Origin of the sequence: Pseudomonas sp. 5Ae-yellow (assembly GCF_014077575.1) — a bacterium.
GTDB classification, from domain to species: domain Bacteria; phylum Pseudomonadota; class Gammaproteobacteria; order Pseudomonadales; family Pseudomonadaceae; genus Halopseudomonas; species Halopseudomonas neustonica.
Genome location: NZ_JACGWE010000002.1, coordinates 56,067 through 171,409, shown reverse-complemented (window position 1 = coordinate 171,409; position 115,343 = coordinate 56,067). Strand labels below are relative to the sequence as shown.

General features: G+C 56.7%; 102 protein-coding genes and 1 pseudogene (2 of these 103 cut by a window edge). 75 read left to right on the top strand and 28 right to left on the bottom strand.

Annotated features, from left to right (window positions below; genetic code table 11):
• From H4J77_RS02800 to H4J77_RS02770, 7 genes are all read right to left on the bottom strand, one after another.
• A protein-coding gene (locus tag H4J77_RS02800; RefSeq protein ID WP_123888577.1) for an efflux RND transporter periplasmic adaptor subunit crosses the window boundary here: on the bottom strand, positions 1-436 show its 5' portion. Its footprint begins 737 nt before the window's first position; the window shows 436 of its 1,173 coding nt (coding positions 1-436); the start codon lies at positions 434-436; its stop codon lies beyond the left edge, outside the window.
• Positions 433-1,794, bottom strand: coding sequence for a TolC family protein (locus H4J77_RS02795; RefSeq protein ID WP_220469226.1), 1,362 nt, complete (start codon positions 1,792-1,794; stop codon positions 433-435). Before H4J77_RS02795 ends, H4J77_RS02800 begins: the two co-directional genes overlap by 4 nt.
• Before the next feature lie 190 nt (positions 1,795-1,984).
• Complete coding sequence (locus tag H4J77_RS02790; RefSeq protein ID WP_218565711.1) at positions 1,985-2,314, bottom strand: hypothetical protein; 330 nt, start codon at positions 2,312-2,314, stop codon at positions 1,985-1,987.
• A 223-nt stretch (positions 2,315-2,537) separates the two neighbouring features.
• The gene (gene mdoH / locus H4J77_RS02785; RefSeq protein ID WP_220469225.1) at positions 2,538-4,649 is read right to left on the bottom strand and encodes a glucans biosynthesis glucosyltransferase MdoH; all 2,112 of its coding nucleotides are present in this window, start codon (positions 4,647-4,649) and stop codon (positions 2,538-2,540) included.
• Complete coding sequence (locus H4J77_RS02780) at positions 4,649-4,903, bottom strand: hypothetical protein (protein ID WP_182246924.1); 255 nt, start codon at positions 4,901-4,903, stop codon at positions 4,649-4,651. The genes mdoH and H4J77_RS02780 overlap by 1 nt, the downstream gene beginning before the upstream one ends.
• 4 nt (positions 4,904-4,907) lie before the next feature.
• On the bottom strand, positions 4,908-6,452 hold the full coding sequence (locus H4J77_RS02775; protein ID WP_182246922.1) for a glucan biosynthesis protein G: 1,545 nt from the start codon (positions 6,450-6,452) through the stop codon (positions 4,908-4,910).
• Positions 6,453-6,777: 325 nt separating this feature from the next.
• Positions 6,778-7,197, bottom strand: coding sequence for a DUF4399 domain-containing protein (locus H4J77_RS02770; RefSeq protein ID WP_177412299.1), 420 nt, complete (start codon positions 7,195-7,197; stop codon positions 6,778-6,780).
• Between the two features lie 15 nt (positions 7,198-7,212).
• Here H4J77_RS02770 and H4J77_RS02765 point away from each other — a divergent pair, with 15 nt between their 5' ends.
• From H4J77_RS02765 to H4J77_RS02735, 7 genes are all read left to right on the top strand, one after another.
• Positions 7,213-7,416, top strand: coding sequence for a hypothetical protein (locus H4J77_RS02765; protein ID WP_182246920.1), 204 nt, complete (start codon positions 7,213-7,215; stop codon positions 7,414-7,416).
• Positions 7,417-7,560: 144 nt separating this feature from the next.
• Positions 7,561-9,021 carry an NAD-dependent succinate-semialdehyde dehydrogenase gene (locus H4J77_RS02760; RefSeq protein WP_182246919.1) on the top strand — a complete coding sequence of 487 codons (1,461 nt, stop codon included), beginning with the start codon at positions 7,561-7,563 and terminating at the stop codon, positions 9,019-9,021.
• A gap of 4 nt (positions 9,022-9,025) precedes the next feature.
• Complete coding sequence (locus H4J77_RS02755; RefSeq protein ID WP_182246918.1) at positions 9,026-10,162, top strand: isocitrate/isopropylmalate dehydrogenase family protein; 1,137 nt, start codon at positions 9,026-9,028, stop codon at positions 10,160-10,162.
• A 100-nt stretch (positions 10,163-10,262) separates the two neighbouring features.
• Positions 10,263-11,516: an aspartate aminotransferase family protein gene (locus H4J77_RS02750; RefSeq protein ID WP_182246917.1), complete on the top strand. Its 1,254-nt coding sequence runs from the start codon at positions 10,263-10,265 to the stop codon at positions 11,514-11,516.
• A complete protein-coding gene (locus H4J77_RS02745) occupies positions 11,513-12,463 on the top strand; it encodes a D-2-hydroxyacid dehydrogenase (protein WP_182246916.1) in 951 nt (316 codons plus the stop codon). The genes H4J77_RS02750 and H4J77_RS02745 overlap by 4 nt, the downstream gene beginning before the upstream one ends.
• A gap of 58 nt (positions 12,464-12,521) precedes the next feature.
• Positions 12,522-13,931 carry an amidase gene (locus H4J77_RS02740; protein WP_123888586.1) on the top strand — a complete coding sequence of 470 codons (1,410 nt, stop codon included), beginning with the start codon at positions 12,522-12,524 and terminating at the stop codon, positions 13,929-13,931.
• 15 nt (positions 13,932-13,946) lie between these two features.
• Entirely contained in the window at positions 13,947-15,152 is a 1,206-nt protein-coding gene (locus tag H4J77_RS02735) for a pyridoxal phosphate-dependent aminotransferase (protein ID WP_123888587.1), read from the top strand.
• A 393-nt stretch (positions 15,153-15,545) separates the two neighbouring features.
• Here H4J77_RS02735 and H4J77_RS02730 read toward each other — a convergent pair whose 3' ends face one another.
• Positions 15,546-16,742 carry a CaiB/BaiF CoA-transferase family protein gene (locus H4J77_RS02730; protein WP_123888589.1) on the bottom strand — a complete coding sequence of 399 codons (1,197 nt, stop codon included), beginning with the start codon at positions 16,740-16,742 and terminating at the stop codon, positions 15,546-15,548.
• Positions 16,743-17,014: 272 nt separating this feature from the next.
• On the opposite strand from H4J77_RS02730, the gene H4J77_RS02725 reads away from it, so the two are divergent.
• Entirely contained in the window at positions 17,015-17,929 is a 915-nt protein-coding gene (locus tag H4J77_RS02725) for a DUF808 domain-containing protein (RefSeq protein ID WP_123888590.1), read from the top strand.
• On the opposite strand, the gene H4J77_RS02720 is transcribed toward H4J77_RS02725, so the two are convergent.
• Positions 17,930-19,252, bottom strand: a complete 1,323-nt coding sequence (locus H4J77_RS02720; protein WP_182246915.1) for a diguanylate cyclase domain-containing protein — start codon at positions 19,250-19,252, stop codon at positions 17,930-17,932.
• 168 nt (positions 19,253-19,420) lie between these two features.
• On the opposite strand from H4J77_RS02720, the gene H4J77_RS02715 reads away from it, so the two are divergent.
• The 11 genes from H4J77_RS02715 to ung all read left to right on the top strand — a co-directional run bounded on the left by H4J77_RS02715 (position 19,421) and on the right by ung (position 32,441).
• Complete coding sequence (locus H4J77_RS02715) at positions 19,421-19,918, top strand: MgtC/SapB family protein (protein WP_123888592.1); 498 nt, start codon at positions 19,421-19,423, stop codon at positions 19,916-19,918.
• Positions 19,919-20,100: 182 nt separating this feature from the next.
• Complete coding sequence (locus H4J77_RS02710; RefSeq protein WP_182246913.1) at positions 20,101-20,640, top strand: YaeQ family protein; 540 nt, start codon at positions 20,101-20,103, stop codon at positions 20,638-20,640.
• A gap of 5 nt (positions 20,641-20,645) precedes the next feature.
• Entirely contained in the window at positions 20,646-22,367 is a 1,722-nt protein-coding gene (gene recJ / locus H4J77_RS02705; protein ID WP_182246912.1) for a single-stranded-DNA-specific exonuclease RecJ, read from the top strand.
• A gap of 145 nt (positions 22,368-22,512) precedes the next feature.
• On the top strand, positions 22,513-24,768 hold the full coding sequence (locus H4J77_RS02700; protein WP_235869637.1) for an EAL domain-containing protein: 2,256 nt from the start codon (positions 22,513-22,515) through the stop codon (positions 24,766-24,768).
• A 42-nt stretch (positions 24,769-24,810) separates the two neighbouring features.
• A complete protein-coding gene (locus tag H4J77_RS02695) occupies positions 24,811-25,221 on the top strand; it encodes a hypothetical protein (RefSeq protein WP_123888596.1) in 411 nt (136 codons plus the stop codon).
• Positions 25,222-25,533: 312 nt separating this feature from the next.
• The gene (locus H4J77_RS02690; RefSeq protein ID WP_182246911.1) at positions 25,534-27,159 is read left to right on the top strand and encodes a methyl-accepting chemotaxis protein; all 1,626 of its coding nucleotides are present in this window, start codon (positions 25,534-25,536) and stop codon (positions 27,157-27,159) included.
• Positions 27,160-27,282: 123 nt separating this feature from the next.
• Positions 27,283-28,378 (top strand): peptide chain release factor 2 gene (prfB, locus tag H4J77_RS02685; RefSeq protein ID WP_123888598.1). Its coding sequence is split into 2 segments (ribosomal slippage): positions 27,283-27,354 and positions 27,356-28,378, totalling 1,095 coding nucleotides; the frame shifts between segments, so codons are not numbered across the junction.
• A gap of 73 nt (positions 28,379-28,451) precedes the next feature.
• A complete protein-coding gene (gene lysS, locus H4J77_RS02680) occupies positions 28,452-29,957 on the top strand; it encodes a lysine--tRNA ligase (RefSeq protein ID WP_123888599.1) in 1,506 nt (501 codons plus the stop codon).
• 166 nt (positions 29,958-30,123) lie between these two features.
• Positions 30,124-31,404 carry a flavohemoglobin expression-modulating QEGLA motif protein gene (locus tag H4J77_RS02675; protein ID WP_123888600.1) on the top strand — a complete coding sequence of 427 codons (1,281 nt, stop codon included), beginning with the start codon at positions 30,124-30,126 and terminating at the stop codon, positions 31,402-31,404.
• Between the two features lie 12 nt (positions 31,405-31,416).
• On the top strand, positions 31,417-31,746 hold the full coding sequence (locus H4J77_RS02670; protein ID WP_123888601.1) for a hypothetical protein: 330 nt from the start codon (positions 31,417-31,419) through the stop codon (positions 31,744-31,746).
• A 2-nt stretch (positions 31,747-31,748) separates the two neighbouring features.
• Complete coding sequence (ung, locus tag H4J77_RS02665) at positions 31,749-32,441, top strand: uracil-DNA glycosylase (RefSeq protein WP_177412301.1); 693 nt, start codon at positions 31,749-31,751, stop codon at positions 32,439-32,441.
• 160 nt (positions 32,442-32,601) lie between these two features.
• Here ung and H4J77_RS02660 read toward each other — a convergent pair whose 3' ends face one another.
• Together H4J77_RS02660 and H4J77_RS02655 are read right to left on the bottom strand one after the other, a co-directional pair.
• Positions 32,602-33,435, bottom strand: coding sequence for an HDOD domain-containing protein (locus H4J77_RS02660; protein WP_123888603.1), 834 nt, complete (start codon positions 33,433-33,435; stop codon positions 32,602-32,604).
• A 21-nt stretch (positions 33,436-33,456) separates the two neighbouring features.
• The gene (locus H4J77_RS02655) at positions 33,457-34,470 is read right to left on the bottom strand and encodes a folate-binding protein YgfZ (protein ID WP_182246910.1); all 1,014 of its coding nucleotides are present in this window, start codon (positions 34,468-34,470) and stop codon (positions 33,457-33,459) included.
• Positions 34,471-34,595: 125 nt separating this feature from the next.
• Here H4J77_RS02655 and H4J77_RS02650 point away from each other — a divergent pair, with 125 nt between their 5' ends.
• Positions 34,596-34,850: a succinate dehydrogenase assembly factor 2 gene (locus tag H4J77_RS02650; protein WP_123888605.1), complete on the top strand. Its 255-nt coding sequence runs from the start codon at positions 34,596-34,598 to the stop codon at positions 34,848-34,850.
• Positions 34,834-35,286 (top strand): protein YgfX, encoded by a 453-nt coding sequence (locus H4J77_RS02645; RefSeq protein ID WP_123888606.1) that lies wholly within the window; start codon positions 34,834-34,836, stop codon positions 35,284-35,286. Before H4J77_RS02650 ends, H4J77_RS02645 begins: the two co-directional genes overlap by 17 nt.
• On the opposite strand, the gene nadB is transcribed toward H4J77_RS02645, so the two are convergent.
• Entirely contained in the window at positions 35,255-36,868 is a 1,614-nt protein-coding gene (gene nadB, locus H4J77_RS02640; RefSeq protein WP_123888607.1) for an L-aspartate oxidase, read from the bottom strand. The two genes, H4J77_RS02645 and nadB, sit on opposite strands and share 32 nt — an antisense overlap.
• Positions 36,869-37,145: 277 nt before the next feature.
• Here nadB and rpoE point away from each other — a divergent pair, with 277 nt between their 5' ends.
• The 13 genes from rpoE (at position 37,146) to acpS (ending at position 48,064) form a co-directional block, all read left to right on the top strand.
• On the top strand, positions 37,146-37,721 hold the full coding sequence (gene rpoE / locus H4J77_RS02635) for an RNA polymerase sigma factor RpoE (RefSeq protein WP_123888608.1): 576 nt from the start codon (positions 37,146-37,148) through the stop codon (positions 37,719-37,721).
• A 58-nt stretch (positions 37,722-37,779) separates the two neighbouring features.
• Positions 37,780-38,406: a sigma-E factor negative regulatory protein gene (locus H4J77_RS02630; protein WP_123888609.1), complete on the top strand. Its 627-nt coding sequence runs from the start codon at positions 37,780-37,782 to the stop codon at positions 38,404-38,406.
• A 2-nt stretch (positions 38,407-38,408) separates the two neighbouring features.
• Positions 38,409-39,359: a MucB/RseB C-terminal domain-containing protein gene (locus H4J77_RS02625; protein WP_310734924.1), complete on the top strand. Its 951-nt coding sequence runs from the start codon at positions 38,409-38,411 to the stop codon at positions 39,357-39,359.
• Positions 39,356-39,820 carry a SoxR reducing system RseC family protein gene (locus tag H4J77_RS02620; RefSeq protein WP_123888610.1) on the top strand — a complete coding sequence of 155 codons (465 nt, stop codon included), beginning with the start codon at positions 39,356-39,358 and terminating at the stop codon, positions 39,818-39,820. The genes H4J77_RS02625 and H4J77_RS02620 overlap by 4 nt, the downstream gene beginning before the upstream one ends.
• A 54-nt stretch (positions 39,821-39,874) precedes the next feature.
• Positions 39,875-41,302, top strand: coding sequence for a DegQ family serine endoprotease (locus H4J77_RS02615; protein WP_123888611.1), 1,428 nt, complete (start codon positions 39,875-39,877; stop codon positions 41,300-41,302).
• Between the two features lie 163 nt (positions 41,303-41,465).
• Positions 41,466-43,265 (top strand): translation elongation factor 4, encoded by a 1,800-nt coding sequence (lepA, locus tag H4J77_RS02610; protein WP_182246909.1) that lies wholly within the window; start codon positions 41,466-41,468, stop codon positions 43,263-43,265.
• Positions 43,266-43,286: 21 nt separating this feature from the next.
• Complete coding sequence (gene lepB / locus H4J77_RS02605) at positions 43,287-44,165, top strand: signal peptidase I (protein WP_123888722.1); 879 nt, start codon at positions 43,287-43,289, stop codon at positions 44,163-44,165.
• 53 nt (positions 44,166-44,218) lie between these two features.
• Positions 44,219-44,596, top strand: a complete 378-nt coding sequence (locus tag H4J77_RS02600; RefSeq protein ID WP_123888613.1) for a DUF4845 domain-containing protein — start codon at positions 44,219-44,221, stop codon at positions 44,594-44,596.
• A complete protein-coding gene (gene rnc / locus H4J77_RS02595) occupies positions 44,593-45,282 on the top strand; it encodes a ribonuclease III (RefSeq protein WP_123888614.1) in 690 nt (229 codons plus the stop codon). Before H4J77_RS02600 ends, rnc begins: the two co-directional genes overlap by 4 nt.
• The gene (gene era, locus H4J77_RS02590) at positions 45,275-46,177 is read left to right on the top strand and encodes a GTPase Era (protein ID WP_182246908.1); all 903 of its coding nucleotides are present in this window, start codon (positions 45,275-45,277) and stop codon (positions 46,175-46,177) included. The genes rnc and era overlap by 8 nt, the downstream gene beginning before the upstream one ends.
• 15 nt (positions 46,178-46,192) lie before the next feature.
• Positions 46,193-46,891, top strand: a complete 699-nt coding sequence (gene recO, locus H4J77_RS02585) for a DNA repair protein RecO (protein WP_182246907.1) — start codon at positions 46,193-46,195, stop codon at positions 46,889-46,891.
• Between the two features lie 52 nt (positions 46,892-46,943).
• Complete coding sequence (gene pdxJ, locus H4J77_RS02580; protein WP_123888617.1) at positions 46,944-47,687, top strand: pyridoxine 5'-phosphate synthase; 744 nt, start codon at positions 46,944-46,946, stop codon at positions 47,685-47,687.
• Complete coding sequence (gene acpS, locus H4J77_RS02575) at positions 47,684-48,064, top strand: holo-ACP synthase (protein WP_182246905.1); 381 nt, start codon at positions 47,684-47,686, stop codon at positions 48,062-48,064. Before pdxJ ends, acpS begins: the two co-directional genes overlap by 4 nt.
• On the opposite strand, the gene H4J77_RS02570 is transcribed toward acpS, so the two are convergent.
• Positions 48,053-50,833: a response regulator gene (locus H4J77_RS02570; protein ID WP_182246903.1), complete on the bottom strand. Its 2,781-nt coding sequence runs from the start codon at positions 50,831-50,833 to the stop codon at positions 48,053-48,055. The genes acpS and H4J77_RS02570 overlap by 12 nt on opposite strands.
• A 102-nt stretch (positions 50,834-50,935) precedes the next feature.
• On the opposite strand from H4J77_RS02570, the gene cysM reads away from it, so the two are divergent.
• From cysM to mazG, 4 genes are read left to right on the top strand one after another with little or no spacing between them, the layout of a single operon-like run.
• Positions 50,936-51,838, top strand: a complete 903-nt coding sequence (cysM, locus tag H4J77_RS02565; protein WP_123888620.1) for a cysteine synthase CysM — start codon at positions 50,936-50,938, stop codon at positions 51,836-51,838.
• Entirely contained in the window at positions 51,835-53,184 is a 1,350-nt protein-coding gene (gene rlmD, locus H4J77_RS02560; protein WP_182246901.1) for a 23S rRNA (uracil(1939)-C(5))-methyltransferase RlmD, read from the top strand. The genes cysM and rlmD overlap by 4 nt, the downstream gene beginning before the upstream one ends.
• 31 nt (positions 53,185-53,215) lie before the next feature.
• Positions 53,216-55,462, top strand: coding sequence for a GTP diphosphokinase (gene relA / locus H4J77_RS02555; RefSeq protein ID WP_123888622.1), 2,247 nt, complete (start codon positions 53,216-53,218; stop codon positions 55,460-55,462).
• Positions 55,459-56,277, top strand: coding sequence for a nucleoside triphosphate pyrophosphohydrolase (mazG, locus tag H4J77_RS02550; RefSeq protein ID WP_310734922.1), 819 nt, complete (start codon positions 55,459-55,461; stop codon positions 56,275-56,277). Before relA ends, mazG begins: the two co-directional genes overlap by 4 nt.
• An 87-nt stretch (positions 56,278-56,364) precedes the next feature.
• On the opposite strand, the gene H4J77_RS02545 is transcribed toward mazG, so the two are convergent.
• Positions 56,365-56,709, bottom strand: coding sequence for a pilin assembly protein (locus H4J77_RS02545; RefSeq protein WP_123888623.1), 345 nt, complete (start codon positions 56,707-56,709; stop codon positions 56,365-56,367).
• Between the two features lie 183 nt (positions 56,710-56,892).
• Here H4J77_RS02545 and ppc point away from each other — a divergent pair, with 183 nt between their 5' ends.
• The 6 genes from ppc (at position 56,893) to H4J77_RS02515 (ending at position 63,282) form a co-directional block, all read left to right on the top strand.
• Positions 56,893-59,532, top strand: coding sequence for a phosphoenolpyruvate carboxylase (gene ppc / locus H4J77_RS02540; RefSeq protein ID WP_182246899.1), 2,640 nt, complete (start codon positions 56,893-56,895; stop codon positions 59,530-59,532).
• Between the two features lie 242 nt (positions 59,533-59,774).
• On the top strand, positions 59,775-60,422 hold the full coding sequence (gene adk / locus H4J77_RS02535; protein WP_123888625.1) for an adenylate kinase: 648 nt from the start codon (positions 59,775-59,777) through the stop codon (positions 60,420-60,422).
• A 101-nt stretch (positions 60,423-60,523) separates the two neighbouring features.
• The gene (tsaB, locus tag H4J77_RS02530; RefSeq protein WP_182246897.1) at positions 60,524-61,204 is read left to right on the top strand and encodes a tRNA (adenosine(37)-N6)-threonylcarbamoyltransferase complex dimerization subunit type 1 TsaB; all 681 of its coding nucleotides are present in this window, start codon (positions 60,524-60,526) and stop codon (positions 61,202-61,204) included.
• Between the two features lie 30 nt (positions 61,205-61,234).
• The gene (locus H4J77_RS02525; RefSeq protein WP_123888627.1) at positions 61,235-61,549 is read left to right on the top strand and encodes a hypothetical protein; all 315 of its coding nucleotides are present in this window, start codon (positions 61,235-61,237) and stop codon (positions 61,547-61,549) included.
• A gap of 3 nt (positions 61,550-61,552) precedes the next feature.
• On the top strand, positions 61,553-62,443 hold the full coding sequence (locus H4J77_RS02520) for a DUF72 domain-containing protein (protein ID WP_310734920.1): 891 nt from the start codon (positions 61,553-61,555) through the stop codon (positions 62,441-62,443).
• A 35-nt stretch (positions 62,444-62,478) separates the two neighbouring features.
• Positions 62,479-63,282: a class I SAM-dependent methyltransferase gene (locus H4J77_RS02515; protein ID WP_182246895.1), complete on the top strand. Its 804-nt coding sequence runs from the start codon at positions 62,479-62,481 to the stop codon at positions 63,280-63,282.
• 4 nt (positions 63,283-63,286) lie between these two features.
• Here the strand turns inward: H4J77_RS02515 and plsB are convergent, their stop codons facing one another.
• The gene (plsB, locus tag H4J77_RS02510; RefSeq protein WP_182246893.1) at positions 63,287-65,755 is read right to left on the bottom strand and encodes a glycerol-3-phosphate 1-O-acyltransferase PlsB; all 2,469 of its coding nucleotides are present in this window, start codon (positions 65,753-65,755) and stop codon (positions 63,287-63,289) included.
• Between the two features lie 365 nt (positions 65,756-66,120).
• Between plsB and H4J77_RS02505 the strand changes: the two genes are divergently transcribed.
• From H4J77_RS02505 to H4J77_RS02490, 4 genes are read left to right on the top strand one after another with little or no spacing between them, the layout of a single operon-like run.
• Positions 66,121-67,050: an ABC transporter ATP-binding protein gene (locus H4J77_RS02505; RefSeq protein ID WP_123888630.1), complete on the top strand. Its 930-nt coding sequence runs from the start codon at positions 66,121-66,123 to the stop codon at positions 67,048-67,050.
• Entirely contained in the window at positions 67,047-67,781 is a 735-nt protein-coding gene (locus H4J77_RS02500) for an ABC transporter permease (RefSeq protein ID WP_123888631.1), read from the top strand. Before H4J77_RS02505 ends, H4J77_RS02500 begins: the two co-directional genes overlap by 4 nt.
• A 15-nt stretch (positions 67,782-67,796) precedes the next feature.
• Positions 67,797-69,638: a Gldg family protein gene (locus H4J77_RS02495; protein ID WP_123888632.1), complete on the top strand. Its 1,842-nt coding sequence runs from the start codon at positions 67,797-67,799 to the stop codon at positions 69,636-69,638.
• Between the two features lie 11 nt (positions 69,639-69,649).
• Positions 69,650-70,630 carry a DUF4340 domain-containing protein gene (locus H4J77_RS02490; RefSeq protein ID WP_123888633.1) on the top strand — a complete coding sequence of 327 codons (981 nt, stop codon included), beginning with the start codon at positions 69,650-69,652 and terminating at the stop codon, positions 70,628-70,630.
• A gap of 137 nt (positions 70,631-70,767) precedes the next feature.
• Here the strand turns inward: H4J77_RS02490 and trxC are convergent, their stop codons facing one another.
• From trxC to rlmF, 6 genes are all read right to left on the bottom strand, one after another.
• Positions 70,768-71,208 (bottom strand): thioredoxin TrxC, encoded by a 441-nt coding sequence (gene trxC, locus H4J77_RS02485; protein ID WP_123888634.1) that lies wholly within the window; start codon positions 71,206-71,208, stop codon positions 70,768-70,770.
• Between the two features lie 64 nt (positions 71,209-71,272).
• Entirely contained in the window at positions 71,273-71,728 is a 456-nt protein-coding gene (locus tag H4J77_RS02480; RefSeq protein ID WP_123888635.1) for a potassium channel family protein, read from the bottom strand.
• 3 nt (positions 71,729-71,731) lie between these two features.
• Complete coding sequence (locus H4J77_RS02475; protein ID WP_123888636.1) at positions 71,732-72,109, bottom strand: hypothetical protein; 378 nt, start codon at positions 72,107-72,109, stop codon at positions 71,732-71,734.
• 32 nt (positions 72,110-72,141) lie between these two features.
• Positions 72,142-72,945, bottom strand: coding sequence for a putative RNA methyltransferase (locus tag H4J77_RS02470; protein WP_123888637.1), 804 nt, complete (start codon positions 72,943-72,945; stop codon positions 72,142-72,144).
• Positions 72,945-74,081 carry a succinyl-diaminopimelate desuccinylase gene (gene dapE / locus H4J77_RS02465; RefSeq protein WP_123888638.1) on the bottom strand — a complete coding sequence of 379 codons (1,137 nt, stop codon included), beginning with the start codon at positions 74,079-74,081 and terminating at the stop codon, positions 72,945-72,947. The genes H4J77_RS02470 and dapE overlap by 1 nt, the downstream gene beginning before the upstream one ends.
• Before the next feature lie 103 nt (positions 74,082-74,184).
• The gene (rlmF, locus tag H4J77_RS02460; RefSeq protein ID WP_123888639.1) at positions 74,185-75,171 is read right to left on the bottom strand and encodes a 23S rRNA (adenine(1618)-N(6))-methyltransferase RlmF; all 987 of its coding nucleotides are present in this window, start codon (positions 75,169-75,171) and stop codon (positions 74,185-74,187) included.
• Positions 75,172-75,412: 241 nt separating this feature from the next.
• On the opposite strand from rlmF, the gene tcdA reads away from it, so the two are divergent.
• The gene (tcdA, locus tag H4J77_RS02455) at positions 75,413-76,189 is read left to right on the top strand and encodes a tRNA cyclic N6-threonylcarbamoyladenosine(37) synthase TcdA (RefSeq protein WP_123888640.1); all 777 of its coding nucleotides are present in this window, start codon (positions 75,413-75,415) and stop codon (positions 76,187-76,189) included.
• Between the two features lie 292 nt (positions 76,190-76,481).
• On the opposite strand, the gene dapD is transcribed toward tcdA, so the two are convergent.
• The 5 genes from dapD to map are packed head-to-tail and all read right to left on the bottom strand — an operon-like array spanning position 76,482 to position 82,636.
• The gene (dapD, locus tag H4J77_RS02450) at positions 76,482-77,516 is read right to left on the bottom strand and encodes a 2,3,4,5-tetrahydropyridine-2,6-dicarboxylate N-succinyltransferase (protein WP_123888641.1); all 1,035 of its coding nucleotides are present in this window, start codon (positions 77,514-77,516) and stop codon (positions 76,482-76,484) included.
• A gap of 18 nt (positions 77,517-77,534) precedes the next feature.
• On the bottom strand, positions 77,535-77,888 hold the full coding sequence (locus tag H4J77_RS02445; RefSeq protein WP_256671249.1) for an ArsC family reductase: 354 nt from the start codon (positions 77,886-77,888) through the stop codon (positions 77,535-77,537).
• Positions 77,889-77,891: 3 nt separating this feature from the next.
• Positions 77,892-79,088 carry a succinyldiaminopimelate transaminase gene (gene dapC, locus H4J77_RS02440; RefSeq protein WP_123888642.1) on the bottom strand — a complete coding sequence of 399 codons (1,197 nt, stop codon included), beginning with the start codon at positions 79,086-79,088 and terminating at the stop codon, positions 77,892-77,894.
• 9 nt (positions 79,089-79,097) lie between these two features.
• Positions 79,098-81,806 (bottom strand): [protein-PII] uridylyltransferase, encoded by a 2,709-nt coding sequence (locus H4J77_RS02435; protein ID WP_123888643.1) that lies wholly within the window; start codon positions 81,804-81,806, stop codon positions 79,098-79,100.
• Between the two features lie 41 nt (positions 81,807-81,847).
• Positions 81,848-82,636 carry a type I methionyl aminopeptidase gene (gene map / locus H4J77_RS02430; protein WP_123888644.1) on the bottom strand — a complete coding sequence of 263 codons (789 nt, stop codon included), beginning with the start codon at positions 82,634-82,636 and terminating at the stop codon, positions 81,848-81,850.
• A 285-nt stretch (positions 82,637-82,921) separates the two neighbouring features.
• Here map and rpsB point away from each other — a divergent pair, with 285 nt between their 5' ends.
• The 26 genes and pseudogenes from rpsB to H4J77_RS02300 all read left to right on the top strand — a co-directional run bounded on the left by rpsB (position 82,922) and on the right by H4J77_RS02300 (position 113,645).
• Entirely contained in the window at positions 82,922-83,659 is a 738-nt protein-coding gene (gene rpsB / locus H4J77_RS02425) for a 30S ribosomal protein S2 (RefSeq protein ID WP_123888645.1), read from the top strand.
• A 137-nt stretch (positions 83,660-83,796) separates the two neighbouring features.
• Positions 83,797-84,666, top strand: a complete 870-nt coding sequence (gene tsf, locus H4J77_RS02420; protein WP_123888646.1) for a translation elongation factor Ts — start codon at positions 83,797-83,799, stop codon at positions 84,664-84,666.
• 186 nt (positions 84,667-84,852) lie between these two features.
• Positions 84,853-85,587 carry a UMP kinase gene (pyrH, locus tag H4J77_RS02415; protein ID WP_123888647.1) on the top strand — a complete coding sequence of 245 codons (735 nt, stop codon included), beginning with the start codon at positions 84,853-84,855 and terminating at the stop codon, positions 85,585-85,587.
• Positions 85,588-85,590: 3 nt separating this feature from the next.
• Positions 85,591-86,148 (top strand): ribosome recycling factor, encoded by a 558-nt coding sequence (frr, locus tag H4J77_RS02410; RefSeq protein ID WP_123888648.1) that lies wholly within the window; start codon positions 85,591-85,593, stop codon positions 86,146-86,148.
• Between the two features lie 25 nt (positions 86,149-86,173).
• The gene (gene uppS / locus H4J77_RS02405; protein ID WP_123888649.1) at positions 86,174-86,926 is read left to right on the top strand and encodes a polyprenyl diphosphate synthase; all 753 of its coding nucleotides are present in this window, start codon (positions 86,174-86,176) and stop codon (positions 86,924-86,926) included.
• Complete coding sequence (locus H4J77_RS02400) at positions 86,926-87,741, top strand: phosphatidate cytidylyltransferase (RefSeq protein ID WP_123888650.1); 816 nt, start codon at positions 86,926-86,928, stop codon at positions 87,739-87,741. The genes uppS and H4J77_RS02400 overlap by 1 nt, the downstream gene beginning before the upstream one ends.
• Positions 87,738-88,922, top strand: a complete 1,185-nt coding sequence (gene ispC / locus H4J77_RS02395) for a 1-deoxy-D-xylulose-5-phosphate reductoisomerase (RefSeq protein WP_235869640.1) — start codon at positions 87,738-87,740, stop codon at positions 88,920-88,922. Before H4J77_RS02400 ends, ispC begins: the two co-directional genes overlap by 4 nt.
• A 45-nt stretch (positions 88,923-88,967) precedes the next feature.
• Entirely contained in the window at positions 88,968-90,329 is a 1,362-nt protein-coding gene (gene rseP / locus H4J77_RS02390; protein WP_123888651.1) for an RIP metalloprotease RseP, read from the top strand.
• Positions 90,330-90,405: 76 nt separating this feature from the next.
• Complete coding sequence (gene bamA / locus H4J77_RS02385; protein ID WP_123888652.1) at positions 90,406-92,757, top strand: outer membrane protein assembly factor BamA; 2,352 nt, start codon at positions 90,406-90,408, stop codon at positions 92,755-92,757.
• 106 nt (positions 92,758-92,863) lie between these two features.
• Complete coding sequence (locus H4J77_RS02380) at positions 92,864-93,301, top strand: OmpH family outer membrane protein (RefSeq protein WP_259364692.1); 438 nt, start codon at positions 92,864-92,866, stop codon at positions 93,299-93,301.
• A gap of 9 nt (positions 93,302-93,310) precedes the next feature.
• Complete coding sequence (gene lpxD / locus H4J77_RS02375; RefSeq protein ID WP_123888654.1) at positions 93,311-94,372, top strand: UDP-3-O-(3-hydroxymyristoyl)glucosamine N-acyltransferase; 1,062 nt, start codon at positions 93,311-93,313, stop codon at positions 94,370-94,372.
• Between the two features lie 49 nt (positions 94,373-94,421).
• Entirely contained in the window at positions 94,422-94,859 is a 438-nt protein-coding gene (gene fabZ, locus H4J77_RS02370; RefSeq protein ID WP_123888655.1) for a 3-hydroxyacyl-ACP dehydratase FabZ, read from the top strand.
• The gene (gene lpxA / locus H4J77_RS02365; protein ID WP_182246891.1) at positions 94,856-95,632 is read left to right on the top strand and encodes an acyl-ACP--UDP-N-acetylglucosamine O-acyltransferase; all 777 of its coding nucleotides are present in this window, start codon (positions 94,856-94,858) and stop codon (positions 95,630-95,632) included. The genes fabZ and lpxA overlap by 4 nt, the downstream gene beginning before the upstream one ends.
• 18 nt (positions 95,633-95,650) lie before the next feature.
• Complete coding sequence (gene lpxB / locus H4J77_RS02360; protein WP_182246889.1) at positions 95,651-96,820, top strand: lipid-A-disaccharide synthase; 1,170 nt, start codon at positions 95,651-95,653, stop codon at positions 96,818-96,820.
• A gap of 8 nt (positions 96,821-96,828) precedes the next feature.
• Complete coding sequence (gene rnhB / locus H4J77_RS02355; protein WP_182246967.1) at positions 96,829-97,419, top strand: ribonuclease HII; 591 nt, start codon at positions 96,829-96,831, stop codon at positions 97,417-97,419.
• 91 nt (positions 97,420-97,510) lie between these two features.
• On the top strand, positions 97,511-101,035 hold the full coding sequence (gene dnaE / locus H4J77_RS02350; protein ID WP_182246887.1) for a DNA polymerase III subunit alpha: 3,525 nt from the start codon (positions 97,511-97,513) through the stop codon (positions 101,033-101,035).
• A gap of 95 nt (positions 101,036-101,130) precedes the next feature.
• A complete protein-coding gene (gene accA / locus H4J77_RS02345; RefSeq protein WP_123888659.1) occupies positions 101,131-102,087 on the top strand; it encodes an acetyl-CoA carboxylase carboxyl transferase subunit alpha in 957 nt (318 codons plus the stop codon).
• A gap of 43 nt (positions 102,088-102,130) precedes the next feature.
• Positions 102,131-103,405, top strand: coding sequence for a tRNA lysidine(34) synthetase TilS (tilS, locus tag H4J77_RS02340; RefSeq protein ID WP_158611240.1), 1,275 nt, complete (start codon positions 102,131-102,133; stop codon positions 103,403-103,405).
• A gap of 129 nt (positions 103,406-103,534) precedes the next feature.
• A complete protein-coding gene (locus H4J77_RS02335) occupies positions 103,535-105,166 on the top strand; it encodes a CTP synthase (RefSeq protein ID WP_123888661.1) in 1,632 nt (543 codons plus the stop codon).
• Positions 105,167-105,181: 15 nt separating this feature from the next.
• Positions 105,182-106,027 carry a 3-deoxy-8-phosphooctulonate synthase gene (kdsA, locus tag H4J77_RS02330; RefSeq protein ID WP_123888662.1) on the top strand — a complete coding sequence of 282 codons (846 nt, stop codon included), beginning with the start codon at positions 105,182-105,184 and terminating at the stop codon, positions 106,025-106,027.
• A gap of 43 nt (positions 106,028-106,070) precedes the next feature.
• Positions 106,071-107,360, top strand: a complete 1,290-nt coding sequence (gene eno / locus H4J77_RS02325) for a phosphopyruvate hydratase (protein WP_123888663.1) — start codon at positions 106,071-106,073, stop codon at positions 107,358-107,360.
• A gap of 54 nt (positions 107,361-107,414) precedes the next feature.
• A complete protein-coding gene (locus H4J77_RS02320) occupies positions 107,415-107,687 on the top strand; it encodes a septum formation initiator family protein (protein WP_372237852.1) in 273 nt (90 codons plus the stop codon).
• The gene (gene ispD / locus H4J77_RS02315) at positions 107,684-108,382 is read left to right on the top strand and encodes a 2-C-methyl-D-erythritol 4-phosphate cytidylyltransferase (RefSeq protein WP_123888665.1); all 699 of its coding nucleotides are present in this window, start codon (positions 107,684-107,686) and stop codon (positions 108,380-108,382) included. The genes H4J77_RS02320 and ispD overlap by 4 nt, the downstream gene beginning before the upstream one ends.
• Positions 108,383-108,535: 153 nt before the next feature.
• On the top strand, positions 108,536-109,153 hold the full coding sequence (imuA, locus tag H4J77_RS02310; RefSeq protein WP_123888666.1) for a translesion DNA synthesis-associated protein ImuA: 618 nt from the start codon (positions 108,536-108,538) through the stop codon (positions 109,151-109,153).
• A 7-nt stretch (positions 109,154-109,160) separates the two neighbouring features.
• Positions 109,161-110,570: a DNA polymerase Y family protein gene (locus tag H4J77_RS02305; RefSeq protein WP_182246885.1), complete on the top strand. Its 1,410-nt coding sequence runs from the start codon at positions 109,161-109,163 to the stop codon at positions 110,568-110,570.
• A pseudogene (locus tag H4J77_RS02300) lies at positions 110,546-113,645 on the top strand (error-prone DNA polymerase). The gene H4J77_RS02305 and the pseudogene H4J77_RS02300 overlap by 25 nt, the downstream one beginning before the upstream one ends.
• Positions 113,646-113,659: 14 nt before the next feature.
• Here H4J77_RS02300 and H4J77_RS02295 read toward each other — a convergent pair.
• The gene (locus H4J77_RS02295; RefSeq protein WP_182246883.1) at positions 113,660-114,706 is read right to left on the bottom strand and encodes an enoyl-CoA hydratase/isomerase family protein; all 1,047 of its coding nucleotides are present in this window, start codon (positions 114,704-114,706) and stop codon (positions 113,660-113,662) included.
• A gap of 11 nt (positions 114,707-114,717) precedes the next feature.
• Positions 114,718-115,343: the 3' portion of an MFS transporter gene (locus H4J77_RS02290; protein ID WP_182246881.1), read on the bottom strand. It continues 601 nt past the right edge of the window; only the last 626 of its 1,227 coding nucleotides appear in the window; the start codon falls outside the window, past its right edge — the gene reads right to left on this strand; its stop codon occupies positions 114,718-114,720.

Here is a 115,343-nt window from a genome sequence, read left to right as displayed (position 1 = left end):
GCCATTCGGCCTGCGCCTGCACACCTTCGCGTTGCTCCTGCAGCAGTGCCAGTTTGGCTTTGGCAAGGGACTCTTCGGCACTGGCCAAGGCCGCACGATACTCACTGTTTTCCAGCTCCAGCAGAACGGTCCCTGCCTTGACTCGATTGCCGGCTTCAAAATCGCTGGCAACCTGTTTTACCTGGCCGGTGACCTGCGTACTTAGCGTTAGCTCAAAGCGTGGCTTGGTCGCGCCGTAGCCGGTCATTTGTGCCTGATAGCGGCCTGGTTCTACGCGCAATACGTTAACGCTGGGGCGTACTGCGGGCTCGCTCGCCATCGGGACTTGTTTGCTGGCTTCAAAAGCGCTTGAACGCCAGTGGTTATAGATCAGCACAGCGCCGATGGTGAGCACGGCGCCAACAAAAATGAGGGTGGCTTTGCTGCGGCGAATCATTGGTTGGCTCCCAGACCCAGCGCCAACCCGAGGGTGATTCGGTTGGCCAGGCGGTTGTAGATGATGGTGTCGAGCTGCGCTTCAAGGTTGTAGCTCTGTTGCTGAACGATCAGCAGTTCGAGCACTGTTGCAGTGCCATTGCGGTAGCGCTCCTGGTATTGCGTGAGGTTGTTCTGCTGGCGCGCCAGTGCGGTTTCGATATGCGCCTGCTGTTGCGCCAGGCTGCGCTCCTGACCCAAGGCGTTCTCTACTTCGGTAACAGCAGTGACCAGCGTGTCGCGGTAACCCTGATAGCTCTGCGCGGTGGTCAATTCTGCAATGTCGGCGGCTGCGCGCAGTTGTCCGCCCTGGTAAAGCGGTGCGGTAAGCTGGCCGAGCAGCGACCATACCGGATCGGTCAACAGAGCCTGTCCAGGTGAGCTGGCAATATCCTGCAGGGTTGCCTGCAGACTTATTGTTGGCAGCATATCCTTGTAAGCCACGCTGGTGCGCAGGTCGTTGGCCTGGATTGCCAGCCAGGCGGCCTGCAGGTCTGGGCGTCGCGCCAGACTTTGCTCGGGTAAGTCAGCCAAGGGCGTCAGCACGCCGGGATAGCCTTCGGGAACGCTGACGTCCACGGGGCTGCTGCTGCCCAGTAGCGCTTGTAACGCACGTTGCTGCTGAGCCAGTGATTCCTGGTTGGCACTCAGGGTGGCGCGGCTGCTTGCTGCCGAGCTGCGTGCGCTATCCAGGTCTTCGAGGCTGCCCAGTCCGCTGCGGTAGCGCTGGGTAATGAAGCTCTCGTTCCGCTCCAGCGTGTCGAGCCGGCGCTGCTCAATGGCGACCGCATGTTGTTGGGCAATGAGGCCAAGCCAGCCGCGCATGACTTCACCAGCGAGGGTGTCACGGGCGGCCTGGTACAGCGCCTGTTGTTCTGCCACGTCTTTACCGGCAGCGGCTACGCTGTCGCCAATCTTTTGCCACAGGTCCACTTGCCAGCTGACGCTGAGCGAGCCGGTGTAGCTACTGTCGTTGTTTTCGCTGTCGTTAGCAGCAAAGCCGGCTTGCAGCGCGGGTAAGCGGCCACCATTGGTGCGCCGTTGCTCTGCCTGGCGTATCTGTAGCGTAAGCAGTGTTTGCTGCAGGCTGGGATTATTGGCTAATGCGGTTGTAATCAGCTGATCCAGAGTGGTGTTGTCGATCAGCTGATTTAGCGACGTCAGATTACTGCCCTGGGCCTGCTCAGACCAGGCAGGCAGTTGTTGCAGTTCGTCTATGCGCAACCCCTGATACTCTTCGACTCGTGGCGCATTACTTGCGCAAGCCGACAGCAGCAGAGGTAGGCACAGCAGCAGGGGGAATAGGTAAGACCTTATCAAGAAGACTGCTCCCAAACTCGAGGTAAGCCATGCGTTGGTCGCAAGGGACATGGCTATCAGGTGGTGTGCAGCTTAATGCCTGTAGGGTTAACGCGGGGTTAAATTTTTATGGGGTGGGCGTGTCATAATCTGCTTTTGATTCAAGGTGGCAGACTACCGAGCACGCTGACGTGCCCGGTAGTTCGGCTTCTTAGTCGATATCGTCCAGGGTGAAAGTGACGTCACGTCTGGCGATATCTACGTCCCACAGGGTATAGGTGTCGCCGTCTTCATCTTCCGCTCTAATATCGTAAACCGAGCCTTTTGCCTTGCGCACGCTGACGCGCACCGTGTGGCCGTTCGGCAGTATGTCCTGGTCCAGTACATCTTCTTCCCAGTCGCTGGCATGGGCGGGGCTGACGTACAGGTAGTGAATGTCGTAGCCGGTGTTGTTGGTTACTTCAACATAGCCGTTGAAGGCAGCAGCGGTGGTACTGAACAGGCAGGTGAATACTAAAAGCGCCAACATCTTCTTTATCATTTCTATCTCCTTGGCAGTCTGGGCGCGTTGCCCCGAATCCCCTTCAGGTTGCTCGATTAAGCGAGATTTCTTCTCGCTCCTTGCCAATAATAGCTAGCTCACCCTCAGTTGCGCTAGAACAGTCAAGGGCGCATCACGGTTTGTCACCGCGATGAATAATTATTATAGGCAAGGCGGTTTTTAATTGGCAATGGCTATAGCTGGGTGTCGCCCACATGCTGTACTAGCCGTGGTTATCACCGATACGGTGCTGGAGTAAGCGGCCCCAGACGCTACTCGGCGGCGCTTGCCAGATCTGCGAGTGCAGCCACTGAAGTGTTGTGGCATCGCCAGCGATCAGGTTGCGTTCCGCCCGCGAAAGGGCTTGAGGACCTTCGCGCAGACAACGTAGAGCGAGCTGCTGCAACTCGCTTTGCTGGCGCTTTGCACGCGGCGCATGAGCCAGCTGCACCTGAAGTCGATTGGTATAAGGGTGAATAAGCGCCTCAGAAAACGCGGGTTGCTGCGCGATTTCCAGTAACTGGCTGGGTGCCTCAAGATCGTCCAGCAGGCGCGAGCCACGGGCTTCCTCCGGGATTTGTAGCCAGCGGTGGCGCATCAGCACTTCGCCCCAACCGACTTTGCTTAGCAGAACAAAGATAGGCGCGGCCAGTACCAGCGGTAGTGCTACCGGTAAGGACCAGAGGAAAAACATGGGATCGAGCCACCAGGCAAAACTGGCCCAGCAAAGCGCTAACAGACTGCCGATACCCTGATTCAGTATGGCGGCCAGCCAGCTGGTTTCGCCACTACGGTTTTGCCCGGCCCAGCGCAAATTGACGTTGAACAGGGCTTCCAGCACGTATCGGCAGTGCGACAGCATGCGGATAGGCGCGAGCAAGGCTGAGATCAGCATTTCCAGCAAAACACTGCCGAACAGGCGTATAGCGCCGCCAAAGTCGTGCCTGCGACCGCGCAGGAGTACGTCGATAATGGCCAGAAACTTGGGCAGAAAAAGCAGCGTCAGGGTGATGCTTACCATCCATACTGCACGCTGCGGATGCCACTCTGGCCACAGTGGAAATAGTTGATTTTGCTCAGGAAAATAATTGATTGGCCAGAGGATAAGGCGTGCGACTTCAATGGTAGTGAGCACCAGAAAGCTGAACCACAAGGGCGATGCAACATATCCCATGATGCCATTGAGAAAGGCCATGCGATGGGCCAGTTTCAGCCTTCGGCTGAAGAGCATTAGCCACAGGTGCTGCAGGTTACCTTTGGCCCAGCGGCGATCGCGTGTGAGCTCGTCCGACAGGGTCGGTGGCGACTCTTCATAGCTTTGGGTTAGATCGGGTTCTAGCCAGACTTCGAGCCCGGCGCGGCCCATGTAGGCTGCTTCCGCAAAGTCGTGACTCAGTACAGGCCCTTTGAAGAGTCCCCAGCCGGGTAGCTTGCGCAGGCCACAATGCTGCATGAATGGCTTGATACGCAAAATAGCGTTATGGCCCCAGAATGCAGCATGACCCAGCTGAATCGCGGCTAACCCCGTAGTAAAGAGTGGCCCGTATAACTGGTTGGAAAACTGCTGTAAGCGCGAAAAGAGCGAGCGGCCGTTGATCAGGCTGGGGCTGGATTGCAGGATGCCCACCTGGGGATGGCGCTGCATCAATTGCACCATGCGGACCAGGTTGTCGCCACCCATAAGGCTGTCGGCATCGAGCACTATCATGTATTCGTAAGTGGGACCCCAGCGGCGCAGAAAGTCGGCAATGTTGCCGCTTTTATAGTTCAGATTGAGGGGGCGGCGGCGGTAGAACAGCTGATTTTGCAGGCCCAGTTCGTTGCGCAAGCTGTCCCAGGCTGCCTGTTCGGCCAGCCAAACATCAGGATCACGGCTGTCAGAGAGAATGAAGAAGTCAAAATTCGCCAGTGTGCCGCTGCGCTGCAATGTGAGGATGACACTTTTCAACCCTTGCAGGCTGCGACCAACGGGCTCGTGATAGATCGGCATGACCACGGCAGTGCGCGCCAGCGGGGTCGAGGCTAGTGTGGCCGCATCCTGTTGGCGTAGCAAACTGCGTGGGTCGCCGCCCAGGCGGCGCAGCACAAAGCCTGTCAGTCCAATCCAGAAACCGACGCTGATCCAGGCAAACAGCAGCGCAAATAACGTTGCCATCCCAGCTTCCACCAGGTTGCCGCCATGATAGGGCAGCACCGACAGCATGAAATAGGTGGCAGTCAGGGTTTGCACTAACACCACCAGGGCAAGCAGGCCGCGACGCGCTGTGGCGGCCAGGCGCCAGCGTGGGCGCTGAGGTGTGCTCATTGTTGCCGGCAGCGTCTCAGGGGAATTCATCAATAGTCACCGTAACGCATGCTGCCACGTTGCAGCGGTGGTGAGGCTGCTGGCAGCGGCTGATGCACAGGCAATTCAGCCTGCAGCATCTGCAGGCTGAGCGCCAGACGGTGCTCATCGGGCTCACACATCAGGCGAGTGGTAATGGCCAACGCGCTCACTTGCGCAGCTTCATCAATAGTGACACCACTCCATGCCCAGTAGGCCAGAATACGTTGCAGCAGGATCTCGCTGACAGGCTGTGATGGGGACACGAGCTTATTTGCCTCGGCCGAGCAGGTGGTTATTGGCAGGTAGTTCGTACTGCCAGGTTTCCGTCAGTGTTTGCTCCTCGTCCCGGAGGAAGGCGCGCAAGCTCAGCGGGCGATCATCGCCGGGGCGGGCAAGAATCGACAGCCTCCAGCGATTGAGCGGCTCTACATACTCGACAAACTGCTCGATAAGCTCGCCCTCTTGCAGCATGCTGACCTCGCCCAGTACCGGGGAATCTGCTTTTAGTTGGTCTAGCGGCCCGCCAGCGAAGTCGATTATCAGGCGTACTGCCCCTTTTTCATTGCCGCCACCAATGCGCATACCGTCACCGAGGAAGCTTTCCTGTGTGCGGCCAAGGGGGGAGTCGGCGATGTCCGGGCCACCAAAGTGTACGGTGTAGTCGTATTTCAGCGATTGCCCTTGGGCTACTTCAGCCTCGGGTTTCCAGAAGGCAACGATGTTGTCGTTGGTTTCGTCTGGAGTGGGGATCTGCACCAGCACCACATTGCCTTTGCCCCAGTCGCCATCAGGTTCCACCCAGGCACTGGGTCGGCCGTCATAGCGCGCTTCGAGGTCCATGAAGTTATGGAAGTCGGTGTCGCGTTGCAGTAGTCCGAATCCGCGTACGTTTTCGGTGGCGAAGTAATCCATGCTGAGCGCTTCCGGGTTGCGCAATGGCCGCCACATCCATTCGTCAGAGGGTGAGTCGTGGATCAGCAACCCATCAGAATCGTGTACCTGCGGCCGCCATTCGCCCGCTGGACGAAGGGTGTTTTCGCCGTAATAGAACATGCTGGTGAGCGATGCTATGCCCATTAGCTCCACAGATTTGCGCGGGAATAGTACGGATTGCACCTGTAGCGCTGTCTCGTCACCGGGGACGACGGTAAAGCGATAGGCGCCCGCCAGGCTTTCGCCATTCAGCAGGCCGTAAAACGTCAGGCTGTCGGCGTCTGGTCTTGGGCGCTCCAGCCAGAACTCAACAAAATCAGGGAATTCCTCGCCACCCGGCAGCCCGGTATTGACCGCCAGGCCACGGCCGGAAATGCCGAAGTTATTATCCCGTCCGACCGCACGGAAGTAGCTGGCGCCGGCAAACACCAGAAATTGATTTTGTGCGCCATCGTGTTTGAGTGGGAAGGTCAGTTTAAAACCGGCGTAGCCCAAGTCAGCAGGCACCAAACGCTCTACCTCGGTGTTGGGGTAGCTGAACTGGCTCTTTTCAAATTTCAGCGGGTGCACGCCTTGCGCATCGATGATGTGCACTTGTACCGGGTGTTTGTAAAACAGCCCTGGCGGGACCGGCATAACCTGAAAGGCTGAGTTGCTTTCGTGCCAGAGGCTGTTTTCCGGCTTGAAGCGAATGCCCTGATAATCATCAAAGCTGAGTTCCTGTAAAAACTTGGGAACTGGTTTGGGTGCCTCATAGGGCGACTCGGCGAGGGTCTTTGCCTTCTCGACGACGTCCGCAAAGTTGAAGTTTTCCGCGCTGGCATGAAGGGGTAGCCATAAGCCGATCACACCGGCTAACAGTGAAATCCCTTTGGTCATTATCTAGCTCCTTGCGAATAGGGTTATTAGCCGTGTGGGTTTTAACCGGCTGGTTACGAGCATCTGCCGGTTTAGGCCGCTAAACAGAGCTACAGTTCCCAGCAGGGTACGTTTACTGCTGGCAATGCCAGTCACGTCACAGTGTGTCTGGAGGAGTCGACTGGGCAGGTATGGCCAGCTTATGTGAGCAGCAAAGCGAGGAAGAGGGGTTGGCTGTCTTGTCAGTGTGCGGGAACGATTTAGCCGCAGGCCGCAAAGGTGACCCGATTGAAGCCTGGGGCCGAGCAAAAAGACAGTCCCAGGCTCGCAGCGGTTATTGCGCTATTTACTCAACCGTTATGCTGATTTTCTCAGAGACTACGGAGGGCTCCAGCGGGACATGGTTTTGATCACCGACCAGCAGCTGCAGCGTATGTTCGCCCGGCGGTAGCTCCAGGCTCACCTGTGTTTGTCCGCCGCCAAAGTGTTTGTGATGCTCGTCGGCCGGAATAGGCTGTCCTGCCGGCGGCAAACTCTTTGCATCAATCAACAGGTGGTGGTGGCCAGTTCCAGGGCGTTCGACACCTGCTGGCGCCACGCCCATACCGGTCAAGCCGAACTGCACGGTAACAGGAGAGGTTACGGTCGCCCCATCAGCAGGGCTGATGAAAAAGACGTCGGGTGTCTCTGCGGGTGTCTCGGCCATGGCCAGTGTACTAAGGCCACCCAGCAACAACGCGGAAAGGGTATGGGCGATTTTATGCATTAAAGTACTCCTTCTATGATGAACAAACAGCAGCTTGAGACGCCGCCAGCCAGCCTGCGCCAAGGCCTTTTTAACGGAGCTTTGTCGCTTGTTGGAGCGGCAGCAGCAAAAAACAAAAGGCAGACCAACTTAAGTGCGACAGCGTTTTTATCCGTCCGTTCGCTACCGTTCGGCGGTTTGCTTCCGCTGAAAAATCTGCCTAGTCTGGAGGGGAATTAAACCTGTATTTGCGCTTGGTAAGTGGGGCATTAAGCTCGCTCAATGCGCTCTTACGCTCAACTTGGGTTTGAATCTGACAGCGCCGTTATGCCGCGTCTGTCTGCGATTTGAACCCTGTTAATGACAGTTTCAAGGAGTTCGTCCATGTCGGTATCTCGCCTTAAAACCTCACGTTTGTTTCGCCAGCAGTGTTATGTCGGCGGGAAGTGGGTGGGCGCCAGTGATGGCAAAACCATAGACGTAGATAACCCCGCCAATGGTGAGATTTTGGGGACAGTTCCGGTGTTGAGCGAAGCGGAGCTGCAGGATGCGATCAAACAGGCCGATGCCGGGTTCAAGGTCTGGCGTAAAAAGACAGCGCAGGAGCGAGCCGATCTGCTGCTGCGCTGGAATGATTTGATATTGCAGCATAAAGAAGATATCGCCAGCCTGATGACGCTTGAGCAAGGCAAGCCCCTGACTGAGTCACGTGGCGAGGTTGATTACGCGGCATCCTTTATTCGCTGGTTTGCAGAAGAAGCACGCCGTGTTTACGGCGAAACCATTCCTGGCGCCAAGCCCGGCCAGCATATTGTGGTAACCAAGCAGGCTATTGGCGTGACGGCCGCTATCACGCCGTGGAATTTCCCCGCCGCAATGATTACTCGCAAAGCAGGCGCGGCTTTGGCTGCGGGCTGCTCAATGATCGTCAAGCCCGCCAGTGCGACGCCTTATACCGCGCTGGCCCTGGCTGAATTGGCGGACGAGGCGGGTATCCCCGCCGGGGTGTTTAACGTGGTGACAGGTAAAGCCTCAGTCATCAGTGATGTGCTGACCGGCAGCTCTGTAGTGCGCAAGCTCAGCTTTACCGGATCGACCAGCGTTGGTAGCCAGCTGATGGCGCAATGCGCCGAGCATATCCAGAAAGTCTCGCTGGAGCTGGGCGGTAACGCTCCCTTCCTGGTATTCGATGACGCCGATGTGGATCGCGCGGTAGAAGGCGCGATGATCTGCAAGTTCCGTAACACCGGACAGACCTGTGTCTGCGCTAACCGCTTCCTCGTGCAGGCCGGTATTCATGATCGCTTTGTCGAGAAACTGGCCGAGGCCATGGGCAAACTCAAGCTGGGCGATGGCTTTGCAGAAGGCGTGACGCAGTCTGCGTTGATCAACCGCGCGGCGGTGAAAAAAGTGCAGGATCACTTCAAGGACGCGATTAGCAAAGGCGCCAAGCATGTGGCGGGTGGCGTTCCCGAAGGCGACAACGGTAACTTCGTTGAGCCCGTGCTGATTACCGGCGTCACCCGAGACATGCAGCTGTGTGAAGACGAGACCTTTGGTCCCCTGGCTGCCGTGATCAAGTTTGATACCGAAGAGGAAGCGCTGGAGATCGCCAACGATACCCCTTATGGCTTGGCCGCTTATTTCTACAGCACCAATATTCATCGGGTATGGCGTGTGGCGGATGAGCTCGAGGCCGGCATTATCGGTGTGAATGAAGGGGCGGTCTCCAACGCTGCAGCTCCCTTTGGTGGCGTGAAGGAATCCGGTCTTGGTCGGGAAGGCTCCAGCCACGGCATCGAAGAGTACATGGAAATCAAATACCTGTGCATGGGGGCACAATAATCTGATGTCTGAGCAGGCTGCACGCAAGAAAATCGCGCTGATGCCGGGTGACGGCATCGGTCACGAGGTCATGGCGGCGGCTGATGCTGTGCTGCAGGCGCTACACGAGATTGAGCCGCTGCCGCTGGATTGGGAAACACTGTCGTGGCCCAGTACCGCTTGGCACCAGCAACACGGCGAGATGATGCCGGAAGATGCGCTGCAGCAAGTGCAGCGTTATGACGCGCTCTTGCTTGGTGCCTTGGGCGATCCAGGCCCAAGCAGTGATGCCCAGCGTTATCTGCTACCTGACAGTATCTCGCTGGCGCCACTGCTGACCTTTCGCAAGGGCTTGCAGCTGTGGGCGTGCGAGCGCCCTGCCAGGTTGTTGCCGGGTGCACCGCAATATCTTGCTGATCCACGCGCTGCTGATGTCGACATGCTGGTTATTCGCGAGAACAGTGAGGGGGAGTACGTTAACCAGGGCGGTCGCCTTAACCGGGGTACTGCACAGGAGGTGGCGACCCAGCTGGAGGTGTTTACCCGTCATGGTACCGAACGTCTGGTTCGTCACGCTTTTCGGCGTGCGCAACAGCGACTCGCTGCTCGGCCAAAAGGCAGTAACGCGTTTTTCTGCGCCGAAAAGGGCAGTGCTGGTGCACAGGTCTGCCTGATCACCAAGCGCAATGCACAGCCTTTCTGGGGCGATATGTACACCGAGGTGTTTGCCGAGGTGGCTAGTGAGTTCCCGGAAATAGGCGTTCACCATGAGCTGGTTGATGCCGCCTGTATGAAGTTTGTACAGACGCCATGGGCGTTCGACGTGGTGGTGGCGAGTAACTTGCATGGAGACATATTGACGGATCTGGCCGCTGTGCTTTCGGGCGGTTTGGGGCTGGCGCCGTCATGCAATATCAATCCAGACAGCCGGGACATGCCCGCGCTGTTTGAACCCACTCATGGTAGCGCGCCGGATATCGCCGGTCAGGGGAAAGCCAACCCTGCTGCCATGTTGCTCACCACAGCCATGATGTTGGACTGGGTGGGTTGCGCACAAGCTGCAGAGCGCCTGCGTATGGCGGTTGCCAAGGATCTGGTGACGGCCGCAGGTGCTTCGCGAACTTGTCAGGAGGTTACCGCTGGCGTCATCGCCGGACTGTAACCCCCTTCTGCTGTGTCAGGGCTCGCTTGGCGAGTCGCTGGCCTATCTATTTTCGAGCAAAAGCGGGCGCGACGTCCGCTGAAAGGACAGGAGACAGGCTATGAGTCATTTGTCACCACTGCTGAAGCAAGCCAGTAAGGTGTGTGTGGAACGGGGCGAAGGCAGTTGGGTGTTTGACGTCGACGGTAAACGCTATCTGGACTTTACTTCCGGTATTGGCGTTACCAGTACCGGTCACTGCCACCCCACAGTAGTCGCTGCTGCTCGTGAGCAGGTAGGCAAGATTGTTCATGCGCAATACACCACTGTTGCCCACAAGCCCATGTTGGATCTGTCTGATCGGTTGGCCGAGCGTATGCCGGGCGCTATTGACTCGGTCGCTTTTACCAACTCGGGCTCCGAAGCGGTAGAAGCCGCCTTGCGGCTCGCGCGTCACGCCACTGGCCGCGCCAATATCATTGTCTTCGATGGCGGCTTTCATGGTCGCACCATGGCTGCAGCCTCACTAACCACCTCGGGTACCAAAGTACGCACCGGCTTCCATCCGATGATGGCCGGCGTAGTTGTTGCCCCCTTTCCGCACGCTTATCGCCATGGCTGGACAGAAGAGCAGGCCACCGACTTTGCCCTGCAAGAGCTTGATCACATCATGAAAACCCAGTCTGCTCCCAGCGACACCGCAGCCATGATCATTGAGCCGGTGCAAGGCGAGTTTGGCTATTACCCGGCCAATAAAGCCTTCATGCAGGGGCTGGCCGAGCGCTGTAAAAAACATGGCATTCTGTTCATTTGCGATGAAATTCAGGCGGGTTATGGCCGTACCGGTAAGTTCTGGAGTCATGATCATTTTGATGTGCAGCCCGATGTAGTGATTACCGCCAAGGGGCTGGCGAGCGGCTTCCCGCTGTCGGCCATTGCTGCGTCCGAGGGACTGATGAACAAGGGCATGCCTGGCTCGCAAGGCGGTACCTATGGCGCCAACGCGGTTGCCTGTGCTGCGGCCCTGGCCACGCTAGTCGTGTTTGATGACGAGCAACTGGTAGCCAATGCCGAAAAGCAGGGCGCTCGTCTGCTGAGTCAATTGAGCGAGCTGCAGCAAGGGTATAGCTTTGTCGACACCATTCGCGGCAAGGGCTTGATGCTGGGTATGGAGATTGCCGACGACCACCGCACCCCTAGGGCGGATATTGCGGCCAAGTTGAGCGCCGCAGCTGAGGCCCATGGACTGCTGCTTTTGCGTTGCGGTACCGATGGGCAGATCGTGCGTTGGCTGCCGCCACTGACCGTTTCTGAGAGCGAAATTGACGACGCCGTATCGCGTTTCGCCAAGGCACTGCAGGAGGTGGCGGAGTGACTCGCATTCTGGTGCTGGTTGCGCCCGGTGAGCCACCTTTGCCTGGTCTGGAGTCACTACCCAGCGGGATTGAGCTGACGACCGTCAGCACTGAGGCGGAGCTGCGTAAGCATCTCCCGAAGACCGATATCTTGGTCGTGACCGATTTTCGTACCGGGCTGCTGGAAAGCTGCTGGCCGGCGCAGCACAGCATCAAATGGGTGCATGCCACCAGTGCCGGGGTTGATGCGCTGCTTTTCCCCGCGCTGGTTGAGAGTGATCTTCTACTGACCAATGCGCGCGGTGTCTTCGATCTGGGTATTGCCGAGTATGTATTGGGCGCGGTGCTGCTTTTTGCCAAGGATACGCTGGGCAATCTGCGGTATCAGCGCGCGCATCAGTGGCAGCACCGAGAAACCGACCTGATTAGCGGTAAACAGGCACTGGTGATCGGCGCTGGCTCCATCGGTGGTGAGGTTGCACGGCTGCTCAGCGCCTTAGGTCTCGAGGTGACTGGTGTGGCTCGCAGTGCACGTGAGACCCCGCACTTCAAACGTGTGGTAGCCAACGATGACCTTCATAAGTACTTGCCAAGCGCAGATTACGTGGTGATCACCGCGCCACTAACGCCCACAACAGAAGGTTTGATCAATCAACGGACGCTGGCGCAGATGAAGCCTGAGGCGGTGCTGATCAACGTGGGCCGTGGCGCGGTAGTGGTCACTGATGACTTGGTCGGGGCATTGCAACAGAAGGTAATTGCTGGCGCTGCGCTGGATGTGTTCGAACCTGAACCCTTGCCGCCCCATCACCCACTTTGGGATATGCCCAACGTGATGATGTCGGCGCATATGTCGGGTGATTTTGTCGGCTGGCGTCGGGCGCTGGGTGAACAGTTCAAGGCTAATCTCGAGCGTTGGTTGTCTAGTGAGGCCCTGTTCAATCAGGTTGATAAAGGAAAAAGCTGAGCGTCAGGAGAACAGGTGTTCAGTTTTATAAGGTTGTTTTCCACCTAAGGAGGCGGATATGTCCCAGGACATTCTTAAAATGACAGCGGTACAACTTCGGGAACATTATGCCGATAAGCAGTTGTCACCGGTCGAGGTTGCCACTGCGATGCTGGATCAGATCGAGCGGGTGGATAAACATACCAACGGTTTCTGCTTGGTTGATCGGGAGACTTCCTTGGGGTTCGCTCGCGAGGCAGAGCAGCGCTATCAGCGTGGCGAAGCCAATGGCTTGCTCGACGGTGTGCCCGTCGCGGTCAAGGACGTATTTCTAACGCCCATGTGGCCAACCATCAAAGGCTCTCATACCGTTGATCCGCAGAGTACCATGGGTAAGTCTGCGCCTTGTACGGCCGCGTTGGCGCGTCATGGTTATGTGCCCATCGGCAAAACCACTACTCCCGAGTTGGGCTGGAAAGGCGTCACTGACAATCCGGTCACAGGGGTAACCAATAACCCTTGGAATCCGGATACCACCTCTGGTGGTTCCAGTGGCGGCAGCGGTGTGGCGGTGGCGCTCGGTATGGCGCCGATCGCCTTGGGTACGGATGCCGGTGGCTCTATCCGCATTCCCGCTGCTTTCTGCGGCATCGTTGGTCTGAAGCCTTCCTTTGGTGAAGTACCGCACTGGCCGTCCAGCCCATTCGGTACCCTGGCCCACGCTGGTCCGATGACCTGGACGGTTGAAGATTGTGCGCTGATGATGAACGTGCTGTGCGAGGCAGACCACCGCGATACTAATGCGGTACCGCGGCGCAATATCGATTATCTGGCCAATCTGAAAGATGGGGTAAAGGGCCTGAAAATCGCTTACAGCCCTAACCTTGGTTATGTGGATGTAGATAAGGAAGTAGAAGCCTCGGTGGCTGAGGCCGCCAGGGTATTTGAGTCGCTTGGTGCCGAGGTGGTGCGGGTCGATCCCGGGTTCAGCGATCCTCTCGCCGCCTTCGGCCACCTATTCTATGGCGGTGCCGCCAACGCTATCCGTGATCTGGGTGCCAAGAAGCGTGCGGTAATGGACCCTGAACTGATCAAGGTGGCAGAAAAGGCATCGCGTCTGAGTATGCTCGATTACATGGGCGCGGTGAACGAGTCGATGGCGCTGCGCGAGCGTATGGCTGGATTCCATCAGAAGTACGATTTGCTGCTGACGCCAACGCTGCCCATCACCGCCTTCAAGACCGGACGTGAGGTCCCCGAAGATTGGCCCAGCACACGCTGGCCAACTTGGACGCCCTTTACCTACCCCTTCAACATGACGGGTCAGCCCGGACTGTCAGTACCCTGTGGTTTTGATAGCAAAGGTTTACCCATGGGGCTGCAGTTGGTAGGCGCACGCTTTAACGACGCTTTGGTGTTGCAGGCTGGCTATGCCTATCAGCAGGCTGCGCCTTTGACTGACCGTCGTCCAGACCTGTTTACTGCGTGACCCGGGGAGAGTGTTATGGCACTTGGAACAAGTGATGTAGATCTGTACGAATCTGAAGATCCGATGTGGAATCCAGCACTGCTGACCATTCCCATCCCGGGTATTCGAAAAATGGTCAACCTGGCCTCCAGCCTGGAAGATGTGATTCATCTGTCGATTGGACAGCCTGACCTTCCTGCACCAAAAAACGTGGTGGATGCAGCGGTTGAGGCTCTGCAGGCGGGACAGACGGGTTACACCATGGATGCCGGTTTGCCGGAGTTGCTGGACTCGTTGGCAACCTATTACGGAGATCGCTATCAGCGTGAACTGACGGCCGATAATATTCTGGTGACGACGGGTGCGACTGAGGCAATTTATTTGGCGCTGACCGCAGTGGCGGCGCCAGGGCGGCACTTTATTGTTCCCGATCCTGCCTTCATGCTTTACGCGCCCCTGATTCGTATGAATGGCGGCGAGGTGACTGAAATTCCGACGCGTGCGGAAAACAATCATCAGCTTGACCCGCAAGAGGTGATTGACGCCATCGAGCCGCATACCCATGCGATTGTGCTGAACTCACCCAGCAATCCCACCGGTACTCTGTATCCCAAGGAGACGCTGGAGGCCATTCTCGAAGAGGCGGCCTATCGCGGCATTCACGTTATCAGTGATGAGGTCTATGACCACTTGGTCTATGACGGCAAGGAGTACCCATCGGTGCTCTCATGCTGCAGCGACCTGGATCATGTGATGGTGGTCAGCAGTTTTTCCAAGACCTATAGCATGGCGGGCATGCGTATTGGCTGGCTGATCGCTAGTCAGGCGGCTATCAAGAAGTTGCGGCGCTATCATATGTTTACTACTACGGTCGCCAACACGCCTTTTCAGTGGGCAGGGGTGGCGGCACTGCGTGGCGGCAGCGAGTTTACCGATCATATGCTGGCGGAATATACCCGGCGGCGTGATCGTCTGGTGGAGCTGGTCGAGCAGACCCCTCATTTGACCGGCTATAAGCCAGAGGGTGCTTTTTACCTGTTTCCCTCTTTGCCGGAAGGCGTCAATGGCACCAACGTGGCGCTGCGACTACTGAAGGAAACCGGAGTTTGTACCATCCCCGGCGAGACCTTTGGTAATAGCTGCAACAACGCCCTGCGCCTGAGCTATTCGACGTCGCTGGATAAGATCGAAGAGGCATTTGAGCGGATTATTCCGTGGATGGCGAAGCAGGACTTTGGGTGATGGGTAGTGCGGTTATTTCATTTTGTGCACTGGTTGCTGAAAAGCGACTATAAATCGGGCTTTTATAAACTCTTTTGCTAAAGCGGTTGTCCAATAGATGAGGCCGCAATGATTAAACTCATTGCGGTTATTTCATCTAAAAGGAGAAAGCCTGATGAATAGAATTATTTATATCGTGGGTGCCGTTGTCATTGTTCTGGCCATTCTCTCATTCCTGGGGCTTCGTTAAACGCTGGCTTGGTTAGTAAGTAAGCGCTTAAGGCATCTGATCCGGGTCAGTTGCTAAATTGCCACGCCGCGTTTTGTGGCGCGGCCGCTTTGTAAGTGTAAAATCTGCAAGTGATGTGTCGTCAGTAATCTATTCATTCAGCACTGCGATTTAACTGCTTCTTGTTAAATTACTTTCTCTTTACGTAGCCTTTCCAGATCCTTACTTGAATAACCCAGTTGCGACAATATCTGGTGTGTGTGCTCGCCCAGAGCCGGTCCAGTCCACTGCACGCTGCCTGGCGTTTCGGTCAACTTGGGCACTATGCCCGGCATCTTGAACGCCTTGCCATCGGGTAGGGTGGCGTTGAGGAACATCTCGCGTGCAAGGTACTGAGGGTCTTTGAACATATCAGCAGCGGAGTAGATCTTGCTTGCGGGCACCTCCGCGCGGTTGAGCACTGCCAGTACCTCCTCTTGTGTGCGTCGCGCTGCCCAGCTGTCGATCAATGCATATAACTCGTCACGTCGCTCATCGCGGCCAGCATTGTCGGCCAGGGATACATCCTCGGCTAAGTCATCACGGCCTATAGCGCGCATGAAACGCTGGAAAATGGCATCGCCATTGGCGCCGATCTGCACTGCTTTGCCGTCGTTGCAGGTGTGAATGGAGGAGGGCGTAATGCCAGGCATGATGTTGCCACTGCGTTCACGCACAAAGCCCATGACATCAAACTCCGGCACCATGCTTTCCATCATCGCAAATACAGCTTCGTACAGGGCGACATCGACTACCTGCCCTTTTCCTTGATTAACCTCCCGGTGGCGCAGCGCCATGAGCGCGCCAATGACAGCCCAGAGCGCTGCAATAGAGTCGCCGATGGAAATGCCGGTGCGCACCGGTGGGCGATCCTCAAACCCGGTGATGTAACGCAGCCCCCCTACCGATTCGCCTACTGCGCCAAAACCCGGTTGATCCTTGTAGGGCCCGGTTTGGCCGAAGCCAGATAGTCTTACCATGACCAGCGCCGGGTTGAGTTCGTGCAGGATATCCCAGCTCAGGCCCAGCTTTTCCAGGGTGCCGGGGCGGAAGTTCTCAATCAGTATGTCGGCATCAGCCAGCAGTTGCTTGAGGATGCGAATACCGTCCTCGGACTTCAGGTTGAGGGTGATTGACTGCTTGTTGCGGGCCTGCACAAACCACCACAGTGAAGTGCCTTCATAAACTTTGCGCCATTTACGTAACGGGTCGCCGCCGTCGGGTGACTCTACCTTGATAACCTCGGCGCCAAACTCCGCGCAGATGCGCGCAGCAAAAGGGCCGGCAATCAAAGTGCCCAACTCGATAACCTTGAGTCCAGCCAAGGGTTTGGCGGCGTTCATGCACTCTCCTCATGAGTTTTGTTCTGGTTGCACAGTGTAGGCGATTGCGGCTAGCCCAAGAAAGCGGGCCGAGTTGGGGTGTTATTCGTGGGGAGCGAATCTGGCCGGGTGCTGTCATATCACTGATATTCCTGCGCTGGACCGGGCCGCTGCTTGCGGTTAGCGTATTGGTCTGCGGTGCTCAGGCGAGGCTTGGGTGCAGCGACAAAGAAAAATACGCATACTGCCGTTAATTACCAGCCTCTGTATTGCCATGAACAAGGAGTGCCACCTTGGCCACCAGTTTGCTCGTACTGATTGATGATATTGCGTCATTGCTCGATGATGTTTCCTTGATGACCAAAGTGGCCGCAAAAAAGACCGCTGGCGTACTGGGTGATGATCTGGCGTTGAACGCGCAGCAGGTCACCGGAGTCAAGGCTGATCGAGAGCTGCCGGTGGTCTGGGCGGTTGCCAAAGGCTCCTTCCGCAACAAATTTATTTTGGTGCCGGCGGCATTGCTGATCAGTGCCGTGGCGCCATGGCTGATCACCCCTGTGCTGATGCTGGGTGGTGCCTTTCTTTGCTACGAGGGGGCGGAAAAGCTCGCGCATCGTTTTCTGCATGACACCAAAGCGGAGCATGCAGAGACAGTCAAAAATCTATCCAGCGATCCTGCTGATATCGTCGCCAGAGAAAAAGAAAAGATTAAAGGGGCGGTGCGTACCGATCTCATTCTGTCTGCAGAAATTATCGCTATTACCCTGGGTACTGTGGCTGACGCTGAGTTTTTGCAGCAGGTGATTGTGGTGTCGGGCATTGCACTGGTTATGACCGCCGGTGTCTACGGATTGGTTGCGGGTATCGTGAAACTGGATGACGCTGGCCTGGCGTTAGCTCAGCGAACCAGCGAAGCGGCGCAGAAACTGGGCGCGGGTATTCTATGGTTTGCACCCTGGTTGATGCGCACGCTTTCGGTCGTAGGTACTGCAGCCATGTTTATGGTGGGCGGTGGCATTCTTACCCACGGTGTCGGTGTGTTGCACCATTGGATTGAAAACAGCGCAGGCATTGCAGGCGAGCTGCCTTTCGTGGGTACCGTACTTGGCGGGCTATTGCCGACACTGATCAATTCTGGGCTGGGGGTGGTTGCGGGGGTGGTTATTTTGTCCGTTATTACCTTGATCGGACGTTTGCGTAAACGCTGATTAACGCTGGCTTAGATTGTGCGCATGGGTGGTGAGGTCGCCGCCGATTCGATACTGGTTGTTGCCGCTGCGTTTGGCCGCATACATGGCCAGATCGGCGGCATGGATCAGCTTGTCCATGGTTACGGCGTGATCCGGGAAGACCGCGACCCCCAGGCTGGCGCCGATACGATGCTGCCAGCCATTTAGCGTTAATGGTGGTGCCAGCTCGGCAAAGATCTTTTCGCACAGATTGTGAGCTTCTTCGGTTAATCGCAGCTCGGGTGCCAATCCTTCCATCAGTATCACAAATTCGTCGCCGCCCAGGCGCGCGACCATGTCGCTGCTTCTAAGGCCTTTGCGTAGGCGGCCAGCGACCTCTATCAGTAGCTCGTCACCGATCGCGTGCCCATGTTTGTCATTGATGTGTTTGAAATTATTAAGATCGATGAACACCAGCGCCACGCGCGTTTTTTGGTTGCGTGCAACGAAAAGAGCTTCATTGAGTCGTTGTTCCAGCATCAGTCTGTTGGGCAGGCCGGTCAACGGGTCATGATGCGCTAGCTGCTCGAGCGCTTGGGTTGAGCGTTTGTCTTCGGTGATGTCGCGGACCACGCCCATCATCTTGAACGGTCGTCCTTGCTCATCTTTTACCACGTTACCGGTTTCCCGTACCCAGTGGACGCTACCGTCGGGCCAAACCACGCGGTACTCCTCATCATGTGTAGCGCCCGTCTCGATACAGACCATCTCGCTGGCCCGAACCTGCTCCCGATCATCCGGATGGACGCTATCGCAAAATAGCTGGTAGGACGGAGTGATTTCTCCTGGCTGATAGCCAAACATGCCGTAGATAGCTTCGGACCAGTAGAGTTGATCGGTTCCTATGTCCCAGTCCCATGTGCCTATTTGGGCGAAATACTGGCTACGTTTTAATCGCTCCATTGCTTCGTGGCTGGCGCTGGCGGGTTCGTTCGGGTGAATCAACAGGACAGGAGTGCGCCTATCGACGTCGTGCAGACGGGTAACGTTTAATTGATGCTTGGTCATTTCGTTGTTTAGCGCCACTGTTTCCAGGCGCTGCAGCTTTACCGGTAGCGTTTCCATCATCGGCAGCCAGCGACTGACCGGGGTGCCATTGAGTAGATGAGAGGGGCATTGCAGTAGCTTGGATGCGGAATTGTTATGCCAGCTTATGCGGCGCTTGCGGTCCAATATGAGGATGCCGTTGGGTGACAGGTCCAATATGGCTCGAAAGCGCCGCATTTTCTGTCGGGTGCTCAGTACAAGTATGGCCGCCATCAGCGTTAGCAATAGGCAGATAAAGATTGAAAGCAGGCTCATCGTGGGCCTCGTTTGATATTCATTAGGCCAGTATAACCATGATGCTGCGGGTTGCAGGTCAATACTGGCGTTTTGGCATGAATTCTTCCAGCGCTGAACCTTGGATACGCTTTTGACTCCGAATAGCATCGATAATGCAATTGCCATGGCCAGCGACAGGGAGGCGATATGATCTGGGAGCAGGAAACCCTTAATGTGATAGGTCGTACCTTACTGCACGAGTTTTCTGATTTATCCGACGTAGAGCAGGGTACGCGCGTGACGCTTCGATTGGTGTTGGCGGTTCTGCTGGGCGGCTTATTGGGTATGGAGCGTGAGCAGCAAGGCAAGGAGGCGGGGGTGCGCACGCACATGCTGGTGTCGCTCGGCGCTGCGCTCTTTGTTCTGGTGCCGGATATGGCAGGGGCGATGGACGATGCGATGAGCCGGGTTATTCAGGGCGTTGTTGCGGGCGTCGGCTTCCTTGGCGCGGGCACTATCCTCAAAAGTAACCGTAATGACGAGGTCAAGGGTTTGACTACTGCCGCAGGTGTCTGGCTGACCGCCGCCATTGGCGTCACTATCGGTTTGGGGCACGAGGCAACCGCACTTCTGGCAGCAGTAATGGCGTTCGTCATCCTGCACCTGGTGCCCTCGCTGATGCGGCGCGACTCCTCTGGTAGCTAGGTAGGTCGTGGGTTCTGGCGCATAGTCAGAACAGTCGATAGCACAAGCCAAAGGCGAGGAGGCGCGCTGCCTTTATTCATCGCAGTCCAGGTTGCGGCGGATATCGAATTGCTGCCGGCCTCGGTTCTGGCCAACACGATCAGTTACAATGCCTGCCTATTTTTCATCAGGATGCATTTCTCATGGCGCTGCAGGCTACTCCCTACAAGGTTCAACTGAACATCACCGATACCGACCTGGGCGTCTACGAAAATGTGCGCATGACGATGGCGCGCCATCCTTCAGAGACGGAGCAGCGGCTCGCTACGCGTATTCTGGCTTATGCGCTCTGGTATCAGGAGCGCTTGGCGTTTGGTCGCGGTCTGTCGGATGTGGATGAGGCCGCGTTGTGGCACAAAAGTCTGGATGACCGCATCGAGCACTGGATAGAAGTTGGGCAGCCAGACGCCGAGCGTCTGACCTGGTGTTCGCGCCGCGCAGAAAAAGTCTCCCTGCTGGCCTACGGCAATACCAAGGTGTGGGCCAGCAAGCAGTTGCCTGGAGTAGCAGGGCTGAAAAATTTGAACATTGCGGCACTGCCTTCCGATGAGCTGGATGCGCTGGCCGCCAATATGGGGCGTACCATCGATTGGGGCGTCATGATCAGCGATGGCGTGCTCTATGTTAGCGATGGTGATGCACAGCATGAGCTGGCTCTTGAGTGGCTACAGGGAGAGCGCTGAGTTTTATGCTGATCGAATCTCGTCAACCACCGGAACAGCTGCCCGATCTTGGCGACATCTCGCCGTTATTGACTCGGCTTTACGCGACGCGAGGCGTGCAAAGTGCTGCCGAGCTGGATCGGGGCTTGCGTGCGTTGCTGCCCTATCAGCAGCTCAGCGGGATGGATGCGGCGGTCGAGGTTTTGTGCGAGGCATTGGCCGCACAGCAATCAATTTTGGTCGTGGGTGATTTTGACGCTGATGGTGCTACTGCCAGCAGTGTGGCGGTTCTGGCGTTACGTATGCTCGGCGCGCAGCAGGTTGATTATCTGGTCCCCAACCGCTTTGAATATGGTTACGGACTGACGCCGGAGATTGTGGCGGTCGCATTGCAGCGCAGCCCTGATCTGTTGGTAACGGTCGATAACGGGATATCCAGTATCGATGGCGTGGCGGCGGCCAAGGCTGCCGGATTACGGGTGCTGGTGACCGACCACCACCTGCCCGGTAGCGAGCTGCCGCAGGCGGATGCCATCGTCAACCCTAGCCAGCCAGGCTGCGCCTTTCCGAGCAAGGCGATGGCGGGTGTCGGAGTGATTTTCTACGTCATGCTGGCGCTGCGCGCCAAGCTGCGTGATAGCGGCTGGTTTGCCACCCATGCTGAGCCTAATTTGGCTGAGCTGCTCGATCTGGTGGCACTGGGGACAGTGGCAGATGTGGTGCCACTGGATGCAAACAATCGTATTTTGGTGCATCAGGGCTTGGCGCGGATTCGTGCTGGCCGCTGTCGCCCCGGTATTCGCGCTTTGCTGGAAGTCGCCGGGCGGCCTGCAGACAAGCTGGTATCGACCGACTTGGGCTTTATTGTTGGCCCCAGACTGAATGCAGCCGGTCGGCTGGATGACATGAGCCTGGGTATCGAGTGCCTGCTGACCGAAGACGAGGGGCTGGCGCTGGATATGGCGCGTGAGCTTGATGGCCTTAACCGCGATCGTAAATCGATTGAGCGCGACATGCAGCAGCAAGCGCTGAAAACCCTTGATGCCATGCAGCTCGATGAGACAGATTTGCCCTTTGGGTTATGTCTTTTTGATGCTGAGTGGCATCAGGGTGTGATTGGTATCCTGGCGTCCCGCCTTAAAGATCGTTTCCATCGCCCGGTTATTGCGTTTGCTGATGCCGGTGAAGGCATGATCAAGGGGTCGGCGCGCTCAGTTGCCGGCCTGCATATTCGTGATGCGCTGGACGCAGTTGCTGCGCAGCACCCACAGCTGATCAGCAAGTTTGGCGGGCATGCCATGGCCGCCGGGTTGTCGTTGCTGGAATCCGATTTTGCTGCATTCCGTGATGCCTTTGATACAGAGGTGCGACGTCAGCTTAGCGCGGCTGACCTCACTGGCCGCCTGCTGTCGGATGGTAGCCTGCAGGATCACGAGTTATCGATGCAGACCGCCGGTCATCTGCGCGAGGCTGGCCCTTGGGGGCAACACTTTCCTGAGCCGCTATTTGATGGCGAATTTAAACTGGTGCAACAGCGCCTGGTAGGCGAGCGTCATCTGAAGATGCTGCTACAAACGCCCTCTGGTAGTGACCTTTATGATGCTATTGCTTTTAATATTGATCCGCAGTGCTGGCCAAACCAGCAGGTAAGCCGAGTCCGTATTGCCTACACGCTGGATATTAATGAGTTTCGCGGCCGGCAGAGCCTGCAGCTCATGGTGCGTCATCTGGAGGCGCTGGACGGGTAGCGTCACCTTTCTCCTTCGCAAAGAGGGGATTGACGCCTTGCTTGGTTTCCGTTCTGATAGCGGTACAAAAATGCGAAATGCGTCACAATTCAGCGGTATGCCGTTCTGTGACGCATAAATAATTGCACGAGCAAGGATGTCACGTGTGCCCGATCTGAAGCAGAAGCTGGTGGCAATGCAGCGCAATCTCGGTTTGAATCCCGACGAGATTCGTCAGCGTTTACGCCTTTTGTTGATTACTGAAGCCCGACTCCCGGCATTGCAGGAAAACCTGCGCCAACTCGATCGAGTTCACCTCGATTGCATCCACGCGTTATTTATCCACCTTGAGCAGTTCGATGAGCCGGCCCAGCAGATGCAAGAGTCTGCTCAGCTGCTGCAACTGCAGCTCGAACAACAGCATTACTTTCGGCGGATGCTGCGTGGACCCTACGATATGCAGTATGCGCGCTTGCGTCTGTTGGTCGGGCTAAAGCATCAAGGACAGGGCCTGGGGCTGAAATGGTACCTGGGCGCCTTCCACTTCTATCTGGACTATATGCACACGGCTATTCGCCGTGAGTGGGCTGAACAACCGCTGCTTGCGGAGCAGCTCTATGCCAGTCTTTTGAAAGCGGCATTTTTTGACATTGCGCTCACGGTTGATAGTTACGCAAGCGCTGACAAAATGGCCCTGCAGGCAAGTCAGGACCGTTATTCCAGAGCCTTGCGCGGTGCCAATGATGGACTCTGGGAGTGGCATGTCGAGGATGACTACCTATATGTCTCCGAGCGCTGGTCAGCGATGCTGGGGCTCGACAGCAAGCATGCACCAATGTCTTTCGAGGGCTGGGCCGACCTGATGCCGGAGGCACAACGTCTGCTTTTCCGATCGGCGGTGCAGGCCCACCTGGAAGGGCGTCAGGCCTTTTTGCATGTTGAGTGTCAATTGCGCGATAGCTGGGGGCAATTAGTCTGGGTGCTGATCCGTGGCGTAGTGAGTACTGATCTCTATGGCAAGCGATTGCTGGCGGGCTCACAGACCGATATCAGTCAACGCAAGCAGGCTGAGCAGGAGTTGGCCCACGCTACGCTGCACGATAGCCTGACCGGACTACCCAATCGACAGAGCGCCAGCCAGTTAATAGCGCAGGCTTTGCAGCGTCAGCGCAAGCCTGGCGCGCGCAAGGCTGCTGTGCTCTTTATCGGTCTTGACCGCTTTAAATTGATCAATGACAGTCTGGGCCATCAAGCCGGTGATCAGGTATTGATTCAGGTTGCCAATCGGATTGAGCGTTGCCTGCGTCCTGGTGATCACCTGTGTCGTTTTGGCGGTGATGAGTACGTTGTACTGCTTGATGATATGGCGCTGGAGCATGATGCCGAGCTGGTCGCCAAGCGCATCATGCAGGCACTACAGTACCCCCTGGTTGTTGATGGGCGTCGACTCAGCGTTAGTGTCAGCATTGGTGTGGCGCCGCTCAAAGGGCAGGACTATCACCAGGATGCCCTGCGCGAAGCGGATTTGGCACTTTACCGAGCCAAGGCCTTTGGCAAGTCGCAGCTCGCTCTTTTCAGCGATCGGCTGCAAGAGGAAGTGCATCAGCGACTTAACCTGGAGAATGCACTCAGCGAAGCGCTCTCGCGCAAGCAGTTTGAACTCTATTATCAACCGATAGTGAGAGTGTCGGCAGGTCGCTCTAAGGTGGTTGGCGTAGAGGCGTTGCTGCGTTGGTGGCAGGACGACAGGCTGGTGCCGCCGGACGAGTTTATCTCGGCGTTGGAAGAAAGTGGTGAAATCGTCAAGGTCGGTGATTGGGTGCTGCAGCAGGCCTGCACACAAGTACGTCAATGGCAGCAGGATGGCTTGCCCGGACTGCGCTGTTCGGTAAATTTGTCCAGCAGGCAGCTGCAGGAAGCTGGCTTCGCTCGACGCGTGGCGCAGGTGCTGCAGGAGTCTGGCTTGCCGGCGACCAGTTTGGTTCTGGAAATTACCGAAAGCCTGCTGATGCGCGATGTACCCGATACATTAGCGACCTTGCGCGAGCTGGAAAGCATGGGCGTGCGTATTGCGCTGGATGATTTCGGCACGGGTTTTTCGTCTCTGGGCTATCTACACCGCTATCCACTGCACATCATCAAGGTCGACAAGAGCTTTGTCACCAAAGCGCCGCACGATGAGCGGTTGAAAGCGATCAGTCGAGCTATTATCAGCCTCGGTCGTGGGCTGGAAATGGATGTGGTTGCTGAAGGCATCGAAACGCTTGAGCAGATGGACTTTCTGCAGCTTGAGGGTTGTCAACTGATCCAGGGTTATTGGTTTAGCCAGCCGCAATCTGCTGCTCTGATACATCCCGTGCTGTTGCGTCTTTCTGGCGTCTCGAGTGAGTCTGTGTCTGCTGAAGCAATGCTTTTGCAGTAAGCGCTGCTATAGTTCTTTGACATTTAATGAACGGGTGATTTTATGCGGCGCTGGCTATTGGCATTTGTGGCAGGTTTCCTGGCAGTTCTCTGCTTTCATCAGGTCGCTTTGGGCTTGCTGCATTCGGCAGGCATCGTACCCTTTGCGCCTTTCTCGCTGACGCCAACTGAACCCCTGGGTGTGCCGTCGGTATTATCGGCCTCTTTTTGGGGCGGGCTCTGGGGGCTGGCGCTGGTATGGGTTTTGGCCCGCTGGGGTAATAGCCTTGTTTGGCTTAAGGCGGCTCTATTTGGCGGCGTCGCCTTGACGTTGGTGGCTCTGATTGTAGTATTTCCCCTCAAAGGCTATGGGTTTGATGTGGCGCAGTTACCAGCTCGCTTCGTCATTGGGTTTATTCTCAACGCATTCTGGGGTGTCGGTACTCTCGTGTTCTTGCGTTGCTTTGGTCGCTAATCGCTCATTGCGAACGGCTACAAAGTTGATGGCTGTACCTCGAGTTGGGGATGCTTGCTTCCAATAGCTTAGTGCCTCCTATTGTCGTTCACGCTGTGATCGGCAATAGGATTTCCGGGTGCCTAACTACGCAAAGCAGTGTTTATACATAACCTCGTTTTTTTCATTCTCTGGATTGCTATCGGCGCGCTCGGCATTTTGCCTGCGTGGCGAGGTGCTGTTGCCTGTACTACTCTGCAATAGCATGCATGGGCTGGTCTCCAGGTTATGTTTTTATATCGTTATGTGAAGCCGGGTTTCAGGGAGAGGTCTATGTCAATCAGGAGCGTGAGTATTGGTGTTAGGGCTGTCATCTGCTTTTCGTTGCTAGCGCTATTGCTGGTCGCGGTAGCCGGGCTTTCATTGACTCAGATGAAGCGCATGGACCACATGTCCGAGCAGATCGATGAGAATTGGCTGCCAGCGATACTTGCAACCAATGATATGGGCGTTGCTATTGGTCGAGTACGTGCGTTGACGCTACGTCTACTGACGCTGAAAAGTCCTGAAGATACCGAGGATACCATTCGCCGCATGGGCGATGCGAAAGCGACCCTGGATGCGGCCGAAGACCGCTATAAGTTGCTTATTTCTTCGCCAGAAGAGGAGGCCGTGCATGAGCGTTTCGCTAATTCAGTGAAGCGCTACATGGAGCAGCAGGCAAAGATTATCTCTTTGGAGAGAAGCGGTGCGCGGGAGGCTGCGCTTGAGGTGGTCAATACAACACTGAATGATTATGCCGACGATATGATGCAGCAGCTTCAAGCACTAAAGGAGCTTAATCGTATTGGTGCATCTGAGGCTACCAAGACGGCTGATGCGAGTTTCAATAGCGGGTTTACCCTGGTGGTTGCGCTTTCCATTGGTGCGATGATTCTTACGGTCATCCTTGCGTTCATGTTGATTCGCAGTATCGTCAGCCCCCTGTCTCAAGCCGTTACCGTCGCTCAAACCATTGCCTCCGGTGATCTTACCCAGCGATTTGCCGTAGAGGGTAAGGATGAAGCTGCTCAGCTGCTCGAAGCACTTAGAGTGATGCAGAGCAGCTTGCGTGACACTATTCAAAGTATCAGCAGCTCTTCCATACAGCTCGGGTCTGCGGCGGACGAGCTCAACGCCGTTACTGAGGATTCTAACCGGGGGATGCGTCAGCAAAACCATGAGATGGAGCAGGCAGCTACCGCGGTAAACCAGATGACGACAGCGGTGGAGGAGGTGGCAAGGAACGCCGTGAGTACCTCTGAGGCGTCCAAAGATACGGACGAAAGTGCGCGTGATGGAAGTGAGCGGGTGCGGCAAACAGTGTCCGCGATCAATGAGCTGGCAAGCGATATGACCGCTACCTCAGAGAGTGTGGAAGGACTGGCTAACGATATTCGAGATATTACTCAGGTGCTCGATGTTATCCGCGCGGTAGCCGAGCAGACTAATTTATTGGCACTAAATGCGGCAATTGAAGCGGCCAGGGCCGGTGAGCAGGGTCGGGGTTTTGCCGTTGTCGCTGACGAGGTTCGTGCGCTGGCGCATCGCACACAGCAGTCCACCGAAGAAATCGAAAGAATGATTTCGATTGTGCAAAAAGGTGCCGCCAGTGCGGTATCAGCTATGCAAAAAAGCATGGGGCAGGCGAATTCGACGCTCGGGCTGGCTCAAGCCTCAGGCGAAGCGCTAGGCAGGATTACGCTAGCCATAGGCTCCATCAATGAGCGCAATATGGTCATCGCCAGTGCTTCAGAAGAGCAGGCGCAGGTAGCACGAGAAGTAGATCGTAATCTGGTGAATATCCGTGATCTGTCTATGCAGGCTGCCTCAGGAGCTGAGCAGACAAGCTCTGCCAGTCACGAATTATCTCGTTTGGCCGTGGATTTAAATCAACTGGTCGCGCGCTTCAAACTATGAGTTTGTTGCTCTCAAAGCGCTATAGGAGATAGCCGGGGCTGTCTCTTCTAGCGCACTTAGACGCTGCACTCGGTACCCGATTTCCGCTACAATATCCGCTTTTTCCTGCCGGGATGAGTCAATATGGAAATCAATCCGATTCTGAACACCATCAAAGATCTGCGTAGTCGCTCCGAAACCATTCGGGGGTATCTTTGACTACGATCAAAAGCATGAGCGCCTGATCGAAGTTGAACGTGAACTGGAAGACCCCAGCGTCTGGAATGAGCCTGAACGCGCCCAGAATCTGGGTCGTGAGCGTGCGCAACTGGCGCAGATCGTAGAAACCCTGGACCAGATGAGCAGCGGCCTGGCTGACGCGTCCGAATTGCTGGAAATGGCGGCGGAAGAGGAAGATCAGGGCGCCGTAGACGATGTGGTGGCGGAACTGGCTCGGCTGCAGGTAGCGTTGGAGAAGCTGGAGTTTCGACGCATGTTCAGCGGCGAGATGGATGCCAGCAACTGCTATCTGGATATTCAGGCTGGCTCTGGTGGTACTGAAGCGCAGGATTGGGCCAATATGCTGCTGCGCATGTACCTGCGCTGGGCCGATCAGCGTGGTTTTGAAACCGAGATTGTCGAGCTGTCCGAGGGCGAGGTAGCCGGTATCAAGAGTGCGACCGTTTATATCAAGGGTGAATATGCCTTTGGTTGGCTGCGCACCGAAATCGGTGTGCATCGCTTGGTCCGCAAGAGCCCGTACGACTCGGGTAATCGCCGACATACCTCGTTTTCAGCGGTGTTTGCCGCCCCTGAAATCGATGATGATATCGAAATCGATATCAACCCGTCTGACCTGCGGGTTGATACCTACCGATCCTCCGGCGCTGGTGGCCAGCACGTTAACACTACTGATTCTGCCGTGCGTATAACCCACGTACCTACCAATACGGTGGTCAGTTGCCAGAACCAGCGCTCTCAGCACGCCAACAGGGACACCGCCATGAAGATGTTGCGGGCCAAGTTGTACGAGCTGGAAATGATGAAGCGTAGTGAAGCAGCACAGGCACTGGAAGAGACCAAGTCGGATATCGGCTGGGGTCATCAGATTCGCTCTTATGTGCTGGACCAGTCGCGGATCAAGGATTTGCGCACCGGCATCGAGAACAGCAACTGCAACGCAGTGCTTGATGGCGATCTGGATGAGTTTATCGAGGCCAGCCTGAAGCAGGGTTTGTAATCGCAGAAATCAGCCGAGTGCTCACTGCTTACAGCCAATCTATATTGATTTGATTTTCCGGGATTCCATTGACATGACCGATCAGCAGCAAGACCAGCAAGCTCAGCACGAGGAAGAAAACCAGCTCATTGCACTGCGTAAAGCCAAACTGGCTGCCGCGCGTGAAAAAGGCGCGGTCTTCCCCAACGACTTCCGCCCTGACAGCTATTGCGGCGACCTGCAGAAAAAGTACGCCGACAAGAGCAAGGAAGAGCTAGCTGAGACGGCCATTCCGGTCAAAATTGCTGGCCGTATCATGCTCAATCGGGGTGCCTTTATGGTGCTGCAAGATATGAGTGGCCGCCTGCAGGTCTACGTTGACCGTAAAGGCTTGCCAGCTGAGACGCTGGAAGAAATCAAACATTGGGATCTGGGCGACATCATCGCCGCAGAAGGTAACCTGGCGCGCTCCGGCAAGGGTGATCTGTATGTGCATATGACGGCGGTCAAGCTGCTGACCAAGTCTTTGCGCCCGCTGCCCGACAAGCACCATGGCCTGACGGATACCGAGCAGCGTTATCGTCAGCGCTATGTTGACCTGATCGTCAACGAAGACACTCGTAACACCTTTATGGTCCGCTCTCGGGTGATTGGGCATATCCGCAAGTTTCTCAGTGAGCGCAACTTCCTCGAAGTGGAAACGCCTATGCTGCAGACTATTCCAGGCGGTGCCGCGGCCAAGCCGTTTGAGACGCATCATAATGCGCTGGATCTGCCGATGTTTTTGCGTATTGCGCCTGAGCTCTACCTAAAGCGTTTGGTGGTTGGCGGCTTTGAGCGCGTGTTCGAGATCAACCGTAACTTCCGCAATGAGGGTGTTTCCACGCGCCATAATCCGGAATTCACCATGTTGGAGTTTTATCAGGCTTACGCCGATTACGAAGACAACATGGATCTTACCGAAGAGCTGTTCCGCGAACTGGCTCAACTGGTTTTGGGCAGTACCGATGTGCCCTACCAGGGCAAGGTGTTCCATTTTGGCGAGCCCTTCGCACGTCTCTCGGTATTCGATTCCATTCTCAAATACAGCCCCGAAGTCACGGCCGCGGATCTGCAAGACCTTGACCGTGCGCGCGTCATCGCTAAGAAAGCCGGTGCCGACGTTAAGGGTTTCGAGGGGCTGGGCAAACTGCAAACCATGATTTTTGAGGAGCTGGTTGAACATAAGCTGGAGCAACCTACTTTTATCACCCGTTATCCGTTTGAAGTGTCTCCGCTGGCGCGCCGTAGCGATGATGATCCAAGCGTGACCGATCGTTTCGAGCTGTTCATCGGTGGTCGCGAGATCGCCAATGCTTATTCGGAGCTTAACGACGCTGAAGATCAGGCTGAGCGTTTCCATGCGCAGGTCAAGGACAAGGATGCGGGTGATGACGAAGCCATGCACTTCGATGCTGATTTCGTCCGTGCGCTGGAATTCGGGATGCCGCCAACAGCGGGCGAGGGTATTGGTATTGATCGTCTGGTGATGTTGCTGACGGATGCGCCGTCTATTCGGGACGTTATTCTGTTCCCGCACATGCGGCCAGAAACGGCGTAAGCCGTTTCAGCTACAAGCCGGAAGCTAGAAGCAAGAGGCGGCATTGGTTAATGAATTGCCATGTCGCCGGACGCCAAGATTGTTCTACTGGGGTATCAGGCGATCTTCAGAATTGTCTAACGCACTTCCAGCTTGAAGCTTACAGCTGCGACCGAAGGGAGCTACCGTGAAACAGAATGAGCAATATCAGCTGGTGATTCGGAGTTTATCGGACCGCATTGTCGAGGCGCAGGCGCCTATTCGCGTGTTGGATGCGATCAAATGGGACGATAGCGTCCGTGATAGCTTTTTTCAGAAGCGCTGCAAGGCAATTCCTGATATCACCCCCGATTATTATGCCCAGCGCCCCCTGGGGTATAACCCCGGTGAGTTGCGGCAGGTGTTTCAGGATATCGAGCGAGACATAACGCGCCAGTTGGGCACCTTCAATCCGGTTGGTCAGATCATGCGTCGCATGTGTCGTGAGTACCGCATGGTGATTCGTATGCTGGAGGCGCGTGGCAGCGCTGACTTCGGGCTGATCTCGCAGGAGCTTTACGGTGCTGCCTCCGATGCGTTTCATGCCGGCGATCCGACGCTGACCGACCTTGGTATAGCGCTGAGTGAGTCGCTAAGTAATATCGCTCGCACGGAAATTGCCCGTGAACCCAAGACAATTGCGGCTCCCGAAGCCGTGGATATTCTGCAAGCGCGCATGAATGACGCCTTCCCGGATGATCAGGCGGTGCGGGTATTCGAGTCGGATGGCATTGTTGCCGACGCGGCCGCCGGGGCTGACTATATCAAGATTCGCAGTGACGCCAAGTTCAACCAACGTGACCTGAACATTCTTGCTGTGCACGAGGGTATGGTGCACGTGGCGACCAGTTTGAATGGCCAGCATCAGCCAATTTGTACCTTCCTGGCTAAAGGCCCGCCGTCTTCGACGGTTACCCAGGAGGGCCTGGCGATTCTTATGGAGGTGCTGACGTTCGCGTCTTATCCTGCGCGTTTGCGCAAGTTGACTGACCGCACCCGCGCGATTCAGATTGCCGAGACTGGCGGCGATTTTATGGATGTATTCCAGTTCTACCGTGATGAGGGCTATTCGCGTGAGGATGGCTACAACAATGCCAGTCGCGTATTCCGGGGCTCAAGCAGCAACGGTCTGCCCTTTACCAAGGATCTGGTTTACCTCAAGGGCTTTATTCTCACTTACAACTACATTCAGCTGGCTGTGCGTAAAGGCAAGCTGCAGCAGATTCCGCTGCTATTTTGCGGCAAGACCACGCTGGAGGATATGCGTACCCTGAACCAGTTGGTTGAGGAAGGCTTGGTGGTGCCTCCACGTTACTTGCCTTCACCCTTTGCTGATCTGAATGCACTGAGCGCCTGGATGTGTTTTTCCGGGTTCTTGAATAACCTGAGTTTGGAGCGTGTCGAAGCCGACTACGCCAATATTCTTTAACTGGAGCTGTAGATGTCGGAGTCCCGTGAAATAAACAAGTTGCCGCTTATGCTGACGGCAATGGCCAGCGTCATGTGTACCGTGTTGTTACTGCACCTTTATGGTTATCTGAACTTTGCCAAGCCTGAAGAAGGGCTTGAGCTGGAAGACTATCGTCTGGTCACCGTAGGCGCGGAGGATGCCGGGCAGTTGCGCAGCAATCCGGCCAAGCATGAGGCTGAGTGCGTCGACGGTATCCTGGTGTTGCACGCTAGCCACATGAACGGTCTCTCTGGTGTGCTCAAGGACAGTCGTGATCGCGTGGTGCGCTGTATCGAGCAGACAGTGCCGGCGGCAAAGTAGTGATGGCTGAGCGGCGTATTGAGCTGGAGTCAGGCTGGTTGCAGGCGCTGGAAGCCGAGTTTGATGCGCCCTATATGCAGTCCCTCAGGGCCTTTTTGCAGGCTGAGAAGGCGGCGGGTAAGGAGATCTATCCGCCAGGACCTTTGATCTTTAATGCGCTGAACTCGACGCCGCTGGAGCAAGTTAAAGTGGTGATTCTTGGTCAGGATCCTTATCACGGTCCCGGGCAAGCGCATGGTTTGAGTTTTTCGGTTCCGCCGGGTGTCCGTCAGCCGCCGTCACTCAAGAACATATTGAAAGAGCTGCAGCGCGATTTTGACTTACCGATGCCGAGTCACGGCTGTTTGCAATCCTGGGCGGAGCAGGGCGTATTACTGCTCAATTCGGTGTTGACGGTCGAGCAGGGCAATGCCGGATCTCATGCCAACCGGGGCTGGGAAGTATTCACGTCAAAGATCATCGAGGTGATTAACCAAAGTCACACTGACTGTGTGTTCATGCTCTGGGGCAATTATGCTCAGCGCAAAGGAAAGCAGATTGATGAGACGCGCCACCGCGTTCTAACTTCGGTCCATCCTTCCCCGCTATCGGCGCATCGTGGCTTTATTGGTAATGGCCACTTTTCTGCTGCCAACGATTATCTGCTAGAGCGAGGACGCACACCCGTCGACTGGGGTTTGCCTGCTGCTGAGTAGGCTTCTTGGTCAAACCTTTGTTAAGTAAGAAGACACCGCTGTTGCTTGATCGCAAGGTGCCTTGAATATCATGGGGGGATCAGGGAGGCGTTGCCGCACTTCTGGGCAACTGCCCGCCGCAGGGGGGGGGCGGGCAGATAATGGATCTATCAGCTCGTTATCAGGCGAGCAGCTGCATGGCTGCTTCCATTTCAGCGGATAGGTCTTCGTCTTCCTGCTCTTCACTGGGGTTGAGGCCGAGCTTGGCAAAGGAGCTGATAGTACTCCAGTCGAGCTGGGCGTAAGGGTGCGTGCTTCCGGCGAGAGACTGCAGTACTGCGACTTGCACGATATCAGCGTAGTCGACCGCGCTGGAGTTGCGGTCGAAGTCCAGGTGTTCAGTCGGCACGTGGCGCAGTGGTTGCGGAAAGTCCCACGCCTTCAGAATGCGGTCGCCAAGGATTGGATGAATCTCTTCAATAACCAGATTCAGGCTGATGGAATCGCGCAGAAGCTGGCTGTTTTCTTCGGCATAGGCAAGGATCGGCAGTACGCCGATCTGGTGCACCAGGCCGCCCAAGGTTGCCTGGTCAGGCTTGAGGCGAGTGTAGTGCTTGCATAGTACGTGGCTGATACCGGCCACTTCGGTACTGCGGGTCCAGACTTCACGCATCTTGCGGTCAATAACGTCGGAGGTGGCCTGAAACATCTGTGACATCGCCAGGCCGATCGCCAGGTTTGCAGTGTAAGTAATGCCCATGCGGTTGACGGCCATCGACAGGTCGGTGATTTCCTGCCGGCTGCGTAATAGAGGGCTGTTGACGACTTTGATCAAGCGGGCGCTGAGCGCGGCATCGTTGCTGATCTCCTTGACCAGAAAGGGGATGCTGACATCAGGGTCTTCTGCTGCTTCGCGAACGCGCAGGGCTACTTCGGGCAGTGTCGGAAGCACCAGTTGGTCTTTTTCGATCGCCTGGATCAGCTCTTCTTTTACGCGTTGGGCCATATCTGTCATGGGTAATCCTTTATTTGATTGCTACTGCACAGCCTCGTCGCTGGCAGTCAGATCAGATTCGTACGGCAGGTCGGCAAGAGTTATCAGTGGCCCCTGTGCATTGCCTGCGCTTAATGTAGCCAATTGTGCCGCATCCTTCTGCAACACGGCCAGCATTTCTACCAGCTTCCGACCTCTGGCGGCGATAACCACCTCGCCAACCGTTTTACCGCTATCTCGGTCGATAATGGGGGTGCCCGCGTCAGGGCACGCCTCGCCAGCGAGCAGCAAGCGGTACATGCGGCGCTTCAGCTTACCCAGGTACTGCATGCGCGCGACGATTTCCTGGCCGGTGTAGCAGCCTTTTTTGAAGCTGACACCACCCAGTTGTTGCAGGTTGAGCATTTGCGGAATGAATAGCTCCAGCGTTGGTCCTGTCACTTGGCCCAGGCCTGCCTGAATTTGCCGCAATAGCCAGTTGTTCAGGTTGTCTGCACTGCTGTGTTGCAACAACTGATCGGTAGCTTCTAGTGCTCGTCCCGCCGTCAACCAGACTTCATAGGCGCCATCAGGCAGGCTCAGCACTCGGGCGTCGAGTGTTGTGGTTACCTGTCCAGGGCCAGCTGGTCGTTCAAGGTCCGCTGCAGCAAGTGCTTTATCTGTATGCTCTCCCCACAGCCCCAGCCTGATCCATTGATCGGACTGGTCGCTTAAAGAGGTCTTGAAGAAGGCCGCGTATTTACTGAGCTCGGTTACCTGTGGCGTGACCAGCTCCTGTGCCATGCTTAACAGGAAGCCTGTCTCGCTGCGGTGCAAGCGGAAGCTGGACTGCATGCGACCCTTGGGGTTGCAGCGTGCGCCCAGCGTGCTCTGCTTTGCGCCAAGGTGCGCTACGTCACAGGTCAGCTGACCTTGCAGAAAGCGCTCTGCATCAGGGCCGTCGACGGCGATTACGCCTTCATGGGTTAGCCAGCACAGGCTGGTTCCGGAGTCACCGGAAGAGGTAGTGTCAAAGCGATTGCTCAACTCGATCGCTGTATTAGAGAGTGCAGTCATACCGATGATTGTTCCCTTGGCGGTGAGTGTTACATCATAGGGGCTATGCTGGGTATTTGTCAGGCATGCCTATCGTTATAATGGTGGTGATGTACTCTAGTTCAATCCTTAGTGTGGAGTTGCCGATGTCGGCCGATATAGAAGTGAAGCGTTTGTACTGGCACAGCCGTCGCGGCATGCTGGAGCTGGATGTGCTGTTGATCCCCTTTCTGGAGGAAGCCTATCCATCGCTGGAGGACGCTGACAAGGATCGTTATCGGATGTTGCTCGAGTCGGAGGACCAGGACATGTTTGGCTGGTTTATGCAGCGCAGCGAGCCTGAAGATCCGGATCTGAAACGCATTGTGAGGATGATATTGGACCGTGTACAGCCAGACTGATTATCTCGTTATGCACCGCCAGCCTTCGCGCTGGCTAGCGCTGCTACTGCTCTGCGGCAGCCTTCTGGCCTGCCTTGCAGTATTCCAGAGTGCGCTTAGCTTGCTGCCGAGCCTGCTCTGCATTTTGCTTGTTTGCGGCTATGGCTGCTGGATCTGGCCACGCCAGGTCAGCCTTAGGCATCCACATTCCGTTACCGGGCTGAGATTCGACGGCGAGGGTTGGCATGTGTTGCGCCGTGATGGCTCAGAAGCTGCAGCCAAGCTGCTCGCCGATACCTACGTCAGCGCTATGCTGACAGTGGTTCGTTTGCGCGAGCAGGGTCGCTGGCGTGCTGTTTCAGTGATACTGGCGAGTGACGCGGCCTCGGAAGAGAGTCTGCGTCGTTTGCGCTTACGTCTGCGCTTCAGTCGGCAGCGCTGGGCGGCTGCAGAATAGTGTCGACGGCTTCGTCCAGTTGAGCGGGGTAGTCCAGCGTGTAATGCAGTCCGCGGCTTTCCCGGCGCTGCATCGCCGAGCTGATAATCAGATCGGCAACCTGAGCCAGGTTGCGCAGCTCCAGCAGGTCACGACTAACCCGGTAGTTGCTGTAGAACTCGTGAATTTCGCCACGCAGCATATCGACCCGGTGTTTGGCGCGCTGCAAGCGCTTCGACGTGCGCACAATACCGACATAATCCCACATGAAACGCCGTAGTTCGTCCCAGTTGTGGGAAATGATGACGTCTTCGTCCGAATCCGTGACCTGACTTTCGTCCCAGTGAGGCAGGTCGCGCGGCATGCTTACCTGATCGATCTGACTCAAGATGTCCTGGCTGGCGGAGCGGCCATAAACAATACATTCCAGTAACGAGTTGCTGGCCATGCGATTGGCGCCGTGCAGTCCGGTGAAACTGGTTTCACCGATGGCATAAAGCTGCTCCACATCAGTGCGACCGCTTGCCTCGACCATCACCCCGCCACAGGTATAGTGTGCCGCAGGGACAACTGGAATGGGCTCTTTGGTAATGTCTATGCCAAAGGCGAGGCAGCGTTCATGCACGGTCGGAAAGTGACTGCGAATAAAGTCTGCCGGTTTATGGGTGATGTCCAGGTAGACGCAATCCAGCCCAAGCCGCTTCATCTCATGATCGATCGCGCGTGCGACTATGTCTCGAGGGGCCAGCTCGGCGCGCTCGTCAAAGCGCGGCATAAAACGCTCTCCGTTGGGGAGTTTGAGCAATGCGCCCTCGCCACGCAGCGCTTCAGTCACCAAAAAGCTCTTGGCCTTGGGGTGATAAAGGCACGTTGGGTGGAACTGGTTAAACTCCATGTTGGCGACTCTGCAGCCGGCTCGCCAGGCCATTGCAATCCCGTCGCCGGAGGCGCTATCCGGATTGCTGGTATAGAGGTAGACCTTGCTTGCGCCGCCTGTGGCCAATACGGTAAAGCGTGCTGCGACGGTTTCCACATGCCCATTTGATCGATTAAGGATGTAGGCGCCGAGGCAGCGCTTGCCGGGACGGCCCAGTTTCTGGCTGGTAATCAGGTCGACGGCAACCCGGTTATCCAGCAGCTCAATATTGCTGTGGGCTTCGGCGCGCTTGAGCAGCGTGTTGAAAATGGCCGCGCCAGTCGCATCAGCGGCATGAATGATGCGCCTGTGACTATGGCCACCTTCTCGAGTCAGATGAAAGTCATCGGTTTCGCTGCCATCCTCACGCCGCTCGCGGGTGAACGGCACGCCTTGCTCGACCAGCCAGCCGATAGCGTCGCGGCTATCACCCACGATCTGTCGTACCGCATCTTCATGGCAAAGTCCGCCGCCCGCAATCAGGGTGTCCTGTACATGGGCGTCGACGGTGTCGCTATCGTCAAGGACAGCGGCAACGCCCCCTTGAGCCCAGAAGGTCGAGCCTTCGGACAGTTGTCCTTTGCTCAGCACTGCCACCCGCAAATCACCAGCCAGATGCAGGGCAAGTGTGAGCCCGGCCGCGCCGCTGCCAATCACTAGTACGTCATATTCCTGTTGCTGCGTCATAATATCTCGTCTTGCCGTCGGGTGGCGTGGAATGCTTGTCACGGCGATCTAGTATATAGAAGCTGTCTGTCTCACAATACTGCCTGTCGCGGGGTGTTATCGCGTTACACCGTTAAGGTGGTCGCCAATGATGGCTATTTGCATGCTATGTGCGGAACTTTCTGCAATACGCTGGCTCTTAAATTCCGTACCTGAGTGAGGGGAGAACTTTTGGTTACATCTTGGGTCTACCATAACAACGTCGACTGGCAGGCCTGCGGCATGCAGGAGCAGCGATATGACTGAGCAGAGCGACCAGCAGTTGGTCGAACGTGTTCAGAAAGGTGATAAGCGAGCTTTTGATCTGTTGGTGTTGAAGTATCAGCACAAGATTTTGGCCTTGGTTACGCGCTTTGTACATGATAATCACGAAGCGCAGGACGTGACCCAGGAAGCCTTTATCAAGGCTTACCGGGCACTGGCCAACTTCCGCGGCGACAGTGCGTTTTATACCTGGCTGTACCGTATTGCGATCAATACGGCCAAAAATTACCTGGTTGCGCGTAATCGCCGACCACCTGATTCTGATATTGCGGCGGATGAAGCAGAGTTCTACGAGGGAGACAGCATCCTCAAGGACAATCATTCGCCAGAACGCGAAATGTTGCGCGATGAGATTGAACAAGTTGTCAATCGCACGCTCCAACAATTGCCGGACGATTTGAGAACAGCTCTGACCTTGCGTGAGTTCGAAGGTTTGAGTTACGAAGACATTGCCAATGTAATGGACTGCCCTGTTGGTACCGTAAGGTCGCGTATTTTCAGGGCGCGAGAGGCAATAGATAAAGCGCTGAAGCCCCTGCTGGAAGCATGATGGGTATTCGGTTGCGCAACGCAGAGAGCCCTTTGGGGCCATTAGCAGAGGTACAGCGATGAGAAACGAAGTCTTGCAGGAGTCTCTTTCCGCACTCATGGATAACGAGGCTGACGAACTGGAAGTGCGGCGTGTTCTCCAGGCCGCCGAACAGGATCCCACGGTGCGCGGTACTTGGGAGCGTTATCAAATAGCGCGCTCGGTGTTGCATAAAGAGCATTGGCAAGGGTCGGTTGACCTTTCGGCCGGCATTGCCGCTGCGTTGCGCGATGAGCCGCAGTTGCAGGTCGCTGCTGAATCGGCGGCGCCGCTCAAGTCTGGTTTGTGGCGCAATATGTCTCGGGTGGCTGTCGCTGCGTCGGTGACTATGGCTGTATTGGTAGGCGTTCGCATGGTTAACCAGGGCGATGTGCCTGCACAGCCTACGCTGGCAGTCGAGAATACGGTTGAAGTGCCCAGCTTTGCGGCTGCGGGTGGAATGTCTACCCGTTCAGGTGCGGTATTGGCAGGCTACTCGCAGCAGCCGGGTGTAGGTGCTGAGCCGCTTGCTGCTGCCAAGGCGCCTTCAGCGTGGCATGAGCAGCGTATTGGCCGTTATCTGCGCGAGCATGCTGAGAACAGCGCTCAATCGTCTTCGCCTCAGCTGGTTCCCTACGCACGTGCGGCCAGTATAGAAGGACGATAGTGGTGATATCCAAGCGTAGTTTGGGCTGCTGCTGTGTGGCGGCCCTTTTTGTCTCGCCTGCGGTGCTGGCGAATGACGCAGCAGATCTGTTGCAGCGCATGGCGCAGGCAACAGAACAGGTAAGCTACAAAGGAGCGTTCGTCTACGAGCGCTCTGGCAGTTTTTCCACCCATCAAGTTTGGCATCAAGCGGATAGCAAGGTGGTCACTGAGCGACTATTGCAAGCCGATGGCGAGCCGTATGAATGGGTTCGTCGCAACGGCGATGTACAGTGTGCCAGTTCCTATTCTGCAGGCCCGGTCTGGGATCCTGCTGCCCAGCCAGCAATGAGCCCAGAACGGTTGGAGCAGTGGTATTCGCTCGAAACGTTAGGTACCACTCGCGTTGCCGACCGACCTGCCACTGTACTGGCAGTGAAGCCCCGGGATAATTACCGTTACGCCTACGAGCTGTATCTGGATAATGAAACAGGCTTATTGCTTAAGTCGCTATTGATCAATGAGCGCAGCACCCTGCTTGAGCGTTTCCAGTTTACCAATATTGCTGTGACTGACGTTGCTGACGCGGAGCTTGCGCCCGGCGCCGGTTGTCTGCAGGTGGGTGTTACCCTGAAAGACGATGCCAGCAAGGCCGAAAGCATAGAACCCAGCTGGTTGCCGCCTGGGTTTAGTGGTGGCGAAGAGGATGTTCGGGCTTACTCCGTAGATGAGAGCCCGGTCTCCAGTCGTGTATATACCGACGGTATGGCCCGGTTTACGGTTTTTGTTGAGCCGTTGGGCGAAGAAGGGTTGGCTGATGATTTGCGCGCTCAGCTCGGGCCTACCGTGGCGGTTAGTCGCAAGCTGAGCCTGAATAATGGGGTTTTTCTGGCGACAGTGGTTGGTGAGATTCCGCCAGCTGCGGCCGAGCGTATCGCTGCCTCTTTTGATCAGTCTGTGGAAGCGCAGCAGTGATCGAGGAGCGCGGTCGGGTTCTAAGCACGGAGCCCGGGGCTGTCTGGGTTGCAACTATCCGCTCTAGTACCTGCGGCAGCTGCCAAGCGAAGGCAGGATGTGGTCAGGCGTTGCTGCAGAAACTGGGTTCGGGCTCTTCTCAAGGCTTTGTTCGCGCGCTGACCGACCGCGAGTGGCAGGTTGGGGATGAAGTGATGATTGGCGTCCCCGAAGATGCGCTAGTAAAAAGCGCTATCTGGGTATATCTGGTTCCGCTTGTCTGCTTGTTTGCTGCTGCGCTGTTAGCGCAAGCGCTAAGCTGGTCTGAGCCACAAATGATTCTATCTTCTGCCGTGGGTCTGGCTTTTGGTTTTGTTTTGGTTCGCTGGCATGACCGCATGGTGCGGTCAGATCCGCAGTTGCAGCCACAGGTGATCGCCGCCGCGCTTGGATACTCTATGGTATCGGAGTCAGCACGCTAGGATGCTAGTTACGCTTCAGCTTCTCTCGTTCTATCAATAGGAGAAAACACGCATATGTTGTCATTACGACGTTGGGTAGTAGCAACGGCAGGCGCTGCCCTGCTGGGTTGGCAATCTCTTGTACTGGCGGCGGATCTGCCTGATTTTACCGAGTTGGTAGAAGATGCATCTCCCGCTATCGTCAATATTAGTACCAAGCAAAAGCCCTCGGCTGTGCCGACCGCTGGTATGCAGGGTATGCCGGATCTGGAAGGCATGCCGCCGATGTTCCGTGAGTTTTTTGAGCGCAGCTTTCCGCAGTCGCCGGCCCCTCGTGAACACCAGGCGCCCCAATCGCTGGGCTCCGGTTTTATTATTTCCAAAGACGGCTACGTTCTTACCAACAACCATGTGGTTGCAGATGCGGATGAAATTTATGTACGCCTCTCCGATCGTCGGGAAATGGAAGCTACCCTGGTAGGTGCTGATCCTCGTTCAGATCTCGCTCTGCTGAAAATAGACGCAGGTGATGATTTGCCCGTCGTAAAGATTGGTAAATCTGCCGATCTCAAGCCCGGTGAGTGGGTCTTGGCTATAGGCTCCCCCTTTGGCTTTGATTACTCGGTGACGCAAGGCATCGTCAGCGCCAAAGGGCGCAGTCTGCCAAATGAAAACTATGTTCCTTTCATTCAGACAGATGTAGCGATCAACCCAGGTAATTCCGGCGGCCCGCTATTCAATCTGGATGGCGAAGTGGTTGGCATTAACTCGCAGATCTTTACTCGTTCTGGCGGCTTCATGGGGCTCTCTTTCGCGATCCCCATGGACGTAGCGATGGATGTAGTGGAGCAGTTAAAAGCCAGCGGCAGCGTGCAGCGAGGCTGGTTGGGTGTTGTGATTCAGGAAGTTAACAAAGATCTGGCTGAGTCTTTTGATCTGCCCAAGCCCGCCGGTGCTCTGGTTGCCCAGATTATGCCGGGTGGCCCGGCGGACGAAGGCGGCTTGAAGGTGGGTGACGTTATCATGTCGTTCAACGGCGCAGAAATTAGCCGTTCAGCCGATTTGCCACACGCCGTTGGGCGCGTACGTCCAGGCACCGAGGCGAGCATGGTGGTTATGCGTGATAAATCGCGCAAAACGCTGACGATGGAAATCGGCAGCCTGCCTGAGGATGACAGTGTCGCTGCGCTGGGTGATTCAGACTCGGCAGCGCCTTCCAAGGCTGACAATCGCTTAGGGGTTAGTGTTGCCGAGCTGAGCGACGAGCAGAAGAAGAATCTGGATATTCATGCTGGCGTCGTGGTGCGTGAAGTAACCCAAGGGCCGGGCGCTATGGTAGGCCTGCGTGCGGGTGACATTATCACCAACCTGGATAACCAGGCGGTCGACTCGGTTGCCAATTTTGAAGAGATTGCCAAGGACCTGCCAAGCAATCGCTCTGTCTCCATGCGCGTGATCCGCCAGGGTCGTGCCAGTTACATTACCTTCCGCTTGCCTGAGTAACTCGGGCCCTGCAGTTTCCGCTGAAAGGCGCTTCGCGCGTCCTTCAGCGGCTAGCGCTGCGATAGCACCGTCCTTTGTAATCAGGTACACTCGCCGGCTGTTTTCAAGGGATTTTCTCCCTTTCATCGCCATGTCTGGCAACTACGTCTGGATGATCCGCGCTGTGAGTGACCTGAGCTTAATACGTAATTTCTCCATTATTGCCCACATTGACCACGGCAAATCTACTCTGGCGGATCGGTTTATCCAGATCTGCGGCGGATTGACCGAGCGGGAGATGGCAGCCCAGGTGCTGGACTCCATGGATCTGGAGCGTGAGCGCGGCATTACCATCAAGGCGCACAGCGTGACGCTGTACTACACCGCCAAGGATGGGAAAACCTACCAGCTGAATTTTATTGATACGCCTGGTCATGTCGACTTTCATTACGAAGTTAGCCGGTCCCTTGCCGCCTGTGAGGGCGCGCTGTTGGTGGTTGACGCCGCGCAAGGGGTTGAGGCGCAGTCAGTAGCCAACTGCTATACGGCGATTGAGCAGGGTCTGGAGGTGATGCCGGTCCTCAACAAGATCGACTTGCCGCAGGCTGAACCTGAACGGGTGAAGGCTGAGATTGAAAGTGTGATCGGTATTGATGCTACCGACGCCGTGGCGTGCAGCGCCAAAAGCGGGATCGGAGTAGAGGAGGTGCTGGAAGCACTGATCAAGACTATTCCGGCCCCTGAGGGGAATATTGATGCACCCCTGCAAGCGCTGATTATCGACTCCTGGTTTGATAACTACCTTGGCGTCGTATCTCTGGTTCGAGTCAAACACGGCCGTATCAAGAAAGGCGACAAGGTTCTGGTCAAATCTACCGGCAAACAGCATCAGGTTGACAGCGTCGGCGTATTTAACCCCAAGCATTCTGAAACGGCAGATCTTAAAGCCGGTGAAGTTGGCTTTATCATCGCCGGTATCAAAGATATTCATGGTGCGCCGGTGGGCGATACGCTGACACTGGCTGCGACGCCGGACGTTGATATGTTGCCCGGCTTTCAGCGGGTCAAGCCACAGGTGTATGCAGGTTTGTTCCCGGTCAGCTCTGACGATTTTGAAGATTTCCGCGAAGCACTGCAGAAGCTCACGTTGAATGATGCGGCGCTGCAATTTGAACCGGAAAGTTCGGAAGCCCTGGGTTTTGGTTTCCGTATCGGCTTTCTGGGCATGTTGCACATGGAGATCATTCAGGAGCGCCTGGAGCGCGAGTATGATCTCGATCTGATCACCACGGCGCCTACGGTAGTCTTTGAGGTGGTCAAAAAGGACGGTGAACTGATCTACGTCGATAACCCGTCTCATCTTCCTGATCCTTCGATGATCGAGGAAATGCGTGAGCCTATTGTGCGCGCCAATATTCTGGTGCCGCAGGATCATTTGGGCAGCGTGATTACCCTGTGCATCGACAAGCGCGGTGTGCAGCATGACATGATTTTTCTCGGCACCCAGGTTCAGGTAATTTACGACCTGCCGATGAACGAAGTGGTGCTGGACTTCTTTGATCGGCTCAAGTCGGTTAGTCGCGGCTATGCTTCGCTGGATTACAGTTTTGACCGTTTCCAGGCTGCCAAGCTGGTACGTCTTGATGTGATGATCAATGGTGAGAAGGTCGATGCTCTGGCGTTGATTGTGCATCGCGACGCGGCGGCCTTCAAAGGACGCCAGCTGGTTGAGAAAATGCGCGAACTGATACCTCGCCAGATGTTTGATGTAGCTATTCAGGCGGCCATGGGCGGGCAGATTGTTGCGCGTTCAACGGTCAAGGCGTTGCGCAAAAACGTACTTGCCAAATGTTATGGTGGTGATGCCAGCCGTAAGAAGAAACTGCTTGAGAAGCAGAAGGCCGGTAAGAAACGCATGAAGCAGGTGGGTAGTGTAGAAATTCCGCAGGATGCCTTCCTTGCGGTCCTCAAAGTAGATAACTAGGAACGAGACGCGCACATAATGATGCACATCAATTTCCCGCTGGTGTTGGTGCTGGCCGTTGCCATCAGCGGTTTTCTCGCGCTGATCGACTTCCTGTTTCTTGCTCCTCGCCGCCGCCGCGCGGTGGCCCGCTATGAAGCTGAAGTCGACGTGGCGGACCCGCAGACTATCGAGCGATTGGATAAAGAGCCGCTGCTGGTCGAGTATGGCAAGTCGTTTTTTCCAGTCCTGGCGGTGGTGCTAATCCTGCGCTCTTTTTTGGTTGAGCCGTTTCAGATTCCGTCCGGGTCAATGAAGCCTACCCTCGCAGTGGGTGACTTTATTCTGGTGAACAAGTTTGCCTATGGCATCCGCTTACCGGTCGCTGACGTCAAGGTGATCCCGATAGGTGACCCCCAGCGCGGCGATGTCATGGTATTCCGCTATCCTAACGATCCGGCCACTAACTACATCAAGCGGGTGGTAGGTCTGCCTGGCGATCACATTCGTTACGCTGACAAGCAGCTTTACGTGAACGGTAAAAAGGTCGAGCACGAGCTAGTCGAAATAACCCATGATGATGAAGTACCGGCGGGACATCCTTTGCAGGCCTTTGCGAATGCAGCTATATATCGTGAACAGCTGGGTGAGGTGAGTCACCTTATTCGCCAGAAGGAACTGTCACAAACGCCGCCCGAAAAAGAGTGGGTAGTACCTGAGGGGCACTACTTTATGATGGGCGACAACCGCGACAATTCCAATGACAGCCGTTATTGGCATGCCGACGATATGCCCAAGGAGTTGTGGGGAATGGTTCCGGACAACTATATTGTGGGCAAGGCTTTTGCCGTCTGGATGCACTGGCCCGAACCCAAACTGAGCAATCTGCCGAGTTTTTCCAGCGTGGCCCTGATTCACTAAAGGGCGTGTGGCAGTTGTCAACATAACATCAACAACGGACGTGCGAGGTTATCATGCGCCACTCTCAGAAAGGGGCATCGTTTTTTGGCTGGTTGGCGGTTATTGCGCTGCTGGTATTTGCGATGGTCATTGCGATGAAGCTGGTTCCTATTTACATGGACCATTTTGCCCTGCGCAATATCGTGACTTCGGTTAACGAGGACCCTAGCCTCAAGATTCGTTCAATGCGTGATTTGAACTCCCACATCAGCAAGGGGCTGCAGATCAACAGTATTCGCGATATCGATGCGAAGGAAGCAATCAAGGTTACTGCCAGTGGCAATGATGCCTACACGGTGGTGATCAAATACGAGCAACGCGCGCCATTGCTCGACACAGTGGACCTACTGGTTCATTTTGACGAAACTCATATTATCAGACCTTTAAAGTGAGCAATCAGCTAGACCGACTGGAACGCAGGATAGGCTATCAGTTCAAGGATCAGGACCTCTTGGTGCTGGCCTTGACTCACCGTAGTCTCGGTGGCCGAAACAATGAACGGCTGGAGTTTTTGGGCGACTCGATTCTTAACTTTGTCGCCGCCGAAATGCTCTTTCAACACTTTCCGCAGGCACGCGAAGGTCAGCTCTCACGGCTGCGTGCACGTTTGGTCAAGGGTGTGACCCTGGCTGAACTGGCCAAGGGCTTTGAGTTGGGCGAGTATCTTCGCCTGGGCTCTGGCGAGCTTAAAAGCGGCGGTTTCCGCCGCGAATCCATTCTTGCTGATGCGACTGAAGCCATTATTGGCGCCATCTATCTTGATAGCGGGATGGAGGCGGCTCGCGAGCGCGTGCTGGATTGGCTGGTTGGTCATATTTCGACCTTGACGCTGGTCGACAATAACAAGGATCCGAAAACCCGACTGCAGGAGTTTCTGCAGTCGCGGCAGAGCGAACTGCCTCGTTATGAGGTGATTGAGAGTAGTGGTGAAGCCCACTGCCGTACCTTCAAAGTGGACTGCCAGGTTGATCTGCTGGCGCAGCCTACGTTCGGTGAAGGTAATAGTCGTAGACTGGCTGAGCAGAAAGCGGCTCAGTTGGCCCTTATTGCCCTGGGTGTGGAGAAAGCAGATGACTGAAGCTGTCAGCCGTTGTGGTTATGTTGCCATTGTCGGGCGTCCCAACGTTGGCAAGTCGACCTTGCTGAATCATATTCTTGGCCAGAAGTTGGCAATTACCTCGCGTAAGCCGCAAACCACGCGGCACACCATGCTGGGTATCAAGACTGAAGGGGCCATTCAGGCTATTTATGTAGACACACCGGGTCTACATAAGGAAAACGAGAAGGCGCTCAACCGCTTCATGAACAAGAGCGCCAGTCAGGCGTTGCGTGATGTCGATGTTGTGCTCTTTGTCGTGGATCGTACCCGCTGGACGGACGAGGACCAGATGGTCTTTGATCGAGTGCAGTACGTTACTTGCCCGATTATCCTGGTGGTCAACAAGGTTGATCGAATGGATGACAAAAGCGAGGTCTTGCCGCACCTGGAGTGGCTGACTGCGCAACTACCCAATGCTGAGGTGGTGCCGGTGTCGGCCTTGCATGGTCGTAATATCGAGCTACTGGAGCAACTGATCGCCGAGCGTTTGCCCGAGAGTGAACACTTCTACCCGGAAGATCAGCTTACTGACCGCAGCTCCCGTTTCCTGGCTGCAGAGCTGGTGCGCGAGAAAGTCATGCGTCAGCTGGGCGCTGAGATCCCTTATCAGGTTGCCGTCGAAATTGAGCAGTTCAAACAGGAGGGCAAGATTTTGCATATTCATGCCTTGATTCTGGTTGAGCGCGATGGTCAGAAGAAGATCATTATTGGTGACGGTGGCGACCGTCTGAAGAAAATTGGTCAAGAGTCCCGGCTCGATATGCAAAAGCTGTTCGGCAGCAAGGTTATGTTGCACTTGTGGGTTAAAGTGCGCCGAGGCTGGTCGGACGACGAACGCGCGTTGAGTTCGCTGGGCTATCGTTTCGACGACTGATTCGGCGTCCTCGCCATGATCCTCGATCTGCAGCCGGCCTACGTGCTGCATAGCCGACCCTACCGCGACAGCAGTGCGCTGGTGGATCTGCTGACGCTGCATGGTGGATTGCAGCGTGTTGTCTGGCGGGGGGCGCGACGCGGCAAGGGTATACGCCCGCAAGCTTTCACCCCGCTGTTGGTGGCGCTCTATGGCCGCGGCGAACTCAAAACCCTAAAGCAGGCCGAGGTTGCCGGTAGCCATGTTCGCCTGCAGGGGGAAGCACTTTTCAGCGGGCTCTATCTCAATGAGTTATTGGTCCGTTTGCTGTCTTTCGGCGATCCGCAGACATTACTCTTTTCCGCCTATCAAACTGCACTGGAACAACTGGTCGGAGAGCGCTCGGTAGAGCCCGTTTTGCGTGAATTCGAGTGGCAACTGCTTGACCTGATGGGCTACGGTTTCAGTTTGTTGCACGACGCGCAGGATCAACCGCTGTTACCTTCCGCGCTTTACCTGTGGGATGCTGAGCAGGGACTGCTGCGAGTTGACCACGAGCAGCCTGGGTTGCTCCCCGGCGCAGGGCTGTTGGCGATGGCAGTCAGTGACTGGCAGCATCCGGCGGCGCTGCATACGGCTAAGAGGTTAATGCGCAAAGCGCTCGCGGTGCACTTGGGCGATCGGCCGCTGATGAGTCGCCAGCTGTTTTCCGTGGGGCGTGACACCAAGTCTTGAGCTTTTTATCGCGGCGACTTACGGTCGTTAGTAATGACAGGAGATGTTCAGCATGAGTGAGATTAGTCGTGTGTTGCTTGGAGTTAATATCGATCATGTTGCCACCTTGCGCGAGGCTCGCGGTACGCGGTACCCGGACCCGGTCCAGGCAGCCATTGAAGCGGAGCAGGCCGGTGCGGATGGGATTACGGTGCACCTACGCGAGGATCGCAGGCACATTCAGGAACGTGACGTTCTGCTGTTGGCAGAGGTGCTGCAAACGCGGATGAACTTTGAGATGGCAGTCACCGACGAAATGATCGCTTTTGCGGAAAAGCTCAAGCCGGCCCATGTTTGCCTTGTGCCCGAGCGGCGCGAAGAGCTGACCACCGAGGGCGGGTTGGATGTCTGTGGCAATGAGGCTCGTGTGCAGTCGGCAGTAGAGCGTCTGTCGGCCGCAGGCTCAGAAGTGTCTCTGTTTATTGATCCGGACGCGCGTCAGATTGAGGCTGCGAAACGCGTCGGGGCGCCGGTGATTGAATTACACACAGGGCATTATGCTGATACCGAAGGTGCCGAGCAGCGCGACGCACTCAAGCGTATTCAGACTGCCGTAACTTATGCACGCAAGCTGGGGCTGGTGGTCAATGCAGGCCATGGGTTGCATTACCATAATGTCGAGCCAATCGCGGCCATAGCGGGTATCAACGAGCTGAACATTGGTCACGCTATTATCGCGCGCGCGCTATTTTCCGGTCTTGCCAGCGCGGTGAAGGATATGCGCTCGCTGATTCTCGACGCTGCTGCGCGGCCATGATTCGCGCTATTGGCACTGATCTGGTACTGGTGTCGCGCATTGAAGCCGTGCTGGGGCGTCAGGGTGAACGCTTCGCCAGGCGTATATTGACGGCGACGGAGTTTCAACGGTTTGCCGCGCATCGCCAGCCAGCCCGTTTCTTGGCCAAGCGTTTTGCCGCTAAAGAGGCGATCCTCAAGGCGCTGGGCACTGGGCTGGCTGGCGGACTGTCATGGCAGCATATGCAAATTGATAACGATCCGGCTGGCGCGCCCTTGGTGCAGCTGAGTGGTGTTGCGGCAGAGCGTCTGGAGCTGGGCGGAGGCGGCCGCATGTTGCTGTCGTTGAGCGATGAGCGTGAGCAGGCGCTGGCCTTTGCCGTATGGTCACTCGACTGAGGTTATTTCCAGCAACCGCTCCATGGCTTGCATCATCAGGGTGATCTCCGCCTCTGCAGCCCCGCCTTCTTTCAGTCTGGTCTCGGCACGCAGACAGGCTTGACGCAGTTCCGGAACGCCACAGTATCGCGTGGCGCCGTGCAGTTTGTGCACGGTTTCCAGCAAGGCCTCCTGGTCACCGTTTGTCATAGCCTGAGCGATACGTGTGCGCTCACCAGGGAGGCCAGCCAGCAACATCTCCAGCATGTCACTAGCCAGGTCGGCTTTGCCCGCAGCTAGGCGCAGGCCCTCCGCAGGGTCTACCACCAGCGGGCTCGGCTTGGATAGAACCTCAGGTTGGGCTGCTTGTGGCGGCGGGGTAAGCAGTTGCTGCCCGGTCCACTTCTCAATACATTCGCGCAGTTGCTCGGGGCTGATTGGCTTGCACAGGTAGTCATTCATGCCGCATTTGAGCAGGCGCCGACGTTCGTCTGCCAGCGCGTGCGCGGTGAGCGCGATAATCGGCGCCGGGTGCTGGTCGCTTAGCTCCTCACGCAAGCGAATTTCCTCAGTGGTCTGGCGGCCATCCATGCCGGGCATTTGCACGTCCATGAAAATCAGGTCGAAGCGTTGCTCATGCAACACCTCTAATGCCTCTTCGCCACTGCCGACGCTTAGCACTCGGGTGCCCATTTCTGACAAAAAGGTTTCCACCAGCTTAAGATTAGCTTCGTTGTCATCCACGCACAGTACGCTAACCGAACCTGGGTTCTCGCGCCTCTCTGTTTGCTGGCTTAGCTGTTGTGTGGCCAGCAGACTGCGTGGTTGCAATAACTGAGTCGCTGCGCGAAATAGTTTGCGCGTGCACAGCGGCTTGGATAACACGGCGCAGTGCGCACCGGGCAGGCTATCGAGTTGCTGGGTGTGCTCCGTCGTATTGGTCATCAGAATGCTTTGGCAGCGTCCACTGTCAGCCCAGTCGCGCATGCAGGCCAACATGGCCGACATAGATGTGTCGAGCGCCGGGCTGCCCAGTAAAACGAGGCGAATATCCTCACCGTCGGGCATGTCCAGTGCGCTTTCCAATGCACTTAGATCTGGATACTGGTTAATCTCCAGCCCCAGATCCTGCAGGCAATGAACCAGCGCCTGCCGGCTTAGTTGCTGAGGCTCGCAGAGTGCCACCCTGATACCTTTCAATGGCTGGATAGGCAGATCGTCACTGGCTTGGCTGGACTTTTTCAGGCGAATGGTCAGCCAGAACTCGGAGCCTTCATTAACGGCGCTGTTGAGTCCGATATCGCCATGCATTTGCTCAACCAGGCGTTTGGTAATGACCAGCCCCAGGCCGGTGCCGCCGGGTTGGCGTGAGAGCGAGTTATCTACCTGGCTGAATGCTTTGAATAACGACTTTTGTTGGGCGCTGGTCAGACCTTCGCCAGTGTCGGTGACGCTCAGGCGCAGCGTTACGTGATCCTCGTCTTCGTCCTCCAGCATAGTGCGCAGGCAGACTGAACCCTCGTGGGTGAACTTGATGGCGTTGCTGACCAGATTGGAGAGAATCTGTTTGAGTCGCAAGGCATCACCGCTAAGTCCCAGCGGCGTGTCGCGGTAGATCAGGCTGACGAGCTCGAGGTCTTTTTGATGCGCGGCTGGTGCGAGCATCGTCAGGGTGTCCTGAATCAGATCGCGCAGATTGAATGGCATGTTTTCCAATACCAATTTGCCGGCTTCGATTTTCGAGAAATCGAGAATCTCATTGATAATGGCCAGCAAGTTGTCGGCAGACTTGGTGATGGTGCCCAGGTATTCTTCCTGGCGCGACGTCATTTCGGTACGTTGCAGCAGGTTACTGAAGCCGAGAATGCCGTTTAGTGGCGTGCGCAGTTCGTGGCTCATGTTGGCGAGAAATTCTGACTTGATGCGATTCGCTTCCTGTGCGGTTTTGCGCGCCATATCGAGTTCGATATTTTGTACTTCAATGGTTTCCAGCGTTTGTCGCAGATCTTCGGTCGCTTGATCCACGTTTTGTTGCAGCTCGCCCTGTGCGCTTTGCAGTGCCTGGGCCATGGTATTGATCCCGCTGGCGAGATCGTCCAGTTCGCGGCTGCCCTGTTCGTCCAGCCTGACGTCGAGTTGCCCCCTGCTGATACGTGCGATTGTTTGGTTGATATGTGCGATCGGACCTATGATTCGCCGGCCCATAGCGCTAACCAGCGCCCCGGTTATAAGTAAGCCGATCATAATCAGTACCAGCGTGGTCAGCAGACTTTGATAACTGCGTAGCAGTGTATTGCCGTGACTCAGTTCTACTTCCAGCCAGCCAAGCAGGGCATCAGGTTCAAGGTCGGGGCGATCCACCTTTTCCAGCAGACCGGGACTGGCCAGCAGTGGTAGCGTGAAGTGAGTGCTTTGTTTGCTGGCCTGAATCTGCAGGCCGGTTCCGGCAGCCAGGCCGGTCTCCGGTAAGGTTCGGCCTGCCAGGTGCATTTGTGGGCCGCTATGCTCAAGCAACTGCTTGTCGCTGTCGTACAGCGAAATTGAACGCACGTCCTGGTAGTTCAGTGCGCGACTCAATGTACTGCGCAGGCGCTCTGGTTGGCGTGCCAGAAGCGCTTCGGCCGCTGGCCGCTGCAGGTGCTCTGCGGTCATCTGGCCGCGTTCCAGCAACTGTTGCTCCAGGTCCTGCAATTGCTGCCAACTGAAGTAACCACCCAGCACTAGAGCGAGCAGGCCGCAGGGGAGCAGTGTCATTAGCAGAATGCGGGTCTTTATGCCGATCTCGTTCATTGTGTATATCCGCCAAGCCGATGCCGGTATCATAGGCCGACTGAAAAGAAAGCGCAGCCTTGGCTGGTGATTTGCTCCGTGACCAGGCTCCCAGGATGAACAATGACGATTGAATATCCCACTATTGCCGAATGTATTGGCAATACCCCTATGGTGCGGCTGCAGCGGTTGCCAGGCACTACCAGTAACACCATTTTGGTCAAGCTTGAGGGTAACAACCCTGCCGGTTCGGTCAAGGATCGGCCCGCGCTGTCCATGATTGAGCATGCCGAACGGCGCGGTGCCATTACACCTGGCGATACCCTGATTGAAGCAACATCGGGTAACACCGGCATAGCACTGGCAATGGTTGCCGCGATGAAGGGCTATCGCATGGTGTTGATCATGCCAAACAATATGAGCGCTGAGCGTAAATCGGCCATGACGGCCTACGGTGCCCAGTTGATTGAAGTGACGCAGTCGCAGGGTATGGAAGGTGCGCGTGATATGGCGCTGCGCATGCAGGCTGAAGGTCGCGGCAAAGTACTGGATCAGTTTGGCAACCAGGATAACCCTGAGGCGCACTATCACGGTACCGGCCCAGAAATATGGCGCGACACGGGCGGCAGCGTTACCCACTTTGTCAGCTCTATGGGCACGACAGGGACCATTATGGGAACCTCGCGCTATCTCAAGGAGCAGAACCCGGCCATCCAGATTGTGGGTTTGCAGCCGGTTGAGGGCGCTTCTATTCCGGGCATTCGGCGCTGGCCAAAAGAGTACCTGCCAACGATTTTTGATGAGACGCGCGTCGACCGGATAATCGATATGGGCCAGGAAGAGGCCGAAATCACCATGCGCCGGCTGGCGCGTGAAGAGGGCATCTTTTCGGGTGTTTCTTCTGGTGGCTCGGTCGCCGCCGCGTTGCGTTTGAGTGCCGAAGTCGAGAATGCGGTAATTGTTGCCATTGTTTGCGACCGTGGCGACCGTTATCTGTCGACCGGGATCTATGATGGTGAAGCATGAGCAGGCAACGGGCGCGGCAGCCGCGCCGGCAAAGCAGTGACTCTCCTGCAGCTATAGGTCAGCGTATTGAGCTGAATCTGGAGCGCCTGGCTCATGATGGGCGAGGCATTGGCCGTTGGCAGGGGCGCACCGTTTTCGTTGAGGGTGGGCTACCGGGTGAGCGGGTTCAAGCACGCGTCGTTCGAGCGCGCAGCAAGTTGATTGAAGCCCGTCAGGAACAGCTGCTGCAGGTTAGTCCTGAGCGTTTGCAGCCGCGTTGTGAGCACGCAGAGCTCTGTGGCGGTTGCAGTCTGCAGCATATGCCGCATAGCAGCCAATTAGCGATCAAGCAGCAGACGCTCGCGCAGCAGCTGCAGCATTTTGCGGGTGTTCAGCCTGACCAATGGGCTGCGCCGCTCGAGGGCCCTGCTTACGGATATCGCCAGCGAACTCGTGTGTCCGTGCGCTGGCAGCCCAAGCGCAATGAGCTGGAGGTTGGCTTTCGGCAGCGTGCCAGTAGTGGCCTGGTGCAGGTGCACGAGTGCCCGGTTCTCATTCCTGCATTGCAGACAGTTATTGCCGAGCTACCGGCGCTGCTGCGCTCGCTGGCGGATCCGCGTTCCCTCGGGCATGTTGAGCTGATTGGCGGTGAGCAACCCGCTTTGGTACTGCGTCATACCAGTGCACTCTGCGAGTCGGACCTGCAGTTGCTGGACGGCTTTACGCAACAGCACGGCTTGGCTTGTTGGCTCCAGCCGGGTGAGGTGGAGTCGTTGCATTGTGTGACGCCTGGCGCCGCGGAACCAAGCTACCGGCTACCTGATCAGGACTTGCAGCTGAGCTTCGGGCCTGGCGACTTTACTCAGGTCAATGCCGCGGTCAATCAAGCCATGGTTAATCAGGCACTAGACTGGCTGGCGTTGCAGCCAGGCGAGTCGGTGCTGGATCTGTTTTCTGGTGTGGGTAATTTTGCTTTGGCCATGGCCCGGCAGGGCGCCGCGGTTACCGGTATTGAAGGCAGCGAGCTGATGGTGGCGAGAGCACAGCAGAACGCACGGGATAATAAGCTCGATGCGTTGCACTTTCTTGCTGCGGACTTGTCGAACCCTCTCATATTGCCGGCTGCTGCCCCAGCATTCACCGCAGCCTTGCTTGATCCGCCACGAGATGGCGCTCAGCAGTTGGTCCTGGATCTGGCAGAGCTGGGAGTCAAGCGCATACTTTATATTTCCTGCAACCCGGCAACGCTAGCGCGGGATGCAGGTATTTTGGCGACTAAAGGTTATAGCCTGGTCAAGGCGGGGGTGATGGATATGTTCCCGCAAACCTCGCACGTGGAAGCCATGGCATTGTTCCGCAAGCATTAGCACGGCTAGTGCGGCGGACGAGGATAATAAGATGGTACAGGTCAGGGCGGAACATCCGACCAATCGAGACGGCAGCATCAACATCGACGCATGGATTGAGCGTATCGATAAGCGACTCAATCTGGCAACTCCGGAGGTATTACGCGAGGCCTGCGAGTGGGCTTGCGAACTGGAGCGTGCCGCCATTGCGGCGGAGAACATTTGGGCAGACGGCACCAATAGTTTTTTGACCGGGCTTGAGATGGCGGAAATTCTCGCTGATCTCAAGCTGGATCAGGACTCGCTGGTGGCTGCGGTGGTGTATCGCGCAGTGCGTGAGCGCAAGACCGATTTGCTCGCAGTCGAGCATCGTTTTGGCGAGGTGGTAGCGCAGTTGGTTGACGGCGTGCAGCGCATGGCCGCCATCAGTGTCTCGCAGAATGCCGGCAAGAATACGGTATTCAGTCCGCATGCCCAGGTCGAGAGCCTGCGCAAGATGTTGGTCACCATGGTAGACGATGTCCGGGTCGCGCTGATCAAGCTGGCAGAGCGAACCTGTGCTATTCGTGCCGTCAAGGATGCGCCGGAAGAAAAACGCTATCGGGTTGCCCGTGAGGTATTCGATATCTATGCCCCGCTAGCCCACCGCTTGGGCATTGGCCACATCAAGTGGGAGCTGGAAGATCTCTCTTTCCGTTATCTGGAGCCAAACCAGTACAAGCAGATTGCCAAGCTGCTGGATGAGCGTCGTCTCGACCGGCAGGAATACATCGATACTGTCATGGCGCAAGTGCGTGCTGCGCTGGAAGAAGCGTCCATTTTTGGCGACATTACCGGCCGTGCCAAGCATATCTACTCCATCTGGAGGAAGATGCAGCGTAAAGGCATCGACTTCAGTCAAGTCTATGACGTGCGCGCTGTTCGTATTCTGGTGCCGCAGGTGCGTGACTGTTATACCGCACTGGGAATAGTCCATAGCCTGTGGCGGCATATCCCTAACGAGTTTGACGACTACATTGCCAACCCCAAAGAGAATGGCTATCGCTCGCTGCACACGGCGGTTGTCGGCCCTAATGGCAAGGTGCTTGAAGTGCAAATCCGTACCCAGGCGATGCACGAGGAAGCTGAGTTGGGGGTGTGTGCGCACTGGCGCTACAAGGGAACCGATACCGGCTCTTCGTCCAACGCCTACGAAGACAAGATTGCCTGGTTACGCCAGGTGCTTGAGTGGCACGAGGAAATGGGCGACATCGGCGGTCTGGCAGATCAACTCCGGGTGGATTTTGAACCGGACCGTATCTATCTATTTACCCCTGATGGCCACGTGCTGGACGTACCCAAGGGCGCTACGCCACTGGATTTCGCCTATCGGGTCCACACTGAAATTGGCCATAGCTGCCGTGGCGCCAAGGTAAACGGGCGCATCGTTCCGCTCAATTACATTCTGCAAACGGGTGAGCAGGTCGAGATCATTACCGGCAAGCACAGTAACCCCAGCCGGGATTGGCTCAATTCGAATCTGGGCTACGTCAATACCTCGCGGGCGCGGGCCAAAGTCCAGCATTGGTTCAAGCAGCAGGCGCGCGAGCAGAACGTGCAGGCCGGCAAGTTGATGCTGGAGCGAGAGCTTACTCGTCTAGCGCTTAATGGCGCCGATTATGCCCAGTTGATCGATCGGCTGGGTATCAAGGGCCAGGAAGATCTGTTTGCCGCAGTAGGGTCAGGAGATATGCGTCTGGCCCACGTCGTCGGGGTTGCGCACCAGCTCGTGGAGCCGGACCGCCACAGCGAGCAGCTGGAGTTAATACCCAAGAAGCAGAGCAAGGTGGGGCGCCGTGGCGACGTTTATATACAAGGCGTTGGCAACCTCATGACCCAGCTTGCTGGCTGCTGTCAGCCGGTTCCGGGCGACCCTATCATTGGCTATATCACCCTGGGCCGCGGCGTCACCGTGCATCGCGCTGACTGTGCCAACGCCATGCAGCTGCAGGACCAGGACTCTGAACGACTGATAGAAGTGAACTGGGGCGGCGCGCCGGTGCAGACCTATCCGGTAGAAATCTACATCAAGGCGTATGACCGCTCCGGTCTGCTGCGTGATGTGTCGTTGATGCTGGCTAACGAGAAGCTCAATGTGCTGGAGGTGAGCACCCGCACCAATAAGGACGATAACTACGCAGCTATGCTGCTGACCATTGAGGTTCCTAACCTTAACCTTCTAGGACGCCTGTTGGGGCGTATCAGTCAGCTGCCCAACGTGATCGAGGCGCGTCGTAATCGACAGGAGAACCGGGCGTGAGTTATCAACTTGATGACTTGTTGTATCTCATGGCGCGCTTGCGCGACCCACAGCATGGCTGCCCATGGGATCTGGAGCAAAATTTCGCATCCATAGTGCCGCATACGCTGGAAGAAGCTTATGAAGTGGCTGATGCCATTGAGCAGGGCGACTTTGAGCAGTTACGCGGCGAGTTGGGCGATTTACTGTTTCAGGTGGTGTATTACGCTCAGTTGGGTAAAGAAGTGGACCGCTTTGGCTGGCCTGAGGTCGTGGACGGCATTACTCGAAAGTTACTGCGCCGCCATCCGCATGTATTTCCTGACGGCAATCTGCGCACGCCACCCGGCACTCTGACGCTGGCGCCGGAGCAGATCAAGCAGCGCTGGGAAGAGATCAAGGCTGAGGAGCGCGCGGAGAAGGCAGTTCAGCCGCAACAGCTGTCATTGCTCGATGACGTGCCTCAGGCGTTGCCCGCGCTGAGTCGTGCGCAGAAATTACAGAAGCGTGCTTCAGGTGCCGGTTTTGATTGGTCAGACGCGGCACCCGTTGTCGACAAAATTGCCGAGGAGCTGGACGAAGTGCGCGACGCGTTGAGCCAAGGGGATGCCGCCGCCGTAGCGGAGGAAATGGGTGACCTGCTGTTTTGCGTGGTAAACCTTGCGCGTCATCTTGGCGTGGATGCTGAGCATGCGCTGCGCGAGGGCAACAACAAGTTTGAGCGGCGTTTTCGCTTTATAGAGCAGCAGTTGCGTGATCGCAGCAGCAGTGTTGAGCAAAGCGATCTGGCTGAGCTGGATAGGCTGTGGGATCAAGCCAAGCAACAAGGGCTTTGATCGCCCACCTTTACTGCGCGATCTATCACTCAGGGCACCTTTGAAAAAGATGCCCTTTTTTGTGCTTGAGCTGAGTGCAAGCGCAGGCTAGTGCTGTATTTCCTGTTGTTGTTCCACCAGCTGCTGTAAATGCTTGCGGCTGAGAGCCAGATATCTCGGAGTTGCGCCTTCATCCTTGTACAAAGGATCGCCCAGCTCGTCGCGCGATATGACCTCCGTGCCTGCTTGATAGGGCAGGCTGGCTTCGAGTTCTTCCAGTGCCGAGCTGAGCAGATCGGTAATCAGATCTTCAACCTGGCGCTTGGGATACATTTCGTGCAGCGCTGCCAGACGGGCAGCGTCCTCCAGGCAGAGTTTTACCTCGTAGCTGTTTCGCGTTACGCGGCCCTTTGCAGTCTGTTCCCAGTTTTGGGTGAGTTCACGGATCTTCATGGTTCCCCCTAGTCCTATTGGATTCGCTTGTGGCGACATTTCCAGCATAGACCATTTGTGCCTTACGCTAGTGGTTTAGGCAGCTTTGTACTGCCTGATTTCATCGCACTTACTACTCTTGACCCCTTGTCAGCGTCTTTGTTGCATCGCATGCTGTTTATCTACTCGGCCGGAGGAACCTGTATGACTGAAATTGATGCTCGCCTGCGTGAAGACGTAAACAAGCTGGGCACTCTGCTTGGGCAAACTATCAAGGCGCATTTGGGCGACGATTTTTTGCAGCGTATTGAGCGTATTCGTCTTGGCGCCAAACAGGGGCGCAAGCAGGATGGTGCAGCCCATGAAGAGCTGCTGGCAGCGTTGCAGGATCTGCCTGACAACCAACTGCTACCAGTCTGCCGCGCCTTTAATCAGTTTCTCAATCTGGCCAATATCGCGGAACAGCATCACCGTATTCGTCGGCGGCGCGCAGATGAGCCGCTGGAATTTGAGATGCGCTGCGTCAGTGACCTGCTAGGTCGTTTGCAGGATGAAGGCTTTAGCTCTGAAAGGATCATGCAACAGGTCAATACGCTGGACATCGAGCTGGTTCTGACGGCACACCCAACCGAGGTAACACGCCGTACGCTGATTCAGAAATACGATGCCATTGCAGAAGCATTGGCCCGCGGTGATCACGACGACCTGACGGCTGCTGAGCATGAATCCGTGCGCCAGGACCTGGCGCGGCTGATCAGCGAGGCCTGGCATACCGACGAGATTAGACATAATCGCCCAACGCCGGTCGACGAAGCGAAGTGGGGGTTTGCTGTCATTGAACATTCTCTGTGGCAGGCGCTACCCCAATTTCTGCGCAGCTTTGATGCAGATATTCATGCCGCAACCGGCGAGCATCTGGGGTTGCGCGCCGCGCCGGTACGTATCGCCTCCTGGATGGGCGGTGACCGCGACGGTAATCCCAACGTGACTGCGCCGGTGACGAGAGAGGTGTTACTGCTTGGCCGCTGGATGGCGGCGGACCTGTATCTGCGAGACATCGAAGCATTGGCTAACCAGTTATCCATGCATGCTGCTACGGATGAGTTGTTGGCGCTGGCGGGTAACGTAGCCGAGCCTTACCGTGCGGTGCTCAAGCAATTAAGAACGCGACTGCTGGCAACGCGTGACTGGGCCGAGACCGCCCTCACCGATGAGGTTGCGCCCGCAGATGCGGTGCTACAAAGTCTGGACGAGCTGCGCGGTCCGCTTGAGGCCTGTTATCAATCGTTAGTCCAGCTCGGTATGCGGCGCATTGCCCACGGCCCCTTGCTGGATACCTTGCGTCGCGTTAATGCGTTTGGTCTGGGTCTGGTTAAACTGGATATTCGCCAGGATGCGGGGCGGCATGCAGACGTCTTCACCGAGCTGACGCAGTACCTGCAGCTTGGTAATTACGCCGAGTGGGACGAAGAGGCGCGCTGCCGGTTTCTGTTAACCGAGCTGCACAATCGTCGTCCGTTGCTGCCGACTGACTGGAAACCCAGCGCCGACGTCGCTGAAGTTTTGGCTACCTGCAGTGTCGTCGCCAGCCAGCCGGAGCTGATGCTCGGCTCCTATGTGATCTCCATGGCATCGCACCCCTCTGACGTATTGGCGGTCAAACTGCTGCTGAAAGAGACCGGCGTACAGTGGCCGATGCGCGTGGCGCCCTTGTTTGAAACCCTGGCGGACCTGGATCACGCAGCTGACGCTATCGATCGCCTGTTGTCACTGAAGGACTATCGTGCGTTGGTCGGCGATGAGCAGGAGGTGATGATTGGTTACTCCGACTCAGCCAAGGATGCGGGCACATTGGCTGCGGGCTGGGCTCAGTATCGGGCTCAGGAAGCGCTGGTGAAGGTTTGCCAGCAACGTGGCGTGCGTCTGCGTCTGTTTCATGGTCGCGGCGGCACTGTTGGCCGGGGCGGCGCTCCGGCACATATGGCGATCTTGTCGCAGCCACCCGGGTCGGTGCAGGGGCAGCTGCGGGTAACCGAGCAGGGCGAGATGATCCGCTTCAAGTTTGGCTTGCCAGGTATCGCCATTCAAAGCTTCCAGCTCTATGCCAGTGCGGTACTGGAAGCCAGTCTGCTGCCGCCGCCTGCCCCTGAACCGGCTTGGCGCGAGCTGATGCAACGGTTGGCGGATCGCTCGGTTGAGGTGTATCGCGGCGTCGTGCGCGAGGAGCCGCAGTTTGTCGAGTATTTTCGGCAGGCGACGCCAGAGCAGGAGCTGGCTCGGTTACCATTGGGTAGCCGTCCAGCCAAACGCCGCAGCCAAGGCGGTATCGAGACCTTGCGCGCTATTCCCTGGATATTCGCCTGGACCCAGACACGTCTGATGTTGCCAGCTTGGCTGGGCGCCGGGCAGGCGTTGCAAGAGGCTCTGGATGCCGGCGAAGGCGCTGCTTTACAGGATATGATGGCAGGCTGGCCGTTCTTTCTGGCGCGGATTGAAATGCTTGAAATGGTCTTGTCCAAGGCGGATGCAGGTATTTCGCGTTTTTATGAACAGCGTTTGGCCAGTCCAGAACTCTGGCCCCTTGGCGAGCGGCTGCGCGCAGATCTGCAGCAGGCCACAGAGGTCATTCTCACTGTGCGCGGCAGCGACACGCTATTGGCCCACAACCCGGCGCTGGGTGAGTCCGTTGCGGTGCGAAATCCCTACACGGACCCCTTGCATCTGCTGCAGGCGGAATTGATGGCGCGCACGCGGGCGCAAGGCGAGCGCATCGATCCTGATCTGGAACGCGCCTTGCTGGTCACTGTGGCCGGTATTGCTGCAGGGATGCGCAATACCGGTTGATCGCCGTTGAAGGGCGCCATTGCCAGCTGGTTTTAGGCGTCTTTTATATTTAATTCAATAAGTTATATGGGTGCGACAATGGTCCTGCTTGTGCGCGCTGGCGCGTGCGTGTATGTTGAACGCCCTTTTGCCCCCGCCTGCGTGGGTTGAATAGTTTTTTTGACGGCCTACGCGCCTGTCCTCTGCCAAGGTTTGGCCAGTTGCCGCCGTTGGCGTGGTTTCAGTTAGACGAGGAGTAAATCATGCGAGTCATCCTGTTAGGCGCCCCTGGTGCGGGCAAGGGTACCCAAGCACAGTTTATCTGTGAGCGTTTCGGTATTCCGCAGATTTCTACTGGCGACATGCTGCGTGCAGCGGTCAAGGCGGGTACTGATCTGGGTAAGCAGGTCAAGGAAGTCATGGACAGTGGCGGGCTGGTCTCCGATGATCTGATCATCGGTTTGATCAAGGAACGTATCACTCAGGATGACTGCGCCAATGGTTTTCTGTTTGATGGCTTTCCGCGCACTATTCCGCAGGCTGAAGCGCTGGTAGATGCGGGTATCAAGCTGGATCACGTGCTGGAAATCGCTGTCGCTGACGAAGAGATTGTTGCGCGCATGTCCGGGCGTCGCGTACATCCGGGTTCAGGCCGCATCTATCACGTCGACCATAACCCGCCGAAAGTCGCGGGCAAGGATGACGTGACTGGTGATGAGTTGATTCAGCGCGAAGACGACAAAGAAGAAACCGTGCGCAAGCGCTTGCAGGTTTACCACACTCAGACCAAGCCACTGGTCGAGTTTTACCGCGAGCAGGCTGCCGCAAACGGTGCGCCCAAGTGCTCCAAGGTAGAAGGTGTTGGCTCGGTAGAGCAGATCACCACCAAGGTGTTGGCAGCGCTGAGCTGATCTTCATCCGATGTGGCAAAGGCCCGTGTTGACGTCCTGTCGCACGGGCCTTTGCATTTGGGTAGAATTCCAGCCCACCTTGAACTCAATACGGATTGCCCATGACCACACTGCTAGCTCTGGATACCGCTACCGAGGCCTGTTCGGCAGCCTTGCTGCATGAGGGTGAAGTGGTCTATCGCAGCGAGGTTATTCCACGTGAGCATGCACAGCGTATTTTGCCGATGCTGCAAGAGCTGATGCTGGAGCGCGGCATTGCTCTTGGCGACGTGGATGCGCTGGTGTTTGGTCGCGGCCCGGGCGCTTTCACTGGCGTGCGCATTGCTACCGGCATGGTACAGGGTCTGGCTTTTGCCAGCGGCAAGCCGGTTATCGCTATTTCTAACCTGGCAGCCTTGGCGCAACGCGCCTGGCGCGAGCATCAGGCTGAATACGTTGCGGCCGCCATTGATGCGCGCATGGATGAAGTTTATTGGGGTGTATTTGCCCTTAATGATGGCGTTATGCGGCCACTTTGCGACGAGCGGGTATGTGCGCCGGAGCAGGTTGAGTTGCCGCTCGAGACCGGGCAGGCCGATGTGGCGGGGGCGGGTACCGGCTGGCAGTTGGCTGATCGCCTGGCGGTCAAGCCGTCGCGGTACTGGTCCGACATGCTGCCTGATGCGCGCGACCTGCTGGCGCTGGCCTTACCGCGCTGGCTGGCGGGTGAGGTGCTTGATGCCGCCGACGCCCAGCCCATCTATTTGCGCGACAAGGTTGCCACGCCCAAGGCGCAGCGCTAATCTGAGCGTCTTGATAGCGGAGAATCATCAGTGCGTGTTGACGGCCTGAATCCATACAATACGCTCCCGGAGCGCAGCAATCGTAACGTTACCAGCGCTGCGCCGGTTGATGCTGCGCGTGCGCCAGCCGCAGAGCAGGCCAATAGCGTATCGGCTAGTCGCTCGCTGACAACCCGCTCGGTCAATGCCACCTCCGCTAATGCCGAGTACATTCCCGCTCGCCGTGAGATTCAGCAACCCGTTTATGGTCGCGCTAACCAGGCGTTGGCCAGCTACGAGGCGACTGCCAGTATTCCCGTGGATGGCGAGTCGAATAGCGTCTTCGGCATCGATCTGTTCGCCTGATCTGTGGCGGTACCTGATCACAACCCCATTTTGCTGGGCTGCACACAATGGTCCGACCCTGTTTGGCAGGGCACGCTGTACAGTTCCGGTAGTGATGCCGATCAGCGACTGGCGCAATATTGCAGTGTGTTTGCTGCGGTAGAGGGCAATACCACCTTTTATTCTTTGCCCGGCGCTGATCGCGTAGCGCGTTGGGCTGAGTTGATGCCGACTGATTTTCGCTTTTGCGCCAAGTTGCCGCGCGACATCAGCCATGGTTCGCGGTTGACCGCAGATGCCCCCGCGCTGCGCGACTTCTTTACGCGCATGGCGCCGCTCGGACAGCGTCTTGGTCCTATCTGGCTGCAACTGCCCCAGCGCTTCTCTCCCGCAAGAATCGCTGAGTTGATTGCTTTTCTGGATGCGTTGCCGCGCGACTTTGACTACGCCGTAGAAGTGCGTCATCTCGATTTTTTCCGCAAGGATAAGAACGAGCAGCACCTCAATCGCCAATTACACGAGCGAGGTATTGAGCGCATTATCTTTGATACCCGCGCGCTCTTTGCCAGTGATGACGCCTCGGCGGCCACGCTTGAAGCCAAGGAGCGTAAACCCCGTCTGCCGGTGCACGCGGTGGCGCTATCCAACCGACCTGCTGTGCGTTTTGTCGGCGGTATGGATAACAGTGCTAATCTGCGCGCGCTAGAGCCCTGGCTGAATAAATGTGCCGAGTGGTTGCGCTCGGGGCATCAACCCATGATCTTTATGCATACGCCCGATAACCGGCTGGCCCCACAACTCGCGCGCCTGTTTTATCAGCAATTACAGAAGCGGGTACCCAGTCTGCCGGTCATGCCTTGCTGGCCCGGTGAGCAGGAAGCGGCCATGCAACCTGAGCAGGTTGATCTGTTTTGACTAGGAATAAATATGGTGGATAGGGAGTACGCTGAATGAGCCGTGATGACGGCCGGGTCACCCTGGCATTGGCGGGTGCCGAAGGATTTGAGCAGGCTTCAGCGGAACTGGCGCAGCGCTTGCTGCTACCCTTGCAAGCGCCGGATAGGCCGCTGGCAGAGCTGTTACTGTGTCTGGATGAGCAAGGCCTGAGTCTGCGAAGCACTGAGGCTGATGTCCCGGGAGCGGCAGCCACCGGTGCGGTGCGGGTTGATTTCGTCGGTGGTGCGCTGGCTCACCGTCGTCAGTTTGGCGGCGGCGCCGGGCAAATGGTCGCTCGCGCGGTGGGTATTCGCGGTGCGGTGCGCCCCAGTATCCTTGATGCTACCGCAGGCTTGGGGCGCGATGCCTTCGTTATGGCGTCACTTGGCTGTGACGTGACCTTGCTGGAGCGTCAGCCGGTTATTGCTGCCTTGCTGGAAGATGGTCTCAGGCGCGCCCGCGAAGCAGGAGGGGAGGTGGCCGAGATAGCTAGCCGGATGCGGCTCATTCACTGTGATGCCATTAGCGCGCTGCGCGATTGGTCTGAGGCTATCCCGCAGGTGATTCACCTGGATCCGATGTTTCCACATCGGGAAAAGTCGGCCTTGGTCAAAAAGGAAATGCGGCTGTTTCGACCGCTCGCGGGTGATGACAACGACGCTCCAGCCCTGCTTCGCGCCGCTTTGGCGCTGGCGAGCCATCGAGTTGCAGTAAAAAGGCCGCGTAAGGCGCCGGCCATTGCAGGCCCAGCACCCAGTGCGGAGATGAAAGGGCAGTCCAGCCGCTACGATATTTACGGCAAGAAGCGGCTGGAGTAATCCTTTATTCCGCCGTTGAGCTGCGCGCTACCTGGCGAATCGAAAGCCGAATTTCGGCGCTCAACACCCGCTTGGCAATGTTTTCCGCGATGTCTTCCAGCCCTGCTACATAGTGCAGTCGACCTTCCTCATCCGCGCTGACAACGTGCAGGTCGATAAGGCGCTGGATAAATTGGCGAAACAGCGTCTTGTCGAAAAACTCGGGGGCATTCAGACCGTGCAGTATCGACAGTCGCTGAGCCATCACCGAGCACAATGCCTCCAACTGCTCGGCAGTCTGTGTGCCATTGGGGAAATTCAGCAATAAAGCGGACGCCATGTAAAAGCGCTCGAGAACCTGGATGATGCTGCGCGACAGCAGGCTTAGCATGACAAAGTCGCTTGAGCTGAGGTCGGGGCGGTGAATTTGTTCATCCTCTTCACGCAGTAGCCCTTGCTCTACCAGGCTGTCGACCCAGGTTTGTATCGCTTGCGGCAGCGTCTGTTCGTCCCATTGCAAAAACAGCTCGCCCTGCAAATAAGGGTAAATGCCTAGAATCAGACGTTCGATCTGTGAGCGCTTCATGCGCGGATTATTCTGGAACAGACAGGCAATCAACGCAGGCAGTACGACCAAGTGCACAATATTATTGCGGTAGTAGGTCATCAGTACGGCTTGCGGCTCATCCAGGACCATGATTTCGCCCAGGGCGTCAGACTGGCGCTGAATCATCTGCATGTCTTCCACATGCTTGATCATCGCCTGCCCATCCATGTCGGGCAGGGTCACGCTGGCGCTGTAAGGTACCTGGCGCAGCAGTGCGGCGTATCGGTCGAGTACCCGTGCCAGTGACGTTTCATCCAGCGCCAGGCGCGCGGTAGACAGCATAGCGAGCGCGACCAGATTAACCGGGTTGACGTCTGCTGCGGCACTGATTGCACTGGTCAGGGTGCGCGCCAACTGATTAGTGGTGTCGTTAAGCCAGGCTGGTCGGTAGTCTGGTGCCAATGGCTGCTTACGCCAATCGGGCTGCTGCTGATCGAGGAAATCAGCCAGCGGCAAAGGTTCGCCAAAGTTGACGGCTACCTGACCGAAGCGCAGCTTGAGCGCAGAAATGACCCGGAACAGATCAAAAATAGACTCTTTTTTCTTGCTTTGTCCGCGTAGTTCGCCGAGGTACGTGCGGCCTTCCAGTACCCGTTCATAGCCGATGTAGACAGGTACAAACACGATGGGGCGACGCGGCGAACGCAGAAAGCTGCGCAGCGTGATTGCCAGCATGCCGGTTTTCGGGCTGAGCATGCGGCCGGTGCGCGAGCGACCGCCTTCGATGAAGTATTCGACCGGGAAGCCGCGGCTGAACAGCGTGTGCAGGTATTCGTTGAAAACCGCGGTGTAAAGCTGATTACCTTTGAACGTGCGCCGCATGAAGAAGGCGCCGCCACGGCGCAGGATACCGCCGATTACCGGCATGTTGAGATTGATGCCAGCGGCAATATGCGGTGGCGTAAGGCTGTTACGCACCAGCAAATAGGAGAGCAGAAGATAATCGATATGACTGCGATGGCAGGGTACGTAGATGATCTCGTTGCCCCGTGAAATGTCGTGTACTCGCTTGATATTATTTACTTTTATGCCGTCGTAAAGCTTGTTCCAGAACCACGAAAGCACCACTTCAAGAAAGCGGATGATGCTGTAGGTAAAGTCCGAGGCAACTTCGTTGGCGTAGCGTGCCGCGAGTACCTGCGCCTTGTCCTGGCTGATGTTGTTCTCGGCCGCTTCGCGGCGTATCGCTTCTTTCACCATGGGCGCGTGCAGCATGCCTTTGAGCAGCGTGCGACGGTGAACCAGTTCAGGGCCGACGACGGCTGCGCGCTGATGGCGGAAGTGAACCCGCAGTAGACGGTTGACCCGGCGCAGGTGGCGTTCGTGGTCGGGTTCACCTGCGGTCAATGTCTGCAGTGACAGGCTTTCGCCGAAGTGCACCCGAATCTTGCGCCCGTGCACCAGTATTGCGAGCAGTTTGCGCAAACGCCCACCGACCCAATTATAGGCAAACAGCAGCTTGATCGGCGAAGACTCAGCATCGGGCGATAGTCCCCAGAAGACGGTGATCGGTACCAGCTGAACTTCAGTACAGCCTTGTTCGGCTGCGTCGAGAATTTGCCCCATGCGCGGTGATTGGCGGCGCAAGTCAGGCCTGCCAACCCAGGAGCGCTCGTTACTCAGGAAAACGAAGGATTCGTGTTGGTCCAGAGGCTCGCGTGGCGGCCTTACTGGCCGAGGTAGTCCCGCCCTGACGCACTCACGGTCAGCGACGATAAGATCAGACAGGGAGCGGTAGGGTAAAACGTAGATCACCGGCTTGAGTGGGTCGACTTTAAGGTCGCCAGCGGGATTGCCAATGCTTTTTGATTTAGCCCAGACATAAAGCAGACGTCTGGCCAGGCCAAAACGCATGCGACCGAATAAAGAGGAGTAGTCTGCGGGCATAGTGTTCTCAAGGCAGTTGAATCGCTGACAGTCCTGCTGTCAGGGGCTTAGGCACGAATTCTATCGCGTTTGCACGGCAGTAACAGCCCGGCTTGTGCGAGATCGTCTGGCGCGCCGGTATATCCTTGCTTGAAATGCGTACGGGGGATTCATATAGTCATTGCCCTGAGCGCAACGCGTTCCAGTAAAATTGAACTCATTCCGCGCTGTGACAAACGGCTGCAGGTTTTACACCCGGGAAGTGTGAACCAGCGCACGTTGCCATTGTCCATGACCATGCGTTCAATCCTGGAAAGAAGCGAGTGCCTGGCAGCGCATGCCCACGGGCACGTTGCGACCTATACATTGGGGGAATAATAAAAGGCATGATCAGTATAAATAGCCTGACCAAACGCTTCGGCGAGCACGTCGCCGTCGATAATCTGTCATTCGACGTCAAACCGGGCGAAGTGCTCGGCTTCCTCGGCCCCAACGGCGCCGGAAAATCCACCACCATGAAAATGCTTACCGGCTTCCTGACACCTGATGGTGGCTCGGCATCGGTCTGCGGCTTTGATGTGCAGACGCAGATCCTGCAGGCGCAGCAGCAGATGGGTTATCTGCCCGAAGGGGCTCCCTGCTACGGCGATATGCGGGTGAAGGGTTTTCTTGAGTTTATTGCCTCTGTGCGTGGCTTCAGCGGTGCCGAAAAGCACAAGCGGGTCGCGCGTGCGGTTGAGCAAGTTGAACTGCAATCGGTGCTGGGCCAGCGCATTGAGACCCTGTCGAAAGGCTTCAAGCGGCGCGTCGGGCTGGCACAGGCCATCCTGCATGACCCGCAGGTGCTGATTCTGGATGAGCCCACTGATGGTCTGGACCCTAACCAGAAGCATCATGTGCGCCACCTGATTCAACAGTTGGCCGAAGGCAGTAACAAGATCGTGGTTATTTCTACACATATTCTCGAAGAGGTCAGCGCCGTATGTTCCCGCGCGGTGATCATCGGTCGCGGTCGACTCCTGGCTGACGGTACGCCGGAGGAGCTGGAAGCACGCTCGCGCTATCACCAGGCGGTGACCTTATCCCTGTCGCACAGCGTTGATACGCAAGCGTTGCAACAACTGCCAGGCGTGCTGGCGGTGGAAAGCCTGCATGATGGTCAGCAATTGACCGTGCTGGCCAAACCGGGTGAGGTGATCTTCCCGGCGGTAGGACAACTGGCTCGCGAGCAGCAATGGCAGGTCGCAGAGCTGTCGGTAGAACGTGGTCGTCTGGATGACGTCTTCCGTGGTCTGACGTCAGGGGAGGCGGCATGAGTAATCTGGGTGTGATTTTCAAACGCGAGTTGGGCAGCTATTTTGCCACTCCGCTGGCCTATATTTTTATCGTCATTTTTCTGGTGTTGTCGGCGTTATTTACCTTCGATCTGGGCGGTTTTTACACCGCTGGTCAGGCCGACCTCAACGCGTTCTTCTCATTCCATTCCTGGCTATACCTGTTTTTGGTGCCAGCGCTTGCCATGCGGCTATGGGCCGAGGAGCGCAAGTCGGGAACTATCGAGTTGCTGATGACGCTGCCGGTATCGCGCACCGACATGGTCTTGGGCAAGTTCATCGCCGCCTGGGTCTTTGTTGGTATTGCGTTGTTGCTGACCTTTCCGATCGTGATTACCGTCAACTATTTGGGTAACCCGGATAACGGCGCCATCTTTACCGGGTACATCGGTAGCTGGCTGCTGGCTGGCGGTTATCTGGCCATCGGCTCCTGTATGTCGGCCGCTACCAAGAATCAGGTGATCGCGTTCATTCTCAGCGTTGTCGTCTGCTTCATCTTCATCGCTGCCGGTATTCCCATGGTGCTCGACTTCTTTAGCACATGGGCGCCCCAGTGGCTGGTCGATGCCATTGCCTCATTCAGTTTTCAGGTTCGCTTCAGTGCATTGAGTCACGGCGTACTGGAACTGCGTGACCTGCTGTATTTCTTCTCGCTGATGGCTGGTTGGTTGTTCGCCACTGCGATTGTCATCGACCTGAAAAAGGCCGATTGAGGCAAAGGAGCATTCATGAAACGTTTAATTTATTCTGGCGCCGGGTTACTGGTGCTGCTGCTGGCTTTTGTTGCCTTCAATATGGCCACCAACGTGTTTCTGCCGGGCGCGCGTATCGATCTTACCGAGCAGAAGTTGTATACCTTTTCCGATGGTACTCAGCAGATTCTGGCTGACCTGAAAGAGCCAATTGATCTGTATTTCTTCTTTTCCGATCAGGCCAGTAAAAAGAATGTGGCGCTGCGCAACTATGCCAAGCGCGTCGAGGAGATGCTGAAGGAATACGAGCGTGAGGCTGATGGCAAGATTCGCTTGCACATCATTGACCCGCAGCCTTTCTCGGAAGCTGAAGACCGCGCCGCCGAATTTGGTTTGCAGGCCATACCGCTGAACCAAACCGGCGATAACCTGTACTTTGGTCTGGCAGGCACCAACGAGCTGGCTCAGCGTGAAGTGATTCCGTTCTTTGCGCTGGAGCAAGAGGGCATGCTCGAGTATGAGCTCAGCCGCGTTATCAGCACCCTGGCCGAGACTGAAAAGCCTAAGGTTGGCCTGATTTCCGGTCTGCCCATTGGTGGCGGAGCTTCACCTTACTCGCAGCAGCCGGCGCCACCCTGGGTGGTACTGGAGCAAATGCAGCAGATGTTTGAGGTAGAGCAACTGCAGCACGACGTCGATGAGATTCCTGACGATATTGGCGTGTTACTGCTGATCCATCCCAAGTCGTTAACTGAAGCGGCGCTCTATGCGGTCGATCAGTTTGTCCTGGGCGGCGGTAAGTTGCTGGCCTTTATTGATCCCTATGCCGAGTCTGATCAGGCGATGGAAGCGATGATCGAAGGCATGGCGGACGGTAAATCGTCTGATCTTGGACCGCTGCTGAGAGCCTGGGGTGTGCAGTATAACCCCGAGCAAGTGGTGGTAGATGAAAGCCAGGGTATGTCGGTTAGCCGTGGGCAGGGCCAATTACCGGCGCGTCATATCGGCTGGCTGGAAGTGGAGCCTGCGCAGATCGACAGCGACGACACCATTACCGCGCCTTTGCAGCTGCTCACAGTGGGCACCGGCGGTGCGCTGATTCCGGTTGACGGCGGGCAGACGCACTTTACGCCGCTGCTGACCAGTACAGCCAACAGCAGTCTGATGCCCAGCGATGCATTCGCCAAACTGCGTGATCCCGAAGAGCTACTCAAGGGATTCAAAGCGGATGATCACACCTATACCTTCGCCGCGCGCCTGACTGGCCCCGCCAAATCTGCCTATCCGCAAGGCATGGAAGGGCATGATCCGGGTCTGCAACAGGCTGACAACATCAACGTGGTGGTGGTCGCTGATACCGACATGTTGACCGACCGCATGTGGGTGCAGGTGCAGGATCTGTTTGGCCAGCGCATTCCGCAGCCGTGGGCTGACAATGGCGGCTTCCTGATTAACGCGCTGGATAATCTGTCCGGTTCTGATGCCCTTATCAGTGTGCGTTCGCGTGGTGACTTCAGTCGTCCGTTTACCGTGGTTGAAAAACTGCAGCGTGATGCTGAAAGTCGCTTCCGCGCCAGTGAGCAGCGCTTGCAGCAACAGCTGGCGGAAACCGATCAGCGCCTGGCTCAACTGCAGCAGAATCAGGACCCCAACCAGTTGACCGAACTGACGGCTGAGCAGCGTGATGCAATTCAGCAGTTTATTGACGAGAAGCTGGCGATCCGCAAGCAGTTGCGCGACGTGCGTTACAAGCTCAATGCCGATATCGATAACCTGGGTACGCGCTTGAAGTTCATCAATATCGCATTGGTGCCATTGCTGCTGACACTGGGTGTGTTGATCTGGTGGCTGGTTGGCCGTTTGCGTCGCAAGCACTGAGGAGGGACGAGATGCGCAAGATAGTATTGTTGGTAGTCGCGCTTCTGGCCGTGGTGCTGGTTGCGGCGGCTTTACAGTCACGCAAGGACGACCGCGAGGTCGACCTGCAAAGTCATAAACTGCTGTCTGAACAGCAGTTACAGATTCTGGCAGATACGCAGGCGATTACCTTGCAGCGTGGTCAGCAGGAAGTGAAGCTGGTGCGCCAGGACGACCAGTGGCTGGTAGCCAATAGCGATAACTTCCCGGTCTTACAGCCACGTTTGGCGGCCTTGCTACTGAATCTGCGTGGCGCTGAGGTACAGGAAGAGAAAACCGATAACCCTGATTATCATCAGCGTCTTGGTCTCAGTGCCGACAGCGAGCTACCGGTATTGCAGGTCACCCTCGATGCGGGCGATACCACACTCGGTCTGCTTTACGGTAACGCAGTGGGTAAGGGGCAACTGCTCCGTTTCGCCGACGCCAATCAGGTGCTATTGATCAACCGGCCTTTGACTGTCTCGGTGAACAGCCATGATTGGCTTGATTTGCAGGTCAGCAATGTGCCGTTAGAGCAGATTGCCAAGGCACGCTGGGAACATGCCGATGGCGAGACGCTGGTGTTGGACAAGGCGGAGCAGGGCGACTACAACTTCCGTTTGGCTGGTGAGGCGTCGGCAGAGGGGCAGGAGCGCAAACTCAATTCCATGGTGTTGGCCCTGGCCAACCTGCAGGCGCAGAACGTGAGTTTGCGCAGCAAGCTGGCGCTGGGTCAGCCTGGCTTGTCGATGCAACTCGATACCTGGTCGGGCGCTCAGCTTGCAGCGTCGCTATACCAACTCGACAATCAGTACTGGTTGACGGTGGATGCGGTCAAGCAAAGCGACGAGCAGCCGCTGGATGTGCGTATTGATCCTCGTTGGGCTTATCAGCTCAGCGTGGCCCAGCATGATCAGTTGGCACTGCGTGCAGCCGATCTGCAGCCAGCAGAGGTGGAAGTCGGCGAATAGTCGCGTTTGCTGATAGCCGGCGACATGGGTCGAGTCGCCGGTTGTTATTTTGTCTCTTGCTCTGATTTATTCCCTCTTTCCTACTTGCCCTGTACAGGGCACAGCACTGCCAGTGCTTTCAACAGTGTCTGTAACTGTCAGAGCGCAGGTAGGTTGGTCAGCAGCCAGCGTTCAAACTCTTGCGCTGGCATGGCGCCGTTCAGGCGTGCTATCTCTTTGCCGTGATGCAGAATCAGCAGGGTGGGGATACTGCGTATGGCAAAGCGTGCCGCAAGGTCCGGTGCGGCTTCGGTATCTATCTTGATCAGGCGCGCACGGGGTTCGGCACGGCTTGCTGCCTGCTCAAATACCGGAGCAAATTGCTGGCAGGGCCCGCACCAGCTTGCCCAGAAATCGATTACCAGCGGCAAATCGGCACTGCTGTGCTTGGCAAATTGCGCTGACGTTAGCGCGAGTGGTTTACCGTTGAACAGGCTCTGTTTGCAGGCTCCGCATTGCGGGTTAGCGCTCAAACGCTCGACCGGCAAACGGTTTTTGCGATGGCAGTGCGGGCAGGTGATCAGCATGCTATCTGTCATGGTGCTCTCTGCATTTGGGGGTGCATGGATGATCCATCAGGATCGTATCTCTGGGTGACACTGTCTATCTATCGGGATCAGCTCGGCGACGCCAGTGCCGTTGCAGCTCAACAAAGGTGAGCGAGGCGGACCAGGTGATCAATACCAGCCCTGTAAGTGCCTCGGTACCGTAGAGAAAACGGATGTTGCCTACCGGCGTGATGTCACCGTAACCCAATGTAGTATAGGTGGTGGCCGACAGATAGACCGTCTCGAACAGGGTAGGGTCCGGCAGCCCGGCAATACTGCCTAGCGCAGGTATCTCAAGCATAAGCAGCGCGCCTATGCCAAACAGCCAGATTTCGCCGATGTGAGCGATCAATAGCACAAAGATCAATGTAAGGATGCGCGGGCGCTCGGCCCAGCGAGTCGTGGTGATAAAGGCGTTGAGCCGCGACAGAATTTCGTAGTGCATGACCACTGCACAGACCGCCAGCAACACGCTGCCAGCGGCCATGATCCAGTGGTACTGATCAATCATCGGCTAGAGCGCCCAGACGAATTCACTTTCGCCATCGGCATTGACCTTTAGCCAGCGGTCGGGATCGATAACGCCCTCGCTTTCGTCCCAGCTGCCGATTGAGCAGCGCACCTCATGACCCAGCGCGGTATGGACGGCATGTGCACACTCGGTGTCGCTTGCCCAGGGCGTCTCGGCGCTGTCAAACCAGATGCTGGTCCACTTGCCGGCGGCCTTGCGCACTATCATCAACGGGATTGCCGGAGTGCTTTGGATAACACCCTGTCGGGTGTTGCCCTTGGCTTCTTCGAGGACCAGTGGTCCCAAGGCCTCGGGTATCCAGGCAAGCAAATCCTTGACGTGGTCTTCGCGCAGATAGATCTCAATGTCAGGTTGGCGCACGACGTATCCTCGGGGAGCAATTGATCTGTTGTTCAGCTTCGTTCCAGTAATACCATCTGCATGGCGACTTCCAGGCCTTCGATGCCGCTGGCGCACAGCGCCTGCTGGCGCTCCTGCTGGCTGCGGAAACCGTGTGGTGTCATGCCAATGAGATTGGCCAGCTCGTCGGCTGGCACCTGCAGAGCATAGCGCAGGGTGCTTTGCGAAACGATGTGCAATTCATCCGGCAATGATTTGATTAGCTCGGGTGTAGGGTGAACGCTGTCGTACAGCTTTTCACGCAGTGCCATCAGGTGATCGCCATGCGGTCCGACAATCAGTACCTTGCCGCCAGGCCGCAGGGTACGCACGCACTCCTCTGGGGACCAGGGGCTGAATACACAGAGTGCCGCGTCCAGGCTCTGATCCGCTACTGGCAGGCGGGCACTGGAGGCCACCAGCCACTGTATATCCTTGCTGCGTCGGCAGGCCTTGAGGATGGCGTCCTTGCTGATGTCCAGCCCCGCCAGTTGCGCCTGCGGCAGTACGCTAGCCAGTCGGCTAGTGTAATAGCCCTCACCGCATCCCATGTCGAGCACTCGCGCCGGGGTTTCGGCGACCAACAGTTGATTGATCGCATCGCTTACCGGTTGATAATGCCCCGCATCCAGAAACGCCTGCCGGTGACTCAGCATTTGTGGCGTATCGCCCGGCTGCTTGCTGTTCTTATGCTGCACCAGCAGCAGGTTCAGGTAGCCCTGACGAGCCTGATCGTAGCTATGGCCGTTGACGCAGCGCCATTGTCGGTCGGTCTGCAGGAGCGCGTCATGGCAGTGCGGGCAGATAAGTTCGATCATCAGGCGAGTAACCGTTCCAGTGTGGCTTCATAGATATCGGTAAGAATATCCAGGTCACTGGCTTTGATACATTCGTTGACCTGGTGGATGGTAGCGTTGACCGGACCTAGCTCGACTACCTGAGTGCCCATGGTCGCGATAAAGCGGCCGTCAGAGGTGCCACCGGAAGTAGAGGGCTGAGTGTCACGCCCGGTTACCTGCTTGATGGCTGCCGCGACGCCGTTGAGCAGGGCACCAGGTTCGGTCAGAAACGGCAGTCCGGAGACGGTCCAGTGCAGCTCATAGTCCAGGCCGTGCTGGTCGAGCAGGGCACGCACACGCGCCTGTAACCCTTCGACCGTAGACTCGGTAGAAAAGCGGAAGTTGATCAGCGCCTCCAGCTCACCCGGTACCACGTTGGTGGCACCCGTCCCGGAGTGAATGTTGGAAATCTGGAAGCTGGTGGGTGGGAAAAAGTCATTGCCTTCATCCCACATCTCCGCTGCCAGGGCGGCGAGCGCCGGTGCTGCCAGATGGATCGGATTGCGCGCCAGGTGTGGGTAGGCTACGTGCCCCTGTTTGCCCTTGATGACCAGGCGGGCGTTCAACGAGCCGCGGCGGCCATTCTTTACGACGTCACCGACCAGCTCAGTGCTCGATGGCTCGCCAACGATGCACCAGTCGACTTTTTCTCCGCGCTCAACCAGGGTCTCGACTACCTTGACGGTGCCTTCAGTCGCTGGCCCTTCTTCGTCACTGGTGATGAGGAAGGCAATGGAGCCTTTGTGCGTTGGGTGCTTGGCAACGAATCGCTCGGCGGCGACCAGCATGGCGGCAAGGCTGCCTTTCATGTCTGCTGCGCCGCGGCCCAGCAACATGCCATCACGAATAACCGGCTCAAAGGGCGGTTGATCCCATTTCTCCAGCGGGCCGGTTGGCACTACATCCGTGTGACCGGCAAAACACAGGACCGGTCCGCTGTCGCCGCGCCGGGCCCAGAGGTTATCTACCTCGCCAAAGTTGAGTTGTTCCAGCTTGAACCCCACTGCCGCCAGGCGCTCGCCCATCAACTGCTGACAGTCTGCATCTTCAGGGGTGGTGGAATTGCGCGAGATCAAATCGCAGGCAAGGGACAGGGTAGGGGATAGCTCGGTCATGGCTCGCTTCGCTGTTGATGTGTCTGGCGCTCATGATACCAGAGTGAACTGCAAGGCCAGAGCACAGCCGAGCAGTCGCTGCTGTTATCGGGTAAAAGGCGTATCAGTCGGGTTTGCTGGCAGCGGGCCAGCGTGCTTTGCGCCATGCGCGTCGCTGCTTCTTGTCGAGAAAGGTCCAGGCCAGTAGGCGACTGCGCTTCTGTCCTTGTGCCATGTCCATGATGCGAACATCGGTTGCGCCGAGTTCGCGCAACTGGGTGGGTAGTTGCTTAAGACTGTCAGCGTTTGAGACCAGGCTGCTGAACCAGAATACCTGGCGGCCAAATTCCGCGCTTTCAATTGCCATGCGCGATAAAAACCCGGCTTCGCCACCTACGCAATACAGCTCACTGGCCTGACCGCCAAAGTTGAGCACGCCGGCTTTGCTTTCGGCCTGCTTGTTGAGTTGTTGCCACTTGCGCTGATTAGCTGCGCGGGCTTCCTCTGCGCTGGCATGGAAGGGGGGATTGCACAGGGTAAAATCAAACTGTTCTTCCGGCTTGATGATGCCGCGAAAAAGATGCTCATTGTGCGGCTGCAGGCGCAGGCTGATGCGTTGGGCTGCAGTGGCGTTGGTATCGAGCAGTCGTTCGGCGTTATCCAGTGCTGTCTGATCGATATCGCTGCCGACAAAGCTCCAGCCATACTCATGACTGCCAATCAACGGATAGATCAGGTTGGCGCCGGTTCCCAGGTCCAGACCGACCAGTTTCTTGCCTGTGGGTATCTTGCCGTCGTGGCTGTCGCCGAGCAGGTCTGCCAGGGTGTGCAGATAGTCTGCTCGTCCCGGGACAGGGGGGCAGAGATAGCCGGGTGGAATATCCCAATCACGCACCTTGTATTGCAGCTTGAGCAGAGCGCTATTCAGCGCCTTGACTGCGTCTGGTTTGCTGAAGTCGAGCGTGCTGCCACCTGCTGGCGAATTGATGAGATGCCCACGCAGTGCGGGGTTGGCGCTGGTCAGTGCAGCGAAATCATACTGGCCCTGATGGCGGTTGCGTGGGTGCAGACCGGTTTTGGTCGACGCCTTGGGGCTGGTTTTGCGGGGCATGGGATATTCCGTAGTGATGGACGCTGATTCTCCCACAGGTGGCTCTCCACATCCATGCAAAGCGCTCTGTTGGCTTGTGCACAAATACCGGGGATGAATCTGTGGATAACCCAAGGATAGCTTTCGCCAGCGTATGGCTGGCGGGCCTTGGGCCAAGCTGGATGTTATTTGATCAAGCGTTGCAGTACGCCGAGTGACTTGCGCGCTGATATACTCGCTGGCTGACAGCAGTGGAGTGAATATGACGACAGATGATCCGCGATTTGGTGGCATAGCACGCCTGTATGGCGTCGATGCATTGGCACGTCTGCAGGCCAGTCATGTGGTGGTGGTGGGTATTGGCGGGGTCGGCACCTGGGTGGCTGAAGCGCTGGCGCGAACCGGGATTGGCCGTATCACGCTGATTGATCTGGACGAAGTCTGTGTGACCAATACCAATCGCCAGTTGCCAGCGATGGAAGGCAATATCGGTCGACCCAAGGTCGAGGTCATGGCAGAGCGTCTGCGCGCAATCAATCCTGCCTGCGGGGTGAATCCGATTCTCGACTTTCTCAGCCCGGCGAACATGGAAGACTATCTTGGCGAGGATGTTGATTGTGTAGTGGACTGCATTGACAGTATCAAGGCCAAGGTAGCGTTAATTGCCTGGTGCCGACGCCGCAGGATTGCCGTTATTACCACAGGCGGCGCGGGAGGGCAGACAGATCCGACCCAGGTTACCGTGTCCGATCTGTCAAAGACCGTCAACGATCCGTTGGCAGCCAAAGCCCGCTCGCAGCTGCGCCGCGATCACAACTTTCCCAAGTCCGGCAGCAAGCGCAGTTTTGGCGTGCCCTGCGTCTACTCGAAAGAGCAACTGCGTTACCCCCAGCCAGACGGCTCGGTCTGCCAGCAAAAGGCTTTTGTCGGTGAAGGTGTGCGCCTGGACTGCGCTGGCGGTTTTGGTGCGGTGACTATGGTAACGGCGACGTTCGGCATGGTCGCTGCTGCGCAGGCGGTGCAGCGGTTGTTGCGCTGAACAGTAGCCGCAAGCCGAAAGCCGCAAGCCTTAAGTTGCAAGCTTCAAGCTTCAAGCCAAAAGCCAAAAGCCAAAGGCAGTTTGGGTGAGGTGGTTTTTTGTGTTGAGGTGCAATCGAGATGTTGACGCAAAGCCTGCAACTGGCTCCACACTATTAAGCTTGCAGCTTGCAGCTTGCAGCTTGCAGCTTGCAGCTACAAAAAAGGCCCGAACCGATAACCGGAACGGGCCTCTCACATCACTGCTTGCAGCTTAAAGCTTGTTGCTTGCAGCTACTGGGCGCCGAAGGCGCTCAGTTATGCGCGTGCAGCATGTCGTTCAGCTGGATAGCGCTCTTGTTGGTCTTGCACTCGATGGCGCCGGTTTGCGAGTTGCGGCGGAACAATAGGTCGGACTGGTTGGCCAGGTCGCGCGCCTTGAGTATCTCGACCAGATTATCGGCGTCGTCCAGCAGAGTGACCTTGATGCCGGCGGTGATGTACAGACCGGCTTCTACGGTGCAGCGGTCGCCCAGCGGAATACCGATACCGGCGTTGGCGCCGATCAGGCAGCCTTCGCCAACGGAAATGACAATGTTGCCGCCGCCGGACAATGTGCCCATGGTCGAGCAACCGCCGCCCAGATCCGAGCCCTTGCCGACAAACACACCGGCGGAAATACGGCCTTCGACCATGCTGGTACCGGCAGTACCCGCGTTGAAGTTGATAAAGCCTTCGTGCATGACGGTGGTGCCTTCGCCAACGTAGGCGCCCAGGCGCACACGGGCGGTATCGGCGATGCGAATGCCGGATGGCGCAACGTAATCGGTCATGGACGGGAATTTATCGACGCTGTTGACCACCAGTGACTGGCCCTGCAGGCGAGCAGCCAGTTGGCGTTGCGGTAGCTCGTTAACGTCAATGGCGCCGTGATTGGTCCAGGCAACGTTGGGTAGCAGCGGGAAAATACCTGCCAGAACAACACCGTGTGGCTTGACCAGGCGATGCGAGAGCAGGTGCAGCTTGAGGTAGGCCTCGGGGGTGGACACAGGCGCTTCGTCAGTGGCCAATACCGTGGCGACCAGCGGACGTGTGCTGCTGGCCATCTGTTCGATCAGTGCGCTAGCTTCGGCAAAGCCTGCTTGCTTCAGTGCGCTGGCGAGTGCTGCACATTGGCTGGTGGAGAAACTGATGGCCTGGTTGCCTTCGCTGTAGCCGAGTTGCTCGCTGACGACGTCAATCAGTGCGCTGTCGGGGTTCAGCATGGGCTGCGGATAGTAGACTTCAATCCAGTTGCCTGCGCTGTTCTGGGTGCCGATGCCAAAGGCCAGGCTGAAACATTCGCTCATGGGGTGGTTCCTTTGATGCTATGCATTGGTGTCGAACGCGCTGGCATACCATTCCGGCTTGAAGCCAACCAGGCGCTGTGAGCCGGTATCCAGTACCGGTCTTTTGATCATCGAAGGGTTGGCCTGCATAAGAGCAATGGCCTTGTCGGTGTCGATGTCTTGTTTGTCTGCTTCATCCAGCTTGCGGAAGGTCGTGCCCTTGCGGTTGAGCAGGGTTTCCCAGCCGTGTTCGGCGCACCAGGCGCGAAGATGCTCGGTGTCGATTCCGTCTTTCTTGTAATCATGAAAAGCATAATCTACCTGATGGTCTTCCAGCCAGGTACGCGCCTTTTTCATGGTGTCACAGGCTTTGATGCCATAGAGAGTAATCACGTGTTACAGACCCTTTATGAAGTCGCGGATGCGCTCGGCAGCTTCGATACAGTCACTCAGCGGCGCGACCAAGGCCATGCGCACGCGTCCCGCGCCGGGATTATAACCATCAATGTCGCGTGACAGGTAACGTCCGGGCACAACGGCTACGTTGTACTCGGCCAGCAGGCGTCGAGTAAAGGTGTCATCATCAATCGGCGTGACGGGCCACAGATAGAAGCCTGCGTCGGGGCGCTGCACCTCCATGACCTCACCGAGGATGCTCAATACCGCGTCGAATTTAGCCTGATATTGACTGCGGTTATCCACGACGTGAGCTTCGTCCTGCCAGGCCGCCAGGCTGGCGAGCTGGCTTTGCACGGGCATGGCACAGCCGTGATAGGTGCGGTACTGCAGGTAGGGTTGCAGCAGGCTGGCATCGCCAGCGACAAAGCCCGAGCGCAGGCCAGGCAGGTTTGAGCGTTTGGACAGGCTGTGGAATACCACGCAGCGACTGTAGTCGTCACGGCCCATGGCGGCGCAGGCCTGTAATAGACCAACAGGTGCAGGGCCCTCAGGCGAGTAGATCTCGCTATAGCACTCGTCGGAGGCGATAACGAAGTCATGCTCGTCAGCCAGCTTGATCAGTTGTTGCAAGGTGTCGAGCGGTATGACCGAGCCGGTTGGATTGCCTGGTGTGCAAATAAACAATAGTTGGCAGCGCTGCCAGACGTCAGCGGGTACCTTGCCGAAGTCAGGAATGAAGTGGTTGCTGGCGTCACAGGCAAGATAGCAAGGCTCCACACCGGCCAGAAACGCAGCACCTTCGTAGATCTGATAAAACGGGTTGGGGCTGACTACCAGGCCCTGTGGATCACGCTCTATCACGGCTTGGGTAAAGGAAAATAGCGCCTCGCGTGTGCCGTTGACCGGAATGACGTGCTGCGCGGGGTCAAGACTGCCTGCCTTTAGGTTAAAGCGCCGGGTCAGCCAGTCTGCTATGCCCTGACGTAATTCAAGCTTGCCTTGCGTGGTCGGGTAGACCGCTGCCTGGTCCAGATTGGCGGCAAGCGTCTCCAATACAAAAGGCGGAGAGGGGTGCTTGGGCTCACCAATGGACAGTGAAATCGGGCGTAGCGCCGGATTGGGAGTTACATCTGCTATCAGCGCGCGCAGCTTTTCAAAGGGGTAGGGCTGCAGACGTTGCAGGTCGCTATTCATTCAGAGTCCTCAGGGGCCAATGGCAATTGGGCTGCTGTACGCCTGCTCGGTTGGCTGGGTACTGCTCAGGGTGTCGATAATGGTTTGCTGCAGACTCTCGCATAGAGCCGGGTCGGATAGTGCTTGATTGTCGGCATCAGTCAGTACGAAAACGTCGTCCACGCGTTCGCCCAAGGTCACGATCTTGGCGTTCTGCACACTGATGTCAAAGTCGAGCAGAATGCGGCCCATGCGGGCGAGCAGGCCTGGCCGGTCGGGTGCGCTGAGCTCCAGAATCGTGTGTTGGCCGTTCGGATCGTTGAAGATCGTCACCTCGGGCGCAAAGGCAAAGTGCTTGAGCTGGCGCGGCACGCGACGCTGGATAATAGTCGGGAAGGCGTCGGGATCAGACAGCGCTGCAATCAACTCGGCTTTGATCTGGCGGATACGTTCAGGGTTGTCGCCAATAGAATCACCGCCCGAGTCGAGCACGATGTAGGTGTCGAGGCTGAACTGACTGGTTGAGGTGATGATGCGTGCATCCTGAATACTCAGGTTGAGCTGATCCATGGCCGATACGGTGGCGGCAAACAGATCGTTCTGCTCAGGCGTGTAAATGAAGATCTGGGTCGCACCTTCAAATTCGCGCTGCGCGGTCTCCTTGATGAGCACCAGCGGACCGTGCCGGCTGCTGTGCTGCACTATGGCCTCGGTATGCCACGCCACATCGCTGGCGGTATGGCGCAGGAAATAGTCATCACCCAGCTCGGCCCAGAGCGCTTCGGCGTCCTCCTCTTCAATACCGTTGCGCACCAGAATATCCAGTGCCGCCTGCTGGGTCTGCAGAATGTGCTCGTCGCGATCCGGCGGGTTGTCGAGGCCGCGACGAAGAGCCCGCTTGGTTTCGGTGTAAAGCTGACGCAGCAGCGACGCGCGCCAGGAGTTCCACAGCGTAGGGTTGGTCGCGTTGATATCGGCAATGGTCAGCACGTAAAGGTAGTCAAGGCGTACTTGATTGCCCATACGGACCGCAAAGTCGTGGATCACCAGGGGGTCGGAAATATCCTTGCGTTGCGCTGTCGTTGACATCAGCAAGTGGCTTTCAACCAGCCAACTGACCAGATGCGTGTCCCAGGCGGGCAAGTGGTGACGGTTACAAAATTGCTCCGCATCGACGGCGCCCAGCTCCGAGTGGTCGCCGCCGCGGCCCTTGGCAATGTCGTGATAAAGGCCGGCGATATACAACAGATCCGGCTTGGGCAGGCGACAGAAAATGCGCCAGGCCAGGGGGTATCTATCCTGGTATTCAGGGCGATTGAGCTTGCGCAGATGCTTGATCAGGTTGAGCGTGTGTGCGTCGACCGTGTAGATGTGGAAAAGGTCGTGCTGCATCTGACCGACAATCTTGCCGAACTCGGGTAGATAGCGGCCGAGAATGCCGTAGCGATTCATGCGGCGCAAATTGCGGTGAATGCCTTCCTTGCAGCGAAACAGCTCGATAAACAGGCTGGTATTGCGAATGTCGGTACGAAAATCATCGTCGATCAAGTGACGATGGTCACGTAGCAGACGGATACTCTCGGCGCGCACGCCCCGAATTTCAGGGTGTTGAGCCATAAGCACGAAAATTTCGAGAATGGCGAAAGGGGTGCGCTTGAAGACGTTGGGGTTGGTGACTTCAATGTAGTGGTTACGTATCTGAAAGCGGCTGTTGAGCGGGCGAATATCGGCGGCTTCGGCGTCACGCAGCAGTATCTCTTCAAAATGCTGCATCAACAGATCGTTCAGTTCTGACAGTGACATCACGACGCGGTAGTACTTCTGCATGAAGCGCTCTACCGCTAACTTGCTGTCATTGCCTTCGTAGCCGAGCATCTTTGCCAGTGCGCGCTGGTGGTCAAACAGCAGTCTGTCCTCGGCACGTCCGGACAGGTTGTGCAGGGCGAAGCGGACCTTCCAGAGAAAATCGCGGCCAGCGGTAAGAATGTCGTACTCGGGCTCGTTCAAAAACCCCTGATCAACCAGTTTGCGCAGATCGTTGGTGCCAAAGTGACGCAAGGCAACCCAGGCGATGGTCTGGATGTCGCGCAGACCGCCGGGTGAGCTTTTAACGTTGGGCTCAAGGTTGTACTCGGTGTCGTTAAACTTGGCGTGACGAGCTTGTTGCTCGGCGCGTTTGGCGCGGAAAAACTCGGCGTCATTCCACATGTTCTTGGTGCTGATCGCAGTCAGCATGCTCTGGCGCAAGACTTCGTCACCAGACAGTGTGCGTGACTCCATCAGGTTGGTAATGACTGTGAGGTCAGCCTTTGCTTCCTGTTCACACTCCTCAATGGAACGCACGCTCTGGCCCACTTCCAGGCCAATGTCCCACAGCAACATAAGGAAGTTTTCGATCGAAGAGCGGAAGGCTTCGGGATCGTCGCGCACCAGAATGAGCAGGTCGATATCGGAATGCGGGTGCAGTTCGCCTCGGCCATAGCCGCCAACAGCCAGCAGGGCAATGCCTGGATCCTGGGCGCAGTCGAGTCTGGCCCATGCCTGCTGCAGTATTTGATCGGTAAACCAGGCGCGCTCGTGGATCAGTTGTCGGATATCGCGCCCGCTCTCAAAGCGGCCTTGCAGCGCGTTGTCGGCGTGCCTTATGGCTTTTTTGAAAGCGCTGATAGGACTGCTTTTTAATGCCAGCTCCGCTTGGAACTGGCCCGGATCGAAAAGCGCGTTATCCATGGTTTTTATCCTTGGCAGTTAGTGGCCTTGGCTGTGACTGGCGGCTACTGCTATTGAAAGGATTCTTCGCTGCGCAGGGTAAGGACTTCATAACCGTCAGCGGTCACCAGAATGGTGTGTTCCCATTGGGCTGACAACTTACGGTCTTTGGTGATGGCGGTCCAGTTATCACCCAGCAGGCGTGTTTCTGCGCGGCCCTGATTGATCATCGGCTCGATGGTGAAGGTCATGCCTTCCTGCAGTTCCATGCCAGTGCCTGCGCGCCCGTAATGAAGCACCTGGGGGTCTTCATGGAACACCTTGCCAATGCCGTGGCCACAGTACTCACGCACCACGCTGTAGTGGTTGGCGTGCGCATGATCCTGGATGATCTGGCCGATGTCGCCCAGACGAGCGCCGGGACGCACGACCGAGATACCTTTATACATGCACTCTTGAGTCACGCGTGCCAGACGCTCAACCCACTCGGGTGCCTCACCAACGATGAACATTTTGCTGGTATCGCCGTGGTAACCATCCTTGATCACGGTTACGTCGATATTCAGCGCATCACCATTCTTCAATGGTTTTTCGTTGGGTATGCCGTGGCATACGACGTGATTGATGGATGTGCAGATCGACTTGGGGAACGGCATGCGGCCTGGCGCGCCACCATAGTTCAGCGGGGCGGGAATGGCCTGCTGCACGTTGACGATGTGGTCGTGGCAAATGCGGTCGAGCTCTTCGGTGGTAACGCCAGGCTTGACGTGTTCGCCGATCATCTCCAGCACCTCGGCTGCCAGGCGTCCGGCAACGCGCATGCCGGCAATGTCTTCCGGTGTCTTGATGGATACGGTCATGTCAGGTTTCTCTTGATTAAACGCCAGCAGGCGAAAGTGTGACAAACCTCGGATTCTACCAGACCTGAGCCCGGCTGTTGAGACAGCGTGAAGTGCTGTAAGCCGCTAGAGGAACTTTATTCGCCCTGTTATATATGGTATAAAGCGCGGCGCCTGAACAAACGTCCGGTTTTCCGGAGTCAGGTGAACCTTAAATCCGCACACGTATCGTCACGGTATCCTGGGTGCCCTTCGGGGTTGGATATTGGGATGCGTGGAGGCCAAACCCAACTTACTGGAGTTATCATGACCCAAGTTTCTATGCGTGACATGCTGAAGGCCGGTGCGCACTTCGGCCACCAGACCCGTTACTGGAATCCGAAAATGGGCAAGTTCATTTTCGGTGCTCGTAACAAGATCCACATCATCAACCTTGAAAAAACCATGCCGATGTTCCACGACGCCCTGAGCTTCGTTGAGAAATTGGCCGCTGGCAAGAACAAGGTTCTGTTCGTTGGTACCAAGCGCGCTGCCAGCAAGATCATTGCTGAAGAAGCGTCACGCTCCGGTCAGCCTTATGTTGACCATCGCTGGTTGGGCGGCATGCTCACCAACTACAAGACCATCCGCCAGTCCATCAAGCGTCTACGCGACCTGGAAGTTCAATCCCAGGATGGCACGTTTGACAAACTGACCAAGAAAGAAGCGCTGATGCGCACTCGCGATCTGGAAAAGCTGGATCGTGGTCTGGGCGGTATCAAGGACATGGGCGGCCTGCCTGATGCTCTGTTCGTGATCGACGTTGAGCACGAGCGCATTGCTATCACCGAAGCCAACAAGCTGGGTATTCCTGTTATCGGTATCGTTGATACCAACAGCAGCCCTGATGGCATCGACTATGTTATCCCCGGTAATGACGACGCTATCCGTGCCATCAAGTTGTACGCTGCTGCTGTTGCTGACGCAGTTCTGCGCGGCAAGAACAACAACGGCGGCGCTGATGAGTTCGTTGAAGAAGCTGCTCCGGAAGCCTCTGAAGGCTAAGGTGCGGTCGGCGAGTTTAATGCCGTAGAAAAGGGGGCTTTGCCCCCTTTTTGCAATATATTAAAAGCAACATGATACGGCGGCCTTGCTTATCCCTTCGGGCTGCCAACAGTCAAAGTAATCTAGAGGATTATTTCATGTCACAGATTTCTGCAGCCATGGTCAAAGAACTGCGTGAGCGCACCGGCCAAGGCATGATGGAGTGCAAAAAAGCACTGGTTGCCGCTGAAGGCGACATTGAAAAAGCCATTGATGACATGCGCGCATCCGGCGCAATCAAAGCAGCCAAAAAAGCTGGCAACATTGCTGCTGAAGGCGCGATCGCTGCCAAAGTAGCAGATGACAAGAAATCTGCTGTCATCATCGAAATCAACTCGCAGACCGACTTTCTGGCGCTGCAGGATGACTTCAAGGGTTTCGTTGCTGCCAGCCTGGACAAGGCTTTTGAGGCCGGCTACACCGACGCAGCTCCCCTGATCGCTGACCAGGAATCTGCCCGTGAAGCCTTGGTCGCCAAGACCGGTGAGAACGTCAATATCCGCCGCCTGACCCGCGTTGAGGGTGATGTGGTTGGTGCCTATCTGCACGGCCATCGTATTGGTGTCGTGGTTACGCTCAAGGGTGGCGACGAAGAATTGGCTCGTGACATTGCTATGCACGTTGCTGCCAGCAATCCGCAGTTCCTGGATCCTTCCCAGGTTTCCGAGGACGCCATTGCCAAGGAAAAAGAGATCTTCCTGCAGCTGAATGCCGAGAAGATCGCTGGCAAGCCTGAGAACATTGTTGAAAATATGGTCAAGGGCCGTATCAACAAGTTCCTGGCGGAAGGTAGTCTGGTTGAGCAGGCCTTCATCAAGGACCCCGATGTTAAAGTCGGCGAGCTGGCCAAGAAAGCCGGCGCTGAAATCCTGTCCTTCGTACGTTACGAAGTGGGTGAAGGTATTGAGCGTGCAGAAGTCGATTTCGCTGCCGAGGTCGCTGCCCAGCTGGCCGCTTCCAAGCAGTAAGTAGGCTATAGTGCACCCTGACCAGTGCACCGTGGCGACCTGCGGGTCGCCGCGAACAGGTTGATCGAAGAGGCTTCCCGCGCAGGCGTGAGGCCTCTTTTTTAAGAAATACTGAACAAGTGCCCGCCGCTACAGTCTGCTGGAACTCGTTGAGTATTTCTCCATTCCAGCGCAGGAGAGTCAAGCATGGCCCAAGTCCCCAGCAGCCGCCAACCCAAGTACAAACGTATTCTTCTCAAACTCAGTGGCGAAGCCCTGATGGGAACCGAAGGCTTCGGTATTGATCCCAAGGTGCTGGATCGCATGTCGTTGGAAATCGGTCAGTTGATCGGTATCGGCGTGCAGATCGGTCTGGTTATTGGTGGTGGTAATCTTTTTCGTGGTGCGGCGCTGCACAGCGCTGGCATGGATCGGGTGACCGGCGACCATATGGGTATGCTGGCAACGGTTATGAACGGTCTGGCAATGCGTGACTCGCTTGAGCGCTCGAATATTCAGACCCGGGTCATGTCCGCCATTACCATGGAAGGTGTAACCGAGCACTATGACCGCCGCAAAGCTATGCGCTATCTGGCGGGCGGGGACGTGGTAATATTCTCTGCCGGTACCGGCAATCCTTTCTTTACGACTGATACCGCCGCCTGTCTGCGTGGTATCGAAGTCGATGCTGACCTGGTGCTCAAGGCCACCAAAGTGGATGGCGTCTACAACGCTGATCCAATGAAGGATCCAAATGCAGAGCGCTTCGACAGCCTAAGCTACGATCAAGTGCTGGATTTGAAGCTCGAAGTGATGGATCTGACCGCGATCTGTCTGATTCGCGACCATAAGATGCCTTTACGGGTATTTAACATGAACAAGCCAGGCGCGCTGTTGAACGCAGTAGTGGGCAGCGCCGAAGGAACACTGATCGAGGGTTGAGGAATGATCAACGAAATCAAGAAGGACGCGCAGGCGCGCATGGGTAAATCGGTAGAGTCTCTGGGTCATGCTTTTGCCAAGATTCGTACTGGTCGTGCCCACCCCAGCATCCTGGATAGCGTGATGGTTAACTGCTACGGCGCCGACACTCCGCTGCGCCAGGTCGCCAACGTGAACGTTGAAGATGCGCGCACCCTGGCGCTGAGCGTTTTCGACCGGAGCCTGATCCAGGCTGTCGAAAAGGCGATCATGACGTCTGACTTGGGTCTTAATCCTGCGACTGCCGGTACCACTATTCGCGTGCCAATGCCCGCCCTTACTGAAGAAACCCGCAAGGGCTATACCAAGCAGGCGCGCTCTGAGGCAGAAAATGCGCGTGTCGCCGTGCGCAATATTCGTCGCGATGCATTGAGTCAGCTGAAGGACCTGCAGAAAGAGAAGGAAATCAGTGAAGATGAAGAGCGTCGCGCCGCGGATGACGTTCAGAAATTGACTGACAAGTTCATTGCAGAGGTCGACAAGGCTCTTGAAGCCAAGGAAAAAGACCTGATGGCAATTTGATCACTGTCTGTTGAGTGAGCCTGGCATGAACAATAACAGCAGCACCGGCGCTCAAGCCGAAATGCCACGTCATGTTGCCATTATCATGGATGGCAATAATCGGTGGGCGCGCAAGCGTTATCTGCCCGGAGTCGCTGGTCACAAGGCCGGAGTCGACGCGGTGAAGGCGATGATAGAAGTGTGTATCGAGGACGGTGTCGAGGTACTCACTTTGTTCGCCTTTTCCAGTGAAAACTGGCGGCGGCCGGAGGATGAAGTAGGTGCTCTGATGGAGTTGTTTCTCGGTGCATTGCGCCGTGAAGTGCGTAAGCTCCGAGAGAATGGTGTTCGGCTGCAGATAATTGGTGATCGCAGCCGTTTTGCGCCAGAGCTGCAGCAGGCAATGCAGAAGGCTGAAGAAGCGACCGCCAACGAGACTCGCCTGACGTTGGTTATTGCAGCCAATTACGGTGGTCATTGGGATGTAACGCAGGCGGTTCGGCAGCTCGCTGTCGAGGCCGCTCGCGGTGGACTGGACCCAGTCAGGATCACTGAGCAGGATATCGAGTCGCGATTGTCTACAGCCGATTTGCCTATGCCAGACCTGTGTATTCGCACCGGTGGTGAAAAGCGCATCAGTAATTTTTTGCTTTGGCAGTTCGCCTACACCGAATTTTATTTTTCCGATCTGTTTTGGCCTGACTTCAAGCAGGACGCTCTGCGTGAGGCTTTGGCTGATTTTTCCTGCAGGCAGCGCCGCTTTGGCAAAACCAGCGAACAGCTTGCAGCGGAGTCCTGATGCTCAAACAACGGGTAATTACTGCACTTATTCTGGCACCCTTGGCCGCAGCAGGCTTCATCCTGCTGCAAGGTGCCTGGTTTGCCTTCTTTATTGGGGCGGTGGTCGCGCTGGGGGCCTGGGAATGGGCTCGACTGTGTGGCGAGACCAGGCAGGCTGGACGCATTATCTACGCCTTGACCCTGGGACTGTTCATGATCGGCTTGTATCGTGATAGCTGGCCTATTATCTACTACGTTATTCCAGCGTTGCTTTGGTGGGCTTTTGCCACTGTGATGATAGTGCGTTATCCCGCAGGCAAAGGCGTATGGCAGGGTAGCTTTGTGCGTCAACTGTTCGGCTTGCTGGTGTTACTGCCAGCGTGGGCTGGTCTGGTTTGGTTGCGTGCTCAGGAATATGGTTTGTGGCTTATTTTTTCTCTGCTCATTCTGGTGTGGGCGGCAGATATCGGCGCTTACTTTGCAGGCAAGACGTTTGGTCGCAACAAGTTAATGCCGAATGTCAGTCCGGGTAAAACCCGTGAAGGCTTGCTGGGCGGCTTGATCGTCAGTGAACTTCTTGCTCTGGCTGCGATGTTTTACCTCGGTTGGGGAGCGACAGCCATCTTGCTGGGAGTCTTGGGTGCTGGCCTGGTGGTATTGATTTCAGTGGTCGGAGACCTTGCCGAAAGTCTTTTCAAGCGCGAAGAGGGCTTAAAGGACAGCAGTAGTCTGTTACCTGGGCATGGTGGTGTACTCGACCGGATAGACAGCCTTACGGCAGCTATTCCTATGTTCGTCGGATTTTGGTTGCTCCTCGGGAGCTATTTGGCGTGACCGTTTCGCGGATCACAATCCTCGGCGCTACTGGCTCAATCGGAGTAAGTACGCTGGATGTTATCGCTCGCCATCCTGACGAATATCGGGTGCACGCCCTGACTGGTCACAGTCGCATGGACGTGCTGGCGGACCAGTGCGTGTTACATCGGCCCGTCTACGCGGTGGTCGCGGACGAGCAGCAGGCGCTATCGCTGCAGTCGCGGCTGGATAGCCATGGCGTCCCGACTCGGGTTCGCCATGGTGCTGAGGCGCTGGCTGAGGTGTCCGCTGACGGCTGTGTAGATATTGTGATGGCCGCGATTGTCGGTGCCGCCGGATTGCGGCCCACGCTGGCGGCAGTCAAGGCGGGCAAGCGCGTGCTGCTGGCCAATAAAGAAGCTTTGGTGATGTCAGGCGCGCTATTTATGCAGGCGGTGCGTGACTCTGGTGCTCAGCTGCTACCTATCGACAGTGAGCACAACGCCATCTTTCAGTGTATGCCCGTCGATTACAAATCGGGGCTAGCCAAGGTGGGGGTGCGGCGTATTCTGTTGACCGCGTCCGGCGGACCTTTCCGCGAGTTCAGCGCTGAGCAGCTGGCCTCTGTGACGCCTGCCCAGGCCTGTGCTCACCCCAACTGGTCTATGGGTCAAAAAATCTCGGTTGATTCCGCCAGCATGATGAACAAAGGGTTGGAGTTGATCGAAGCCTGTTGGCTGTTTGACGCGCGCCCGGACCAGGTCGAAATAGTGGTCCACCCGCAAAGCGTTGTGCATTCGCTGGTGGATTATGTGGACGGTACCGTACTGGCTCAAATGGGTAATCCTGATATGCGTACGCCGATAGCGCACGCGCTAGCCTGGCCGCGACGCATCGACTCCGGCGTCAGCGCGCTGGATCTGCTTTCCGTGGCGCGACTGGATTTTGAGGCGCCGGATGGTGAGCGCTTTCCATGCCTCAAGTTGGCGCGGCAGGCCGCCGCAACTGGGGGCACTGCCTGTGCGATCCTGAACGCTGCCAATGAGGTCGCGGTATCCTCCTTTCTGTCAGGGCGTATGGGCTTTACTGATATCCCTGTTATGATCGAGCACGCGTTAGGGTCGATGCCAAGTGAGGCGGTCCTGGATCTGGATCACATCATGCTGGCAGACCGCAAAGCGCGTGAGCTTGCTGAAGCCTGGCTTGTTCAGCGTCGCTGATTATTACTTATTTGCCGTGTCCTGAATCCATGTGAGGTCCCCTGAATGGAACTGCTGTTTACCCTTATGGCCACTGTTGTTGCCTTGGGCCTGCTGGTCACCATTCACGAATATGGTCACTTTTGGGTGGCGCGGCGCTGTGGCGTTAAAGTGCTGCGCTTTTCCATTGGTTTTGGCCCGGCTTTGTATACCTGGCATGATCGCCGCGGAACAGAGTACGCCATTGCTGCCATCCCACTGGGTGGTTACGTCAAGATGCTTGACGAGCGCGAAGGCCCGGTGCCGGCTGCAGAGCTTGGCCAGGCCTTTAACCGTAAACCAGTAGGGCAGCGTATTGCGATAGTCGCGGCAGGCCCGGTGGCTAACTTCCTGCTGGCAATTGCGGCTTTCTGGTTGATCGCGGTATTGGGTGTAACCACGCTAGTGCCTGTTCTCGGCCCGGTTGAGGCTGATACTCCTGCGGCACGCGCTGGATTGCACGAGAATCTTGAGCTGATTGCTATCGACGGAGAGCCCACGCCCAGTTGGCATGACGTCAATTTGCAGCTGATCCGACGTCTTGGTGAGACAGGAGTGCTCAAGGTTGAGGCGCAAGAGCGTGATGGCGGAAGTCCGCAGATATACGCCGTGCAATTGGATAGCTGGCTGAAGGGGGCGGAGGAGCCTGATCCATTGGCCGCTTTGGGTATGGCCAGCTGGCAGCCCAAGGTTGCTCCGCGCATTGGCCAAGTAGAGCCCGGCGGAGCGGCTGAACGTGCCGGGCTGCAGCCCGGAGATCTTATTGTCGCAGTCAATGGCGAGCCCGTTTCAGATTGGGTCAGTGACGTGGTGCCCGCGATCCAGGCTAACCCGCAGAAAAAGCTGCTGCTGGATATAGAGCGCGATGCAAAACAGGTTGAACTTGAGCTGATTCCAGCGGCCAAAGCGCAGAATGACGAAGTACTGGGTTATATCGGTGCTGGCGTGGCCGGGTTTGAATGGCCTGCCGACATGATGCGCGAGATTCATCATAATCCTTTGGCGGCAGTGCCGGTGGCACTACAGAAAACCTGGGGTATGACCGCGCTCACTCTGGATTCGCTGAAGAAAATGCTGACAGGGCTTGTCTCGGCAAAAAACTTGAGTGGCCCGATAACCATTGCTAAAGTGGCGGGCGCTTCAGCCAAGTCGGGATTGGAAAGCTTTCTCAGCTTCATTGCTTACCTGAGTATTAGTTTGGGTGTTTTGAATCTGTTGCCGGTGCCGGTATTGGATGGTGGGCATCTGGTTTATTATGTCGCCGAGTTGATCAGGGGCAAGCCTCTGTCCGAAAGGATACAGACTTGGGGGCTGCAGATTGGCCTTAGCCTCATCGTAGGGGTTATGCTGTTCGCGATTTATAACGATATTAGTCGCTTAGGCGGCTGATGGGCTGCACCACTGCCTGAACATGAGTTGCCTCTTTAGGCAGCACTATTTTAACCAGCTATTCAGAACGGACTTCATGAAACGTTACCTATTGCCTGCGCTTCTTCTGATACTTATGGCGCCGGGAGCTTTTGCCGACGCCTTCCAGATCTCCGATATCCGCGTCAATGGGTTGCAACGGGTCTCCGCCGGCAGCGTGTTTGGAGCCTTGCCACTGAATATTGGCGATCAGGTGGATGACCAGGAGTTGGTGGAGGCAACCCGTGCGTTGTTCCGCATCGGCTTCTTCGAGGATGTACAGCTCGGCCGTGATGGCGATGTGCTTATTATTAGCGTGGTTGAGCGACCTTCAATTTCGTCAATCGAGCTTGAGGGCAACAAGGCAATCAAGAGCGAAGATCTGCTCAAGGGGTTGAGCGCTGCGGGCTTGTCCGAGGGCGAGATTTTCCAGCGCGCTACACTGGAAGGCGTGCGTAACGAGTTGCTGCGCCAGTACGTTTCTCAAGGCCGCTATTCGGCTGACATCGAAACCCAGGTCATTCCCGAGCCGCGCAACCGAGTAGCGCTGAAAATTGTGGTAGATGAAGGCTCAATTGCCTCTATCGCTCATATCAACGTGGTAGGTAATACGGTTTACGATAACGAAGAGCTGGTTAATCTATTCGAACTGAAGACCAGTGGCTGGCTGTCTTTCCTGCGCAACGATGACAAGTACTCGCGTGAGAAGCTGGCGGGCGATCTGGAGCGCTTACGCTCTTACTACCTCGATCGCGGTTACATCAACATGGCTGTGTCTTCGACTCAGGTATCTATTACGCCTGACAAGAAGCACGTCTATGTCACCGTTAATATTAACGAAGGTGATCGCTATACGATCCGCGATGTTCGTCTTTCCGGTGACCTGGTGGTGGGCGAAGCCGAAATCAAGCGTTTGATGTTGATTGAACCCAATCAGGTGTTCTCCCGCCAGGTAGTGACCTCAACCTCTGATCTGATCAGTCGTCGCTTGGGGAACGAGGGTTATACCTTCGCCAACGTCAATGGTATTCCGGAGATTCACGAAGACGACAAGACGGTATCGGTTACTTTCTATGTGGACCCTGGCAATCGCGCCTATGTCAATCGCATCAATTTCCGTGGCAACACCAAGACAGATGATCAGGTGCTACGTCGTGAGATGCGCCAAATGGAAGCTGGCTGGGCGTCTACCTATCTGATTGATGAGTCCAAGACGCGCCTGGAGCGCCTTGGTTACTTCAAGGAAGTGAACGTCGAAACAGTGCCTGTTCCCGGTGCTGAGGATATGGTCGACGTGAACTACACCGTAGAAGAACAGCCCTCCGGTTCGGTGACGGCGAGCCTGGGCTTCTCGCAGAGCTCGGGTATTATTCTGGGCGGCTCGATCAGCCAGAATAACTTCTTTGGTACCGGTAATCGCGTAAGCGTCGGCGCCAACCGGTCCGAGTATCAGACTTCGTTGTCGTACGGCTTTTTGAATCCTTACTTTACCGTTGACGGTATCAGCCTGGGTTACAACGCCTTTTATCGCACAACTGACTATGATGAGCTGAACGTCGACATTTCCAGCTATGCGGTCGACTCTTTCGGCGGTGGCTTTAATTTCGGTTACCCGATCAGTGACAACTCACGTGTCTCTTTTGGTCTGAGTGCTCAGCAAGATAGCTTGAAGACCGGGACCTACACCGTCCAGGAAATTGTTAACTTCCTGGACAAGGAAGGGGATAGCTTTACCAACTTCTTCTTTAACAGTTCATGGTCGCAGAACACCCTTAACCGGGGCGTATTCCCTGACCGTGGCTACTCGCAAAATCTGGGCTTTGATATTTCCATACCGGGTAGCGATCTGAGCTTCTACAAGCTGGATTATCGCGCACAACGCTTCTTTGCCATGACGGATGATCTTACGCTGCGCTTCCATACCGACCTTGGTTTTGGCAAAGGCTTTGGCTCTACCGATCAAATGCCCTTCTATGAGCATTACTATGCCGGTGGTATCGGTTCGGTGCGTGGCTACAAAGACAGTACCCTGGGGCCGAAAAGTACGCCGGCAACAGCTGATCCGGATCAGGATCAGTTGCCCTTCGGTGGTAACATCAAGCTTACTGGCGGCGCAGAGCTTATTTTTCCGGCGCCTTTCGTGAAGGATCAGCGTTCCTTGCGCACGGTACTGTTCCTTGATGTGGGTAACGTTTACGATACGTATTGTTCCAACTCTGTGTTGAACAATGGCTCAGATAACCCAGGCTGTGGTGATGTCGAACTAGCCGATATGCGATACAGCGCGGGTATTGGTCTGTCATGGCTAACTGCGTTGGGCCCACTGGGTTTCAGTTTGGGTATGCCGCTGAACAGCCAGTCTGAGGATGATACGCAGGTGTTCCAATTTACTCTGGGTCAGACGTTCTGATTCAGAAAATCAACGATGTGCAATCGGGAGTATTAGAGTGGGTAAGTTTATTCGCGTGACAGTATTGTCGCTGCTGGCATTGGTCAGTTTTCAGGCCGCTGCTGAAATGAAGATTGCAGTTTTGGACTACCAAATGGCTCTGCTTGAGTCAGATGCAGCCAAAGCGTACTCCGTTGATGCGGAAAAGAAGTTTGGTGCTCAATTGCAACGCCTGAAGAACCTCGAAGCAGAAGCCAAGCGTCTGCAAGAGCGTCTGCAGCGTGACGGCGCTCAGTTGAATCAGAGCGAGCGTGAAAAGCTGGAGCTTGAATTCCGCCAGAAAGCGCGTGAATTCCAGGTTCAGTCCAAGGAATTGAACGAAGCCAAAGCCTTGTCCGACCGTGAAATGCTGGAAGCACTCAAGCCCAAGCTGGATGCAGCGGTTGAGACTATTCTGCAGAACGGCAGCTACGATCTGGTGCTGGACCGCGGCGGTGTGGTTGAGGTCAAGCCAGAGTTTGATATCACGCGTCAGGTTATCGAACGCCTGAACAGCACTCGCTGAAGTATCGCCATGACTGGCAACGTCAGCTTTACCCTCGCGCGCCTGGCTGAAGAGCTCGGCGCGCGTCTGGTTGGTGACCCTGATCTGTTGATCAGCGGTCTGGCCACGCTGCAGGAGGCTGATCCGCAGCACCTGGCTTTTCTTTCCAACAGTCAGTACCGCAAGTTTTTGGCAAATACGCGCGCTGGCGCGGTCCTCTTGACCGAGTCTGACGCAGACGGCTTTGCCGGTAATGCGTTGATCGTCGCCGATCCGTATTTGAGCTATGCGCGCTTGTCGCACCATTTTGATCCCAAACCACGTGCTTTAGCTGGAATTCATCCTGCCGCGGTCGTGGCTGAAGACGCTGTGGTTGATCCCACTGCCAGCATTGGTCCTGGCGCTGTCATCGAGTCTGGAGCGCATATTGCTGCACATACCAGTATCGGTGCTCAGTGTGTTGTCGGTGCTCGCTCACAAATAGGCGAGGGCGGGTGGCTGGCGGCTCGGGTCACTGTCTATCACGATGTTGTTATTGGTGAGCGTGTGGTGATTCAGTCCGGAGCGGTTATCGGTTCCGAGGGCTTCGGTTTTGCCAACAACGCCGGGCAGTGGCAGAAGATTGCCCAGATTGGTGGTGTGCGCATCGGCAATGACGTAGAGATTGGCGCGAATACCACCATTGATCGCGGTGCCGTTGCCGACACCTTGATTGGCGACGGCGTCAAACTCGACAACCAGATTCAGATCGCGCACAACGTACATATTGGTGATCACACGGCCATGGCGGCCTGTGTGGGTATTTCCGGCAGCACCCATATTGGCAAGCATTGCATGATTGCGGGTGGGGTGGGCATGGTCGGCCACATCGAGGTTTGCGACAATGTATTTGTCAGTGGCATGACCATGGTGACGCGCTCAATTACAGAGCCTGGTGCCTATTCTTCCGGCACGGCGATGCAGCCGGCGGCAGAATGGAGGAAGAGTGCTGCACGCATTCGCCAACTGGACACGCTGGCGAAACGGGTTCAGCAGTTGGAGAAGCAGCTCCAGGTGGTGACTCAAGGGACGCAGGACTCATCCAAATCCTGATCAGCACCTCTTAGGTGCCTATACTTTTTTCAGCAAGGCCTGCGAATACATGGATATCAACGAAATAAAAGAATACCTGCCTCACCGTTACCCGTTTCTGTTGGTTGATCGGGTAGTGGAGCTGGACCTTGAGGGTAAGCATATTCGCGCCTATAAGAATGTGTCGGTTAACGAGCCCTTTTTTAACGGACACTTTCCGCAGCACCCCATCATGCCGGGTGTGCTTATCATTGAAGCCATGGCGCAGGCGGCTGGTCTTCTGGGTTTTAAAATGATGGGTGTTCAGCCTTCCGATGGCACGCTTTATTACTTTGTCGGCTCCGATAAGCTGCGTTTCCGTCAGCCGGTAGTGCCGGGTGATCAGCTGCAACTTGAAGCGCGTTACCTCAGTGACAGACGTGGTATCTGGAAGTTTGCTTGCCGCGCGGTAGTGGATGGCAAGGAAGTGTGCTCTGGCGAAATCATCTGTGCGGAACGTCGGGTATGAGTAGAATTCATCCTCAGGCGATTGTTGACCCGGCAGCCAGCCTGGCCGATGACGTTGAGGTTGGCCCCTGGAGCTTTATTGGTCCGGGCGTAGAGATTGCTGCTGGTACGCGTGTTGCCTCGCACGTTGTCATCAAAGGCCCTACCACTATCGGTAAAGGCAACCGTATTTTTCAGTTTGCCTCAGTCGGTGAAGACTGCCAGGACAAAAAGTACAACGGTGAGCCAACGCGGCTGATCATCGGTGATAACAACGTCATACGCGAAGGCTGCACGCTGCACCGCGGTACTGTTCAGGATCAGGGCGTCACGCGCATTGGTAGCAACAACCTGTTTATGGCGTATGTGCATGTGGCGCACGACTGCGTTGTGGGTGACGACATTATCATGGCCAATAACGCCACCATCGCCGGCCATGTTCATGTCGGCGATGGCGCCATCCTGGGCGGCTACACGACGGTTCATCAGTTTTGTCGCTTGGGTCCCTGGTCGATGAGTGCTGCCAATACGGCGGTGTTCAAGGATATCCCGGCGTTTGTCATGGTGAGCGGCAACCCGGCCAGCGCCCATGGTATGAATTTCGAGGGTATGCGTCGTCGCGGTTACTCTGCAGAGCTGGTAACAGCGCTGCGCCGTGCGTACAAGCTGGTGTACCGCCAAGGTCGAACCTTGAAAGACGCGCTTGTTGAGCTGGAAGAATCAGCTGAACTATTCCCTGAGGTGGCGCTGTATCGCGACTCTATCTTGGCCTCCACGCGAGGCATCACCCGATAACCCGAGCGGGTCCCGTTGATGCTGCACTCTGATAAACCCTTGTGTATCGCTCTGGTGGCTGGCGAAGCGTCGGGCGATACTTTGGGCTCAGGCCTTATAAAGGCACTGAAGCAACGCTTTCCCAATGCTCGTTTTATTGGTATCGGTGGGCCACGCATGCTCGCCGAAGGCATGCAGAGCCAGGTGCCTATGGAGCGGCTGTCAGTCATGGGGCTGGTCGAAGTGCTGGGGCGTTTGCGTGAATTGCTGCGTATTCGTCGCGACCTGGTCAGTTACCTGAAAGGCGAGAATCCTGACGTGTTCATCGGGATTGACGCGCCTGACTTTACACTCAATGTAGAACAGCAGCTGCGCGACGCCGGTATTCCTACCGTGCATTACGTGAGTCCCTCGGTGTGGGCCTGGCGTGAAAAACGGGTGCTGGGTATCCGCAAGTCGACTGATCTGATGCTCACTCTGTTTCCCTTCGAAGAAGAAGTCTATCGCCGCCACGAGGTTAGTGTCCGTTGTGTTGGGCATACGCTGGCTGATCAGATTCCACTGCAGCCTGATCGTCGGGCTGCACGTGAGGCGCTGGGCTTACCGCAGGACAAGCGCATTCTTGCATTGCTGCCAGGTAGCCGTAATGGCGAGTTGCGCAAGCTGGGACGTCTGTTTCTGGATACCGCGGCCTGGTGTCAGGAGCGCGAGCCAGAGCTGTTATTTGTCATGCCCTGTGCCAGTGCCGAGCGACGCCAGCAGATGAATGACATTCTGGCGGAAAGTGGGCTCGAACTTCCCTTAACCCTGTTTGATGGTCAGGCTCATGAGGTGCTGGCGGCTTGCGACGCAGTACTAATCGCCTCCGGCACTGCCACGCTGGAAGCCATGCTGTTCAAACGCCCCATGGTCGTGGCTTATCGCATGGCCGGGCTGACGTTCCGCATTCTCAAACGTCTGGTCAAGGTCGGACACGTGTCGCTGCCCAACTTGTTGGCCGGGCGTGAAGTTGCCCCTGAGTTTCTGCAGGACGCCGCTACGCCAGAAGCGATGGGTGCGGCGTTGCTGGAGCGTTTACTGCCAACGCCTGAGCGTGAGGCGACGCAGCAGGTATTTGTCGAGTTGCACCACAGTCTGCGGCGTAATGCTGATCAGGCGGCGGCAGATGCTGTGTCGGAGCTGCTGAATACGCGCGGGCATTTGACGTGACGCAACTGATGATGGACTGGGTCGCTCCGGTTGACGGCGAGTTGGTGGCGGGCGTCGATGAAGTGGGACGCGGGCCACTCTGCGGGGCTGTGGTGACGGCGGCGGTAATTCTTGATCCAAGCCGTCCGATAGCCGGCTTGAACGACTCGAAAAAATTGACCGAGGCTCGGCGTGAGGCCCTGTTTCCATTGATACAGCAACAGGCATTGGCTTGGTTTATTGCACGCGCCGAGGTGGATGAGATTGATGAGCTGAATATTTTGCACGCCACCATGCTGGCCATGCAGCGCGCTGTTGCGGGTTTGTCGGTCCGCCCCGATCTGGTATTGATCGATGGTAATCGCTGCCCTGCATTACCCATGCGCAGTGAGCCGGTGATCAAGGGCGATAGTCGCGTACCAGCCATTGCAGCGGCCTCGATATTGGCTAAAGTCGCGCGTGACCGAGAGATGAAACTGCTGGATCAGCAATATCCTGGCTACGGTATTGCCAAGCATAAGGGTTACCCGACGCCGGTCCATTTGCAGGCACTGCGCGACCTGGGAGCTACCCCCATTCATCGGCGCTCTTTCGCGCCCGTGCGAGCGGTGCTGGTTTAGCATCGCACTTGTGCTCTCTGCGGCTGGTCGCCAGCCTCCCCCCTAGTTACAATCAGCGGTCTTGCCGCTTGCCCTCTGAAACAGGATTTATATGAGCTTTTCCTTCGTTCACCTGCGTGTCCACAGCGAATACTCACTGGTTGATGGTCTGGTCAAGGTCAAACCATTGATTAAGTCAGTGGTGGACGCCGGGATGCCTGCGGTTGCCGTCACCGACCAGAATAATATGTGCAGCCTGGTCAAGTTTTATCGTGGCGCGATGGGCGCGGGCGTCAAACCGATTTCTGGTGTGGATCTGTGGGTGCTGGGTGGCGAGGACGATAGTCAACTGACGCGCATGACGTTGCTGTCGATGAACAAAGAAGGTTATCGCAACCTGACCGAACTTATCTCCCGTGGCTACACCGAGGGTCAGCGCAACGGCTTGGTGACGATTCGCCGGGAGTGGATTGCTGAGGCGAGCGAGGGCGTGATCGCTCTGTCGGGTGCCAAAGAGGGTGAGATCGGCTTGGCGCTGTTGTCCAATTCGCCTGCAGCAGCAGACGATCTGCTGGATTACTGGATGGGGGTTTTTCCCGGTCGTTTTTATCTGGAGCTGCAGCGTACCAGCCGCGTCAATGATGAAGAGCACCTGCACGCAGCGGTCGCCTTGGGTATCCGCAAGGGCTGCCCAGTGGTTGCGACCAATGATGTGCGCTTTATCCGCCGCGAGGATTTCGAAGCGCACGAGACGCGAGTGTGCATTGGTGAGGGGCGCGTGCTGGGGGATCCTCGGCGTACGCAGCAGTACAGTGAAGAGCAGTACCTGAAGACACCGGAGGAGATGGCTGAGCTGTTCGCTGATATCCCCGAGGCGTTGGAGAATAGCGTCGAGATTGCCAAGCGCTGCAATATCGACGTGCAGCTGGGCAAACACTTTTTGCCCGACTTTCCGATCCCGGACGGCATGACCATCGAGGAATTCCTTAACAAGGTCTCGTTTGAAGGTTTGGAGGAGCGGCTCAAGGTTATATTGCCGCCGGGCACCGAGGATTATGAGGCCAAGCGTCAGGTCTACATTGATCGCCTGAACTTCGAGCTGAAGATCATCAATCAGATGGGTTTTCCCGGTTACTTCCTGATCGTCATGGACTTTATCAAGTGGGCCAAGGGCAATGGCGTGCCGGTTGGTCCCGGTCGTGGTTCCGGAGCAGGCTCGCTGGTGGCCTACTCGCTGTTGATTACCGACCTTGATCCCTTGGCCTATGACCTGCTGTTCGAGCGCTTTCTTAACCCGGAACGGGTATCCATGCCCGACTTTGACGTCGACTTCTGCATGGAGGGGCGCGATCGGGTAATCGAGTATGTGGCCGATATGTACGGTCGTAATGCGGTATCGCAGATCATCACCTTCGGTACTATGGCGGCCAAGGCCGTAGTGCGCGATGTGGCGCGAGTGCAAGGCAAGTCTTATGGCTTGGCCGACAAGCTGTCAAAAATGATTCCTTTTGAAGTCGGCATGACGCTGACCAAGGGCTATGAGCAGGAAGAGATCCTGCGCGATTTTCTGGCCGGAGATGAAGAGGCCCAGGAAATCTGGGACATGGCGCTCAAGCTTGAAGGTATAACCCGTAACGTGGGTAAGCACGCCGGTGGTGTTGTTATTGCACCGACCAAGCTGACCGATTTCTCGCCGCTTTATTGTGATGAAGCTGGTGGCGGTCTGGTAACGCAGTTTGATAAGGACGACGTCGAGGCGGCTGGCCTGGTCAAGTTCGACTTTTTGGGTCTGCGGACGCTGACCATCATCAAGTGGGCGATGGAAACCATCAACCGGGAACAGGCAAAGCAGGGCCTGGAGCCGCTCAATATCGACTTTATCCCGCTGGATGACGCGCCGACTTATCATATGCTGCAAAAGGCGGAGACCACAGCGGTTTTCCAGCTCGAGTCACGCGGCATGAAAGAGCTGATCAAAAAGCTCAAGCCGGACTGTCTGGAGGACATGATCGCACTGGTAGCCCTGTTCCGCCCGGGGCCACTGCAATCGGGCATGGTGGACGACTTCATCAACCGTAAGCACGGGCGTGAAGTGGTTTCCTATCCGCATCCGAATTACCAGTATGCAGGGCTCGAACCGGTTTTGAAGCCAACCTACGGCATCATTCTGTATCAGGAACAGGTGATGCAGATTGCACAGGTGATGGCGGGTTATACCCTGGGTGGCGCAGATATGCTGCGCCGCGCCATGGGTAAGAAAAAGCCGGAAGAAATGGCCAAGCAGCGTGGCGGCTTTATCGAGGGTTGCGCTAATAATGGTATTAGTGGTGATCTGGCAGGTAATATCTTTGATCTGGTAGAGAAGTTTGCGGGTTATGGTTTTAACAAATCGCACTCGGCTGCCTACGGCTTGCTCTCTTATCAAACGGCCTGGCTGAAGGCACATTACCCGGCGCCTTTCATGGCGGCGGTCTTGTCGGCGGATATGCACAACACCGACAAGGTGGTGACCCTGATCGAAGAGTGTCGCAGCATGAAAGTGCGCATTCAGCCGCCCAACGTCAACGTGTCGGAATACAAGTTCACGGTCGATGAAGCCGGTGATGTGGTTTACGGTTTGGGTGCTATCAAAGGCGTGGGTGAAGGGCCGGTCGAGACCATAGTGCAGACCCGTGCGGCCGGTGAGACCTTTATTGATCTTTTTGATTTCTGCGCCAAGGTTGACCACAAACGCATTAACAAGCGGGTTATGGAGGCCTTGATTCGTTCGGGTGCGCTGGACTCGCTGGGTCCGTTTTACGATGCCGATGAAGCGGTCTATTTGAAGCAGGTGGATCGCAATCGTGCTGCCTTGATGGCGGCCATGGAAGAAGCCATGGCGTCTGCTGAGCAGACTGCCAAGAGTGCTGACAGTGGCCACGATGATCTGTTTGGTGAGCTGCTTGGGCCGTCGACCGTGCGTGACGTCTATGAGTCTTACCGCAAGGCACGTGAGTGGACCTTCAAGGAACGCTTGCGCGGCGAGAAGGATACCCTGGGGCTGTATCTGACCGGTCATCCGATTGATGAGTACGAGCGTGAAATTCGGCGTTTTGCCCGTCAGCGCATTCTGGATCTGAGGCCCTCGCGTGAGAGTCAGACCATCGCCGGTCTGGTGTTTGATCTGCGCGTGATGAAAAGCAAGCGCGGCGACAAGGTTGGGTTTGTGACCCTGGATGATCGTTCGGCGCGGATTGAGGTCTCACTGTTTGCCGAGGCCTATCAGAATGCGCAGGCGCTACTGCAGAAGGATGCATTGCTGGTGGTCGAAGGTGAAGTGGCGCTGGACGATTTTTCCGGCGGTCTGCGTATGCGCGCCAAGCGTGTCATGAGCCTGGAGGAGGCTCGCACCAGTCTGCTCGATAGCGTTCGAGTCTGCCTGGATACCACCCGGCATAGCGAGCAGGCGCTGGCTAAAATGGCCAGCCTGTTTCAGCAGTATCGTGGTGGTTGTGCGGTGACGGTAGAGCTTCAGCGACCCGATTCGAGCGCTGTTTTAAAGCTGGGTGAGCAGTGGCGAGTCGAGCCGGCAGACGATCTAGTACAGAGTTTGCGTGACCAGTTGGGTAAAGACAGCGTCTCTTTGCACTATAGATGATGGGAGTGAGGGTGCTCGACGAGCGCCCGGCAATCCCGTAAGGTAAAAACAAAATTTAGATGCCCGCGTTGGGCGAAAGCGGACGATGGATGCCTATGAGCAACAGCCAGAAATACTTGGGGTTTGAACAGCCAATCGCGGATCTGCAGGCCAAGATCGAAGAATTGCGTCTGGTCGGCAGTGATAATTCGCTGAATATCACCGAAGAAATCACCAAACTGCAGGACAAGAGCAAGTCTCTGACCGAAAGCATTTTTGGTAACCTGAGCAGCTGGCAGATCGCGCAGATGGCTCGTCATCCTCAGCGTCCCTACACGTTGGATTACATCAAAGCCATTTTCACCGACTTTGAAGAGCTGCACGGCGACCGACACTTTGCCGATGATGCCGCCATCGTGGGCGGTGTTGCCCGCCTGGACGGTCGCCCGATTATGGTGATTGGCCACCAGAAAGGCCGCGACGTGAAGGAGAAGGTGCGCCGTAACTTTGGCATGCCCAAACCTGAAGGCTATCGCAAGGCCTGCCGTTTGATGGAAATGGCCGAGCGTTTCAAGATGCCGATCGTTACCTTTATTGATACTCCCGGTGCCTATCCGGGTATTGATGCAGAGGAGCGTGGCCAGAGCGAGGCGATTGCCTGGAATCTGCAAGTGATGGCGCGGTTGAAAACACCGATTATCGCTACCGTGATTGGCGAGGGTGGCTCTGGTGGTGCCTTGGCTATCGGCGTCTGTGACCACCTGATGATGCTGCAATACTCGACTTATGCCGTTATTTCGCCCGAAGGCTGTGCGTCCATTCTGTGGAAGAGCGCTGAGCGTGCTGCCGACGCAGCTGAGGCCATGGGTATTACCGCTACGCGTCTGAAGGAGTTGGGATTGGTTGACAGCCTTATTCCTGAACCATTGGGCGGTGCGCATCGTGCTCCGCAAGAAACCGCAGAGCGAATCAAGGCTCAGTTACTGACCGAGCTGGACAAGTTGCAGGCGCTGTCTGACGAAGATCTGCTGGAAAGCCGCTATGAGCGTCTGATGGCTTTCGGTATCAAGTAATATGTTTACCTTGCAAGGGCTGCAGCAGCAGCTCGGCCCTTGTATGAATTCATCCGCCTGGATTGTTGGTTTGTCCGGCGGTTTGGATTCCATGGTGTTGCTCGATGCGCTGGTGCAATTACGTGACCAGCTGATTCTCCCCCCTCTATCCGCTATGCATATTCACCACGGACTCAGTGCCGAGGCGGACGCGTGGGTGGCGTTCTGTGAGCAGGAGTGCGCCAAGCGCGGCGTTGAGCTTTACGTTGAGCGTGTTCAGCTGGCGCCGGGGGCAAGCATTGAAGAGGCGGCGCGTAGTGCTCGTTACCAGGCATTTGCCGTGCATCTGCCAGCGGGAGCGACGCTATTGCTGGCACATCATCGTGACGATCAGCTGGAGACGCTGCTGTTTCGCATGATGCGTGGCACCGGGCTACGCGGTCTGGCGGGTATGCCGGCACAGCGGCAACTGGCTGCTGGACAGCTGTTGCGGCCATTGCTGCCTTGGCGTCGCCGGGATCTGGAGCTATGGGCGCGTGAGCATGGGCTGGCCTGGATTGAAGATCCGGCGAACCGCGATCCACGTTTTGCTCGCACTGCGCTGCGGCACCAGTTGTTGCCGGCACTACGCGATGGCTGGCCACAGGCAGAAGAGGGCCTGTTGCGCCTGGCGGGGCACGCCGGTGAGGCGAATGAGTTATTGGATGAGCGTGCGGCGGAGGATTTGAGTGCGACGTCCAAGCCACTGAATGATGTCTGGTTGCGGCATTGGCCTAGCTTGGACATGGACGCACTTAGTGCGTTGTCGCCGGCCCGCCAGCGTAATCTGCTGCGCTACTGGCTAGCTGCGCAGGGTGCATTATTACCGGCGTCGCGGAGACTGGATGAGTGGCTGGGTCAGTTGGCGGCGGCGACCGACAGCCAGCCGCAGATCGATCTTGGCGAATACCGCTTATACCGTTCGTCAGGTCGCTTGTGGTTTGTGCGCACCGACTGGCCTTCGGCTGGTGTGCCGCAGGCCTGTACACAATCCGCTGTGCAGTTATTAGCGGGCGGTAATGGTTTGCTCCATCTGGCGTTAGCCAGCGCCAGTGCTGGCCCCTGGCACATTCGCTATCGGCAGGGCGGCGAGCATATCTGTCTGCCTGGGCGTGGCAAGCAATCGTTGAAGCACCTGTTTCAGCAGGCGCAGATACCTGTTTGGCTGCGTCCCTGTATCCCCTTGCTATACTGCGCTGATGAGCTGGTTTCGGTTGCAGGACGCTGGAACGCCGAGCCAGCTGTGACTGGCGACGAGCAAAGCGGTTTTACGGTCAGTTGGGAGCCTGTTTCGGATTGAGCAAGTCGGGGCTGTCTGGTATCCTGACTTCCCATCTTGACGAGACTTTGGAAGCGCCTCCCGCTTCTGCAGACTCCCTTCGATTCCCCGCGGCATTAGCCGCTTAACAGTTCAATCTATGGGTTTTTCATGACGCGCTACATCTTCGTCACGGGTGGTGTTGTATCTTCTTTGGGTAAGGGTATTGCCTCGGCTTCCCTGGCGGCGATTCTTGAGGCCCGCGGCCTCAAGGTGACCATGCTCAAGCTGGATCCCTACATCAACGTGGATCCGGGTACCATGAGTCCTTTCCAGCACGGTGAAGTCTTCGTCACCCATGATGGTGCCGAGACCGACCTTGATCTGGGGCACTACGAGCGTTTCGTTAACTCCACGATGAGCCGCGCCAACAACTTCACCACCGGTCGAGTGTATGAAGATGTGCTGCGCAAGGAGCGTCGTGGTGATTATCTTGGCGCGACCATTCAGGTCATTCCGCACATCACGGATGAAATCAAAAGCCGCATCATCAAGGGTGCCGGTGACGCCGACGTCGCGCTGGTAGAAATTGGCGGTACCGTTGGCGACATCGAGTCCCAGCCATTTCTTGAGGCTATTCGTCAGCTGCGGGTAGAAGTAGGTGCCAAGCGCGCCATGCTGATGCACCTGACGCTGGTGCCTTATATCGCGACTGCCGGTGAAACCAAGACCAAGCCGACCCAGCATTCCGTCAAGGAGCTGCGTTCCATCGGCCTGCAGCCTGACGTGCTGATTTGCCGCTCTGATCATCCGATTGACCTGTCCTCACGCCGTAAGATCGCACTCTTTACCAATGTTGAAGAGCGTGCGGTTATCGGTTTGGAAGATGTCGACACCATCTTCAAGATCCCCATGGTGCTGCATGCACAGGGCCTGGATGACTTTGTTGTGGAGCGTTTTGGTCTGGAATGTGGCGGTGCCGATCTGTCCGAGTGGGAGCGCGTGGTGGATGCCAAGCTGAACCCGGAGCATGAAGTCACCATCGCCATGGTCGGCAAGTACATGGAGCTGCTCGATGCATACAAGTCGTTGATTGAGGCAGTCAGCCATGCGGGCATTCAGAGCCGTACCAAGGTTAATCTGCGTTATATCGACTCCGAAGACATTGAACAGGAAGGCACTGCGCTGCTGGAAGATGTCGATGCCATCCTGGTTCCGGGTGGTTTCGGTTCGCGTGGCGTGGAAGGCAAAATTGCAGCGGTGCGTTATGCCCGTGAAAACAAGGTGCCTTATCTGGGCATTTGCCTGGGTATGCAGGTTGCCGTGATTGAGTACGCGCGTAACGTACTGGGTTGGGCAGATGCCAACTCGACCGAGTTCGATAAAACGTCAAAGCATCCGGTCGTGGGTCTGATTACCGAGTGGCAAACCGCCAGCGGTGAAATGCAGACCCGCACTGAAGCGTCCGACCTTGGCGGCACCATGCGCCTCGGTGGTCAGGAGTGTGCACTTGAAGCTGGCTCCAAGGCACACGACTGCTACGGCAAGGACGTGATTGTTGAACGTCATCGTCACCGTTATGAGGTCAACAACAACCTGCTGCCTGAGCTGCAGGCGGGTGGTCTGAATATCTCTGGTCGTTCGGTTGATGGTGCACTGGTTGAGATGGTTGAGGTTGCAGATCATCCGTGGTTTGTCGCGTGCCAGTTCCATCCGGAATTCACCTCCACGCCGCGTTATGGCCACCCATTGTTCAGTGGTTTTGTCGGTGCCGCGTTGAAGCAGAAAGAAAGCAAATCCTGAGGAAGCGAAAAGGTTATGGCACAGAAAATCGTGCGGGTTGGCGACATCGAAATGGCGAACGATAAGCCGTTCGTCCTTTTTGGCGGCATGAATGTGCTGGAGTCGCGGGACCTGGCCATGCAAATCTGCGAAAAGTACGTAGAAGTAACCGATAAACTCGGTATTCCCTACGTATTCAAAGCCAGTTTCGATAAGGCCAACCGTTCTTCAATCAATTCCTATCGTGGGCCTGGGATGGAAGAGGGGCTAAAGATCTTCGAGGAGATCAAACGCACCTTCAATGTCCCGGTCATCACCGATGTGCACGAGCCGCATCAGGCGGCACCGGTGGCTGAAGTCTGTGACATTATCCAGCTGCCAGCCTTTTTGTCCCGGCAAACCGATCTGGTCGTGGCGATGGCCAAGACCAGTGCGGTAATCAATATCAAAAAGGCCCAGTTCCTGGCTCCGCAAGAGATGAAGCACATCCTGACCAAGTGCGAGGAAGCGGGTAACGATAACCTGGTGCTCTGTGAGCGTGGTTCCAGCTTCGGTTACAACAACCTGATTGTCGACATGCTCGGCTTCGGCATCATGAAGCAGTTTGAGTATCCGGTTTTCTTTGACGTGACCCACGCGCTACAGCAGCCGGGTGGTCGCAGTGATTCTGCCGGCGGGCGCCGTGCCCAGGTGACTGATCTGGCCAAGGCGGGCATGAGCCAAGGCCTGGCCGGTCTGTTTCTGGAAGCGCATCCCGACCCGGACAACGCCAAATGCGACGGTCCCTGTGCCTTGCGTCTGGATAAGCTGGAGCCGTTTCTCGCCCAGTTGAAGACACTTGATGACTTGATCAAGAGTTTCCCTGAATTGGAAACGGCTTGAGCCTTTACCCCGATTACCCGTTATATGGAGCTAGCAAGTAAAGATGGCAAAAATCATTGATATCAAAGGCCGCGAAGTGCTCGACTCGCGTGGCAACCCAACCGTTGAAGCGGACGTTATCCTCGAAGGCGGCATCATCGGTAGTGCCTGTGCTCCCTCCGGTGCCTCAACCGGTTCACGTGAAGCACTCGAACTGCGCGATGGCGACAAGAGTCGTTACATGGGCAAGGGGGTGCTCAAGGCAGTTGCCAATATCAATGGCCCCATCCGCGAATTGCTGGTTGGCCGCGATGCTATCGCTCAGGTTGAGCTGGATCGCGCAATGATCGAGCTGGACGGCACCGAGAACAAGGCTACCCTGGGGGCTAACGCCATCCTGGCGGTCTCGTTGGCAGCGGCCAAGGCTGCAGCTCAGGCCAAGGGCGTTCCCTTGTACGCACACATTGCTGATCTGAACGGTACACCCGGTCAGTACAGCATGCCGGTACCTATGATGAACATCATCAATGGTGGCGAGCATGCGGATAATAACGTCGATATCCAGGAGTTCATGGTGCAGCCGGTCGGTGCCAAAAACTTTGCAGAAGCGCTGCGCATGGGTGCCGAGATTTTCCACCACCTCAAGGCAGTATTGAAGGCACGTGGTCTGAATACAGCGGTTGGCGACGAGGGTGGCTTCGCGCCAAACCTTGCGTCCAATGAAGATGCGCTGGCCGCCATCTCCGAGGCTGTTGCCAATGCCGGCTATACTTTGGGCGACGATGTAACCCTGGCCCTGGATTGCGCTTCCAGCGAATTCTATAAAGACGGCAAGTACGATCTGGCTGGCGAAGGTCAGGTGTTTGATGCGGCCGGTTTTGCTGATTATCTGGCTGGTTTGGCTGATCGCTACCCCATTATTTCCATCGAAGATGGTATGGATGAGTCCGACTGGGCTGGCTGGAAGGTGCTGACCGACAAGATTGGTGACAAGGTGCAGTTGGTTGGTGACGATCTGTTCGTAACCAATACCAAAATCCTCAAGCGCGGTATCGATGAGAAAATTGGTAACTCCATTCTGATCAAGTTCAACCAGATCGGCTCGCTGACTGAAACACTGGAAGCTATCCAGATGGCTAAAGCGGCTGGCTTCACTGCGGTTATCTCGCATCGTTCAGGCGAGACCGAAGATAGCACCATCGCTGATCTGGCCGTCGGTACGGCTGCGGGTCAGATCAAGACCGGTTCACTGTGCCGCTCTGACCGTGTATCCAAGTACAACCAGCTGCTGCGTATTGAAGAGCAACTGGCCGGTCAGGCACCGTATAACGGTCGCGCTGAGTTCCGCGGCTGAAGTTGAGCAGGGGGGCAAACGTCTCCCTGCCAGCCTTGCAGGAGTATCGATATTGTGAAATGGCTATGGCTGGGTGCATTGGTCTTGTTGGCTGGCCTGCAATATCGCCTGTGGGTTGGTGAAGGCAGCCTGGCGCATGTGGCGCAGCTTAAACAACAGATTGCCGGCCAGGAACGCGAGAACGAACAGTTGCTGGAGCGTAATCGTGTGCTCACAGCTGAAGTTATCGAACTCAAGCAAGGTGTTGAAACCGTCGAAGAGCGTGCCCGACATGAGTTGGGTATGGTCAAGCAGGGTGAAACCCTGTTTCAGTTAAGCGGCGAATAATTGCTGTGACACTTCCTTTCTGGGTGGTGCTGCCAGCGGCCGGCGTCGGTTCGCGTATGCAGGCAGACCGGCCAAAGCAGTACCTTCTCTGGGGTCAGCGCACCCTGATTGAACATACCCTGGATTGCTTTCTTGATCAGCCCGGTCTGAGTGGGCTGGTTGTGGCATTGTCGGCCGCTGATGACTGGTGGGATGAGCTGCCCTGCGCTCGTGACTCACGTATCACTCGCACGGCAGGTGGGCGCGAGCGAGCCGACTCGGTACTCAAGGGTTTGCTGGCGCTGCGCCAGCTTGGCGCCGTCGATGCCGACTGGGTGTTGGTCCACGATGCTGCTCGCCCCAATCTGACTGACAGTGATCTGCAGAAGTTGATTCATACCCTGGCCGACGATCCGGTAGGTGGTCTATTGGCCGTTCCGGTACGTGACACCCTGAAGCAGGTGGGCGATGACGGCCGAGTCAGCGCTACGCCAGATCGCTCCTTGTTCTGGCAGGCGTATACGCCACAGATGTTCCGTCTGGGCGCGCTGCAGCAAGCCCTCACGGATGCCCTTGCAGCTGGTGCTAGCATTACCGATGAAGCTTCCGCGATGGAGTGGGCCGGCATGGCGCCGCTACTGGTGGAAGGGCGTGCGGATAACATCAAGGTAACCCGCCCCGAGGATCTGGAGTGGCTGGCGCACCGCCAACACTGATCTTTATCTGTCTTTCTTCCCCCCGCTATTGGTTTGCCTGGTCAATGTTGACCAACCATTGGTCGTTCCTGTTGTTTACCGATTGACCGCCTGTCTTTGAATAAATATGCTGTACAGATATACAGTATATTGCATCCAGACAGGAGGTGGTCGATGGGGTCCGTAGTTGCGCTTGATACCTTGCTGCAGGAGCGCCGTATATGGCGTGGTCAGCAGGATTTGCCGCCCACGACGCGCCAGCCTACCGGGCACTCTGGGCTGGATGCGGTGCTGCCCGCTGGCGGGTGGCAGGCGGCAGCGGTCAATGAATTACTCTTGCCGACACTGGGCAGCGGTGAGTTGCAGCTGCTGTGGCCAACCCTGGCGCGTTTGACGCTAGCCGGTGAGCGAGTCGTGCTGGTCGGCCCGCCGGCGATTCCCTTTCCTGCCGCCTGGTTAATGGCCGGGGTCACGTTGTCTCAGTTGTCGATTATTCGGGCCACGGGAAGCGATGCACTGTGGGCGGCCGAGCAGTGCTTGCGCTCCGGTAGTTGTGGCGCTGTGGTGAGCTGGCCTGAGCGCGCCAATGATAGGGCCTTGCGACGTTTACAGGTGGCAGCTGATAGCGGGCAGACGCTGGCCTTTGTCTGTCGCCCACAAAAGGAAGCGGTGAACTCCTCTCCGGCGGCTGTTCGGCTGTTGCTTGAGCTACGCCCGCCGCAGCTGCGCATTCTCAAATGCCGAGGTGGCTTGGCACCGGCTAAGCCGATCCATTTTTCCGGCTGGCACTGAGGCGCGCATGCGTTGGGCCTGTATTCTTTTCCCGCAATTGGCGCTGGATGCGGTGTTGCGTCGTCGTGACGATCCGCAGGCTCCGCTGGTCTTACTCAGCGGACCACTGCAGCGACGGGTGCTGCAGGCTGTTAATCCTTCGGCCCAGGCGTTGGGTCTTCGCCGTGGCCAGACCCTGACAGTTGCTCGGGCTCTGGTTGAACACTTTGATTGTGAAGAGTACCAGCCGCAGCAGGTGGAGCACTGGCAACAGTTTCTGGCGGCCTGGGGTTACCGCTTCAGCTCCCATGTCAGTCTGGATTTCCCCCGCGCCCTGTTGCTGGAGGTGGAGTCCAGTTTGAGTCTGTTCGGTCCCTGGCCGCGCTTTGAGCAGCGCTTGCGCGAAGAGCTGCAGGCACAGGGGTTTCAGCATCGTATTGTGCTGGCGCCCAATGCCCTGGCCGCACGAATACTGGCTAACGTGGCCGATGGCTTGGCGGTAGACGAAGCGCAATTACCACAGCGGTTGGGCAGCTTACCGATTAGTCGTTGTGGCTTTGCGCCCGAAGTGGCCAGCGCTTTTGCCGGGATGGGCTTGCGCCGTCTGGAGCAGGTGCATGCATTGCCGCGGGCGAGTGTCGCCAAACGTTTCTCGCGGGCGGTGCTGGAGCATATTGACCGCCTGCACGGGCATTTGCCGCAGGCGCTGGATTGCTATCGTCCGCCTGATCACTTTCATGGGCGCATTGAGTTCAACTTTGATGTCGAGTCCAGTACCGCTTTGTTGTTTCCCTTACGCCGTTTAACCGCTGATCTGGCCAGCTTTCTCGCTGGCCGCGACTGTGGTGTTCAGCGTTTCTTGTTGCTGCTTGAGCATCGTGGTGGAGCGGCCACCGAGGTCAGGGTGGGTCTGCTTAGCGCCGAGCGTGAACCCGAGATGTTATTCGAGCTGGCGCGTGGACGCCTTGAACCGGTGCAATTGGTAGCGCCGGTGCAAGCCTTGAGCCTGCAGGCTCAGGATTTACCGCGTTTTGTCCCGGCGGCGGCCGAGCTTTTTACTGAGCGACCTCAGCAGTCACTCGGCTGGGAGCAACTACGCGAACGCCTGCGCGCGCGCCTTGGTGACGAGGCTGTTGGTGGCATCGCTGCTCAGGCAGATCACCGACCTGAGCGTGCCTGGAGCGAGTTGGGTCAGGGCACTCGCGTTAGCGGCGCACAGGTGTCGCGGCCGGGCTGGTTGTTGTCTGACCCGCAGCCCTTATCTGACTTTTTTCCACGGGTATTGGCCGGGCCGGAGCGAATTGAATCCGGTTGGTGGGATGGCGCTGACGTGCGGCGTGATTACTATCTGATCGAAACCGCAGACGGGCGTCGTGCCTGGGTCTTTCACCCGGCAGGCAAACCGGATCAGTTCTGGGTGCATGGATGGTTTGCATGAGTAGCCCTTACGCGGAACTGCACTGCCTCTCCAATTTCAGCTTTCAACGCGGAGCCTCTAGTGCGCAAGAGCTGTTTGAGCGCGCTCACCAGCATGGTTACTCGGCCTTGGCGATTACTGATGAGGCCACGCTGGCGGGTATTGTGCGTGCCTGGCAGGCCGCACAGGCCGCGGGCCTTAAACTGATTGTCGGTAGTGAGGTACAAATAGACCAAGGGCCCAGGTTGGTCTTGCTGGTTGAGAACCTGACGGGTTACCAGCATCTCTGCAGTTTGCTCACGCGGGCCCGGCGCCGCGCGAAAAAGGGCGACTACCAGCTGTTGGCTGAGGATCTGGATGAGACTACGGATGGCTTGCTGGCACTGTGGTTGCCGGATGACGATCAGAATGAGGCGCATGGCCGCTGGTTGGCTGAGCGTTTTACGCAGCGTCTGTGGCTGGCGGTGGAATTGCACCGTGGCCCGGACGACGCACGTCGTCTGGATCAGCTACAAGGCCTGGCAGCGCGGCTTGGCTTACCCTGCGTGGCCAGCGGTGATGTGCATATGCATGCGCGCGGCCGCCGCGCTCTGCAGGACACCATAACGGCAATACGGCACCACTGCACAGTGATGGACGCCGGGCACCGGCTGTTTGCCAACGGCGAGCGGCATTTGCGCAGTTTGCCGGTGCTGGCGGCGATTTATCCGGCGGCGTTATTGACAGAAACCCTGCGGATTGCCAAACGCTGCCACTTCGATCTGGGACAACTGCGTTATCAATATCCCCATGAGGTAGTACCGAGCGGGCACTCGCCGGCCAGCTGGCTGCGGGAACTGACGCAGCGCGGTATGCGCTGGCGCTGGCCCGATGGCGTCTCGGACAAGGTTACCGAGCAGGTCGAAAACGAGCTGCAACTGATCGCCGAGAAAGGCTACGACAGCTACTTTCTGACGGTTCAGGATATTGTCGAGTTTGCCCGCCGTCAGCAGATACTCTGCCAAGGGCGGGGTTCGGCGGCCAACTCGGCAGTCTGCTATGCCTTAGGTATTACCGAGATCAATCCCGTGCACAGCAATATGCTGTTCGAACGCTTCATCTCCCGCGAACGCGACGAGCCGCCGGATATCGACGTGGACTTTGAGCACGAGCGGCGAGAAGAGGTGATTCAGTATGTGTTTCGGCGTTACGGTCGTGAGCGGGCAGCACTGACGGCGGTCGCCAATACCTATCATGCTGCTGGTGCGCTGCGCGATGTGGCGCGTGCGCTAGGTTTGCCGGGTGAGCAGATTGATCAGTTGGCGCGTTGTTGTGGTCGCTGGCGCCGAACGCTACCTGATGCCGAGCGTCTCGCCGAGGCCGGCTTTGACGCGAACAATCCTGCATTGCATCGAATTCTGACCCTGGCAGGGGAGCTGATAGGTTTTCCCCGTCATCTGTCGCAACACCCGGGTGGTTTCGTGATTTCCGAAGCTCCTCTGCATACGTTGGTGCCGGTCGAAAATGCCAGTATGGCCGAGCGCACGGTTATCCAGTGGGACAAGGACGATCTGGATGCGGTCGGGTTGCTCAAGGTGGATATTCTGGCGCTGGGTATGCTCAGTGCGCTGCGTCGCTGTTTCGATCTGCTGCGCCATTACCGCAACCTCGATCTTTCGCTGGCCAGTATCCCGGCGGATGACAAGCCAACTTACGAGATGATCAGCCGGGCCGATACTGTTGGTGTATTTCAGATTGAATCGCGGGCGCAGATGGCGATGTTGCCGCGGCTGCGTCCGCAGAACTTCTATGACCTGGTGATTGAGGTCTCTATTGTGCGCCCCGGGCCCATTCAGGGCGATATGGTGCACCCCTATCTGCGCCGCCGAAATGGCGAGGAGCCGGTGGTCTATCCCTCCGAGGAGTTGAAACAGGTCTTTGAGCGCACGCTGGGGGTGCCGCTATTTCAGGAGCAGGTGATGGCGCTGGCCATTGTGGCCGCCGGTTATACGCCTGGAGAGGCTGATCAGTTGCGGCGCTCCATGGCAGCCTGGAAGCGTCATGGCGGGCTTGAGCCGCATGAGCAGCGCTTGACCGACGGTATGTTGGAACGTGGCTACAGCCGTGAGTTTGCCGCGCGGATATTTGAGCAGATCAAGGGTTTTGGCAGCTATGGTTTCCCTGAGTCGCATGCTGCCAGCTTTTGCGCTGCTGACCTACGCCAGTTGTTGGCTCAAATGTCATGAACCCGCGGCTTTCACCTGTGCGCTGATCAACAGTTGGCCAATGGGCTTTTATAGTCCGGATCAATTGCTGCAGGACGCGCGCCGACACGGTATTGAGACCCGTCCGGTAGACGTAGAGCACAGCGATTGGGATTGCACCTTGGAGCCGGCCCCGACCGAGCAGATGGCTATTCGTCTTGGGCTCAGGCAAATAAAAGGCTTCAGCGAGCCAGAGGCGCAGCGGATCGTGGCGGCGCGCGAGCTACAGCCTTTCGCTGATGTGGCAGACCTGGTGCAGCGCGCTGAGCTTGGCGCTCGTTCGCGCTCGCTGTTAGCCGACTCGGGTGCCTTGCGGGCACTGGCAGGCGGGCGTTTTCGTGCGCGCTGGGCGGTTGCCGGGGTCGAGCCGCAGCTGGCGCTGTTCAGTGGCCAAAGTGCTCCGCGGGAAGCGCCCGCAGCCATACCGGCTCCCAGCGTGGTGGAAGATATGCAGGCAGACTATGCCAGTGTGGGCACGACCTTTGGGCCGCACCCGCTGAGTCTTTTGCGTACCGAACTTGATAGCCGGCGTTGCCTCAGCTCCCGTGACCTGTTGCAGCTGGAGCCGGATAGCCCGGTTGTCGTGGCGGGGTTGGTCGTGGGGCGGCAGCGCCCTGGTACCGCAACCGGGGTGACCTTTGTCACCCTGGAAGACGAGTTTGGCATGATCAACGTAGTGGTCTGGCGCGATTTGGCAGAACGCCAGCGCCAGGCGTTGGTTGGTTCTCAGCTGCTGTTGGTCAAAGGCCAGTTTGAGGCGCGCGATGGTGTGCGTCATGTAATTGCCCGCCAGCTGCACGATCTCACCGAGCTATTAACCGGGTTGACCATACGCAGCCGGGACTTTCACTGACGCGCGGTTATGCTTTAAAGATCAGCAAAAAACGCGGCAATGCGCTGGCTATCGAGTTGATCGATATGCGCCGGGTTCCATTTTGGCTGCTTATCCTTATCGACCAGCAGCGCTCTTACGCCCTCCATGATATCGCCACCGTCAAACCACAGACGATCCAGGTGCAGCTCCATGGCAAAGCAGTCGGTTAGGCTCATATGTCGGCCGCGGCGCAGCAGTTCAAGCGTAACGGCCATGGCAATGGGCGAGCGGCTGTCGATCACGCTGATCGTTGCGGCTGCCCAATCGGCAAAGTCCGGACGCGTTTCTGTCGCCAGCGAAGCGCGAATGGCGCCTATGTCCGGCTGCGCAAAGTGCGTATCGATAACCGGTTGCAGGGCGCGCAGCTCAGGCTCTGGCAGCGGGCATTGGGCTAAAGCGGCGACCTGGTCGTGCAGGTTGCTTTGCGTGCCATCAAAGGCGTCGAGCAAGCGATCCAGTTCGTTGAGCTGATCGCTGTGCAGGCACAGGTCGGCCAGTCCGGCATAGAGCGCATCGGCGCTGCGTAGATGATTACCGGTGATGCCCAGGTAGAGGCCGATCTCGCCCGGTAGGCGGGGCAGAAAATAACTGCCACCCACATCCGGAAAGTAGCCGATGCCGGTTTCTGGCATGCCTAGGCGTGAGCGCTCGGTAATCACCCGGATGCTTGCGCCTTGGGCCAGGCCCATGCCGCCACCGAGCACAAAGCCGTCCATCAGTGCCAGTACCGGCTTGGGATAGGCATGCAGATAAGCATCCAGGGCATATTCTTCTTCGAAGAAGGTGTCGATGTTGGGCTCGCCTGCCAGATGCTGTTCGTAGATGCCGCGAATGTCGCCACCGGCGCAGAAGGCACGCTCACCAGCGCCGCGCAGCACCACGGCATGTACGTCTGTATCCTCAGCCCATTTTTCCAGTTGGCTGCGCAGCAGGCGCACCATCTCCAGCGTCAGGGCGTTGAGTCCGGCAGGGCGGTTGAGGGTCAGATGGCCGATATGGCCGCGGCGCTCGGCCAATACGGGCAGTGCAGAATCAGACATGCAGGTCTCCATCAGGGGGTAGTCTTAACAGCGGAAATATGGTCGGGATGGCGTTCTTCGCGGACCAGCATGGCAAGCAGGGCGCTGGCCAGCAAACATAGCGGAATAGTGCTGGTTGCCAGGGCAAAGTCGCCGTGCTGCAGGTCCAGTAGATAGCCCAGCAGGGGTTGAAAGATGAGCGCGCCACCAATGCCGATCATATTGACGAACGCAATGATCGAGCCGGATACCTCGACGGGCTCGCCCTCTTTGGCCATAGCAAAGGTAAGCATCTGGCCGCCGCCGAAAAAACCGGCGATAAACAACAGCGCAGCAGTTTGCGACAAGCTGGTCGAGCTGCCGTAAATGGCCAGCGCGTAGGCGGCTGCCGCCAGCAGGGCACTGATAACGACCAGCCATTTGCGATGGCCAAGCCAGTCGGAGATCAGGCCGGCGGTGATGCTACCGGCTGCCATGCCCCAGTAGATCATGGAAATCGCGGTTTCAGCCTGTACGGGCGACAGCCCATGATCCTTGATCATCTCCTGCTGGCCCCAGAGTCCGCCAAATACGTTCACCGGCATATAGTAAAGCGCGCCGAGTACTGCAATCAGCCAGATTCGTGGGCTGCTCAGTACCGTGCGCAGCGGGCTGAGCA

Excerpts from the sequence above, each read along its gene's own strand:
- H4J77_RS02790 (WP_218565711.1), bottom strand. The coding sequence starts at position 2,314 with ATGATAAAGAAGATGTTGGCGCTTTTAGTATTCACCTGCCTGTTCAGT.
- mdoH (WP_220469225.1), bottom strand. The coding sequence starts at position 4,649 with ATGAATTCCCCTGAGACGCTGCCGGCAACAATGAGCACACCTCAGCGC.
- H4J77_RS02775 (WP_182246922.1), bottom strand. The coding sequence starts at position 6,452 with ATGACCAAAGGGATTTCACTGTTAGCCGGTGTGATCGGCTTATGGCTA.
- H4J77_RS02770 (WP_177412299.1), bottom strand. The coding sequence starts at position 7,197 with ATGCATAAAATCGCCCATACCCTTTCCGCGTTGTTGCTGGGTGGCCTT.
- H4J77_RS02765 (WP_182246920.1), top strand. The coding sequence starts at position 7,213 with ATGATGAACAAACAGCAGCTTGAGACGCCGCCAGCCAGCCTGCGCCAA.
- H4J77_RS02760 (WP_182246919.1), top strand. The coding sequence starts at position 7,561 with ATGTCGGTATCTCGCCTTAAAACCTCACGTTTGTTTCGCCAGCAGTGT.
- H4J77_RS02755 (WP_182246918.1), top strand. The coding sequence starts at position 9,026 with ATGTCTGAGCAGGCTGCACGCAAGAAAATCGCGCTGATGCCGGGTGAC.
- H4J77_RS02750 (WP_182246917.1), top strand. The coding sequence starts at position 10,263 with ATGAGTCATTTGTCACCACTGCTGAAGCAAGCCAGTAAGGTGTGTGTG.
- H4J77_RS02740 (WP_123888586.1), top strand. The coding sequence starts at position 12,522 with ATGTCCCAGGACATTCTTAAAATGACAGCGGTACAACTTCGGGAACAT.
- H4J77_RS02735 (WP_123888587.1), top strand. The coding sequence starts at position 13,947 with ATGGCACTTGGAACAAGTGATGTAGATCTGTACGAATCTGAAGATCCG.
- H4J77_RS02730 (WP_123888589.1), bottom strand. The coding sequence starts at position 16,742 with ATGAACGCCGCCAAACCCTTGGCTGGACTCAAGGTTATCGAGTTGGGC.
- H4J77_RS02720 (WP_182246915.1), bottom strand. The coding sequence starts at position 19,252 with ATGAGCCTGCTTTCAATCTTTATCTGCCTATTGCTAACGCTGATGGCG.
- H4J77_RS02715 (WP_123888592.1), top strand. The coding sequence starts at position 19,421 with ATGATCTGGGAGCAGGAAACCCTTAATGTGATAGGTCGTACCTTACTG.
- H4J77_RS02710 (WP_182246913.1), top strand. The coding sequence starts at position 20,101 with ATGGCGCTGCAGGCTACTCCCTACAAGGTTCAACTGAACATCACCGAT.
- recJ (WP_182246912.1), top strand. The coding sequence starts at position 20,646 with ATGCTGATCGAATCTCGTCAACCACCGGAACAGCTGCCCGATCTTGGC.
- H4J77_RS02695 (WP_123888596.1), top strand. The coding sequence starts at position 24,811 with ATGCGGCGCTGGCTATTGGCATTTGTGGCAGGTTTCCTGGCAGTTCTC.
- H4J77_RS02690 (WP_182246911.1), top strand. The coding sequence starts at position 25,534 with ATGTCAATCAGGAGCGTGAGTATTGGTGTTAGGGCTGTCATCTGCTTT.
- lysS (WP_123888599.1), top strand. The coding sequence starts at position 28,452 with ATGACCGATCAGCAGCAAGACCAGCAAGCTCAGCACGAGGAAGAAAAC.
- H4J77_RS02670 (WP_123888601.1), top strand. The coding sequence starts at position 31,417 with ATGTCGGAGTCCCGTGAAATAAACAAGTTGCCGCTTATGCTGACGGCA.
- ung (WP_177412301.1), top strand. The coding sequence starts at position 31,749 with ATGGCTGAGCGGCGTATTGAGCTGGAGTCAGGCTGGTTGCAGGCGCTG.
- H4J77_RS02660 (WP_123888603.1), bottom strand. The coding sequence starts at position 33,435 with ATGACAGATATGGCCCAACGCGTAAAAGAAGAGCTGATCCAGGCGATC.
- H4J77_RS02655 (WP_182246910.1), bottom strand. The coding sequence starts at position 34,470 with ATGACTGCACTCTCTAATACAGCGATCGAGTTGAGCAATCGCTTTGAC.
- H4J77_RS02650 (WP_123888605.1), top strand. The coding sequence starts at position 34,596 with ATGTCGGCCGATATAGAAGTGAAGCGTTTGTACTGGCACAGCCGTCGC.
- nadB (WP_123888607.1), bottom strand. The coding sequence starts at position 36,868 with ATGACGCAGCAACAGGAATATGACGTACTAGTGATTGGCAGCGGCGCG.
- rpoE (WP_123888608.1), top strand. The coding sequence starts at position 37,146 with ATGACTGAGCAGAGCGACCAGCAGTTGGTCGAACGTGTTCAGAAAGGT.
- H4J77_RS02630 (WP_123888609.1), top strand. The coding sequence starts at position 37,780 with ATGAGAAACGAAGTCTTGCAGGAGTCTCTTTCCGCACTCATGGATAAC.
- H4J77_RS02615 (WP_123888611.1), top strand. The coding sequence starts at position 39,875 with ATGTTGTCATTACGACGTTGGGTAGTAGCAACGGCAGGCGCTGCCCTG.
- lepB (WP_123888722.1), top strand. The coding sequence starts at position 43,287 with ATGCACATCAATTTCCCGCTGGTGTTGGTGCTGGCCGTTGCCATCAGC.
- H4J77_RS02600 (WP_123888613.1), top strand. The coding sequence starts at position 44,219 with ATGCGCCACTCTCAGAAAGGGGCATCGTTTTTTGGCTGGTTGGCGGTT.
- era (WP_182246908.1), top strand. The coding sequence starts at position 45,275 with ATGACTGAAGCTGTCAGCCGTTGTGGTTATGTTGCCATTGTCGGGCGT.
- recO (WP_182246907.1), top strand. The coding sequence starts at position 46,193 with ATGATCCTCGATCTGCAGCCGGCCTACGTGCTGCATAGCCGACCCTAC.
- pdxJ (WP_123888617.1), top strand. The coding sequence starts at position 46,944 with ATGAGTGAGATTAGTCGTGTGTTGCTTGGAGTTAATATCGATCATGTT.
- acpS (WP_182246905.1), top strand. The coding sequence starts at position 47,684 with ATGATTCGCGCTATTGGCACTGATCTGGTACTGGTGTCGCGCATTGAA.
- H4J77_RS02570 (WP_182246903.1), bottom strand. The coding sequence starts at position 50,833 with ATGAACGAGATCGGCATAAAGACCCGCATTCTGCTAATGACACTGCTC.
- cysM (WP_123888620.1), top strand. The coding sequence starts at position 50,936 with ATGACGATTGAATATCCCACTATTGCCGAATGTATTGGCAATACCCCT.
- rlmD (WP_182246901.1), top strand. The coding sequence starts at position 51,835 with ATGAGCAGGCAACGGGCGCGGCAGCCGCGCCGGCAAAGCAGTGACTCT.
- relA (WP_123888622.1), top strand. The coding sequence starts at position 53,216 with ATGGTACAGGTCAGGGCGGAACATCCGACCAATCGAGACGGCAGCATC.
- H4J77_RS02545 (WP_123888623.1), bottom strand. The coding sequence starts at position 56,709 with ATGAAGATCCGTGAACTCACCCAAAACTGGGAACAGACTGCAAAGGGC.
- ppc (WP_182246899.1), top strand. The coding sequence starts at position 56,893 with ATGACTGAAATTGATGCTCGCCTGCGTGAAGACGTAAACAAGCTGGGC.
- adk (WP_123888625.1), top strand. The coding sequence starts at position 59,775 with ATGCGAGTCATCCTGTTAGGCGCCCCTGGTGCGGGCAAGGGTACCCAA.
- tsaB (WP_182246897.1), top strand. The coding sequence starts at position 60,524 with ATGACCACACTGCTAGCTCTGGATACCGCTACCGAGGCCTGTTCGGCA.
- H4J77_RS02515 (WP_182246895.1), top strand. The coding sequence starts at position 62,479 with ATGAGCCGTGATGACGGCCGGGTCACCCTGGCATTGGCGGGTGCCGAA.
- plsB (WP_182246893.1), bottom strand. The coding sequence starts at position 65,755 with ATGCCCGCAGACTACTCCTCTTTATTCGGTCGCATGCGTTTTGGCCTG.
- H4J77_RS02505 (WP_123888630.1), top strand. The coding sequence starts at position 66,121 with ATGATCAGTATAAATAGCCTGACCAAACGCTTCGGCGAGCACGTCGCC.
- H4J77_RS02500 (WP_123888631.1), top strand. The coding sequence starts at position 67,047 with ATGAGTAATCTGGGTGTGATTTTCAAACGCGAGTTGGGCAGCTATTTT.
- H4J77_RS02495 (WP_123888632.1), top strand. The coding sequence starts at position 67,797 with ATGAAACGTTTAATTTATTCTGGCGCCGGGTTACTGGTGCTGCTGCTG.
- H4J77_RS02490 (WP_123888633.1), top strand. The coding sequence starts at position 69,650 with ATGCGCAAGATAGTATTGTTGGTAGTCGCGCTTCTGGCCGTGGTGCTG.
- trxC (WP_123888634.1), bottom strand. The coding sequence starts at position 71,208 with ATGACAGATAGCATGCTGATCACCTGCCCGCACTGCCATCGCAAAAAC.
- H4J77_RS02480 (WP_123888635.1), bottom strand. The coding sequence starts at position 71,728 with ATGATTGATCAGTACCACTGGATCATGGCCGCTGGCAGCGTGTTGCTG.
- H4J77_RS02470 (WP_123888637.1), bottom strand. The coding sequence starts at position 72,945 with ATGATCGAACTTATCTGCCCGCACTGCCATGACGCGCTCCTGCAGACC.
- dapE (WP_123888638.1), bottom strand. The coding sequence starts at position 74,081 with ATGACCGAGCTATCCCCTACCCTGTCCCTTGCCTGCGATTTGATCTCG.
- rlmF (WP_123888639.1), bottom strand. The coding sequence starts at position 75,171 with ATGCCCCGCAAAACCAGCCCCAAGGCGTCGACCAAAACCGGTCTGCAC.
- tcdA (WP_123888640.1), top strand. The coding sequence starts at position 75,413 with ATGACGACAGATGATCCGCGATTTGGTGGCATAGCACGCCTGTATGGC.
- dapD (WP_123888641.1), bottom strand. The coding sequence starts at position 77,516 with ATGAGCGAATGTTTCAGCCTGGCCTTTGGCATCGGCACCCAGAACAGC.
- dapC (WP_123888642.1), bottom strand. The coding sequence starts at position 79,088 with ATGAATAGCGACCTGCAACGTCTGCAGCCCTACCCCTTTGAAAAGCTG.
- map (WP_123888644.1), bottom strand. The coding sequence starts at position 82,636 with ATGACCGTATCCATCAAGACACCGGAAGACATTGCCGGCATGCGCGTT.
- rpsB (WP_123888645.1), top strand. The coding sequence starts at position 82,922 with ATGACCCAAGTTTCTATGCGTGACATGCTGAAGGCCGGTGCGCACTTC.
- tsf (WP_123888646.1), top strand. The coding sequence starts at position 83,797 with ATGTCACAGATTTCTGCAGCCATGGTCAAAGAACTGCGTGAGCGCACC.
- pyrH (WP_123888647.1), top strand. The coding sequence starts at position 84,853 with ATGGCCCAAGTCCCCAGCAGCCGCCAACCCAAGTACAAACGTATTCTT.
- frr (WP_123888648.1), top strand. The coding sequence starts at position 85,591 with ATGATCAACGAAATCAAGAAGGACGCGCAGGCGCGCATGGGTAAATCG.
- uppS (WP_123888649.1), top strand. The coding sequence starts at position 86,174 with ATGAACAATAACAGCAGCACCGGCGCTCAAGCCGAAATGCCACGTCAT.
- H4J77_RS02400 (WP_123888650.1), top strand. The coding sequence starts at position 86,926 with ATGCTCAAACAACGGGTAATTACTGCACTTATTCTGGCACCCTTGGCC.
- rseP (WP_123888651.1), top strand. The coding sequence starts at position 88,968 with ATGGAACTGCTGTTTACCCTTATGGCCACTGTTGTTGCCTTGGGCCTG.
- bamA (WP_123888652.1), top strand. The coding sequence starts at position 90,406 with ATGAAACGTTACCTATTGCCTGCGCTTCTTCTGATACTTATGGCGCCG.
- H4J77_RS02380 (WP_259364692.1), top strand. The coding sequence starts at position 92,864 with ATGAAGATTGCAGTTTTGGACTACCAAATGGCTCTGCTTGAGTCAGAT.
- lpxD (WP_123888654.1), top strand. The coding sequence starts at position 93,311 with ATGACTGGCAACGTCAGCTTTACCCTCGCGCGCCTGGCTGAAGAGCTC.
- fabZ (WP_123888655.1), top strand. The coding sequence starts at position 94,422 with ATGGATATCAACGAAATAAAAGAATACCTGCCTCACCGTTACCCGTTT.
- lpxA (WP_182246891.1), top strand. The coding sequence starts at position 94,856 with ATGAGTAGAATTCATCCTCAGGCGATTGTTGACCCGGCAGCCAGCCTG.
- lpxB (WP_182246889.1), top strand. The coding sequence starts at position 95,651 with ATGCTGCACTCTGATAAACCCTTGTGTATCGCTCTGGTGGCTGGCGAA.
- rnhB (WP_182246967.1), top strand. The coding sequence starts at position 96,829 with ATGATGGACTGGGTCGCTCCGGTTGACGGCGAGTTGGTGGCGGGCGTC.
- dnaE (WP_182246887.1), top strand. The coding sequence starts at position 97,511 with ATGAGCTTTTCCTTCGTTCACCTGCGTGTCCACAGCGAATACTCACTG.
- accA (WP_123888659.1), top strand. The coding sequence starts at position 101,131 with ATGAGCAACAGCCAGAAATACTTGGGGTTTGAACAGCCAATCGCGGAT.
- tilS (WP_158611240.1), top strand. The coding sequence starts at position 102,131 with ATGAATTCATCCGCCTGGATTGTTGGTTTGTCCGGCGGTTTGGATTCC.
- H4J77_RS02335 (WP_123888661.1), top strand. The coding sequence starts at position 103,535 with ATGACGCGCTACATCTTCGTCACGGGTGGTGTTGTATCTTCTTTGGGT.
- kdsA (WP_123888662.1), top strand. The coding sequence starts at position 105,182 with ATGGCACAGAAAATCGTGCGGGTTGGCGACATCGAAATGGCGAACGAT.
- eno (WP_123888663.1), top strand. The coding sequence starts at position 106,071 with ATGGCAAAAATCATTGATATCAAAGGCCGCGAAGTGCTCGACTCGCGT.
- imuA (WP_123888666.1), top strand. The coding sequence starts at position 108,536 with ATGGGGTCCGTAGTTGCGCTTGATACCTTGCTGCAGGAGCGCCGTATA.
- H4J77_RS02305 (WP_182246885.1), top strand. The coding sequence starts at position 109,161 with ATGCGTTGGGCCTGTATTCTTTTCCCGCAATTGGCGCTGGATGCGGTG.
- H4J77_RS02295 (WP_182246883.1), bottom strand. The coding sequence starts at position 114,706 with ATGTCTGATTCTGCACTGCCCGTATTGGCCGAGCGCCGCGGCCATATC.